At 60.6% G+C, this 115,343-nt stretch carries 90 protein-coding genes and 2 tRNA genes (2 of these 92 only partly in view); 52 read left to right on the top strand and 40 right to left on the bottom strand.

Annotation, left to right across the window (positions count from 1 at the left end):
* The 12 genes from A7J50_RS03015 to A7J50_RS02960 form a co-directional block, all read left to right on the top strand.
* Positions 1-747, top strand: partial view of a methyl-accepting chemotaxis protein gene (locus A7J50_RS03015; RefSeq protein ID WP_064450486.1) — the end only. Its footprint begins 1,215 nt before the window's first position; 747 of the gene's 1,962 nt are visible here — the last part of the coding sequence; its start codon lies off the left edge, out of view; the stop codon is at positions 745-747.
* 297 nt (positions 748-1,044) lie between these two features.
* Positions 1,045-1,500, top strand: a complete 456-nt coding sequence (gene aroQ / locus A7J50_RS03010) for a type II 3-dehydroquinate dehydratase (RefSeq protein WP_016972516.1) — start codon at positions 1,045-1,047, stop codon at positions 1,498-1,500.
* A gap of 24 nt (positions 1,501-1,524) precedes the next feature.
* Positions 1,525-1,983, top strand: a complete 459-nt coding sequence (accB, locus tag A7J50_RS03005; protein WP_064450485.1) for an acetyl-CoA carboxylase biotin carboxyl carrier protein — start codon at positions 1,525-1,527, stop codon at positions 1,981-1,983.
* A 17-nt stretch (positions 1,984-2,000) separates the two neighbouring features.
* Positions 2,001-3,362: an acetyl-CoA carboxylase biotin carboxylase subunit gene (accC, locus tag A7J50_RS03000; protein ID WP_017136745.1), complete on the top strand. Its 1,362-nt coding sequence runs from the start codon at positions 2,001-2,003 to the stop codon at positions 3,360-3,362.
* Between the two features lie 279 nt (positions 3,363-3,641).
* Positions 3,642-4,520, top strand: a complete 879-nt coding sequence (gene prmA / locus A7J50_RS02995; RefSeq protein WP_064450484.1) for a 50S ribosomal protein L11 methyltransferase — start codon at positions 3,642-3,644, stop codon at positions 4,518-4,520.
* A gap of 30 nt (positions 4,521-4,550) precedes the next feature.
* Complete coding sequence (locus tag A7J50_RS02990) at positions 4,551-5,816, top strand: DUF3426 domain-containing protein (protein ID WP_064450483.1); 1,266 nt, start codon at positions 4,551-4,553, stop codon at positions 5,814-5,816.
* A 185-nt stretch (positions 5,817-6,001) separates the two neighbouring features.
* A complete protein-coding gene (gene dusB, locus A7J50_RS02985) occupies positions 6,002-7,015 on the top strand; it encodes a tRNA dihydrouridine synthase DusB (protein WP_064450482.1) in 1,014 nt (337 codons plus the stop codon).
* On the top strand, positions 7,012-7,332 hold the full coding sequence (gene fis / locus A7J50_RS02980) for a DNA-binding transcriptional regulator Fis (protein WP_002555375.1): 321 nt from the start codon (positions 7,012-7,014) through the stop codon (positions 7,330-7,332). Before dusB ends, fis begins: the two co-directional genes overlap by 4 nt.
* Before the next feature lie 81 nt (positions 7,333-7,413).
* Positions 7,414-9,021: a bifunctional phosphoribosylaminoimidazolecarboxamide formyltransferase/IMP cyclohydrolase gene (gene purH / locus A7J50_RS02975; protein ID WP_064450481.1), complete on the top strand. Its 1,608-nt coding sequence runs from the start codon at positions 7,414-7,416 to the stop codon at positions 9,019-9,021.
* Positions 9,022-9,198: 177 nt separating this feature from the next.
* Entirely contained in the window at positions 9,199-10,491 is a 1,293-nt protein-coding gene (purD, locus tag A7J50_RS02970) for a phosphoribosylamine--glycine ligase (protein ID WP_064450480.1), read from the top strand.
* A gap of 115 nt (positions 10,492-10,606) precedes the next feature.
* Positions 10,607-13,381 (top strand): hybrid sensor histidine kinase/response regulator, encoded by a 2,775-nt coding sequence (locus A7J50_RS02965; RefSeq protein WP_064450479.1) that lies wholly within the window; start codon positions 10,607-10,609, stop codon positions 13,379-13,381.
* 165 nt (positions 13,382-13,546) lie between these two features.
* On the top strand, positions 13,547-14,143 hold the full coding sequence (locus A7J50_RS02960; RefSeq protein ID WP_003217330.1) for a MarC family protein: 597 nt from the start codon (positions 13,547-13,549) through the stop codon (positions 14,141-14,143).
* Here the strand turns inward: A7J50_RS02960 and A7J50_RS02955 are convergent.
* The 5 genes from A7J50_RS02955 to cobG all read right to left on the bottom strand — a co-directional run bounded on the left by A7J50_RS02955 (position 14,140) and on the right by cobG (position 19,496).
* On the bottom strand, positions 14,140-14,919 hold the full coding sequence (locus tag A7J50_RS02955; RefSeq protein WP_064450478.1) for a hypothetical protein: 780 nt from the start codon (positions 14,917-14,919) through the stop codon (positions 14,140-14,142). The genes A7J50_RS02960 and A7J50_RS02955 overlap by 4 nt on opposite strands.
* Positions 14,920-15,156: 237 nt before the next feature.
* Positions 15,157-16,794, bottom strand: a complete 1,638-nt coding sequence (gene cobJ, locus A7J50_RS02950) for a precorrin-3B C(17)-methyltransferase (protein ID WP_064450477.1) — start codon at positions 16,792-16,794, stop codon at positions 15,157-15,159.
* Positions 16,794-17,525 carry a precorrin-2 C(20)-methyltransferase gene (locus A7J50_RS02945; protein WP_064450476.1) on the bottom strand — a complete coding sequence of 244 codons (732 nt, stop codon included), beginning with the start codon at positions 17,523-17,525 and terminating at the stop codon, positions 16,794-16,796. Before A7J50_RS02945 ends, cobJ begins: the two co-directional genes overlap by 1 nt.
* Positions 17,525-18,151 (bottom strand): precorrin-8X methylmutase, encoded by a 627-nt coding sequence (locus tag A7J50_RS02940; RefSeq protein ID WP_064450475.1) that lies wholly within the window; start codon positions 18,149-18,151, stop codon positions 17,525-17,527. The genes A7J50_RS02945 and A7J50_RS02940 overlap by 1 nt, the downstream gene beginning before the upstream one ends.
* Positions 18,144-19,496, bottom strand: a complete 1,353-nt coding sequence (gene cobG / locus A7J50_RS02935; protein ID WP_064450474.1) for a precorrin-3B synthase — start codon at positions 19,494-19,496, stop codon at positions 18,144-18,146. The genes A7J50_RS02940 and cobG overlap by 8 nt, the downstream gene beginning before the upstream one ends.
* 38 nt (positions 19,497-19,534) lie before the next feature.
* Here cobG and A7J50_RS02930 point away from each other — a divergent pair, with 38 nt between their 5' ends.
* The 11 genes from A7J50_RS02930 (at position 19,535) to A7J50_RS02880 (ending at position 32,044) form a co-directional block, all read left to right on the top strand.
* Positions 19,535-20,740: a bifunctional cobalt-precorrin-7 (C(5))-methyltransferase/cobalt-precorrin-6B (C(15))-methyltransferase gene (locus A7J50_RS02930; protein ID WP_064450473.1), complete on the top strand. Its 1,206-nt coding sequence runs from the start codon at positions 19,535-19,537 to the stop codon at positions 20,738-20,740.
* A complete protein-coding gene (locus tag A7J50_RS02925; RefSeq protein ID WP_064450472.1) occupies positions 20,737-21,456 on the top strand; it encodes a cobalt-precorrin-6A reductase in 720 nt (239 codons plus the stop codon). The genes A7J50_RS02930 and A7J50_RS02925 overlap by 4 nt, the downstream gene beginning before the upstream one ends.
* A gap of 441 nt (positions 21,457-21,897) precedes the next feature.
* Positions 21,898-22,293, top strand: a complete 396-nt coding sequence (locus A7J50_RS02920; protein WP_064450471.1) for a DUF2946 domain-containing protein — start codon at positions 21,898-21,900, stop codon at positions 22,291-22,293.
* A gap of 46 nt (positions 22,294-22,339) precedes the next feature.
* Positions 22,340-22,822, top strand: coding sequence for a copper chaperone PCu(A)C (locus A7J50_RS02915; protein ID WP_064450470.1), 483 nt, complete (start codon positions 22,340-22,342; stop codon positions 22,820-22,822).
* Between the two features lie 64 nt (positions 22,823-22,886).
* Complete coding sequence (locus A7J50_RS02910; protein WP_064450469.1) at positions 22,887-23,246, top strand: DUF2946 domain-containing protein; 360 nt, start codon at positions 22,887-22,889, stop codon at positions 23,244-23,246.
* A 93-nt stretch (positions 23,247-23,339) separates the two neighbouring features.
* Complete coding sequence (locus A7J50_RS02905) at positions 23,340-25,400, top strand: TonB-dependent copper receptor (protein WP_064450468.1); 2,061 nt, start codon at positions 23,340-23,342, stop codon at positions 25,398-25,400.
* A gap of 123 nt (positions 25,401-25,523) precedes the next feature.
* Positions 25,524-26,906, top strand: coding sequence for a PepSY-associated TM helix domain-containing protein (locus A7J50_RS02900; protein WP_064450467.1), 1,383 nt, complete (start codon positions 25,524-25,526; stop codon positions 26,904-26,906).
* A 151-nt stretch (positions 26,907-27,057) separates the two neighbouring features.
* Positions 27,058-29,166 carry a TonB-dependent receptor gene (locus A7J50_RS02895; protein WP_064450466.1) on the top strand — a complete coding sequence of 703 codons (2,109 nt, stop codon included), beginning with the start codon at positions 27,058-27,060 and terminating at the stop codon, positions 29,164-29,166.
* A 138-nt stretch (positions 29,167-29,304) separates the two neighbouring features.
* Positions 29,305-30,093 (top strand): ABC transporter ATP-binding protein, encoded by a 789-nt coding sequence (locus A7J50_RS02890; protein WP_064450465.1) that lies wholly within the window; start codon positions 29,305-29,307, stop codon positions 30,091-30,093.
* A complete protein-coding gene (locus A7J50_RS02885) occupies positions 30,090-31,037 on the top strand; it encodes an ABC transporter substrate-binding protein (RefSeq protein WP_064450464.1) in 948 nt (315 codons plus the stop codon). The genes A7J50_RS02890 and A7J50_RS02885 overlap by 4 nt, the downstream gene beginning before the upstream one ends.
* On the top strand, positions 31,034-32,044 hold the full coding sequence (locus A7J50_RS02880) for a FecCD family ABC transporter permease (RefSeq protein WP_064450463.1): 1,011 nt from the start codon (positions 31,034-31,036) through the stop codon (positions 32,042-32,044). Before A7J50_RS02885 ends, A7J50_RS02880 begins: the two co-directional genes overlap by 4 nt.
* A 2-nt stretch (positions 32,045-32,046) precedes the next feature.
* Here A7J50_RS02880 and A7J50_RS02875 read toward each other — a convergent pair whose 3' ends face one another.
* A complete protein-coding gene (locus A7J50_RS02875; RefSeq protein WP_082895819.1) occupies positions 32,047-37,938 on the bottom strand; it encodes a DUF4329 domain-containing protein in 5,892 nt (1,963 codons plus the stop codon).
* A 289-nt stretch (positions 37,939-38,227) separates the two neighbouring features.
* On the opposite strand from A7J50_RS02875, the gene urtA reads away from it, so the two are divergent.
* The 11 genes from urtA (at position 38,228) to ureC (ending at position 48,463) form a co-directional block, all read left to right on the top strand.
* Complete coding sequence (urtA, locus tag A7J50_RS02870) at positions 38,228-39,493, top strand: urea ABC transporter substrate-binding protein (RefSeq protein ID WP_064450462.1); 1,266 nt, start codon at positions 38,228-38,230, stop codon at positions 39,491-39,493.
* Between the two features lie 141 nt (positions 39,494-39,634).
* A complete protein-coding gene (gene urtB / locus A7J50_RS02865) occupies positions 39,635-41,137 on the top strand; it encodes an urea ABC transporter permease subunit UrtB (protein WP_064450461.1) in 1,503 nt (500 codons plus the stop codon).
* A complete protein-coding gene (gene urtC, locus A7J50_RS02860) occupies positions 41,137-42,216 on the top strand; it encodes an urea ABC transporter permease subunit UrtC (RefSeq protein ID WP_064450460.1) in 1,080 nt (359 codons plus the stop codon). The genes urtB and urtC overlap by 1 nt, the downstream gene beginning before the upstream one ends.
* Positions 42,213-43,073 (top strand): urea ABC transporter ATP-binding protein UrtD, encoded by an 861-nt coding sequence (gene urtD, locus A7J50_RS02855; protein WP_064450459.1) that lies wholly within the window; start codon positions 42,213-42,215, stop codon positions 43,071-43,073. Before urtC ends, urtD begins: the two co-directional genes overlap by 4 nt.
* Positions 43,074-43,220: 147 nt before the next feature.
* Positions 43,221-43,919: an urea ABC transporter ATP-binding subunit UrtE gene (gene urtE / locus A7J50_RS02850; protein WP_064450458.1), complete on the top strand. Its 699-nt coding sequence runs from the start codon at positions 43,221-43,223 to the stop codon at positions 43,917-43,919.
* Positions 43,920-43,961: 42 nt separating this feature from the next.
* Positions 43,962-44,801 (top strand): urease accessory protein UreD, encoded by an 840-nt coding sequence (locus A7J50_RS02845; RefSeq protein ID WP_064450457.1) that lies wholly within the window; start codon positions 43,962-43,964, stop codon positions 44,799-44,801.
* A 178-nt stretch (positions 44,802-44,979) separates the two neighbouring features.
* The gene (gene ureA, locus A7J50_RS02840; RefSeq protein WP_064450456.1) at positions 44,980-45,282 is read left to right on the top strand and encodes an urease subunit gamma; all 303 of its coding nucleotides are present in this window, start codon (positions 44,980-44,982) and stop codon (positions 45,280-45,282) included.
* Positions 45,283-45,291: 9 nt separating this feature from the next.
* On the top strand, positions 45,292-45,804 hold the full coding sequence (locus tag A7J50_RS02835; protein WP_064450455.1) for a GNAT family N-acetyltransferase: 513 nt from the start codon (positions 45,292-45,294) through the stop codon (positions 45,802-45,804).
* Positions 45,805-45,809: 5 nt separating this feature from the next.
* Positions 45,810-46,343, top strand: coding sequence for a GNAT family N-acetyltransferase (locus A7J50_RS02830; RefSeq protein ID WP_064450454.1), 534 nt, complete (start codon positions 45,810-45,812; stop codon positions 46,341-46,343).
* Complete coding sequence (locus A7J50_RS02825) at positions 46,340-46,645, top strand: urease subunit beta (RefSeq protein WP_064450453.1); 306 nt, start codon at positions 46,340-46,342, stop codon at positions 46,643-46,645. The genes A7J50_RS02830 and A7J50_RS02825 overlap by 4 nt, the downstream gene beginning before the upstream one ends.
* 117 nt (positions 46,646-46,762) lie before the next feature.
* Positions 46,763-48,463: an urease subunit alpha gene (ureC, locus tag A7J50_RS02820; RefSeq protein WP_064450452.1), complete on the top strand. Its 1,701-nt coding sequence runs from the start codon at positions 46,763-46,765 to the stop codon at positions 48,461-48,463.
* Between the two features lie 115 nt (positions 48,464-48,578).
* On the opposite strand, the gene A7J50_RS02815 is transcribed toward ureC, so the two are convergent.
* From A7J50_RS02815 to A7J50_RS02805, 4 genes are all read right to left on the bottom strand, one after another.
* A complete protein-coding gene (locus A7J50_RS02815) occupies positions 48,579-53,633 on the bottom strand; it encodes an NEL-type E3 ubiquitin ligase domain-containing protein (RefSeq protein ID WP_237140880.1) in 5,055 nt (1,684 codons plus the stop codon).
* Positions 53,608-55,620, bottom strand: coding sequence for a dermonecrotic toxin domain-containing protein (locus tag A7J50_RS31805; RefSeq protein ID WP_237140879.1), 2,013 nt, complete (start codon positions 55,618-55,620; stop codon positions 53,608-53,610). Before A7J50_RS31805 ends, A7J50_RS02815 begins: the two co-directional genes overlap by 26 nt.
* A 132-nt stretch (positions 55,621-55,752) precedes the next feature.
* Positions 55,753-60,855, bottom strand: a complete 5,103-nt coding sequence (locus A7J50_RS02810) for a dermonecrotic toxin domain-containing protein (RefSeq protein ID WP_064450451.1) — start codon at positions 60,853-60,855, stop codon at positions 55,753-55,755.
* 80 nt (positions 60,856-60,935) lie between these two features.
* Positions 60,936-61,874: a DnaJ C-terminal domain-containing protein gene (locus A7J50_RS02805; RefSeq protein WP_064450450.1), complete on the bottom strand. Its 939-nt coding sequence runs from the start codon at positions 61,872-61,874 to the stop codon at positions 60,936-60,938.
* 238 nt (positions 61,875-62,112) lie between these two features.
* Between A7J50_RS02805 and A7J50_RS02800 the strand changes: the two genes are divergently transcribed.
* Positions 62,113-63,381, top strand: a complete 1,269-nt coding sequence (locus tag A7J50_RS02800) for an Hsp70 family protein (protein WP_064450449.1) — start codon at positions 62,113-62,115, stop codon at positions 63,379-63,381.
* 152 nt (positions 63,382-63,533) lie between these two features.
* On the opposite strand, the gene A7J50_RS02795 is transcribed toward A7J50_RS02800, so the two are convergent.
* The 4 genes from A7J50_RS02795 to A7J50_RS02780 form a co-directional block, all read right to left on the bottom strand.
* Positions 63,534-64,112 (bottom strand): hypothetical protein, encoded by a 579-nt coding sequence (locus A7J50_RS02795; RefSeq protein WP_064450448.1) that lies wholly within the window; start codon positions 64,110-64,112, stop codon positions 63,534-63,536.
* 35 nt (positions 64,113-64,147) lie between these two features.
* Positions 64,148-65,161: an AI-2E family transporter gene (locus tag A7J50_RS02790; RefSeq protein WP_064450447.1), complete on the bottom strand. Its 1,014-nt coding sequence runs from the start codon at positions 65,159-65,161 to the stop codon at positions 64,148-64,150.
* A gap of 206 nt (positions 65,162-65,367) precedes the next feature.
* Positions 65,368-65,667: a PsiF family protein gene (locus A7J50_RS02785; protein WP_053254093.1), complete on the bottom strand. Its 300-nt coding sequence runs from the start codon at positions 65,665-65,667 to the stop codon at positions 65,368-65,370.
* 71 nt (positions 65,668-65,738) lie between these two features.
* Complete coding sequence (locus A7J50_RS02780; RefSeq protein ID WP_064450446.1) at positions 65,739-66,527, bottom strand: AraC family transcriptional regulator; 789 nt, start codon at positions 66,525-66,527, stop codon at positions 65,739-65,741.
* Positions 66,528-66,624: 97 nt separating this feature from the next.
* Between A7J50_RS02780 and A7J50_RS02775 the strand changes: the two genes are divergently transcribed.
* Positions 66,625-67,515 (top strand): DMT family transporter, encoded by an 891-nt coding sequence (locus tag A7J50_RS02775; protein ID WP_064450445.1) that lies wholly within the window; start codon positions 66,625-66,627, stop codon positions 67,513-67,515.
* 110 nt (positions 67,516-67,625) lie between these two features.
* On the opposite strand, the gene A7J50_RS02770 is transcribed toward A7J50_RS02775, so the two are convergent.
* The gene (locus A7J50_RS02770; RefSeq protein WP_064450444.1) at positions 67,626-68,516 is read right to left on the bottom strand and encodes an esterase/lipase family protein; all 891 of its coding nucleotides are present in this window, start codon (positions 68,514-68,516) and stop codon (positions 67,626-67,628) included.
* A gap of 176 nt (positions 68,517-68,692) precedes the next feature.
* Between A7J50_RS02770 and A7J50_RS02765 the strand changes: the two genes are divergently transcribed.
* Positions 68,693-69,223, top strand: a complete 531-nt coding sequence (locus A7J50_RS02765; RefSeq protein ID WP_064450443.1) for a ferritin-like domain-containing protein — start codon at positions 68,693-68,695, stop codon at positions 69,221-69,223.
* Between the two features lie 130 nt (positions 69,224-69,353).
* Here A7J50_RS02765 and A7J50_RS02760 read toward each other — a convergent pair whose 3' ends face one another.
* Complete coding sequence (locus A7J50_RS02760) at positions 69,354-71,426, bottom strand: AsmA family protein (RefSeq protein ID WP_064450442.1); 2,073 nt, start codon at positions 71,424-71,426, stop codon at positions 69,354-69,356.
* Between the two features lie 368 nt (positions 71,427-71,794).
* Here A7J50_RS02760 and A7J50_RS02755 point away from each other — a divergent pair, with 368 nt between their 5' ends.
* The 7 genes from A7J50_RS02755 to A7J50_RS02725 all read left to right on the top strand — a co-directional run bounded on the left by A7J50_RS02755 (position 71,795) and on the right by A7J50_RS02725 (position 76,947).
* A complete protein-coding gene (locus A7J50_RS02755) occupies positions 71,795-72,166 on the top strand; it encodes a hypothetical protein (protein ID WP_064450441.1) in 372 nt (123 codons plus the stop codon).
* Between the two features lie 151 nt (positions 72,167-72,317).
* Complete coding sequence (locus A7J50_RS02750; protein WP_064450440.1) at positions 72,318-72,950, top strand: TetR family transcriptional regulator; 633 nt, start codon at positions 72,318-72,320, stop codon at positions 72,948-72,950.
* Between the two features lie 297 nt (positions 72,951-73,247).
* Positions 73,248-73,748 (top strand): urease accessory protein UreE, encoded by a 501-nt coding sequence (gene ureE / locus A7J50_RS02745; protein WP_064450439.1) that lies wholly within the window; start codon positions 73,248-73,250, stop codon positions 73,746-73,748.
* Positions 73,745-74,419: an urease accessory protein UreF gene (locus A7J50_RS02740; RefSeq protein WP_064450438.1), complete on the top strand. Its 675-nt coding sequence runs from the start codon at positions 73,745-73,747 to the stop codon at positions 74,417-74,419. Before ureE ends, A7J50_RS02740 begins: the two co-directional genes overlap by 4 nt.
* A gap of 21 nt (positions 74,420-74,440) precedes the next feature.
* Positions 74,441-75,055 carry an urease accessory protein UreG gene (gene ureG / locus A7J50_RS02735; protein WP_017849719.1) on the top strand — a complete coding sequence of 205 codons (615 nt, stop codon included), beginning with the start codon at positions 74,441-74,443 and terminating at the stop codon, positions 75,053-75,055.
* A gap of 26 nt (positions 75,056-75,081) precedes the next feature.
* Positions 75,082-75,654, top strand: a complete 573-nt coding sequence (locus tag A7J50_RS02730) for a HupE/UreJ family protein (protein ID WP_064450437.1) — start codon at positions 75,082-75,084, stop codon at positions 75,652-75,654.
* Between the two features lie 171 nt (positions 75,655-75,825).
* Positions 75,826-76,947, top strand: a complete 1,122-nt coding sequence (locus A7J50_RS02725; RefSeq protein ID WP_064450436.1) for an AGE family epimerase/isomerase — start codon at positions 75,826-75,828, stop codon at positions 76,945-76,947.
* 120 nt (positions 76,948-77,067) lie between these two features.
* Here A7J50_RS02725 and A7J50_RS02720 read toward each other — a convergent pair whose 3' ends face one another.
* From A7J50_RS02720 to A7J50_RS02680, 9 genes are all read right to left on the bottom strand, one after another.
* The gene (locus A7J50_RS02720) at positions 77,068-77,973 is read right to left on the bottom strand and encodes a cation diffusion facilitator family transporter (protein ID WP_064450435.1); all 906 of its coding nucleotides are present in this window, start codon (positions 77,971-77,973) and stop codon (positions 77,068-77,070) included.
* Between the two features lie 188 nt (positions 77,974-78,161).
* Positions 78,162-78,926, bottom strand: a complete 765-nt coding sequence (locus A7J50_RS02715; RefSeq protein ID WP_064450434.1) for an SDR family oxidoreductase — start codon at positions 78,924-78,926, stop codon at positions 78,162-78,164.
* A gap of 866 nt (positions 78,927-79,792) precedes the next feature.
* Positions 79,793-80,509, bottom strand: coding sequence for an ABC transporter ATP-binding protein (locus A7J50_RS02710; protein ID WP_064450433.1), 717 nt, complete (start codon positions 80,507-80,509; stop codon positions 79,793-79,795).
* Positions 80,506-81,381, bottom strand: coding sequence for an ABC transporter ATP-binding protein (locus A7J50_RS02705; RefSeq protein ID WP_064450432.1), 876 nt, complete (start codon positions 81,379-81,381; stop codon positions 80,506-80,508). Before A7J50_RS02705 ends, A7J50_RS02710 begins: the two co-directional genes overlap by 4 nt.
* Positions 81,378-82,655: a high-affinity branched-chain amino acid ABC transporter permease LivM gene (gene livM / locus A7J50_RS02700; RefSeq protein WP_064450431.1), complete on the bottom strand. Its 1,278-nt coding sequence runs from the start codon at positions 82,653-82,655 to the stop codon at positions 81,378-81,380. Before livM ends, A7J50_RS02705 begins: the two co-directional genes overlap by 4 nt.
* 2 nt (positions 82,656-82,657) lie before the next feature.
* Positions 82,658-83,572, bottom strand: coding sequence for an ABC transporter permease subunit (locus A7J50_RS02695; protein ID WP_064450430.1), 915 nt, complete (start codon positions 83,570-83,572; stop codon positions 82,658-82,660).
* Positions 83,573-83,804: 232 nt separating this feature from the next.
* Positions 83,805-84,941 carry a branched-chain amino acid ABC transporter substrate-binding protein gene (locus tag A7J50_RS02690; RefSeq protein ID WP_064450429.1) on the bottom strand — a complete coding sequence of 379 codons (1,137 nt, stop codon included), beginning with the start codon at positions 84,939-84,941 and terminating at the stop codon, positions 83,805-83,807.
* 386 nt (positions 84,942-85,327) lie between these two features.
* Positions 85,328-86,611 (bottom strand): NAD(P)/FAD-dependent oxidoreductase, encoded by a 1,284-nt coding sequence (locus A7J50_RS02685; protein WP_064450428.1) that lies wholly within the window; start codon positions 86,609-86,611, stop codon positions 85,328-85,330.
* A gap of 172 nt (positions 86,612-86,783) precedes the next feature.
* Complete coding sequence (locus tag A7J50_RS02680; RefSeq protein ID WP_064450427.1) at positions 86,784-88,274, bottom strand: aldehyde dehydrogenase family protein; 1,491 nt, start codon at positions 88,272-88,274, stop codon at positions 86,784-86,786.
* 154 nt (positions 88,275-88,428) lie between these two features.
* Here A7J50_RS02680 and A7J50_RS02675 point away from each other — a divergent pair, with 154 nt between their 5' ends.
* From A7J50_RS02675 to nadE, 3 genes are all read left to right on the top strand, one after another.
* Positions 88,429-89,316, top strand: coding sequence for a LysR family transcriptional regulator (locus A7J50_RS02675; RefSeq protein WP_064450426.1), 888 nt, complete (start codon positions 88,429-88,431; stop codon positions 89,314-89,316).
* 214 nt (positions 89,317-89,530) lie between these two features.
* Positions 89,531-90,745 (top strand): nicotinate phosphoribosyltransferase, encoded by a 1,215-nt coding sequence (gene pncB, locus A7J50_RS02670; protein WP_064450425.1) that lies wholly within the window; start codon positions 89,531-89,533, stop codon positions 90,743-90,745.
* Between the two features lie 3 nt (positions 90,746-90,748).
* Positions 90,749-91,576, top strand: a complete 828-nt coding sequence (gene nadE, locus A7J50_RS02665) for an ammonia-dependent NAD(+) synthetase (RefSeq protein ID WP_064450424.1) — start codon at positions 90,749-90,751, stop codon at positions 91,574-91,576.
* A gap of 168 nt (positions 91,577-91,744) precedes the next feature.
* On the opposite strand, the gene azu is transcribed toward nadE, so the two are convergent.
* Positions 91,745-92,191: an azurin gene (azu, locus tag A7J50_RS02660; RefSeq protein ID WP_064450423.1), complete on the bottom strand. Its 447-nt coding sequence runs from the start codon at positions 92,189-92,191 to the stop codon at positions 91,745-91,747.
* A gap of 334 nt (positions 92,192-92,525) precedes the next feature.
* On the opposite strand from azu, the gene A7J50_RS02655 reads away from it, so the two are divergent.
* Positions 92,526-92,708, top strand: a complete 183-nt coding sequence (locus tag A7J50_RS02655) for a hypothetical protein (protein ID WP_064450422.1) — start codon at positions 92,526-92,528, stop codon at positions 92,706-92,708.
* A gap of 46 nt (positions 92,709-92,754) precedes the next feature.
* On the opposite strand, the gene A7J50_RS02650 is transcribed toward A7J50_RS02655, so the two are convergent.
* The 13 genes from A7J50_RS02650 to rnr form a co-directional block, all read right to left on the bottom strand.
* Positions 92,755-93,645: a transglutaminase family protein gene (locus A7J50_RS02650; RefSeq protein WP_064450421.1), complete on the bottom strand. Its 891-nt coding sequence runs from the start codon at positions 93,643-93,645 to the stop codon at positions 92,755-92,757.
* Positions 93,645-96,131 carry a circularly permuted type 2 ATP-grasp protein gene (locus A7J50_RS02645; protein WP_064450420.1) on the bottom strand — a complete coding sequence of 829 codons (2,487 nt, stop codon included), beginning with the start codon at positions 96,129-96,131 and terminating at the stop codon, positions 93,645-93,647. Before A7J50_RS02645 ends, A7J50_RS02650 begins: the two co-directional genes overlap by 1 nt.
* Before the next feature lie 159 nt (positions 96,132-96,290).
* A complete protein-coding gene (locus tag A7J50_RS02640) occupies positions 96,291-99,581 on the bottom strand; it encodes a DUF2126 domain-containing protein (RefSeq protein WP_064450419.1) in 3,291 nt (1,096 codons plus the stop codon).
* 176 nt (positions 99,582-99,757) lie between these two features.
* Positions 99,758-100,207, bottom strand: a complete 450-nt coding sequence (locus tag A7J50_RS02635) for a hypothetical protein (RefSeq protein WP_064450418.1) — start codon at positions 100,205-100,207, stop codon at positions 99,758-99,760.
* The gene (locus A7J50_RS02630; protein WP_064450417.1) at positions 100,200-101,123 is read right to left on the bottom strand and encodes a hypothetical protein; all 924 of its coding nucleotides are present in this window, start codon (positions 101,121-101,123) and stop codon (positions 100,200-100,202) included. The genes A7J50_RS02635 and A7J50_RS02630 overlap by 8 nt, the downstream gene beginning before the upstream one ends.
* Before the next feature lie 367 nt (positions 101,124-101,490).
* Complete coding sequence (locus A7J50_RS02625; protein WP_064450416.1) at positions 101,491-103,794, bottom strand: YgiQ family radical SAM protein; 2,304 nt, start codon at positions 103,792-103,794, stop codon at positions 101,491-101,493.
* A 190-nt stretch (positions 103,795-103,984) separates the two neighbouring features.
* The gene (gene dnaB / locus A7J50_RS02620; protein ID WP_064450415.1) at positions 103,985-105,379 is read right to left on the bottom strand and encodes a replicative DNA helicase; all 1,395 of its coding nucleotides are present in this window, start codon (positions 105,377-105,379) and stop codon (positions 103,985-103,987) included.
* A 110-nt stretch (positions 105,380-105,489) separates the two neighbouring features.
* Entirely contained in the window at positions 105,490-105,936 is a 447-nt protein-coding gene (gene rplI / locus A7J50_RS02615) for a 50S ribosomal protein L9 (RefSeq protein WP_003171376.1), read from the bottom strand.
* Between the two features lie 18 nt (positions 105,937-105,954).
* Complete coding sequence (locus tag A7J50_RS02610) at positions 105,955-106,848, bottom strand: hypothetical protein (RefSeq protein ID WP_064450414.1); 894 nt, start codon at positions 106,846-106,848, stop codon at positions 105,955-105,957.
* Positions 106,849-106,884: 36 nt separating this feature from the next.
* The gene (gene rpsR, locus A7J50_RS02605; RefSeq protein WP_002551829.1) at positions 106,885-107,115 is read right to left on the bottom strand and encodes a 30S ribosomal protein S18; all 231 of its coding nucleotides are present in this window, start codon (positions 107,113-107,115) and stop codon (positions 106,885-106,887) included.
* A 28-nt stretch (positions 107,116-107,143) separates the two neighbouring features.
* Positions 107,144-107,566, bottom strand: coding sequence for a 30S ribosomal protein S6 (gene rpsF, locus A7J50_RS02600; protein ID WP_003217491.1), 423 nt, complete (start codon positions 107,564-107,566; stop codon positions 107,144-107,146).
* A gap of 338 nt (positions 107,567-107,904) precedes the next feature.
* Positions 107,905-108,660, bottom strand: a complete 756-nt coding sequence (gene rlmB, locus A7J50_RS02595; protein ID WP_064450413.1) for a 23S rRNA (guanosine(2251)-2'-O)-methyltransferase RlmB — start codon at positions 108,658-108,660, stop codon at positions 107,905-107,907.
* Positions 108,657-111,290 (bottom strand): ribonuclease R, encoded by a 2,634-nt coding sequence (gene rnr / locus A7J50_RS02590; protein ID WP_064450412.1) that lies wholly within the window; start codon positions 111,288-111,290, stop codon positions 108,657-108,659. Before rnr ends, rlmB begins: the two co-directional genes overlap by 4 nt.
* A gap of 224 nt (positions 111,291-111,514) precedes the next feature.
* On the opposite strand from rnr, the gene A7J50_RS02585 reads away from it, so the two are divergent.
* The 4 genes from A7J50_RS02585 to A7J50_RS02570 all read left to right on the top strand — a co-directional run bounded on the left by A7J50_RS02585 (position 111,515) and on the right by A7J50_RS02570 (position 114,613).
* Positions 111,515-111,601 (top strand) — tRNA-Leu (locus A7J50_RS02585).
* A 177-nt stretch (positions 111,602-111,778) separates the two neighbouring features.
* Positions 111,779-111,865, top strand: a tRNA-Leu gene (locus tag A7J50_RS02580).
* Positions 111,866-112,022: 157 nt separating this feature from the next.
* Positions 112,023-113,048, top strand: a complete 1,026-nt coding sequence (locus A7J50_RS02575; RefSeq protein ID WP_064450411.1) for an extracellular solute-binding protein — start codon at positions 112,023-112,025, stop codon at positions 113,046-113,048.
* Positions 113,048-114,613, top strand: coding sequence for an ABC transporter permease (locus tag A7J50_RS02570; RefSeq protein ID WP_064450410.1), 1,566 nt, complete (start codon positions 113,048-113,050; stop codon positions 114,611-114,613). Before A7J50_RS02575 ends, A7J50_RS02570 begins: the two co-directional genes overlap by 1 nt.
* A gap of 91 nt (positions 114,614-114,704) precedes the next feature.
* On the opposite strand, the gene A7J50_RS32195 is transcribed toward A7J50_RS02570, so the two are convergent.
* On the bottom strand, positions 114,705-115,343 hold the 3' portion of the coding sequence (locus tag A7J50_RS32195) for a methyl-accepting chemotaxis protein (RefSeq protein WP_410524791.1). 66 nt of this gene lie beyond the right edge of the window; only the last 639 of its 705 coding nucleotides appear in the window; its start codon lies beyond the right edge, outside the window; it ends in the stop codon at positions 114,705-114,707.

The raw sequence follows: 115,343 nt of genomic DNA, 5'->3' as shown, positions 1-115,343 counted from the left end.
CAGGCCGGTGATACCGCGCAGATCCGTGATTCCCTGGGCGAACTGGAAGCCACCATCCAGCAAGTGGCCGGGGATGCCAGCCAGGCAGCCGGCGCCAGTCGCAGCGCGGGTCAAGCCGTGGAACAGGGCCAGCGCGTGATCGGCCTGAGCCTGACCGGCTTGCATGCGCTGGTCGGTGAAGTGCAGCAAAACGCGCAGATGATCGAAAAACTCGCCGAAGAATCCGCCACCATCGGCGGCGTACTGACCGTGATTCGCTCGATTGCCGACCAGACCAACCTGCTCGCGCTCAACGCGGCCATCGAGGCAGCGCGGGCCGGTGAAGCCGGGCGCGGGTTTGCCGTGGTCGCTGATGAAGTGCGCTCACTGGCCCAACGCACCGCCGGCGCCACCGCCGAGATCCAGGGCCTGATTGCCGGCCTGCAATCCGCAGCCCACCAATCGGTGCAAGGTATGCGCGCCCAGGTCGAACACGCCGAAGCCACCGCGCAGCAAGCCCAGGCAGCCGACGGCGCCTTGGATGAAATCGTCGGGGCAATCCAGACGATTTCCGACACGGCAGTGCGCATCGCCGATGTGACCGCTCAGCAGAGTGGTGCCGTCAGTGAAATTCGCGATAACAGCGAACGAATCCACCAGTTGGGTGAGGATAATCTGCTGCGTATTGGCCAGGGCCGTCGCCAGGGCGACCACCTGCTGGTGCTGGGTGGGCAGCTCAATACGGCTGTGCAGGCTTTCCGCGTTTAATCCGCTCCAATGCCATGCACAGATCACAATGTGGGAGCGGGCTTGCTCGCGAATGCGGTGGGTCAGTCAATTCATTTCTTACTGATCCACCGCTTTCGCGAGCAAGCCCGCTCCCACATTGGATCTCCTGAGACTTCAGGACCGTGCTACCAATGACCGGAATCCGGGCCACAGTCACAAATTTCGCGCAATCCTCGCTAATCGTGCTGCCTACTGCATAGAACTGGACAGTCACAAACGCTTTGCGGCATAGTCGCCGAGTTCTGCCGTACCCACATCAATAACAAGGAACAGCCGATGGCGACCTTACTGGTTCTTCACGGACCCAATCTGAACCTGCTCGGCACCCGCGAACCGGGCGTCTACGGGGCAGTCACCCTCGACCAGATCAACCTTGATCTGGAGCGACGGGCACGTGAAGCCGGCCACCATTTGCTGTACCTGCAAAGCAATGCCGAGTACGAATTGATTGATCGCATCCATGCCGCGCGCGGCGAAGGCGTGGACTTTATCCTGATCAATCCCGCCGCTTTTACGCATACAAGCGTTGCATTACGTGACGCGCTGCTGGCGGTGAGCATCCCATTTATCGAAGTGCACTTGTCGAACGTGCACAAACGCGAAGCTTTCCGCCATCACTCTTACTTCTCCGACGTAGCGGTAGGAGTGATCTGCGGCCTTGGCGCCAGCGGTTATCGACTGGCCCTGGAGGCCGCCCTGGAACACATTGAACAACCGGCCAAGCGCCCCTGACCGACCCTTGGGAGTTGATGATTCATGGATATCCGTAAAGTTAAGAAACTGATCGAACTGCTGGAAGAATCCGGTATCGACGAGCTGGAAATCAAGGAAGGCGAAGAATCCGTACGGATCAGCCGTCACAGCAAGACCCCGGCCCAACAGTTCTACGCGCCACAGATGCAAGCTCCAGCGCCTGCTGCCGCTCCGGCCGCCGCACCTGCTGCCGCTGCTCCAGCCGCACCTGCTGCGCCTGTGTTGAACGGCTTCGTGGTCAAGTCGCCAATGGTCGGTACGTTCTACCGCACCCCGGCACCGACCTCGCCAGCCTTCGTTGAAGTCGGCGCAACGGTGAAAGTGGGCGACACCATCTGCATCGTTGAAGCGATGAAGATGATGAACCACATCACCGCTGAGAAAGCCGGCGTCATCGAATCCATTCTGGTAGAAAACGGTCAGCCGGTTGAGTACGACCAGCCGCTGTTCACCATCGTTTGAACCGCGGAGCGCCTTCGATGTTGAAACCTGCGAAGAAACTGCAAAAAGTCCTGATCGCCAACCGCGGCGAGATCGCGCTGCGTATCCTGCGCGCCTGTAAGGAAGAGGGCATCAAGACCGTCGCTGTTTACTCGACGGCCGATACTGAATTGATGCACGTGAAACTGGCGGACGAAAGCATCTGCATCGGCCCGCCACTGGCCACGAACTCGTACCTGAAAGTCTCGAACATCATCGCGGCCGCTGAAGTGACCGGCGCTGATGGCATCCACCCAGGCTACGGCTTCCTCGCGGAAAACGCCGACTTCGCCGAGCAGGTGGAGAAATCCGGGTTTGCCTTCATCGGTCCGAAAGCCGAAACCATTCGCCTGATGGGCGACAAGGTATCGGCCAAAGACGCCATGATCGCTGCCGGCGTGCCAACCGTTCCAGGTTCCGACGGCCCGCTGCCTGAAGACGAGGCAACCGCCCTGCGCATTGGTCGCGAAGTCGGTTACCCGGTGATCATCAAGGCCGCCGGTGGCGGTGGTGGTCGCGGCATGCGCGTCGTGCACAAGGAAGAAGACCTGATCGAAGCCGCCAAGCAGACCCGCTCCGAAGCGGCTGCGTGGTTCGGCAACCCGATGGTCTACCTGGAAAAGTACCTGACCAACCCACGTCACGTGGAAGTGCAGGTGCTGTCCGACGGCCAGGGCCACGCCATCCACCTGGGCGACCGCGATTGCTCGCTGCAACGCCGTCACCAGAAGGTACTGGAAGAAGCTCCGGCACCGGGCCTGGACGAAACGGCTCGCCAGGAAGTCCTGGCTCGCTGCGTCAAGGCGTGCATCGACATCAACTACCGTGGCGCCGGCACCTTTGAGTTCCTCTACGAAAACGGTCGTTTCTACTTCATCGAGATGAACACTCGTGTGCAGGTAGAGCACCCGGTTTCGGAGATGGTCACCGGTATCGACATCGTCAAGGAGATGCTGAGCATCGCCGCCGGTAACGTGCTGTCCTTCACCCAGGACGACGTGAAGATCCACGGCCACTCCCTGGAGTGCCGGATCAACGCCGAAGACCCGAAAACCTTTATCCCAAGCCCTGGCCTGGTCAAGCATTTCCATGCGCCCGGCGGCAACGGCGTACGTGTGGATTCGCACCTGTACAGTGGCTACAAGGTTCCGTCCAACTACGACTCGCTGATCGGCAAGCTGATCACCTGGGGCGCGACTCGCGACGAGGCCATGGCCCGTATGCGTAATGCCCTGGACGAAATCGTGGTTGACGGCATCAAGACCAACATCCCGTTGCATCGGGACCTGGTTCGTGATGAAGGCTTCTGCGAAGGTGGTGTGAACATTCACTACCTGGAACACAAGCTGGCTAACCAGTAAGTGCTCCACCCAACAAAGCCGCCTTCGGGCGGCTTTGTTGTTTGTGGAACACCGTTTTTTTCTGGATAGACACATTACCCCTGTGGGAGGGGCTTGCTCGCGAAGGCGGCGGGTCAGCGGGAACATAAGGCGACTGACCCGACGCCTTCGCGAGCAAGCCCGCTCCCACATTTGGACCGAGTGCGGTCAGTGGTGTCGTCTTCTGCCCGCCGCTCGCGTAAACTTGCGCGCTTTCGCGACCCAGCCGTCGCACACTCATTTTTTTCAAAGGTGCCCGCCATGCCTTGGCTGCAAGTCCGTCTCGCCATCAGCCCAGAACAAGCCGAAACCTACGAAGACGCTTTCCTCGAAGTGGGCGCTGTCTCGGTCACCTTTATGGACGCCGAAGACCAACCGATCTTCGAACCCGAACTCAACACCACGCCACTCTGGTCCCACACCCATTTGCTGGCCCTGTTCGAAGACGGCACCGATGCCGCCGCCGTGCTGGCCCATATGGAACTGCTCACCGGCGGCCCGCTGCCGGAGCATCACAGTGAAATCATTGAAGACCAGGACTGGGAACGCAGTTGGATGGACAACTTCCAGCCCATGCGTTTCGGCCAGCGCCTGTGGATCGTACCCAGCTGGCACGCCGCCCCTGAACCGGAGGCAGTCAACCTGCTGCTGGACCCGGGCCTGGCGTTCGGCACCGGCACTCACCCCACCACCGCGCTGTGCCTGGAATGGCTCGACGGCCAGGACCTGACTGACTGCAACGTGCTGGATTTCGGCTGTGGCTCGGGGATCCTGGCGATTGCCGCACTATTGCTGGGCGCCAAGGAAGCTGTCGGCACCGACATCGACGTGCAAGCCCTGGAAGCCTCCCGCGACAACGCAGGGCGCAACCATATTCCTGAAGGCAAATTCCCACTGTACCTGCCGGAGCAATTGCCCCAGGTACAGGCCGATGTGCTGGTGGCGAATATCCTCGCCGGGCCGCTGGTGTCCCTGGCGCCGCAGTTGTCGAGCCTGGTCAAGCCAGGTGGGCGTTTGGCGCTGTCGGGCATTCTCGCCGAGCAAGGCGAAGACGTGGCGGCAGCCTATGCTCAGGACTTCGAGCTGGACCCGATCGCTAACCGTGACGGCTGGGTACGCATCAGTGGTCGTCGGCGCTAGAATGGGCGCCTGCCTGAATCGGATGGCCGCATGACTGACAGTTTCGTCACCCAGTGCCCGCATTGCCAAGCCCGCTTTCGCGTCAGCCACGCTCAATTAAGCGTGGCCCGTGGCGTGGTTCGCTGCGGCTCGTGCCTGCAAGTGTTCAACGCCGCTCGCCAGTTGCTGGAGCAGCGTGCCGGTGCACCTGCGCCGCAAGTTACACAGCCAGCTCCCGCCGAGCCAGCCGCAGGACAGGCTCCCGAGGCAGCCCCCCAGACACCGCGAGCCATCAGCCAGAAGCAGTGGACCGCCGAAGAGCTGGACCTGGACAACCTTGACCTGGACGAAGAACTGGCCAAGCTGGAGCGCCGCGAGATTCAGCACACCCTGCCGCCAGGCGCGGAGCGTCGCCAAGCAGGTGCCGACCGTCGGCAAAAGGAAGATGCCCTCAGCGCCAGCCGTGACACCGTCAAGGCCGAGGAAGAAAAGTGGGCCGCCAGCCTGTTCAGCGAACCGCCCGAGGAACGCGTCCAAGCCCCCGAAGACGAACCCGAACCGGTCAAGGCACCTGCGACCAAGCAGCGCACCGAGCCGTCCATATCGTTTCATAGTGACGACATTGACGATGAACCCTCGCGGCACTCAACGCCTGACGATGACGATATCGACCCGCCGTTCACGCCGCTGACCGCTGCCGCGGACGAGCCTGAACCCGAAGAACGCCCACAACCGCGTCGCCAACGCCCACGCCCGGAAGCCAGCGTTCACGACGATGTACTCCAGGACCTGGAAGACGACCCGCTGCATCTTTATGCGCAGAAACGTCCGTCAGGCTGGGGCCGTCGTCTCATCTGGACACTCCTGGTATTGCTGGCTGCCGCTGGCCTGGCGGGCCAGTACGTCGCCTATCAATTCGGCGACCTTGCCCGCCAGGACGCTTACCGCCCCTGGTTCCAGCAACTGTGCCCAACACTGGGCTGCACCGTGCCATCACGGGTCGATATCGCGCACATCAAGAGCAGTAACCTGGTGGTGCGCAGCAACCCGGAGTTTGCCGGGGCGCTGGTGGTGGACGCCATCATCTATAACCGTGCGACGTTCTCCCAGCCTTTCCCGCTGCTGGAGCTGCGTTTTGCCGACTTGAACGGCAGCCTGATTGCCAGTCGTCGCTTCAAACCCGGCGAATACCTGAGTGGTGAACTGGCCGGTGTGAGCGAGATGCCTTCACAGACCCCGATCCATATCTCCCTGGACATCCTCGACCCAGGCAATAAAGCCGTGAATTACAGCCTGAGTTTCCACTCGCCCGAGTGAGCCGGTTCACGCTCCGAGGTTTGACGGCAAATTATTGACTGCCCCGCCACCTACCAAACCGGTGGCGATAAAGAAATAACTGTTCAGATTTTATCCAATTCAGCCTTTATCCAGTCATCGAGAGCGGGTATCATGCCAACCCTTTTTCGAACTCTAATGATCCGGCCCCACAACAGGGAAGTCCTATGTCGGCGGTACGCATCGGCCCATACACATTGCCAAACGGTTTGATTCTCGCCCCGATGGCGGGCGTCACCGACCAGCCCTTTCGTCAGCTGTGCAAGCGTTTGGGCGCGGGTCTAGTAGTCTCTGAAATGGTCACCAGCGACATGAGCCTGTGGAACACCCGCAAATCGCGGATGCGCATGATCCACGAAGGTGATCCCGAGCCCCGCTCGGTACAGATCGCCGGTGGTGATGCACAAATGCTGGCGGATGCAGCACGGGCCAACGTTGAGTTGGGCGCACAGATCATCGACATCAACATGGGCTGCCCGGCCAAGAAGGTCTGCAACAAGGCCGCCGGTTCCGCGCTGTTGAAAGATGAGCAATTGGTCGCCGAGATCCTGCAGGCCGTTGTCGCCGCAGTGGATGTGCCGGTCACCCTGAAGATTCGTACCGGTTGGGACCGGGACAACAAGAACGGCCTGACGGTGGCGAAGATCGCCGAACAGGCAGGCATTACAGCGTTGGCGGTGCACGGCCGCACCCGCGCCGACCTTTACACCGGTGAAGCCGAGTACGACACCATTGCCGCGATCAAGCAGGCGGTGTCGATGCCGGTGTTTGCCAATGGCGATATCGACTCAGCCGAGAAAGCCCGGCGCGTGCTGCACGCAACCGGTGCCGATGGCTTGTTGATTGGCCGGGCCGCCCAGGGGCGGCCATGGATTTTTCGTGAGATCGAGCATTTTCTGCGTACCGGCGAAGTGTTGCCGGCACCGGAGCTGATCGAGGTGGAACGTATTCTGCTAGAGCATCTGGCCGCCCTGCACGCCTTCTATGGAGACGTGATGGGAGTACGCATTGCTCGCAAGCATGTCGGCTGGTATCTCGCAACCTTGCCGGGCGCCAGGGAGTTTCGCGCCCACTTCAATCGTTTGGATGATACGGAAGCACAGTGCGCCAACGTTCGTGAGTTTTTCAGCGAACGTTACAAGAGCCTGGGGACAGGGGACGGAGAGGGGGTGGCCGCATGACGATGATGACCGAGACTTTAGTGAGTGGAACAACACCCGTGAGCGACAACGTCAATTTGAAACAGCACCTGAACACGCCGAGCGAAGAAGGCCAGACCCTTCGCGGGAGTGTCGAGAAGGCGTTGCACAATTATTTCGCCCACCTTGAGGGCGCTTCCGTCACGGACGTGTACAACCTGGTGCTCTCCGAAGTCGAAGCGCCCTTGCTTGAAAGCGTGATGAACTACGTCAAGGGCAACCAGACCAAAGCCAGTGAGCTGCTGGGCCTCAATCGTGGCACCTTGCGCAAAAAGCTCAAGCAGTACGATTTGCTGTAAGCATTCAATCAAACCAGAAAGGCGCCCGCGTAAAAACGGACGCCTTTTTTGCTGACTCCTTTGCTTTTGATGGAAATTGAAATGACCGACCAGACTACCCGCCTGCCGATCCGCCGTGCCTTGATCAGCGTCTCCGACAAGACCGGGATCCTCGAATTTGCCCGGGAGCTGGAAGCCCTGGGCGTGGAAATCCTCTCCACGGGCGGGACCTTCAAACTGCTGCAGGACAACGGCGTGGCCGCAGTAGAAGTCGCGGACTACACCGGTTTCGCAGAAATGATGGACGGTCGGGTCAAGACCCTGCACCCGAAAATCCACGGCGGGATCCTCGGTCGTCGCGGTATCGACGACGCCATCATGACCGAACACGGCATCAAGCCGATCGACCTGGTGGCCGTTAACCTTTACCCGTTCGAAGCCACCATCAACAAGCCAGGCTGCGACCTGCCGACCGCCATCGAAAACATCGATATCGGCGGCCCGACCATGGTTCGCTCCGCGGCCAAGAACCACAAAGACGTGGCCATCGTGGTTAACGCCAGCGACTACGCCAACGTGCTCGAAAGCCTGAAAGCCGGCGGCCTGACCTACGCCCAGCGTTTCGACCTGATGCTCAAGGCGTTCGAACACACTGCCGCCTACGACGGCATGATCGCCAACTACATGGGCACCGTGAACCAGGCCGCCGACACCCTCAGCACAGAAGGCCGCAGCCAGTTCCCGCGCACCTTCAACAGCCAGTTCATCAAGGCCCAGGAAATGCGCTACGGCGAGAACCCGCACCAGAGCGCGGCGTTCTACGTGGAAGCCAAACCGGCCGAAGTCGGCATCGCCACCGCGACCCAACTGCAAGGCAAAGAGCTGTCCTACAACAACGTGGCCGACACCGACGCCGCGCTGGAATGTGTGAAGAGCTTCGTCAAGCCGGCCTGCGTGATCGTCAAGCACGCCAACCCATGTGGCGTGGCCGTGAGCCCGGACGCTGAAGGCGGTATCCGCCAGGCGTACGAACTGGCCTACGCCACCGACACCGAATCCGCCTTCGGCGGCATCATCGCCTTCAACCGCGAGCTGGATGCAGAAACCGCCAAAGCCATCGTCGAGCGTCAGTTCGTCGAAGTGATCATCGCCCCTTCCGTAAGTGAAGAAGCCCGCGCCATTGTGGCCGCCAAAGCCAACGTGCGCCTGCTGGCCTGTGGCGAGTGGTCGGCTGAACGCGCTGCTGCCTGGGACTACAAGCGCGTCAACGGCGGCTTGCTGGTACAGAGCCGCGACATCGGCATGATCGGCAGCGAAGACCTCAAAGTCGTCACCCAACGCGCCCCGACCGAGCAAGAGATCCACGACCTGATCTTCGCCTGGAAAGTCGCCAAGTACGTTAAGTCCAACGCCATCGTCTACGCCAAGAACCGCCAGACCATCGGTGTCGGCGCCGGCCAGATGAGCCGTGTGAACTCGGCACGTATCGCCGCGATCAAGGCTGAGCACGCGGGTTTGCAAGTCGCCGGTTCGGTGATGGCTTCCGACGCGTTTTTCCCGTTCCGCGACGGCCTGGACAATGCTGCGAAAGCCGGTGTTACCGCCGTGATCCAACCGGGCGGTTCGATGCGTGATGCAGAAGTGATTGCCGCAGCCGACGAAGCCGGTATCGCCATGGTGTTCACCGGTATGCGCCACTTCCGTCACTGATCCACTGGCGTGGAGCGGCAAAATTCAAGCTGCAAGCAACAAGTAAAAGCAGGTCTTTGCAACTTTTGATATTGCTTGCAGTTTCTAAAATTCATAGCCGCATGCTGCACTTTAGAGCAACACAGAATGCTCTAACTTGCAGCTTACAGCTCGTAACTTCCTCCGAAGGAGTCTGACTTGAACGTCCTCATCATTGGCAGCGGTGGCCGTGAACACGCCCTGGCCTGGAAAGTTGCCCAGGACCCGCGGGTCCAGAAAGTTTTCGTCGCACCCGGCAACGCCGGCACCGCCATTGAAGCCAAGTGTGAAAACGTCGCCATCGACGTGCTGGCCCTTGAGCAGCTTGCTGATTTTGCCGAGAAAAACGTTTCCCTGACCATCGTCGGTCCGGAAGTGCCGTTGGTTGCCGGCGTCGTGGACCTGTTCCGCAGCCGTGGCCTGGATTGCTTCGGCCCTACCGCTGGCGCTGCACAGCTGGAAGGTTCCAAGGCGTTCACCAAGGATTTCCTGGCACGCCACAAGATCCCGACTGCCGACTACCAGAACTTCACCGAGATCGAGCCGGCCCTGGCTTACCTGCGTGAAAAAGGCGCACCGATCGTGATCAAGGCCGACGGCCTGGCCGCCGGTAAAGGCGTGATCGTTGCGATGACCCTGCAGGAAGCCGAAGACGCCGTGCGCGACATGCTCGCCGGTAACGCTTTCGGTGAAGCCGGTTCCCGCGTCGTCATCGAAGAGTTCCTCGACGGCGAAGAAGCCAGCTTTATCGTAATGGTCGACGGCAAAAACGTTCTGCCGATGGCCACCAGCCAGGACCACAAACGCGTCGGCGACGGCGACACTGGCCCGAACACCGGCGGCATGGGTGCTTACTCCCCTGCCCCAGTGGTCACCGCCGAAGTACACAAGCGTGTGATGGACCTGGTGATCTGGCCGACCGTGCGCGGCATGGCCGACGAAGGCAACGTGTACACCGGCTTCCTGTACGCCGGCCTGATGATCGACAAAGCCGGTAACCCGAAAGTCATCGAGTTCAACTGCCGCTTCGGCGACCCGGAAACCCAACCGGTGATGCTGCGCTTGCAGTCGAGCCTGGTGCTGCTGGTGGAAGCGGCCCTGGCCCAGGCGCTGGACAAGGTTGAAGCACAGTGGGACCCACGTCCGAGCGTCGGCATTGTGCTGGCGGCCGGTGGTTACCCTGCCGACTACGCCAAAGGCGATGTGATTGAAGGCCTGGACGCAGCTGCTACGCTGGAAGGCAAGGTGTTCCATGCCGGCACCGCGCTCAAGGATGGCAACGTTGTAACCGCAGGTGGCCGTGTGTTGTGCGCCACCGCAATGGGTGCCAGTGTCGACGCCGCGCAACAACAGGCGTACAAACTGGCCGCGAAAATCGACTGGAAAGGTTGCTTCTACCGCACAGACATCGGCTATCGCGCCATTGCCCGTGAACGTGGCGAGAACAGCTGAACAGCTACACTTGAGTAGCTATCCGTTCGGTTAGGCAAGGGCCTCTGGCCCTTGCCCTACACATGTCGCCCCGCGCATAGTTAACCCGTGCATCAACCTACGAAGGGATTTCGCCGTGCGCTGGCTCAGGATCGCCATAGGTTTCACAGTCAGTTTGCTGACCCTGCTCTGCTTGTTCCCGGCCCAGGCCGCCGCGCAAGGCAGTGGTTGGGCAGTATTGCTTGATGAACAGGCCGACCTGCAGTTGAGCGACATTCGCTCCGCCCGCTACACCAATCAATTCAGCCCCATCGAACTGGACCGGATTACCGCCGCGGAGCCGGACGGTGCGTTGTGGGTACGCTTCAAGCTGCAACCCGGCAAGCACGAGCAAGTGCTGCGGGTATTCGCCCCGGACCTGTCCCACCTGAGCCTCTATGTACTGGACGGCGACACCCTGGTGGAACAACAAAGCACCGGCACTCGCCAACCCCAGGCGGGACGCCCGCTGCCCAGCAGCGATTTCATGCTGCCGATGCCCCAGAGCCAGAAGCCTCTGGAGGTGTATCTGCGCCTGGTCTCGGAACACGAGCTGCGCCCCTATATCACCCTGGAACCGGCCGTACTCGCCGCCGCCGATCAGACCCAGACACTGATCTACGGCTTGCTGTTCGGCTGCCTGCTGATGCTGATCCTGCACAACCTCACACGCTTCGCTTACCACCGCTCACGCAGCAGCCTATGGCTGGCGGCCTGCGAGCTGCTGTTGATGCTGAGCCTGGCATTGTTGCTCAACCTGGTGGGGCCGTGGCTGCCGAACTGGCACGCGATCCAGACCCCGGGCGCCTACCTGGCCCTGCTGCTGACCGCCCCCTGCGGGTTGATGTTTGCCTACCGATTCTTCATGCCTTTGGGCCCGCACCCGCTGAACAAGCTGTTGATGGCCGACATCCTGCTGATCGTGCTGTGCGGACTGCTGCTGTTGTTCGTCAACACCTTGCCGCTGAACATCATCACCTACGCCCTGGTGGCCCTGGCCGGGCTGAGCATGTTGTTTGTCTCGGCCTGTCACTGGCAGAAAGGCTACCGGCCGGCACGCTTGTTCGTGGTAGCGATGGTGGTGTTCAACATCGGTACGCTGATCATCCTCCCGGCCCTGCTCGGCCTGACGCTGGTGGCGCCGCAAGGTTTGATCGTCACGTTGCTCGGGTTTATCTGCCTCAGCGGCCTGCTGATGAGCCTGGCCCTGGGCGAACGCCAGCGCGCGATTGTCGAGGCCCGCTTCAGCCTCAGCCGTGATCTGGCGGCCAGCAATGCCGAAATCGCCGCCAAGGCCGAGTTCCTGGCGAAGATCAGCCACGAAATCCGCACGCCCATGAACGGTGTGCTGGGCATGACCGAGTTGCTGCTGGGCACGCCGCTGTCGGTGAAACAGCGTGACTACGTGCAAACCATCCACAGCGCCGGTAATGAACTGCTGACGCTGATCAACGAGATCCTCGACATCTCCAAGCTGGAGTCCGGGCAGATCGAGCTGGACGACGTGCAATTCGACCTCAACGCCCTGATCGATGACTGCTTGAGTATCTTCCGCGCCAAGGCCGAGCAGCAGAACGTCGAACTGATCAGCTTCATCCAGCCCCAAGTGCCGCGAGTGATCAGCGGCGACCCGACGCGCCTGCGCCAGGCACTGTTAAGCCTGCTGGAAAACGCCCTGCAAAAAACCGATGAAGGTGAAGTGCTGATCGTCGTCGCCCTCGACGAACGCAGCACCAAGCCGCGCCTGCGCATTGCCGTGCAGGACAGCGGCCTGCCGATGGAGGCCGCCGAGCGCGACGCGTTGCTGCACAGCGAACTGCACAGCAAGAACTTCCTCTCGGCCACGCGCTTGAGCGGCCACCTGGGCCTGGTGATCGCGCGTCAACTGATCCTGTTGATGAACGGCGAGTTCGGCATCAAGAGTGGCAGCCACCAAGGCAGCACCCTGTGGCTGACCCTGCCATTGGACCCGGAACGCCTGGAGCATCCGACGTCCGACCTCGACGGCCCGCTCAAAGGCGCCCGGGTGTTGGTGGTGGACGACAACGACACCTGTCGCAAGGTGCTGGTGCAGCAATGCACGGCCTGGGGCCTGAACGTCAGCGCCGTGCCGTCCGGCAAAGAGGCCCTGGCGCTGCTGCGCACCAAAGCTCACCTGCGCGATTACTTCGACGTGGTGCTGCTGGACCAGAACATGCCCGGCATGACCGGTATGCAACTGGCGGCAAAGATCAAGGAAGACCCGAGCCTTAACCACGACATCCTGCTGATCATGCTCACCGGCATCAGCAATGCACCGAGCAAGATCATCGCGCGCAACTGCGGCATCAAGCGCATCCTCGCCAAACCGGTGGCTGGCTACACGCTCAAGACCACCCTGGCCGACGAACTGACCCAGCGCAGTAAAGGCGCCGTGCAGCAGCGCCCCGCCCTCAGCGCACCGACAGCCGTGACCGTGCCCAGCGACTTCCGCATCCTGGTGGCTGAAGACAACAGCATCTCCACCAAAGTGATTCGCGGCATGTTGGGCAAGCTCAACCTCAACCCGGACACCGCCAGCAACGGCGAAGAAGCGCTGGAGGCGATGAAAGCCCAGCGTTACGACCTGGTGTTGATGGACTGCGAAATGCCGATCCTCGATGGCTTCTCCGCCACTCAGCAACTGCGGGCGTGGGAAGTCAGCCACCAACGCATTCGCACACCGGTGGTGGCACTCACCGCACACATCCTCTCGGAACATAAAGAGCGCGCGCGCCAGGCCGGGATGGATGGGCATATGGCCAAGCCAGTGGAGTTGTCGCAGTTGCGCGAGCTGGTTGAGTTCTGGGTGGCGCAGCGTCAACAAAAACAGGAACACAGCACCGTTTCCTGATCTGAAATGCAACCGCCCCTGTGGGAGCTGGCTTGCCTGCGATAGCGGTGTATTAGCGACAAGCCAGTTGCTTGACATACCGCTATCGCAGGCAAGCCAGCTCCCACATTTGCCCGGTTGCGCCTGATAGACTCCGCAGACTTCTCCCATCGCGAGCCGCCCCCCATGCTCCATGTGTTATTCAGCGTTTACCTGAAGATGCTGGTGCTCTACAGCCCGTTCTTTGTGCTGTCCTGCTTTATCAGCCTGACCCGTGGTTATTCCAGCAAGGAACGCAGGCGCCTGGCCTGGAAAGTGGCGTTGGCGACGCTGGTGTCGAGCGTATTGCTCTACCTGTTTGGCCGGGTGATTTTCAGTGTGTTCGGCATCACCGTGGACGCCTTTCGCATCGGTGCCGGCAGCGTGCTGTTTATCTCGGCTCTGGGCATGGCCCAGGGCAAATCAGCGGTGCAGACCGACAATGTGCAGCAGGACGTGACCATCGTGCCGCTGACCATCCCCCTCACCGTTGGCCCCGGCACCATCGGTGCGCTGCTGGTGATGGGCGTCAGCCAGCCGCATTGGGATGACAAGATCACCGCCATCCTCAGCATCGCCCTGGCCAGCCTCACGGTGGGCGTGGTGCTGTATTTGTCCAACCGTATCGAACGCATTCTCGGCGACCAGGGCTTGCAGATTGTCAGCCGGTTGATGGGGTTGTTCGTGTGCGCGCTTGCCGCGCAGATCATCTTTACCGGGGTACGCGGCTACCTGGTGCCTTAAATCCGATACTGGGCGATTGCCGACTGCACCTTGTCTCCCGCGCTTTCGCGCATCAACTGGAGGGTCTTTTCGTTGACCACCGAGGTATTCAGCACCAGGCAGGTCTGCCCGCTGAAGGCCTCGAACGAGGCGCTGTCCCACTCCAGAAACGGCAAGCCGACCTGCTTGCTCACCCCGTGACTGCTGTAAGTCACTAACACCATCATCACTTCGCCATCGGTCTCGGCACAGGAGGCCAAGCCGAAATCACCGCCCTGATGCACCGTGCTGTTGCGCTTGAACAGCTCGAATGAAGCGGGCTGCTGCTTCATGGCCTCCAGTGCGTCGGCCGCCAGCTTCGGCAACGCCGCGAGCAGCGGCCCGGCCAGTGATGTCGACGCCAGCATGGCCGCGATGATATTAAGCGCCGCCAGTTGCACCGTCAGGCCCTTTCCCGAGCTTTTGACCCGCTCGAAGCGGCTGCGCACCGGCAGCCAGCCCAAGCTGATCATCACCTTGATAAATTCGTCGTACCAGGCCTCCGTGCCGCGGTTTACTTTCAACACATCGCTGACATAACCACTGGCCAGCAAGTAGCTTTTGCGGATGTACTCGCGGTTCAGCGCAGACATACCCTCGATAAACGAGATCACACCATTGTTCACCACTGCCGCATTGCAATCATCCTCAGTGTCCAACGCCAAGGAGGGCGTGATTGCCGGTGCCCCTGGCAGCTTGTAGGCGGCAATCAACTTGCGCCTCTTCGCACTGATGATCCTTTTGTGATATCGCTCCATTTCCCGTTCTCCACAAGCACCCCACATGGGGCTTGCTCCCACACTAGTCGAGTGGCAGGTGGGCTTGCCAGACGACAAACATCGCTTGGCACACCCTCCGAAAAAGCGCCCCCCAGCAATAACGAGGCGCCCGCGCGGGCCTTCCGTATTTCAGCGACAAAAACAGAAAAAGCCCCGAATAACGGTAGGTTTTCACCCAGCGTTACTCGGAGCTTTCTTGCGTACGACAGACCGCTTTCAGCCGGCAGGTTTCTCGCCATACCAACGCGGCGTGTACACCCACTCCCCGCCACCGGCCCGCGCAAACACGCAGGTGGTGGACGAGCCAATCAGCACCATGGTGCGCATGTCGACCTGCTCAGGCGTCAGTTGCCCAAGCGTGGTGACACGCAGGGTCTGGCCTGGGCGGCCGATGTCACGCCCCAGCACTACCGGCGTCTGCGGCGTGCGATGCAAGGCGACGATTTCCAGGGCGCGCCCCAGTTGCCACGGTCGCGAGCGCGAGATGGGGTTATAGAACGCCAGGGCGAGGTCGGCCTGGGATGCAAGGTCCAAGCGCTTTTCGATGATCGACCAAGGCTTGAGGTTGTCCGACAGCGACATCACGCAGAAGTCATGCCCCAGCGGCGCACCCGCTTGAGCGGCGGTGGCCAGCGAGGCCGAGACGCCCGGCAGAATCTCCAGGTCGACTTGATGCCAGGCCGGGTCGCTCGACTCGTGCAAGGCCTCGATGACAGCAGCTGCCATGGCAAACACGCCGGGGTCGCCGGACGACACCACCACCACTGAGCGCCCTTGCGCGGCCAGCTCAAAGGCATGACGCGCGCGCTGCATTTCTTCGCGGTTATCGGTGCAATGCTGCACCTGGTCATTGCGGAACGGCCCGGCCATGCGCACGTAGGTTTCGTAGCCCAGCACATCGGTGCAGCGTGCCAGTTCAGCCTTGACGGCCGGGACCATCAACTCGGCCGCGCCCGGGCCCAGGCCAATCACGGCGAGACGCCCACGCGGACGGCCGACGAGCGACAGGTCCAGAGGTTGCTCTGCAACGCTGATAACGATATCCGCGTCTTGCTCCACGTCAGCGAAACGCAACGGCACCCCTAATTCCAATGCAGCGTCGGGCAAGGAAGCGTCGGCCATTTGCGTAGCGCTGGCCAACAGGCAGGCCAGGGATTGCACAGCAATGCCGGCACGGTGCAACGCCGCACGCACACGCTCGGCCAACTGCGCACCAGGCTTACAGGTGACGCACACCGTCTTCGGGTAAATCAGTAATTCGTTGTCCGCCGGCACACGCGCGGCGCTGCCCACGTGAATCGCCAAGCGTGCGTGCTGATCCTGCGGCAGATTGGCCTGGTCCAGCCAGGGCGCCGCGCCTTCAATGCGCACGCTTTCTCCGGCGAGCAGGTCGGAGACGAAGCGTTTGCCCAGCTCCAGGTCGGCCAGTTGGTAACCCGCGGGCGGGTTGAGCAGGCAAGTGCCGAAACGCAGCTCGCCGCTGGTAGTGATTGCAGCGGCTACGCCCAACGCTGCCGCGATGTCTCGCGCCATGACGTTCACACCGCCCAGGCCACCGAGCAACGGCACCACGGCACTGCCATCTTCAGCGACGGCCAGCACTGCAGGTTCTTCACCCTTTTCGAGCAATAGCGACGCCAGGGTGCGGATGACGATGCCGGCCGCGCACAGAGCGATCAACGGCGTGCCTTGTTGATAAAGCTGGCGCAAGGTTGCGCCGAACTCGCTGTACGTGTGGTCCGCACCTTCAACCCGTCCGGCCAGGCCATGGATCAGCGCGCCCGGGTAAACCTGTTGAATCTTGCGCGCAGTCGCCAGGCTACCCTGGCCCAGAATGACAATCGCCGGGCACATCAACCTTGCCACCTTTCACCCGGCACGATGATCAGCGAGAAGTACGGCGAAGACGCCGGGTCGACCTGATCCAGCGCCACGATTTTCTGGTTAGCCATGGTCGCGCGCTCCACGTAGAGCGCGCGCTCGGCCAAACCGAGTTCTTCCAGCACCTGGCGCACCTTGGGGAAGTTGCGGCCCAGCTTCATGATCACCGCCGCATCGGCATCCGCCAGGCGCCGCTTGAGGTCGTCAGCGGGCAACACACCGGAGAGCACCGACAGACTCTGATTGCGATACACCAACGGTGCGCCGAGCACCGAGGCGCCGCCGAGCATGGAGCACACGCCAGGGATAACTTGCGCGTCATAACGCTCGGCCAGACGGTCGTGCAGGTACATGTAGGAACCGTAGAAGAACGGGTCGCCTTCGCAGATCACCGCCACATCACGGCCGGCGTCCAAGTGCGCGGCCACGTCCATGCTGGCAGTGTCGTAGAAGTCGCTGATGATTTGTTCATAAGACATTGGTGCCGGCAGCACTTCCGTGGTCACCGGGTACACCAGCGGCATCAGGGTCTGCTGCGCCACCAGGTGGTCTTCGATGATGCCGAAGGCATTGCCCTTCTTGCCCTTGGCCGCGAAGTACGCCACCACCGGCGATTCGCGTAGCAGGCGCAGGGCCTTGAGGGTAATCAGCTCCGGGTCGCCGGGGCCCACGCCCAGGCCAATCAACCGTCCACGTGCCTGCATTATTCGACCTCCGTGGCCAAGGCGTTGACCGCAGCGGCGGCCATGGCACTGCCGCCGAGGCGGCCTTGCATGATCACGAACGGTACGCCACGGCTGTCGGCCGCCAGCATCGCCTTGGATTCGGCGGCGCCGACAAACCCCACCGGGAAACCCAGGATCAATGCCGGTTTCGGCGCGCCGGCATCGAGCATTTCCAGCAGGTAGAACAAGGCGGTCGGCGCGTTGCCGATCACCACCACGCTGCCTTCCAGGTGCGGGCGCCACAGCTCCAGCGCGGCGGCGGAACGGGTGTTGCCCAATTCCCGCGCCAAGTCCGGCACGCTGTCGTCGCGCAAGGTGCAGATCACTTCATTGTTGGCTGGCAGGCGCGCGCGGGTCACGCCTTCGGAGACCATTCGCGCATCACACAGAATCGGCGCGCCGGCGGCCAGCGCCTCGCGCCCGGCCTTGCCGGCACCGATGGAGAACTGCAGGCCGTCGATGGCCTCGACCATGCCGCACGCATGAATCACCCGCACCGCGAGTTTTTCCAGGTCGGCCGGGATGCGGTCCAACTTGGCTTCCGCGCGAATAATGGCGAAGGAGTTGCGATAGATCTCCTGACCGTCGCGGATGTAATCAATCATCGGTGTTGCTCCGTGAGCGTGCGCGTAACAGGGCGCCCGCCGCTTCAATGGAAAGAGTGCGCGCGTGCAGCCGGCCGAAACCTTGCTCGGCTGCATCGCGAAAATAGAGGTCGTAGTGGCCGGGACTCACCGCCAGCAAGGTGACCGGCGCGACATGCGCCGCGGCGCAGGAACGCAGGCAGCCGGACAGGTGCACGTCATGACCGGGTTGCAGGGCGGCCAGTTGCACGGCGTCGGCCTTGGTGTCGGCCAGGCCTTTGCCGCAGCCGCTTGAGCCGGTGCAGGCGATCATGCGTGCCAGCGGTTGCTCGACTGAGCAGAGAAAGCCCAGCTGCTGCAGGTGATCGGTGACAGTGGCGGCCTTATCGGCGTGTACGTTGGGCAGCAGCAGACCTTGCCAGGGCGTGAAACGCAGCGTGCCGTCGCCGTAGTCACTGGCCAGTTTGGCGGCGCCCTTGAGCATGCTTGAGTCCAGCCGTCCCAGCGGTGCAACGGCGGCGACGTACACGTAATCTTTTTGCCGCTGTGGATAAGTACCCAGATGCAGCAGAGCCCCGCTGGCCGGGCGCTTGAAACCATCAACCGGCAGCAACGGCAGGTTCAGACGGCTCAAGAAGTTATCCACAGGCAAATGCCGCATCCGGGTTTGCGCAGGCGTCGCCAGGTCGAGAAACCGCTCCAACACCGCCACCACCAACCCATGGCCCTGCGCCAACGGCACGGCGGCCAGCGGCGCATCCAGCCCAGGGCAGCCGGCCAGACCGAACGCAAGCAGTGTCTCGCCCTCGCGCTCAAAGGCCGACAGCCACAGGTCATGGTGGTGTTCAAGCATGGCCAGGGCTTCGCCGCCATCCAATTGCACGGCGAACTTGGCCGACAGCTCATGGAAGCGTGGATGGTTTTGTAGGGTGGCGAGGATCTGATCAGCCAGCGGGCGGGTGTCGAACAGCATGTGCGGGTCGACACCGGCGCTGGGGCTGAGCATCAGGTTGCGCACGTCGTCACCGGCGGCGTTGTTCGGCCCCAGGTCTGCAGCAAGGAGCATTGCAATCAAGGCGTCCTGCTCGGCGCCGATCCCGCGAATCTGCACGTTGGCGCGGTTGGTCGCCTCAATCACCCCGCCCGCATAGGCCTGGGCGGCGTCCGCCACCGCATGGGCCTGGGAGGCGCTGATCGAACCGCCGGCCAATTTGATCCGGCAAATGCCGCCATCCAACGCCTGGACAATACGCAGCAACCCCGGACAGGCCGAGGGGCGCAAGGTATTCAGAGCAGGCGTTGGGTTCACGGGGCTACCGGTTGACGGGTAAAGGCGCGGTATTATGCCTGCTTTGTCCGGCGGCATGAAAAGCCTGCCCGTCGGATGTCGTTCAAGGAATTCATATGTCGCCCTGGCTGACGGTAGTAGGCATCGGTGAAGACGGCTTCAAGGGGCTGGGCAGAAATGCCCGGCATGCCTTGTTGCGCGCCTCTCGAATTATAGGCGGCCAACGTCAGTTGGACCTCTTGCCGGTGTGTATTCGTGGTGAACGCCAGCTGTGGCCGAGCCCGTTTTCCCTGGAGCCGGTGCTGGCGCGGCGCGGCGAACCGGTGTGTGTACTGGCCAGCGGCGACCCGATGTTCTACGGCGTGGGAGCCAGCCTGGCGCGGCAGCTGACGGCTGAGGAGTTGCTGATTTTGCCAGCGCCATCGTCCGTGTCCCTGGCGGCGGCGCGGTTGGGTTGGCCGTTGCAGGAGGTGGTGACCGTGTCTGTGGTCGCCCGGCCGCTGGCGGCGCTGAATGCGCACCTGGCCAGCGGTGTGCGCCTGCTGGTGTTGAGCAATGACGGGCGCAGCCCTGCGGCGATTGCCGCGCTGCTGGTTGAATTCGGGTTCGGGCCAAGCCGTATCAGCGTCTTCGAACACCTCGGCGGTGCGGATGAGCAGCGTATCAATAGCGTGGCTCAGGACTGGCAGCAGGCCTCGGTGGCCGATTTGAATGTGGTCGCCATCGATTGCCTCGCCGACGCCAATACCCCACGCCTGTCGCGCCTCGCCGGTCTGCCGGATGCGGCGTTCAAGCACGACGGCCAACTGACCAAGCGCGATGTGCGGGCCATGACGCTCGCGCGCCTCGCGCCCATGCCCGGCGAACTGCTCTGGGATGTAGGCGCGGGGAGTGGCTCCATCGGTATTGAATGGATGCGCGCGCACCCCAGTTGCCGTGCGCTGGCCATCGAAGCCGACGAAGGCCGCCAAGGCCTGATCGAACACAACCGCGACGCCCTCGGCGTACCCGGTTTGCAATTGATTCGTGGCAAGGCGCCGGACGTTCTGCACGGTTTGGAAGCACCGGACGCGATCTTCATCGGCGGCGGCGTCACCCGCGACGGCGTGCTCGACACCTGCTGGCAACACCTGCGCCCCGGCGGGCGTCTGGTCGCCAATGCCGTGACCCTGCAAAGCGAAATGACCCTGATGGCCTGGCGCGCCCAACATGGCGGCGAGCTGACCCGCATTCATGTGGCGCAGGCCCAGCCGCTGGGTGAGTTCGACACCTGGCGCCAGGCGTTGCCAATCACCCTGCTGGAAGTGATCAAGCCACTATGAAACGCATCCTGCTGCTGGGCGGCGTCACTGAAGCACTGGCCATTGCCCGTACGCTGGGGCCGGAGCATATCTATAGTTTGGCGGGCGTGGGCCGCGTGCCGACGGACCTCACGTGCCAAGTGCGTGTCGGCGGTTACGGTGGTGTTGAGGGCCTCGCGCAGTTTGTTCGTGATGAACACATCAGCCTGATTCTCGACGCAACCCATCCGTATGCCGCTCAGATCAGCCGCAATGCCGCCGAGGCTGCAAGGCTGTGTGGTATTCCTTGCTGGGCGTTGCGCCGACCGGCGTGGCAGCCGCAGGTGGGGGACGACTGGCGTGAGGTCAGCGATTGGGCTGAGCTGATCGAGGCGATGAAGCCTTTCAAGCGCCCGCTGTTCACGCTGGGCCGTGAGCCATTGCAGCATCTCGATGAAATCCCCGCCGACCAATTCTGGACGCTGCGCGCATTGGATGTATATCCGGGAAATGCGCGCTGTGAAGTCATCGGCGCGCGTGGGCCGTTTCTGATCGAGGACGAGCGCGCATTGTTTGAGCGGCGTGGGATTGATGTGCTGATCAGCAAGAACAGTGGCAGTGCGGCCACTGAGCCGAAGCTGGAAGTGGCGCGGGAGCGTGGGGTGCCGGTGCTGGTGTTGAAGCGTCCCGTGCTGGCTGTGGTGGATCGAGAATTCACATGCGTGGCTGCGGTGCTACAGGCCGTCAACCCTCTCTAAACACCACCTGTCCGGTGTGGGACTGCGTTATCAGGCTGCTGTTTTCGTCTGCCCGATGCCCGCATGCACTCGATCAGCCAGCAACTGCGCCAACTCAATCAACTGCGCAACGCCGAGCAATTCTCCATTGCTCGCGCAACCAGCAGGCTTAGCGCCAAGCAATAGCCGAGCACAATCCAAACTGTGGGAGCTGGCTTGCCTGCGATGCAGACGCCTCGGTCTTCCCGTTAGGCCAAGGTGATGCGATCGCAGGCAAGCCAGCTCCCACAGGGTTCAGCGTCAGGCTGGATGTCGCGACCCGCCGGCAAAATTGGCAATCTGAGGTTCCCGACTATCATGAAGGCAACCACTGCGACACCAAACCACACCGCGCTTTTTTACTTATCCTTACCGATCAGGCTAAATACCCACCTGATCGCTTAACCCTACGGATTGTCCGCCATGGCCCGTCAACGCTTTGCAATTGCCTGGATCGCCTGCTTTGCAGTGCTGTTCAACGCCTTTGCCATGCCGATGGCCAGCGCGATGCAGCAGTCCAAAGACCCTATCCAGCAATTGCTGTGGGGCAGCTTTTGTTCGTCCAATGGCGCCAGCCTGAAAACCATTGCCCTGGGCAAACTGGAAATTCCGGCGCCGCAGCAGGACGATCATTCCACCATGCAGCATTGCTGGTGCTGCTCGGGCTCACCGCCATTAGTGGCGCTGCCGGGGCATGTGCCGCAGTTGTATGTCACACGGTTCGACGCGGTGCAGAGCTTGCCGCCGCCGTCACTGCAAGCCCCAACCCCTCGCCAGCAATGGCCGAGCCTCAACCCGCGCGCCTCTCCAACGGTCTGATTTCTTCGCAAGTGAACTGCGTTTAGAACCGTTCTGGAGAACTGCCATGCTCAAATCTTCCCTGCTTCTGGCTGCGTTGTTGCTGCCGGTGTGTGTTGCTGCCAATGCCGATGACTACAAGGCCGGCGACCTGCTCGTCAGCGACCCGTGGTCCCAGGAGTTGCCGCCCAATGCGCCCACGGTTGCGGCGTATTTCGTGATTCATAACACCGGTGTTACCCCGGACCGCCTGCTCAGTGTCGAAACGCCAGTAGCGGATAAGGCCGAGCTGCATGAGCATGTGATGCAGGGCGACTTGATGAAGATGCAACAAGTGCCCAGCGTTGCCGTACCGGCCAAGGGTGACTTGACCTTCGCACCGATGGCCTATCACGTGATGTTACTGGGCCTTAAGGACCGCAGCCTGTTGGCCGATGGCAAGCAATTCCCACTGACCCTGACCTTCGAAAAAGCCGGCAAGGTACGCGTGGAAGTCTCGGTACAGAAAGCGCCGCCGATGGCTGGCCACGAGCATATGCACGCTCAATAGGCGAACCTCGATGGGCGCCCCACGCGCCAGGTTATCCCCGCAGCGCCGCAGGCCCATGAGCCTGATGCGCGGCAGTTGGATCAGCCTGTTCGCCATGCTGATGATCTTTATCGGTCCGCTGATTTCCCAAGCGATGCCGATGGATCATCACGCCGGTATGTCGATGAGCATGTCCATGGACATGCCCGGCTGCCATGGCGAACCCAAGCCAAGCAAAGCGCCGGACGAACACCACGTCCTCTGGGAAAAGTGCGGCTATTGCAGCCTGCTGTTCAGTTGCCCGGCCCTGCCCGGCAGTGTGTCCTATGTCACCCTCGGCACCCCGCCGTCGGCTACCGCCCTCACTCCCGCCCCGCGCCTGGGCCATGCCCGGCAGAGCATCTTCCCCGGCGCCCGCAGCCGCGCCCCGCCCATCGCCTCGTAAACACCTCATCGCGTTACTTCACCCCGGCCGACTTTAGACAGACAGCCGCAGGCTGCTGGCCGTGTTGTTTACGAATGATTGATGGAATTTTTCATGTCCAGGTTTTCTGCTGACACCCGTTTGGGATGCACCCCTGTTTTTGCTGTTCTGCTTGGCACACTGTTGGTGCCACATGCACAGGCTGAAGATCACGAACTAAGCCCCACCGTCATCACGGCGATCGCTCCCAGATCGCCGCTGACCGTTATCACCAACCCGAAAGACCCACGCCAACCGGTGCCGGCCAGTGATGGCGGCGACTACCTCAAGACCATCCCGGGCTTCGCCCTGGTGCGCAACGGCGGTACTAACGGCGACCCGGTGCTGCGCGGCATGTTCGGCTCGCGCCTGAATATCCTCACCAACGGCGGCGTGATGCTCGGCGCCTGCCCGGGCCGAATGGATGCGCCCACCTCGTATATCTCGCCGGAAACCTACGACAAGCTCACCGTGATCAAAGGCCCGCAAACCGTGCTTTGGGGCCCGGGCGCGTCGGCCGGCACCATCCTGTTCGAGCGCGAGCCGGAGCAGTTCGGCGAGTTGGGCACGCGGGTCAACGCCAGTGTGCTGGCCGGTTCCAACGGGCGCTTCGATAAAGTCATCGATGCCGCCGCCGGTGGCCCATTGGGTTACGTGCGAGTGATCGGTAACCAGGCGCACGCCGACGATTACAAAGACGGCAATAACCACAGCGTCGCCTCGCGCTACGACAAGTGGAACGGCGACGTCGCCGTCGGTTTCACCCCTGACGCCGACACCCTGCTGGAACTCACCGCCGGGCGTGGCGATGGCGAAGCACGCTACGCCGCGCGCGGCATGGACGGTTCGCAGTTCCTGCGGGAAAGCCTGGGGCTGCGCTTCGAGAAGTCCAACATCGGTGAGGTGCTGGATAAGGTCGAAGCCCAGGTTTACTACAACTACGCCGACCACGTGATGGACAACTACAGCCTGCGCACACCGTCGGGCACCGGGATGATGGCTGGCCCCATGGCCTCCAACGTCGACCGGCGCACCTTGGGTGCGCGGATCAAGGCAACCTGGCGCTGGGCCGATGTGCAACTGATCGGCGGCCTGGATGCGCAGACAGACGAACACCGCAAACGCATGGGCATGGGCATCGATACCTATAAGGATGTGCCGCGTAACAAGGACGCCAATTTCCATAACTACGGTGTGTTTGGCGAACTGACCTGGTACGCCGCGGACCGCGACCGCCTGATCACCGGCGCGCGCCTGGACCGCGCCTCGGCCAAGGACTTCCGGCAAACCACCGGCTCGGGAACGATGGCCCGGCCCAACCCGACCGCCGACGACACACGCGCCGACACCTTGCCATCGGGCTTCGTGCGTTATGAACACGACCTGGCCGACACGCCCACCACCGTCTACGCCGGCCTGGGCCACTCGGAACGTTTCCCGGATTACTGGGAGCTGTTTTCCCCCAACACCGGCGCGGTGGGTTCGGTGAATGCCTTCGACGGCGTGAAGCCAGAGAAGACCACCCAGCTCGACTTTGGCGCCCAATACAAAACCGCCGACCTCGAAGCCTGGGCCTCGGGTTATGTCGGCCAGGTGCGCGATTTCATCCTGTTCGACTACAAGCCCGGAATGATGGGCACCACCTCCCAGGCTCGCAATGTCGACGCGCGGATCATGGGCGGCGAACTCGGTACGGCCTACAAGTTGACCCGTCACTGGAAGGCCGACGCCACGCTCGCCTATGCCTGGGGCAAAAACAGCAGTGACGGCAAGGCACTGCCACAGATGCCGCCGTTGGATGCACGTTTCGGCCTGACTTACAGCCAGGATGACTGGAGCGCCGGCGCCTTGTGGCGAGTGGTCGCGGCGCAAAACCGCATCGACCAGAACAAAGGCAACGTGGTCGGCAAGGACTTCGATAAAAGCGCCGGCTTTGGCGTGTTCTCGCTGAACGCCGCGTACCGCATCAATAAAAACTTCAAGGTCAGCACCGGCGTCGACAACCTTTTCGGCAAAGCTTACGCCGAGCACCTGAACCTGGCCGGCAATGCCGGGTTCGGCTACCCGGCCAACGACCCGCAAGCCATCAAGGAGCCGGGACGCACGCTCTGGACCAAAGTCGATATGAGTTTCTAACAGCAACGGGAGCAAGCCCCCTCCCACATTTGAATGTATTCACAAATCAAAATGTGGGAGGGGGCTTGCTCCCGATGGCGGCATAACTGACCCAAAAAAAATAATGCCTTGCGGAGCACCCTGATGACCACTCAAAAGATTTCCTTCTACAACCTCGCCTGGCGCTGGCACTTCTACGCCGGGCTCTTCGTCGCCCCTTTCATGGTGCTGCTGGCCCTGACCGGCATCATCTACCTGTTCAAACCCCAGCTCGACCCATTGATGTATGGCGACCTGCTCAAGGTGCAAAGCGCCGAGCACGCCTTGAGTGCCGACGAACAATTGCAACGGGCACAGGCAGCCTTCCCCCAAGGCAAAATCAGCAAGTACCTGCCGCCTGCCGACGCCACCAGCAGCGCGCAATTTGTGATGCATGAGGGCGGGCGCGAAGTGACGGTGTTTGTTGACCCGTATCGCGGCACCGTACTCGGCGAACAAGATGCAAAAAACAACCTGCAAGCCATCGCCCGGGCACTGCACGGTGAGCTGATGATCGGCACCGTGGGTGATCGCCTGGTGGAGCTCGCCGCCGGTTGGGGCGTGATGCTGGTGGTGTCCGGCGTGTACCTGTGGTGGCCTCGCGGCACGTCGTCGGCCGGTGTGTTGTGGCCACGGTTCAGCCGTCGCGGCCGTGTGTTCTGGCGCGACATGCATGCGGTTGCAGGCTTCTGGGGCGCGGCGTTTTTGCTGGTGATGCTGCTCAGCGGCATGACTTGGACCGGCTTCTGGGGCAAGCAATACGCCGACCTGTGGAACACCTTCCCGGCGGCGATGTGGAACAACGTGCCGCAGTCCGACCAGCAGGCACGCATCCTCAATACCGCCAGCCAACAAACCGTGCCCTGGGCCATGGAAAATACGCCGATGCCGATGTCCGGCGACCACGCCGAACACATGAAGCACGGCGCCATGAGTAACGCGCCGGCCGCCCCTACTTTGCGCCTGCAACAAGTGGTCGACCTGGCCACCGCACGCAAGGTCGAGCCCGGCTACAGCATCACGTTCCCGACCACTGCCGACGGCGTATTCACGGTCGCGGTATTTGCCAACGACCCGCGCAACGACGCCACCCTGCACGTGGACCAGTACACCGGCAAGGTGCTGGCCGATGTGCGTTGGGAACATTACAACACGGTTGCCCGCGCCACCGAGACGGGCGTGATGCTGCACGAAGGCAAGATGTTCGGCTGGGTGAACCAGCTGATCGTGCTGCTGATTTGCCTGATGATTTTGCTCAGTGCGGTCAGTGGCGTAGTGATCTGGTGGAAGCGCCGGCCACAGGGCGCGCTGGGTGTTCCGCCGTTGCGCCATGACTTGCCGAAGTGGAAAACCGCGATGGTAATCATGCTCGCGCTGGCGATCATCTTCCCGTTGGTGGGCGCCTCGTTGATCGTGGTATGGGCTTTGGATCGCCTGGTATTGGCGCGCTTTTTCAAACCACATGAATCCGCCTCAGGTTCGGCATGAAGCAGGCGAGATGCCTAGGACAGAGCCCTTCTGTAGCCTTGCGCGACTTTTGTCCCGCAGCCGATAAGTGTTAACTTATAACACTTTCTGCGTTATCGTTGCTCGCCGCGCCCTGCGGCGAGCACCTCTTCAAGAAGCGATTGATCGACCGATGAACAAGTACTTTGCGTGCGGCCTGTGCCTGCTTGCCTTGCATAACAGCGCCCAGGCCCTGACCCTGCCCGCCAGCCCCGTGACTGCGCTGGCCGTGGATGATGAACGCGTCGACTTGAATACCCCGACCACCGCCGGCTCGCGCCTGAACCTCACGGCCTTGCAAACGCCGGGCAGTGTCGAGAGCCAGACCGGCGAAAAAATCCGCGAACGCGGCGACGCCAGCGTGCAGGACGCCATCTCCCGCGCCACCGGCATCAGCCGCACCGGCACGCCGGGCGACGGCGGTACCTCGTTGCAGGCGCGCGGTTTTACCGGGCAAAGTTCGGTACTGCAGCTGTACGACGGCCAGCGCATGTTCGAGGGTGCGGGCACTTCCACCTTCCCGGTGGACACCTGGTCGGTTGAGCGCGTGGACGTTCTGCGCGGCCCGGCTTCGGTAATGTATGGCCAGGGCGCCACGGGCGCGGTGATCAACACCGTTTCGAAGAAGCCGTTTGAAGGCGAAATCGAAAACCACATCCGCCTCGGCTACGGTTCCTATGACCGCCAACAGGAAGCCCTGGACAGCGGTGGCTCGCTGACCGACACGCTGAGCTATCGCCTCAACATCAACCGCCTGCGCAGCCACGGTTTCATCGACCGTGGCGACTCGGCCAGCGACTTCGTCAGCGGCGCCCTGCGCTGGCAGCCGGCCGACAACCTCAGCTTCACCCTGGCCCACGACTATGGCGACCAGAGCCCACAGAACGACTACGGCACCCCGCTGATCAACGGCCAGTTACACAAAAGCCTGCGCGACAAGAACTACAACGTCAGCAACAACACACTGCACTACAACGACCAATGGACGCGCCTGACCAGCGAGTGGCAGATCAACGACAACGTCACCGCCACCAACGAACTGTCGTACCTGAAAAACCAGCGCCGCTGGCAGAACGCCGAAAGCTATAACTTTGTGGCGGGCGGCTTGGTGCGCCAGAACTACCTGGGCATCAAGCACAACCAGGAACAGGTCGGCGACCGCCAGACCTTTACCTTCGCGCACAGCCTGTTCGGCCTCGACAGCCGGACAGTGACAGGTGTCGAGTACAACCGTATTCGCTTCCGCCTGGCCAGCAACGCACCATTCACCGATGCAACGGACCAAGGCCAACCGGTGGATATCAACCACCCGGTGCCGCAGCCGTTTGAAAGCGCCAGCGCGTTTGTCCCGCAGTCCGTCAGCACGACTAAACAGCTCGCCGCCTTCGCTGAAAACCGCCTGCAACTGACCGATAAACTGTCGCTGATCACCGGCGTGCGCCGTGATTACCTGCACATCGACAGCGATGATCTGACAGTAGAGAACAACGACGCCAACAAGACCCTGACCGGCAATAACTGGAAAGCCGGCCTGGTCTACGCAATCACCCCGGACACTTCGGTTTACGGCCAGTACGCCACCAGCACCGATGGCGTCGGCAGCCTGATCAGCCTGAGCCCGAGCCAACAGCAGTTCGGCTTGTCTACCGCCAAGCAGGCCGAAATCGGCTTCAAGCAAGCGTTCTGGGATTCGCGTGGCGAGTGGACCCTGGCGGCCTATCACATCGTAAAAAAGAAACTGTTGGTGAGCATTCCCGGCACCGACCTCAAGGAACAAGTCGGCCAACAATCTTCCAACGGCCTGGAAGCCAGCCTGGACCTGCAACTGCCCAACGCCTGGCAGCTGCAAGCCAATGCCGCCCTCGTGCGGGCGCAGTACGACGATTTCTCTGAAGTCGTCAACCAACAGCCGGTGTCCCGCGATGGCAACCGACCGGTAGACGTGCCAAACCGTACCGCCAACCTTTGGTTGAGCAAGGCCGTGAGCGACGACATCCGCGCCGGTGCCGGTGTGCGTTACGTCAGCGCACGATATGCCAACACCGCTAACACCCGCGAAGTACCGAGCTACACCGTGGTCGACGCCACGGTATCGTGGAAAGCCATGCGCAACACCACGTTGGGCCTGCAACTGAATAACCTGTTCGACCGCACCTACGCCGTCAGCCAATACAACGATGGCCAGCAGTGGATCCTGGGGGAACCGCGTTCGTTCTTCGTCACGGCGGATTACACCTTTTAACAGAACAACACGCGCTCCAGTGTGGGAGCTGGCTTGCCTGCGATAGCGGTGGGTCAGCCACTCAATCAGTGCCCGGCAGACAGCTATCGCAGGCAAGCCAGCTCCCACATTTGAATTGTGATGAACAAGAGAACACTGATGACTTCACTCACCCTCGCTGGCCTGACCTGGACCCCACCCGGTCACGACCACTGCAATCACCGGTTCCAACTGCATGACGCCAGTTTGCAAGTCGGTGCGGGCGAGTTCGTCGGGCTGATCGGCCCCAATGGCAGCGGCAAGACCAGCCTGTTGCGCTGTGCTTATCGCTTCAGCAAGCCGGAACACGGCGACGTGCTGCTCGAACACCAACAGGTGTGGAAGCAACGTGCAAAGTGGTGCGCGCAACGTATCGCTGTCGTGTTGCAGGAGTTCCCCGACGCCTTCGGTCTGCGTGTGGATGAAGTCGTCGCCATGGGTCGCACGCCTCACAAAGGCTTGTTCGACAGCAATACGCTGCACGACCTGGAATTGATCCGGCAAGCGCTGGCCTCGGTCGGCATGCAGAACTTTGAAGAGCATGCTTTTGCCACTCTCTCCGGCGGTGAAAAACAGCGGGTGATCCTGGCCCGTGCATTGGCGCAGCAACCTCAGTTGTTGATCCTCGACGAGCCGACCAACCACCTCGACCCGCGCTATCAACTGGAGCTGCTGAGGCTGGTCAAGCGGCTCAACATCGGCACACTGGCCAGCATCCATGACCTTAACCTGGCCGCCGCCTTCTGTGATCGCCTGTACGTGATCAACCATGGGCGCATCGTCGCCAGTGGTACGCCCCACGAAGTCCTCACCGCCGAGTTGCTGCGCGACGTGTTTGGCGTCGAAGCACTGATCGATACTCACCCCTTGTCCGGCTACCCTCGAATCACCTGGATAACCCAACCATGATCCTGCGCTCCCTGCTGTCTCTCGCTCTATTACTCGGCACTGCTCAAGCGTACGCCGACGCCACCCGCTACCCGGTGACGGTCAAAAGCTGCAACCGCGATGTGACCTTCCAGGAAGCGCCGAAACACGCGGTCAGCCACGACATCAACATGACCCAGATGATGCTCGCCCTGGGCCTCAAATCGCACATGGCCGGCTACAGTGGTGTGACCGGCTGGAAGTCAGTGACACCAGAAATGGCCGAGACCCTCGACGGCCTGCCAGAGCTGGCGAGCAAGTACCCATCGGTGGAAACCCTGCTCAACGCCAACGTGGATTTCTTCTTCGCCGGCTGGGACTACGGCATGCGCGTGGGTGGCGACCTCACGCCGCAAACCCTGCAACCGTTGGGCATCAACGTCTACGAGCTGACCGAATCGTGCGCCTTCGTGATGAAGCGCCCGGCCGCGACCCTGGAAGACACCTATAACGACCTGCGCAACCTGGGCAGGATTTTCGACGTGCAAGATCGCGCCAATGCCCTGATCGCACAGATGCAAGCGCAAATCGCTGAGGTGCAAAAGCACCTGCCCGAAGGCAAACCACGGGTGTTTCTCTATGACAGCGGCGAAGACCGCGCCATGACCTCCGGCCGCCTGGGCATGCCCCATGCGCTGATCGCCGCTGCGGGTGGGCGCAATATCCTCGAAGACATTGACGCCAGCTGGACCCGCGTCAACTGGGAGACCGTAGTAGAGCGCAACCCGCAGGTGATCGTGATTGTCGACTACAGCGAAATCACCGCCGAGCAGAAGGAACAGTTCCTGCTCAACAACCCGGCGCTGCAATCGGTGGACGCTATCAAGAACCAACGTTTCATCGTGATTCCTTACGCGCAGGCCACGCCGGGTATCGACAACGTGCTAGCCGTTGAAACACTGGCCAAGGGGTTTCACGGCGAATGATCAACCGTCGCTACGTCCTGTTGCTAAGTGCCCTTGGCGCTTTGTTGCTGCTCTCTTGCGTGATCTCGCTGGGGTTCGGCTCAGCGTCGGTGCCGGTGGACGTGGTGTGGCGGATTCTGCTGAACAAGGCGTTCGGTGTCGGTGAGGTGAACTGGAGCGCAGGCCAGGAACATATCGTCTGGCTGATTCGCGTACCGCGCATGTTGCTGGGTGCGCTGGTGGGCGCCGGGCTTGCGCTGATCGGCGCAGTATTGCAGGCGGTGACGCGTAACCCGCTGGCCGACCCCCACCTGCTCGGCGTGACTTCCGGCGCCACCCTCGGCGCAGTGATCGTGGTGCTGCATGTGGGCGAAGTCATTGGCCTGTTGACCCTGCCCATCGCCGCATTTATCGGCGCCTTGCTGAGCATGCTGGTGGTGTTGGCGGTAGCCAGCCGCAATGGGCGCCTGGAGAGCGATCGCCTGTTGCTGTGCGGCGTAGCGGTATCGTTCGTGATGATGGCGGTAGCCAACTTGCTGCTGTTCATGGGCGACCACCGCGCAGCCTCGGCGGTGATGTTCTGGATGCTCGGCGGCCTGGGTCTGGCGCGTTGGGAACTGCTGGCGATTCCGGCCGCCACCGTGCTGTTCGGGCTGCTGCTCTTGCTCGGCATGGCGCGCCCTTTGAATGCGCTGATGGCCGGCGAGCAGACTGCCGTGACCCTGGGCCTGAATGCGCGCAACGTGCGGCTCAAAGTGTTCCTGGTCGCCTCGTTGATGACGGGCGTGCTGGTGTCCATCAGCGGTTCCATCGGCTTTGTCGGCCTGATGGTGCCGCACATCGCCCGGCGTCTGGTCGGGGCCGAGCACCGGCGATTGCTGCCGGTGTGCGTGCTGCTGGGCAGTGTGTTCCTGGTGTGGGTAGACGTCGCGGCACGCACCCTGATCGCCCCCGAAGACCTGCCCATTGGCGTGGCGACGGCGGCGATTGGCGGGCTGTTTTTTATCGGCTTGATGCGCAAGCGCTGAGGTCAGAGTTCATCACGGTCATACCAGAACTTGCTGACATCAGGCTCCTCCTGCATATCGCGGACTTTCCACTCGTCACCCAGCACTCCTGGCCGTGACCAGAAGGCATCGATGACCAGCACTGACAACGTGCCCAGAACCTGCAATTGACTAACCAGTACACTGGGGGTTGGCGCCGCCCCTGGGCCCAACAGCCTGGCTTCAGCCGGATCCAACCCCGGCTTGTACTTGAGCAGAGCACCACCCCGGCAAGACAAGTAACAGCTCTCGGCATCGGGAAGATTGCTCCTGACCACCGACACGTAGTCGCTCAAGTCATCCTTGGAGACGAAGTTTTTCAACAGGTTTTTGTCCAGCGGCCCCAGGCTGGAAGTCGTAGGAATAGCCTTATAAAACGCCTGCACAGCGGCGATTTTGTAGGTCTTCAGCACATTGCCGTCAGGCACGTCGAACCCGGCATGATCGATCCAGAACAACAGTTCCAGGGTACTTGCACCTCCCGCGCCCTGATCCTCCACCGGGTCAATCGCGACATACCCCTGCGTTTGCCCTGGCGTCAGTACCGCGCCCAAGTATTGCTTGCCCTTGTAAGGTGCCACCAAGCCTTGGGCATAGCGCGCCGCATCATCGGGATAAGAAAACAGCGGCCCGCAGAACGAATGAAAATAGGGGTCGTCTGCAAACGCGTGGGGTGCTTTTTTGGGCACCCATTGCGCCGTGACCCGCTCTTTCCTGCCCCACACCTCGCTGGTGACCCTGATGCGCAGGTCACCCGCAGCGGCCAGGCGGCGCACATAGTCTCGCACCGCTAGCGAACCTTCGAGCAATTGGGTTCGATCACTGTGTGCCTTGCTCGTCCATTCGTACAGTGGCGCCGTCTTGGGAAACACATACGTAAGTAACGCACCGTCGCTGCACAACAAATACAGCGGCAGCGTCGTGCCATTGCGTGCGCTGGTGATGAAGTTCAGGGCTTTGGCGATGTATTGAGGGGGAAAGAAACTCTGCGCCATTTCATCAGTGGCGGCAGCGATTGAGGCGTTGGAAGCACAGAGGTACACGCCATCCAGTACATACCCTTGGGGCAATTGGCCGTTGCTGAAGACTTGCTTGAAATCGGCAAAGTTCTCTCTGACCAGCGCCAGGGTCGTCATGTACAGCGGCTTGTTCACCGACTTAAGTACGTAACCGAAGGCCACCTCGGCTTGAGGCTTCCACAGGCGCTGGGCATAGCGCACGGCATCGAGCGCCCGGGTAAAGATCGGGCCGCAGGGCGAGTCGAAAGGTACCTGGCGAATTTCCCGGGCTTCGAGTTCACCGACTCCGGCCAAAAACTCCGTCTTTATCTGCCTGGGCATGCCCCATACAGGGTCGCCCTTCGCCACATACAAATCCCCCGCCTTCGCGACTTCAGTCACAAAGGCTTGCGGCGAAAGCGCGCCGCTGCGCAGTTGCTGTTCAATGAGGTTGTCGCCGTAATCACCCTTGATCAGGTTCAGGGGCGCCAGACGGTCTTTGAGCAACGCCTCCACAGCAGAGTCCGACAGTTGGTAACTGAGGATCGAGCCATTGGCACCGAACGCATATTCACGCTTGATGTGGGCTTCACGGTGCAACAGGTTCGACAATACCGCACTGGGTATCATGGTTTTGTAGATGGCTTTCTGAGTGGCGGACAGCAGCAACGGCACCTCTTGGTTCACCACGGACCGGTAGCGCGCAACAATGGTACTGCCCCCCGGATAAAGCCCCATATCGGCAGCCACTTCAGGGTAGATCCAGTGCAATGCAAGCCCCCGAGGCGGCAGCGCCAGCGGCTCAGTCGAGGCAAACAGCCCATTGACCAATCTGAGGATCACCCCACCATAAGCACGACGGTAGCCGTTGCCTACTAAGGCCGCGGCATGGCGGGCCGCGTCATCGGGGTTGGCAAACGCTGGGCTTAAACGCCGCGGCATTAAGGTTGCGTAGCTGGCCCAGTCATCGCCGACCCACCCGGCTTTATCCCAGAACAAGCTGGTACGGAGCACATGGAGATTTCCTCTCATCGCCCACTCTTTAACGAAGTCCCTGGGACTCTTCTGGCCGGAGTCCAGCTCGGCACGTGCTTGAGTCAGCAGCCTGTCGACCAGGCCGCCACTTTTTACGTCCATCAAGCCAGGCACATACTGCAACAGCGCGCCATCAAGGGTTGAGAAATAAATCGGCAGGCCATTCACGCCACTGCGGTTCGCTTCATAGAGGGCGATGTACAACACCTCAGGCATCACAAAATACAAGGTCAGCCAAGCACTCGACGTATTCAGCCCCGCGGGCGACCATTGCTGCGACCGAAACAACCCATGCAACACAAAGCCGTCGGGCAGTTGGTAGCCGCCTCCGGCTTCTCGCTCGAAAAGGCTGCCGAGATTAAAGAGCTTTTGCAGAGCGGTGGCCCCCACTACTTCGCTCGCAACATACTGCTCCCGATCCCGGTGCCGGAGGATGAATGCAAAGCAGTCCTTATTCTTGAAGTTGCGACCATGCACTCGCCCATGCAGGTTACGGGCAGCCTCATCGGCGCTGGCGAATACCGCGCCGTAGGTGGCGTAGTCGGGAGGACCGGACTTGGGGGCGTAGCTATAGTTGGGCGACCAGTCGTTATAGACCACCGAGCGCGGGCCCCATAACGGGTTGCCCTGGATGATCTTGAAGTCCCCCGCCTCGACCACGCGCCGAACCCAATCGGCCGGCCGAATCTGCCCGCTGTCGAGGCGCTTGCCAAGGCTGTTGTCACCGGCCTGTGGGCCAATATTGGCCAGCAGCAGTTTTTCCTCGGGCGAATTGTTTGGGGTGTACTCCAACAAGCAGTCCTGCGCGCCCGACAGGTACGCCACACGTCCGGCCGGGATGATCGAATACATTTCATCGTCGGAAAACACTTGCAGGTTGATCTGCGCCTCATCCCGCGTCCAGCCACGCCGTGCGACCCAGGCCGGGTCGACCATCGACAGCGCGGTGTGGGAGCCGTAACGCCCGTGCAGCACAAAAGGTTCCGGCGGGATCAACGGCCCTTGGTTATTGTTTGGAAAGAACAGCGTGAAGGCAAAAGGATTGGCCGCACTGACAATAGGCTCAGTGATGACAAAACGACCGTCTTCGCCCTTGAGGATATAACCGCCGTAGTAGCGGTCCCGAGTGTTGCCAATTTGCTCATGGGCATACACCGCCGCATCGCGTGCTGAGAGAAACGAACGGCTCAACGTTGCCTTGAAAAACGACATCAGCAGGTTGGAACGGTTTTCCACCCTGCCGACCGTACGCCACAAGCCACCGCCCTGAACCACCGACAGCTCGGTCGCTGCAATCACCCTGCGCACATAATCGCGCGGGCTCAATGTCCCGGCGACCATTGCCGCTTGTGCGCCGTTGTCGTCAAGTTCACCCGCGCTGTTTTGCCTGACCAGTTCGGTCGTGGCGGTGGCCTCGGGCACCTTGAGCGTCAACAAGGCGCCATCCGAGGCGTGCATGTACAGGGACAACCCACGGGCCGGATCCTGGATGCCCAGGGTCACCCGCGCCTGGCGGGTTGCGGCGACCACTTGCGCAGGCGTAAAGAAGGTACTCGCCAGCCATTTTTCCCGCGCCGCAACTTCGTCCTGCTCGTACCAGCTATTGAAATAAATCGCCTCCAGCCGGTATTGGGAAGGCAATCGAAGGTTGCCGTCGGCGCGTTTTGGAAACACGTCGTTGGGCGTAAACAGCGGATCACGCTTGGGCTGGGCCAACGTTGCCACATAGGCATCCTGACGGGTGTGCTTGAGGACAAACCCCATCGCGCCCTCTCCTGCTGCGCCAGCGAGCAACAGCGCACGCAGCACGGCGGTTTCCGGGCTTGGAAACACTGAGGTGAAAAAGGGTTGTTGCAGTATGGCGCTGCTGCTGGTCACGGGTGTGTTGATTCGCCAGCCGGTGTTCACCCGACCGCGTACGCCCCCCCAAACCGTATGTGCAATCAGTACAGATAGCTCCCCCGCCTCGGCCAGCTTCCAGACAAGGTTCTCGAAATCATTGCTGGCTTCAACTGTCCCAGCGCGAAGGTGTTGCTCCCAGGTTTTTTCCACCGCCGAGCCACTGCTGACGTACTTGAGCAGCACATTGTCCGGCCCGGAAAAATAGTGAGCCTTGGCGAACGCTCGGTGCTTGAAGCTGAAGAGCTGATCCGCCACGGAGTAGAAGTTGTTGAACAGCAGTACCTGGTCAGCCGTGAAACTGGGGAACATGCCCTGAATTTGTGCGGCATCCGCCGGATGGGAGTGATAAAACGCCTCGGCGCTGTAATCATCAGGGGCGATGAAGTTGCCTTCGCTGTCCTTGGCCAGCACCAACCCATGATCAAAACTATTGCGTTGGTCCGCCACCGGATGAGTGGCGTAGTAGCGGCTGCCGCGTTTGAGAATCACACCACCGTACTCGACATCGCGACGCTGTCCGATAAGCAGGTGCGCCCAGCGGGCTGCGTCGTCGGCGGTTATAAAGGCCGGGCTGAACTGGGGTTCGGGAATCTTCGAGTATGGGCGCCAGTCATCGCCGACCGGGCCGATCTTGTCCCACAAGGTGCTCGTCCTGAGCACCTCCAATCGACCTGCTGCCGCCAGACGCAGAACAAAATCACGAGGGCGAAGGCTGCCTGCGATCAAGGCCGTATCGATGCCGTTATCCACAACGGCCCCATCGGGCTCAACCCGATAAAGCGCCGCCTCGGCAACCGAGAAGGTGCAGGTGTATTTCAACAACGCGCCATCCGGGGTGGCATGGAAGATAGCCGGGGCTTCTTGCTTGAGTAACTCAGGCGCCAACCGTGCCTGGGAAAGATGCCAGGCCAGTTCTGGCGGCGAAAAAAAGCTGCGGTATAACCAAGGCTGCTTGGTTTGCGCAAGTGCCACATAGGCACCCTGACCCAAGTAGATGCCGATCAAATGAAAATGGGCAGGCAGGCGATGCTTGCCATCTTTATCGACAGGAAATACGTGTTGCGCGTAGATCTGTTGGCCGCTTATGCCTGACGGCTCGGTCACTGCGTACAGGTTCTTGTCGTCATGCTTGAGCACAAAGGCTTGCTGAATCGCCCGGGCCGTAGCCGTCAACCGCGCCTGGGCATAACTGAGCGCGTTGCCAAGGCTTGCCTGCACCGGACCGCAGGCCGGCAGGTCCTGGTTTGGAGAGGTAAAGGCTTGATAGGGCTTCCAGTTATCGGGCACCTCTCCGGTAGACCCACCCCACACAGCATTGGACACCACAATCGACAGTTGGCTGACACTGGCCACTTTCTTGAATAAATTCTCCACCACACCGTCATAGCCGTCAGGCCGGCCGAACGGCTCCTTTTGCTCCAGCCAAACACCAAAACGGCGCTCAGCCTCCGACCGGGTAGGGACATGTTTTAACAGCGAACCATCAGGACCGGATAAATAGGACGCGGTAAAAAAAGGCGGCTCCAGAATATTGGCCGCCAGGTCTGCTTCTGAGTAAAAGCTGTTCAACGCCTTGATCCGGCGATCTGAAAAGTCGGGGTGGTTTTCCTTGTACTCAGTGAAAAAATCCGGGTGCGAGTGAAAATCCGCTACACACCGATAACCGTCGGGGTGCAGGTACTGCTTATCGCTGTCCCGATTCAACACCGAGGTCACGTCAAAAAAATTGCCGCCCCCTTCGATAGGGTCTGTCGCATAAAAAAGCTCATCGGCCAAGCTCTGCAAAATCACCCCGCCATATTCCTGATCCCGCTTGTCGCCCACCTGCTCATGGGCGTAGCGAGCCGCATCGTCCATGCTGATAAACCCCGGCCCTACCGGTGGCAGCTGCACCGGTTTCACCGGGTCTGCCCCAAACCAACCACGCTTGACTCGCTTCATATCATCTGTTCCCGCTCAAGTCCCCAGGCGCCAGAGATTGGCGACCGCAGCGCCCATGTTCGGTAGCAATGGATGACGCGGGGGGCTAAATAGGCACCCCATGCGCCGAGCGCTCTTTTTAAGGGCCGGCCGTGCACTCGACAGCCTTTGCGGCGCCAATTTGGTGCGCAGCTCCACCTGTGTTGCCGGCCAACGCCCTTGGATGCGCACGTTGTGTGCAGCAGGCACAGCCTTTGCAAAGTCCTGTGTATCTGCCCCATAAAAACTATCGGTTTACGGAGATCGCACCATGCAGCGTCGTAGCTTGATCAAGGCTTTAACTTTGTCGGCATCCATTGTCGCCATGGGGTTGACCTGGACCGTACAGGCCGCCGAGACCATCAAGGTCGGCATCCTGCACTCGCTGTCCGGGACCATGGCCATCTCCGAAACCTCGCTTAAAGACATGGCGCTGATGACCATTGACGAGATCAACGCCAAAGGCGGTGTGAACGGTAAAATGCTCGAGCCGGTGGTGGTGGACCCTGCCTCGAATTGGCCGCTGTTCGCCGAGAAAGGCCGCCAGTTGCTGACCCAGGACAAGGTTGCCGTGGTGTTCGGCTGCTGGACGTCGGTGTCGCGTAAATCGGTGTTGCCGGTGTTCGAAGAACTCAACGGCTTGCTGTTCTACCCGGTGCAGTACGAAGGCGAAGAAATGTCGCCAAACGTGTTCTATACCGGTGCGGCGCCGAACCAGCAGGCGATCCCGGCGGTGGAATACTTGATGAGCGAAGAAGGCGGCGGCGCCAAGCGTTTCTTCCTGCTCGGCACCGACTACGTGTACCCGCGCACCACCAACAAAATCCTGCGTTCATTCCTGCACTCAAAAGGCGTCGCGGATAAAGACATCGAAGAGGTCTACACCCCGTTCGGCCACGCCGATTACCAGACCATTGTTGCCAACATCAAAAAATTCTCCGCCGGCGGCAAGACCGCCGTGATCTCAACCGTGAACGGCGACTCCAACGTGCCGTTCTACAAAGAGCTGGCCAACCAGGGCTTGAAGGCCACCGACGTGCCGGTGGTAGCGTTCTCGGTGGGTGAAGAAGAGCTGCGCGGCATCGACACCAAGCCGCTGGTGGGCAACCTTGCGGCCTGGAACTACTTCCAGTCGGTGGAGAACCCGGTAAACAAGAAATTCGTCGCCGACTGGAAGGCTTACGCCAAGGCGCACAACCTGCCAGGCGCGGATAAAGCCGTGACCAACGACCCGATGGAAGCCACCTATGTAGGCATCCACATGTGGGCGCAAGCGGTTGAGAAAGCCAAGTCCACCGACGTCGACAAGGTGCGCGAAGCCATGGCCGGCCAGACCTTCGCCGCGCCGTCGGGCTTCACCCTGACCATGGATAAAACCAACCACCACCTGCACAAGCCGGTGATGATCGGTGAGATCCAGGCTGACGGGCAGTTCTCGGTGGTGTGGCAGACCGAAAAACCGATCCGCGCTCAGCCGTGGAGCCCGTACATTCCAGGCAATGACAAGAAGCCGGATTACGCCGTGAAGAGCAACTGATCCGAGGGGTGTCGACACCTGAGTGTCGACACAAACCCTGTGGGAGCTGGCTTGCCTGCGATGCAGACGACTCGGTGTATCTGAAACACCGCTATCGCAGGCAAGCCAGGTCCCACATTTGTCCGCGTAAGGCCGACCAATATGCCCACTGCCCTTTACCGTTTCATCTTCGCTGCCTTGCTGTTGCTGCCTTTCGCAGCACAGGCAGGCGATGCCGAAGACTTCCTCGCTGCCAACCCGACGCAACAAGCCAAGCTGCTCCAGGATTGGGCCGCCCAGCCCGACCCCGCGCGCATCGAACTGGTGGACGCCCTGCAACAAGGCCAGCTCACGCTCAACGGTGAAACCAAAACCGTACGCCTGAACAACCGCCTGCGCGGGCTGATCGACAACGTCCAAGCCAGCCAGCAACTGCTCGCCGCCGACCCCAAGGTGCGCCTGGCAGCGGCAAAAACCCTGCAAAAAAGCGCGCAACCTGCGCAACTCAAATTCCTCGACCAGCAAGTTGCCGCCGAAACCAACGAGGACGTGCACACCGCCCTCAGCCTGGCCCTGGCCAACCTGCAACTGGTCGACACCGACCCCGTCGTGCGCCTCGCCGCCGTGCGTTTGCTGGGCGGCACCGGCGACCCGCTGGCCCGCACGCGTCTTGAGGCGTTGCTCGCGCCGGGTGTCGAAACCGACGCTGCCGTGCACACCGCCGCCGAGACCAGCCTGGCTCAGGTCAAACGCAAACTGATGTTCGGCGAAATCCTCGGCCAGGCCTTCAGCGGCATGTCCCTGGGCTCGATCCTGTTGCTTGCCGCCTTGGGCCTGGCGATTACGTTCGGCCTGCTTGGCGTGATTAACATGGCCCACGGAGAGATGCTGATGCTCGGCGCGTATTCGACTTACGTGGTGCAACTGATGATGCAGCGCTACGTGCCTGCGGCCATCGAGTTCTACCCGTTGATCGCGCTGCCAGTGGCGTTTTTTGTCACCGCCGCCATCGGCATGGCCCTGGAGCGTACGGTGATTCGCCACCTCTACGGCCGGCCATTGGAAACCCTGCTCGCCACCTGGGGCATCAGCCTGATGCTGATCCAATTGGTGCGTCTGGTGTTCGGTGCGCAGAACGTCGAAGTGTCCAATCCCGAATGGCTGTCCGGTGGCATTCAAGTGCTGCCCAACCTGGTGCTGCCATACAACCGCATTGTGATCATCGCCTTCGCGCTGTGCGTGGTGGTGCTGACCTGGCTGCTGCTGAACAAGACCCGCCTGGGTCTCAACGTGCGCGCCGTCACCCAGAACCGCAACATGGCCGCCTGCTGCGGCGTACCCACCGGGCGCGTGGACATGCTCGCGTTTGGCCTGGGCTCCGGTATCGCAGGTTTGGGCGGCGTTGCGTTGAGCCAGATCGGCAACGTCGGCCCGGACCTGGGCCAGAGCTACATCATCGACTCATTCCTGGTGGTGGTGCTCGGCGGTGTCGGCCAGTTGGCCGGCAGCGTCATGGCCGCCTTTGGCCTGGGCATCGCCAACAAGATTCTGGAGCCACAGATCGGCGCCGTACTCGGCAAGATCCTGATCCTCGCGCTGATCATTCTGTTTATCCAGAAACGCCCGCAAGGACTCTTCGCACTGAAAGGACGGGTGATCGACTGATGAACCAGCCATTGATGCTTACGGCCACGCAAAAGGCCGGCCCCAAAGTGACGATAGCGGTGGGCGCGGTGATCCTGATCCTGCTGCTGGCCCTGCCCGTATGCTCGCTGCTGTCGCCTGAACATCCGCTGCATGTGTCGGCCTACACCCTGACACTGATGGGCAAGATCCTCTGCTACGCCATCGTCGCCCTGGCCCTGGACCTGGTGTGGGGTTACGCAGGGATGTTGTCCCTCGGCCACGGCCTGTTCTTTGCCCTGGGCGGTTACGCGATGGGCATGTACCTGATGCGTCAGGCGTCCGGGGACGAGCTACCGGCGTTCATGACCTTCTTGTCGTGGACTGAGTTGCCTTGGTATTGGATGGGCACCGAACACTTCCTCTGGGCCATGTGCCTGGTGGTGCTGGCGCCGGGTTTACTGGCGCTGGTGTTCGGGTTCTTCGCCTTTCGCTCGCGAATCAAGGGCGTGTATTTCTCGATCATGACCCAGGCCCTGACCTTTGCCGGGATGCTGCTTTTTTTCCGCAACGAGACCGGGTTTGGCGGCAACAACGGCTTCACCAATTTTCGCAGCATCCTGGGCTTTGGCATTACCGAGCCAGGCACGCGAGCGGTGTTGTTTTTTGCCACGGTGGTGTTGCTGGTCGCCAGCTTGTACACCGGCTGGCGCCTGGCGCAGAGCAAGTTCGGCCGGGTACTGACGGCATTGCGCGACGCCGAAAATCGCCTGATGTTTTGCGGTTACGACCCGCGCGGTTTCAAGTTGTTTGTGTGGGTGTTGAGCGCCGTCTTGTGTGGCCTGGCCGGGGCGCTGTATGTGCCGCAGGTGGGGATCATCAACCCCAGCGAAATGTCGCCGACCAACTCCATCGAAGCCGCTGTGTGGGTGGCCTTGGGTGGGCGCGGCACACTGATCGGCCCGCTGCTGGGCGCCGGCGTGGTGAACGGCATGAAGAGCTGGTTCACCGTGGCGTTTCCGGAATACTGGCTGTTCTTTCTCGGGGCGCTGTTCATCATCGTCACCCTGTATTTGCCCAAGGGTGTCATCGGCCTGTTGAAGAAACGGGGTGAGCAATGAGAGTCACTGCGACGGCGGAATTTATGCTCGAACCCATTCTCGAACCGAACAAAGACGCGGGCAGCAGCCGCGATGCGATCGGCATCGGCCAGGCCGCAGGCAAGGGTCTCAACACCCGCCACGGCACCATCCTGACCCTGGAAGACATCAGTGTCAGCTTCGACGGTTTCAAGGCGCTCAATGACCTGAACCTGTACATCGGCGTCGGCGAACTGCGCTGCATCATCGGCCCCAACGGCGCGGGCAAAACCACGCTGATGGACGTGATCACCGGCAAGACCCGCCCCAGCCACGGCAAGGCCTGGTTTGGCGAAACCCTCGACCTGACCAGCATGAGCGAAGTGCAGATCGCCCAGGCCGGCATCGGCCGCAAGTTCCAGAAACCCACGGTATTCGAAGCCCTGAGCGTGTTCGAAAACCTGGAACTGGCGCAGAAAACCGACAAGTCCGTGTGGGCCAGCCTGCGCGCACGCTTGAGCGGCGAGCAGAAAGACCGTATCGATGAAGTGCTCGAGACTATCCGCCTGACCGCTTCGGTACAGCGCCCGGCCGGGCTGCTGTCCCACGGCCAGAAGCAGTTCCTGGAAATCGGCATGTTGTTGATGCAAGACCCGCAGCTGTTGCTGCTGGACGAACCGGTAGCGGGCATGACCGACGCCGAAACCGAATTCACCGCCGAACTGTTCAAGCGCCTCGCGGGCAAGCACTCGCTGATGGTGGTGGAGCACGACATGGGCTTCGTCGGCTCGATTGCCGACCACGTGACGGTGTTGCACCAGGGCAGCGTGCTGGCCGAAGGGTCGCTGGAACAGGTGCAGGAAAATGAGCGGGTGATCGAGGTTTATCTCGGTCGCTGATGCTGACGTGAACTGCTTTATGTGGGCGCTGGCTTGCCTGCGATACAGGCGATTCGGTCTACCCGTGGGACCACGGTGATGCCATCGCAGGCAAGCCAGCTCCCACATTGATCCGGTTCCCACAAGGGAATTGAGGAGAACTCCAGAATGCTGCAAGTCGACAAGCTGCATCAGTACTACGGCGGTAGCCACATCCTGCGCGGGCTGTCATTTGACGTAAAAATCGGCGAAGTCACCTGCCTGCTCGGCCGTAATGGCGTGGGCAAGACCACCCTGCTCAAATGCCTGATGGGTTTGCTGCCGGCCAAAGAGGGCGCGGTGAACTGGGAAGGCAAGGCCATTACCGGGTTCAAGCCGCACCAGCGCGTGCATGCTGGCATTGCCTACGTGCCTCAGGGCCGGGAGATTTTTGGGCGCCTGACCGTGGAAGAAAACCTGTTGATGGGCCTCTCACGTTTTCCCGGTTCCGAGGCCAAAGAGGTCCCGGCGTTTATCTACGAACTGTTCCCGGTATTGCTGCAGATGAAGCACCGGCGTGGCGGTGATTTGTCCGGCGGCCAGCAGCAACAGTTGGCAATCGGCCGCGCGCTGGCCAGCCGCCCGCGCCTGTTGATTCTCGACGAGCCCACCGAAGGCATCCAGCCGTCGGTGATCAAGGAAATTGGCATGGTGATCAAGAAGCTCGCGGCACGCGGCGACATGGCAATCCTGTTGGTGGAGCAGTTCTACGACTTCGCCGCCGAGCTGGCCGACCAGTACCTGGTGATGTCACGCGGTGAAATCGTCCAGCAAGGCCGAGGTGAAAATATGGAAAGTGAGGGTGTACGCGGGCTGGTTTCTATATAAGTAAGAATCTAATCTTTAGCGTCCGAAGATAAGCAAACAGCCATGAACCTGCCCGTTACTCCCGCCCTGTTCACCCCCAGCTGGCACGCCGAGCTGGAGCTCGGCTACGCGCGTTTCGGCGACACCACGCGCCCGGTGATGCGCCGCCACCTCGGCCCGCTGCGCGTGCAAAAGCACCTGTACGCCGAAGGCCCCGAGGTGTGCCAGCACATCATCGTGCATCCGCCCGGCGGGATTGCCGGCGGTGATCGCCTGGACATCAGCGCCCATGTCGGCGCCAATGCCTGGGCGCAATTGACCAGCCCCGGCGCGGCCAAGTGGTACCGCGCCAGCGGCCCGGCCTTTCAAAAGCTCGAACTGACGGTAGAAGCTGGCGCCACGCTGGAATGGCTGCCTCAGGAAACCATCGTGTTCAGCGCCGCCCAGGCCGAACTCACCACGCGTATTGATCTGCAAGGCGATGCCCGGCTGTTCTACTGGGACGTGGTCGCCCTCGGCCGCCCGGCCAGTGGCGAGCGTTTCGACCTCGGCCACTTCCAATCGCACCTGGACATTCGCCGCGACGGCCAGTTGCTCTGGCATGAGCGCCAGCGCATTGTAGGCGCCGACGGTTTGCTCGACTCACCCATCGGGCTGGACGGCCAGCCGGTGTTTGCCACGCTGTTGCTCACTGGCGATATCGACCCCGAATTACTGGAACACTGCCGCGCCATGCCGCATGCGGTGCGCGGCGACCTGACCCAATTGCCAGGCCTGCTGGTGGCCCGCTGTTTGGCCAGTGAAGCCTTGCTGGCACGGGGCTGGTTGATTGATTTATGGCGGTTGTTACGCCCTGCGGTGCTGGGGCGGGAAGCAGTCGCCCCGAGAATCTGGAGCACATGAAGATCAAAATGTGGAAATCAGTTTGTGTGGGAGCTGGCTTGCCTGCGATGGCATCACCTCGGTACATCAGATACACCGAGTTGCCTGCATCGCAGGCAAGCCAGCTCCCACACAAGCCCGCTCCCACTCTTGGGTCTCTGTTGTATTTAAGAATGCTATCTGTGAAGGACCTTGAACCATGGATTTGACCCCACGGGAAAAAGACAAACTGCTGATCTTCACCGCCGGCCTGGTGGCCGAACGCCGCCTGTCACGGGGTGTGAAGCTCAACTACCCGGAAACCATCGCCTACATATCCGCAGCGCTGATGGAAGGCGCGCGCGATGGCCGCACCGTCGCCGACCTGATGCACTACGGCACCACCCTGCTCAGCCGCGAGCAAGTGATGGAAGGCATCCCGGAAATGATCCCGGATATCCAGGTGGAGGCCACCTTCCCCGACGGCACCAAGCTGGTCACCGTCCACCAGCCCATCGCGTGAGGCCCGGCCATGATTCGTGATGCAACCGCGCAAGACCTGCCGGCCATTCGAGAGATCTACAACGACGCCGTATTGAACACCACGGCGATCTGGAACGAACAACCGGTCGACCTGGCTAACCGTCAGGCCTGGTTCAGTGCGCGCCAGGCGCAGGCCTATCCGATTCTGGTGGCGGTCGAAAACGATGAGGTTACCGGCTACGCCTCATTCGGCGACTGGCGGCCTTTCGAAGGCTTTCGCTACAGCGTCGAGCACTCGGTGTACGTGCGCAACGACCAGCGCGGCAAAGGCCTCGGCCCACGCCTGATGCAAGCCCTGATAGAACGTGCCTGCGCCTGTGGCAAACACGTGATGGTCGCTGCCATCGAAAGCGGCAACCAAGCGTCTATCCGCTTGCATGAACGCCTGGGATTCGTCACGACCGGGCAAATGCCACAAGTGGGCATCAAGTTCGGTCGCTGGCTGGACCTGACCTTTATGCAATTGACATTGAATCCGGGCGCCGAACCACCCAAGGAGTGAGATCGATGAACACCGCTCAACTGCGTCGAGTGAATGCTGAAAGTTTTGCCCATTACCGCCTGGGCTTGATCGAGCTGTTGCTGGACGCGGTGAAGCACGGTGCTTCGGTCGGTTTTATGGCCGACTTCGATGAAGCCCAGGCCCGTGCCTATTTGAGTGGCGTGCAGGCGAGTATCGAAGACGCCAGCCTGCTGTTGTGGGTAGTGGTGCGAGACGAGCAGGTGATCGCCAGCGTACAACTGGCGCTGTGCCAGAAAGCCAATGGCCTGAACCGTGCTGAAGTGCAAAAGCTGCTGGTACACAGCAGCGACCGGCGCCATGGCCTGGGCCAGCAATTGATGAGCGCCCTGGAACTCGCCGCGCGCCAGCACAAGCGCGGCCTGTTGTACCTGGACACCGAAGCCGGCTCCGGCGCCGAAGCGTTTTACCAGTCGCTGCGCTACACCAAAATCGGTGAATTGCCCGATTACTGCCAAAGCCCGGACGGGCGCTACAGCCCGACCGCCATCTACTTCAAGACCCTGGGGCAACCTGCATGATTCCTGGTGAATATCAGATCCAGCCTGGCGACATCGAACTCAATGTAGGCCGGCGCACCATCACCCTCAGCGTGGCCAACAGCGGCGACCGGCCGATCCAGGTGGGCTCGCATTATCATTTTTTCGAAACCAATGACGCGCTGACCTTTGATCGCGCCGCGAGCCGTGGCATGCGCCTGAATATTCCGGCGGGCACGGCGGTGCGGTTTGAGCCGGGGCAGGCGAGGACTGTCGAGCTCGTCGACCTGAGCGGGGAACGCCGAGTGTTTGGGTTTACAGGAAAGGTCATGGGCGACTTGTAGGTCGACTTCAAGCTCCAAGCCTCAAGCTGCAAGAAAGAGCAGTTTGCGGCGCACATATTGGCTTTTACTTGAGGCTTGCAGCTTGAAGCTTGCAACTCATATGCGAGGAATTAGGCTATGAAAATCAGTCGTCAGGCATATGCCGACATGTACGGCCCCACCGTCGGTGACAAGGTCCGCCTGGCCGACACCGAGCTGTTCGTCGAAGTGGAGCAGGACTTCACCGTCTACGGCGAAGAAGTGAAATTCGGCGGCGGCAAGGTGATTCGCGACGGTCAGGGCCAAAGCCAGTTGCTCGCCCATGAAGTGGTGGACACGCTGATCACCAACGCGCTGATCATCGACCACTGGGGCATTGTCAAAGCCGACGTCGGCCTGAAGAACGGCCGCATTCACGCGATCGGCAAGGCCGGCAACCCGGATATACAGCCGGGCGTGACCATGGCCATCGGCGCCAGCACCGAAGTGATTGCCGGTGAAGGCATGATCCTCACCGCCGGCGGCATCGACTCCCACGTGCATTTCATCTGCCCGCAGCAGATCGAGGAGGCGCTGACCAGCGGCGTCACAACCATGATCGGCGGCGGCACCGGCCCGGCTACCGGCACCAATGCCACTACCTGCACCTCGGGCCCGTGGCACTTGGCGCGCATGCTCCAGGCCAGCGATTCGTTCCCGATGAACATCGGCTTCACCGGCAAGGGCAACGCCAGTTTGCCGGAGCCGTTGGTCGAGCAGGTCAAGGCCGGCGCCATCGGCTTGAAGCTGCATGAAGACTGGGGCACCACACCGGCCAGCATCGACAACTGCCTGAGCGTTGCCGATGAGTACGACGTGCAGGTGGCGATTCACAGCGACACGCTCAACGAATCCGGATTCGTCGAAACCACCCTCGCCGCGCTCAAGGGCCGCACCATTCACACCTACCACACCGAAGGTGCCGGTGGCGGCCACGCGCCGGACATCATCAAGGCTTGCGGCTTCCCTAACGTGCTGCCCAGCTCCACCAACCCGACCCGGCCGTTCACCCGCAATACCATCGACGAGCACCTGGACATGTTGATGGTCTGCCATCACCTGGACCCGAGCATTGCCGAAGACGTGGCCTTCGCCGAAAGCCGCATCCGCCGCGAAACCATCGCCGCCGAAGACATCCTGCACGACCTGGGCGCGTTTTCGATGATCAGCTCCGACAGCCAGGCCATGGGCCGCGTCGGCGAAGTGATCACGCGCACCTGGCAGACTGCCGACAAGATGAAAAAACAGCGCGGCGCCCTGCCCGGCGACGGCCCAGGCAATGATAATTTCCGCGCCAAACGCTACATCGCCAAGTACACCATCAACCCGGCGATCACCCACGGCATCAGCCATATCGTCGGCTCGATTGAAGTGGGCAAGTGGGCCGACCTGGTGCTGTGGCGCCCGGCGTTCTTCGGCATCAAGCCGACCCTGATTCTCAAGGGCGGCGCAATTGCCTCAAGCCTCATGGGCGACGCCAACGCGTCGATTCCCACGCCGCAGCCGGTGCATTACCGCCCCATGTTTGCCAGCTTCGGCAGCGCGTTGCATGCCACCAGCCTGACCTTTATCAGCCAGGCGGCGCAGGCAGCCGGCTTGCCCGAAGCCCTGGGTTTGAAAAAGCAGATTGAGGTGGTCAAGGGCTGTCGCAACGTGCAGAAAACCGACCTGATCCACAACGATTACCTGCCGGATATCGAAGTGGACCCACAGACCTATCAGGTCAAGGCCGATGGGGTGTTGCTGTGGTGTGAGCCCGCAGAGGTGTTGCCAATGGCCCAGCGCTACTTTTTGTTCTAGCGAAAACAATTCAGCCCCGAAGGCGAACCTGACGGTTCGTCTGCGGGGCTGAGTCGCGGTGACTGATCAAATTGCCGCAGGCCTCGGGTTCAAGCGGCCAGCAGTCACGACAGCCTTACGAGAACATATTTTTTATTATCGAGTCGCTGTACCCATAATCCATTCGCAGCTCGGCGCCCGCCGGAATATCTTCGGTCGCAAATACCGCACTCAACACAAAGTTCTTTGTTTTTGTTGTTGCCGCAGGCCCCATTCCCAGCCACATATCCGCCTCAACGGGGAAGGCCACGGACTCTACGTTGTATCCCCCTGCAGCCTGACGGATTGGTTTGTCATTCGCGTCATACTCAAAGTGGGTGTTTATTCTGGAGATGATGTTGTCCCCCGACAAGTGAACCGGCTCCGTGACGAGTCGACCGCCCTCCAAGGTCGATTGAGTGCCGACGAGCATGGTGTAGGTTTGACCTCCAGAGCCGAAAAATCCATAGGGTAGGACGGTGCCGCCGTAAACGCCGACGATCTCCCCTTTGGCGATACGCTTGTTGGCGACCACCATCGACTGCCCTATCAGCGACTTTTCCTGAGGCACCTTCATATCCTGCGCAGTGAACGTACGCCGCTGCAGTTTCTCTTCATAACGAGCGCCCACCTCCTCATACCCTTCAAACTTGATGTAAGGTTTGACTTGATCGGAGGTGTATTGAGTACCGGACTCCACCAGTTCAACGCGTCTTTGCAGCTTTCGAATACGTATCGGTCTGCCCTGATAATCCCTGAGTGGGTACTTACCGTTATTCGCTCGGTTATAACTCCCGACTGGATTGGGGGCGGCCGTGAAATGAACTTCACGCCTCATGGTACTGAGCTCGTCCGCCGTGTAGGGAACCACAGGCATAGACTCTGGAGCCTCTTCAAACTCATCCTCAGAATCACCCGGCGTAGACTCTGATGCGTCTTCAAACTTGTCCTCGGAACCACCCGGCCTCATCCCTCCTGGCGTACGTGGACGTTTCCACACCCCGGCGATATCGGGTTTGGCGATGATCCCGCTACTGACCAGGGCAAACGGGTTATCCGGCGCCTGTACCCACAATAGGTAGTGCTCGCCCTCCACATCGGGCAGGCTCGCGACAAAATACCGTTTCCCATTGAAGTCGATGGCGCGTGCCTGTGAAAGCTGTAACTCACGCGTTGTGCTTTTGCTGGGTTCAACCAGCACTTCAAGGGTTTCCTGTGGCAACAGAATATCCGCAATTTCCTGTCGGCTCAGTGTCTCGATCAATGCGCTTTCCTTAATCGCCAGCTGTGCCTGCAAGTCATCGGCTTTGGCCTTATAGACCGTCTCGGACAACGCCTCGGCAACGCGGCTCTCATGCAGCGCGGCCAACTGCTGCTGATAGGGCTCGCTCTGCGCATCGAATTGCGCGCGGTACTTTTGAGTCACATAGTCCTGCCAGAAATCGCGGGACAACAGGGCCTGAAACGCTGCTGGGGAGTTATTCAGCGCCACGACTTTTGCGTAGGCCGCATCAAGCATTTGTGAAGTGACATTCCCCATTTGGGCGAACCGGACTTGCTGAGGCTGCCCAGGTAAGTCGAGTCGGTCCTTAAGGCCGTAGCGATAGGCGAGTCTTACCTCGACCTCTTCCAGACGCGCCAACTGCTGGGCTTTCTGGTCAACCGTTAAGTTATCGTTGCTGTTAATGGTCCTCCGGCGTTGATCAATATCCCTCAAGGCGATGACCTCAAGTTCGTCCAGGCAATACAAGCCTCTGGCGAACTTCAGCAACGCAGCCCCTGGTTTCAGGTCCATGGCCTGCGTGCGGGCCCGGTAGACCATCGCCATGATTTCCACATTGCTGAAAGACAACCCCGCACGGTCGCAACACGTCGGTCTGCCCGCCCACTCAAACATTTGTTCGCGCAACTGTTCGGACTCGGGCGTGTGTTCGCTGATGCTGTCGATCACCTCCCACACCCGCCGCTGAAGGTCTTCGTGGCCGGCGCCGGCATCATCCAGCCCCTCCAGCATTGCGAAAAAACCATCCCCGTTCGGCTGCTCACGCAGCGTATGCCATTGGCGCCCCTTCACGGCAACCTGCTCTTCGGACAGCCCCGTAGCCCATCGCTGAAAACGCGTTTGGGCCCTGGCGCCGATCACCGCACGACCGCGGATATTCAGGGCAGAGGCGACGAAAATATTGGGGTTGGCAGCGGACGACAGCCCCGCTTGCTCAAGCCGTACACCGTAATCGCGAATCTGGTCCTGAGTGGTCGCAGTTAAAGGGTTGAAGGATATATCCGTCACGCCATTGACCCGCGCGGAGTTGGCCAATTGCGCATCCGAGGGTGCGATGACGAACTCTGGAAGGCTGGTGAAATCGTTGTAGCTCAACAGTATCTGGTCCAACGCCGGCTGGTTGATCAAGCCGGTGGGAAACGTAGTAATGCCGCAGTTCGCCATGCCCAGGGACCGCATATCCGTTATCTGACTGAAGTCCGGCGTGATGCCCAGCTGATTGTGATTCAACCTCAAGCCTCTGAGAGAGGTTCGCCCGGACAGGATCGCGGCCGTTTGCTGCGTCAGGCGGATCTGGTTGTTGTTCAAAAACAAACGGGTCAGGTTGTGCATTTCACCCAGGGCCGGTGGCAGCACCCTGAGTTGGTTATTTGACAGGTCCAGCCAGCGCAGATGCCGGTAGCGTGTCAGGAATCCTTCCGGCGAAGCACTGAGGCCCATGTTGCTCAATTTCAGTGAGCCGACATGGCTGAAATCAATGTCCAGGTCCGGCAGGCTTGGCAGCGTCAGGCCACTCAAGTCCAGCTCCAAACCTATCTGCGTTCCGTCATTGGCAAGCATTTGCGGGGTTTCCCGACGCCAGCACGCAAGAATACGTTTCTGAGCCTGATGACGATCCTCAAGGCCCGCCGCGTTGGCTTGTCGTTGGCCCGCGCGAACGTAGCGTTGCTGTTCGCCGCCGCCCGAAAACGCCCAGGCGTTCAACTGCTGTTGCAGGGTGTTGAACTCTTGTTCGAGTCTGGCCAGTTCAGCGTCGGCACCGCCGCCCAAACGCCAGACCCACTCCCTGGCGTCTTGCATGCGTTTGTTCGGGTACAGGCGTCGTAGCTTTTCGAGCCTGGGGTTGCCACTGTCAAACGCGCCATCACGGGCGCTTTTCACCAGGTCCGGTCGGACCTGATTCAAGCGTTGCCAGTAACCATCAAATTTTTGCCAGTAATCAGGCTGAAATCGGTTGCCCTCAAGCAGGGTGACGCCATTGAGCCGGGCGCTCGCGGCGAGCTGTTCAGTTGCCGGATTGAGGTGTTCCTCGGGCACTTCTCGTAAAAGATTATGGCTCAGGTCAACAAAATCCATCCCCGCACGGGCCTGCAATCCCGTTGGCCACCGATCCAGCTGCGTATTCCTCAGGTTCAGGCTTCTCAACCGGGGCATAGCGCTGAAGTCAGGCGCAATCCTCAACGGGTTATTGGTGAGGTAGAGCGCTTCAAGGTTGCCGAGGCCACTCAGCACTCTGGCGCTGTGTGGGGTCAACCGAATGTTGTTGGACGTTAGGTTCAACGAGGTCAGGTTGTTCATTTCACCAATGGCGCCAGGTAACTCGGTCAGCCTGCAACGGCTGACGACCAACTCTTTGAGGCGAACGAACTTCCCAAGGAAAACATCCGCGTTACCCGACCACTTGACTCCGACGAGCTCAAGTTTCTCGATATGGCTGAAGTCGGCGCTCAGTGCCGGTAACTCCATCACACCATCCATCAGCAACCGCAGAGGGCCTTTACCCGTACGCTGCCAGTGGCTCAAGATCTGCCTGGCGATGCCAGACGCTCGGGCGTCCACCGGTCCCGCAGCGGACTGCGGGGAATTCGCCTGAACCCAAACCTGCAATTCCCTCTCCAGCGTTTTGAACTCAGCTTCCCGAAGCGTCAGCCCACCCCGCACATTCGTACCCAATGATTGGATAAAGGCAGTGACCTCACCCTCCTCCATTGAAGGGTACAGCTTGAGGACGCGGGCTTTTACCGAAGCCTCTGAAGGACCAAAAACACTGGCCACCATCCGTCGAAACCCACGGCCACCGCCCAGCAAGCGCAGTGCAGGATCAATGGTCGGCTTGCGCAGCGGGTGCTCCAGCAACACCGTGCGCAGTCGCGCACGTGGCAGAGGCGCTTGCGCAATCGCGGCTTTCATTTGCAGCGCGTCGGTGAACCCCAGGGCCTGGCGCTCAGTGGCGGACAACAGGTCCCAGGTTGCGGCAAAAAAATCCCTGGGCATGGTCGCCTGGAACAACCCGTTATCCATCTGTACCAGAACCCTGGCCGTTGCGTCTGGAGAACCAATGGCATCCAGTATCGCGCCCTGCGCCGAATACTGACGCAGCTCCACCCGAGTACCCCGGCGCCATCCGGGCAAGGTTTCCAGGGTGCGCAAAGCCAGGCGCTGGCTGTCGAGGTTCGCCAGGGTGTCCAACTGCAGCCCCTCGTAAGCGCGGGCTACCCGTGTTTCCTGTTCACACCATTTCGCGTGTTCGGTCTGTGCTTCGGGCAGCAGCCCGGTGCTGCGCCAGGTTTGCAGTTGCTCGGAACTCAGGCTCTTGAGCAGGTGCGCCGCCATCGAGGTCGGTAACTCGGGATAGTCCGCCAGCAGCCGCTGCACATCGGGATCAACCGATGCGGTCAACGCTCGGTAGCGCTCCTCCACCAGCGGGCCTTTGTAAGTGTCCACCGTGTCGCCCAGGTACTGGCGTAGCTTGCCCGCCCGCACATCCAGTGAGTCTTCGGCACTTCCGGGGATGTCGGTGAGCGCCGGGTCAACGCCTTGCAACGTGTTCAACACCTCTTTGAGCAACTCGCCACGCGCCAGTTGGCCTTCGTTGAGGACCACCACCCGCGTGGCGGACGACGAAGGCTCCGTTTCCCAGATTACCCGGGCGCCGCTGCCCAGCACTCGAAGGCCGAGGTTTTGCGGCAACATCCCGCGGCGACGCATCATGTTCAGTTGCAGCGCCGGATCAGCCTTGGCGTAGACCGCCGGGTCGCTGCTATGCATTTGCTCGACAAAGGTCGTCAGCGCCTGATGGGCCTTGAAGTGCTGGATCGAATCCTCCAGCAGCAAAGGCACCGGCTCATGCTCGACAAAGGTCTGGCGCAAGGTGTCCTCCTCGACACCGCTGGCGGCGCGGGCCTGCTCCAGCTTTTCGCTGTCGAGCCCCCGCTGTTCCAGCCCCCAGACGCCTCATCAACGTCGGCTTGTCCCAGGTCAGTGGTTCCTCGACTTCATGGCTCCAGGCGCCGGCATGGTTATGCGCCAATTGCGGTTCATACGCGCCGGGACGGCTGGGGTGCTGGATGCGGTACTGGCCGGTGTCGGGCTCCTGCCTGACCTGATAGTGGTCACCTTCATGGGGCAACACTTTTTGCCCGTTGTGCAAGTAGAGACCCAAGGCGTCTGGCTCGGCGTCTAGAGGCAATTTAACCGGCACCTTATAGGGCGTCATATCCGGGTTCCATAACACCTGCTTGCCGGTGGGCAGCGTGACCGGTTTGAGGTTGTCGACCATGCTCGCCAGCTTGATGGCGGGCAACACCTTGGCCCCGGTGCCCAACATCGCCGCATTGAGGGCCACGCTGGAAAAGTGCGCCCACATCGTCTTCAGGTCACTTTGCTCGTAGGCTTCAATGCCTTCATACACTTCAGTGCACATCTGCGCCGCACCCACCGCCAGCATGATCGGCCCCAGCCCCGGCACCACGAAAGCACCGAGATTGAACACGCTGATCACCGCGTCCAGGTAGCTCGACAGCCGCTCCATGCGCGCCTTACGGTCTTCGTCACCGGTGGGCACGGCCACGGCGCGGGCATCCGACAAAATCTTGCGCACCTGTGCCTTGCGCAGTTGCGCCCATAAGTTGGCTCCGATTGCCAACTCATCCAGAGGCAGCCTCGGCGGCCTGGATACCAGCGGGTAATCGCCGGCCGCGCCATTGCCGTTGGCGGGTTTGTACAACCCATTAAATTGCTGAAAAAAGAGGCCCTGCTCGCGCTGGGGCACAAATCGGCTGAAAAAGCGCCGGTACGAGGCGCTGTGCAAGCGGGTCCTGAGGTCGGCCATGAACTCGGCGCTGGAGGCATACTCCCTGAGCGGCTGCTGGGGGTCATTGGGGATGAACACCACCAGGCGCTCGACACTGTCACTGTCTTTACGGGCAGGACCGATTAGCAACGGCCCCACCAACACACTGCCAAACACCTTCAGCGCGGCGAACGTCACCGGCTTGCCGTCGAGGGTGGCACTGCCCGGGTCAGTGATGACCTGTTTGACCATCCGGTAGGCATCGGCCCCAATGCCCCACTCGGTCTGGTGAGCCGCCACCTCGGCGCTCAGCGCCAGCAATTGGCGCTGGTGCTCTTGCAGCTGCGTTTCCAGTGCGGCGCGTTGGGTCGCCTCGTCCGGTTGGACGATGGACTTGATGTGCTGCTGATACAAATTGCCCACGTCCAGGCTGCGGCACACTTGGGCAAATTCATGGGGCGCGATGGGCAGGGCCTGGGAATTGACCGCGCTGAAGGTCGGGATAACGTCGCCGTCATACGAACTCCAGGCGGTTATGATCTGGCAATCGTTGCAGGTACTGGCTCGTTCTTCATCGCGCTCGAAATTGGCCAGGGCGGCCTCAAGTAGGGAAACACCGCGGTATACATAGTTCAGCTCCGAGTCGCGTTGTTGGTCGAAGACAAACGCACCGAACAGGTCGTCGCGACTTTTGAACCCATACTTGCGCGCGAAATAGACGTTCTTGACGTCCACATCCAGGTTGAAGCGTTGCTTGAGTGCGTCTTTAAGCGGCTGCTCGGCAAAGGCGAGCACATCCTTGATATCACCGAGGGTGTTCTCTACCTGGTTCAAGGTTTCGCGATAACGGGTATGGCTGTCGGCCAGGTCAGCCTTTTGCTGAACCGTGACGGTCAGGTACCAGCTGGGCAGTTCCATGTCGTGATTGGCGAGTTCTTCCTGGCGTTGAGGGGAGCCCTGGTTGAACCAGGCAGGCACGCGGTCTTTGAGGAAATCGTAATGCACGCCCCGAAGGTCCACGTTGAAGGTGCCTTCGGGGGTAAGGGTAACGGGTTGTTCTGACATATCGGGCCATCCATGACGGGTTTAAAAAACCAGCCTATCGAATGGCCCTCGCTGTGGAGCCTTAGGTATTTATCGCGTTCAAGAAAGTTTCACGCGGGTGGACACTGTGGACAGGTTGCCAATGCTCCTGTTCTAGCTCGCGGGTAAAAGGCTGTTGATTGTCTGATCGGTTAAGGTACTGAGCAGGCGTTGGTACTCCGCTTCGATACTGGCAAACGACATGTTGTACTCCTGTTGGATCATCACATACCCCGGTTGGCTCGCGAGGCCAGTGCGCCCCAGTAGTGCCGATGTACGGCTGATGGTTGCGCGCAGCCCCTCGCGCTCCTGCGCTGACAACGAACCGGTATCAAGCCACTCCTCCAATGCCGTTTTCAGGTCAATAAGCGCTTCGAATTGGTTGCGCACCGTCGAAAGCTCCTGCAGGTGGGCGCGGTGCAAATAGTCGACCCACATGGGTTGCTCCAGCAGATTGCTTCGAACCAGTTCGCCCTGGTCCAATGCCGTCACTCGCTTGAACGCCTCTTCGATCATCTCTGCGGTTACATAATCCTCGCGAAACGCCATGCTTTTGGCTTGCCATGGCAAGCTCAGTCGAGTGGCCAAAGACGCGGTGTAGGACAGATAAATTTCAACCTCATCAATCGGCAGTACTTCGCGACCATCGGCGTCGTACTGAATAATCGGAGCGCCTTCGGCGTCGATCTGCGGGTACTGCACGCCTTGCGCCTTGAGCTGCTCGACCCGGCGATGGGCAATCCTGCCCAGCTCATCCAATCGCCATTTGCCTCTGGCCAGGTTGAACACACTCCTTCGAACGACGCCGGCATCTTCACTGAAGTACGCAGCGCGCAGCAGCACTTCTACGCCCATGGCATTAAACAGCTGGGCTCCCGCGTCGACACAGGCAGTGGGGTTTCTTGCCATAAGGAACAACTCGTCACGCAAATCGGCGTCTTCGCCCATGGCCTCCAGCATTCGCCAGACCTTCGCGGTCAACTCCGGCAGCAACCGGCCGCTGTCGACCGTTGCATCCCCCGAACGCCTGAGGGCGCGCAACTCATTGAAGAAACCTTCGGAGCCGAATGTCTGTTCAAGATGATCCCATAGCCGTTGTTTGGAGCTCCACTCGTCCTGCGGCACTCCGGTGTTCCACAACCGGCGGTCATATTCACCCCGGGCAGGAAACTGGCGCTCCGGGTCGTAACCCGCCGCTTCGATGTACTGTTTGAATTGCGTCAGCAATTCGGGGGTAGCCAACTTCTCGCGACTGAGCAAGGTACGCGCGACAATCAGGGCATTGTCTGAACCAGGAGCAAAAACCGGGATACGGTTGATGGGGTTATCCATCAGATCCAGGCGAAAATCACGCGGGCGCGGCACTCGAAAGACCCCGGCTGGCCATTCCTGAAGGTTGGTGTTGCTCAACCACAGCGTGCGCAAGCGCTTCATACCGCTGACATCCGGCGCCCGCTCCAGCCGGTTGTTTCTCAAGGACAGTGCCTCCAGCCGAGTGGCCCTACTCAACAACGTTACCTCCACGGGCGTCAGGGCGATCCGATTGCTTCCCAGGTTCAGGCTGCGCAAATGCGGCATATCGCCAATGGCCTGGGGCAACTCAGTCAACTCACCGTTCTCCAGGCTAAGATCACGCAGGCCACGAAAGTTGACGAGCAAACGGCCGACATCAGCATCGGTCGCGTTGCTGGAGTCCAGTGTCAGTTGAGTAACCCGGTCGAAATTGGCCCCCAGGGCCGGCAGCGTACGCAGTTGCTCTTGCAAGTCGGCTCCGACCCACTCTATTTTCTGCCCCACGTATTGACCGTGAGTGTCGTAATGACGCGGGCCGATTTCTTTCAATGCGCCGTGCAGGGTGCCATAAATGGCGCGCTTGGCTTTCAAGGCGTTGCGATCCGCCTCGCTGAACCGCTCGACCCCTTCCGTGTGCGTGGACAGCCACCGGTTCATCGTCGACTCAAAGACCTTGCGTTCTTGCTCCAGGCGCTTGAGCCACTGATCATCGGACCAACCTCTCTTCTCCCGCAGGGCAATCACTTCGGCCGTAGTCAAATCGGGGTAAAGCGACAGAATGCGCTCTCGAACGACCTGGTCCCAAACGCTCCCCCCACGCCCAGATAATGGATAGCCTCGACGACCAGCGGCCGACGATGTCGGATATCGAGACTGAGCTTTCGATTGCATGCCTAACACGTTGCGCAATTGCGCACGCGAAAGGGCTTTTTCGGCTATCAACGCTTTGAGTTCCTCGCCCTGCCCGACATCGGGCAAACCGATTGCGTTGCGATGAGCGTCGGGCAACGCATGCTGCAGGGAACCATACAGCCCGTTGATGCCATGCAGATCCTGCCCCCGTGCATCCATGGCTTGATACCGCCCGTCATCCACCCGCACCAGCACCTTGCGCTCAGCGGCATCGACTGGACCGAAGCTGGCACGCAACTCACCTTCCATGCGGCCTTCGCGCACTTCCAAACGCAGGCCGTCACTCCAACCAGGCACGTTAGCCAGGCTATTGAGCACCAGGGCCTCGGTGTCCTTGTTGGCCAAGTCGTCGAGGTAGAGCCCTTCATAAGCGTGGGTCAGGCGCATCTGCTGTTGCGCCAGCCGGGCCTTCTCCAAAAGGCGAAACGGTATGTTTCCGGTGCCGCTCATGATCTCCCGTTCGGACGGTGTAACGTCTGCCAGCAGTTCTCGCACCAGGTGCGTAGGTAGAGTGCTGAACTGGCGCTGCACCAGCGTGATCGCGCTGTCCGACGGTGGCTGCTGCGCAAGATAGATACTCTTCATCAGCCGCGACCTGACACGGATGGCGTGCTGTTCAAGCTGTGTTTGCAAGGCCGCAGTGCGTGCCTCGGGTGTGCCGCTGGAGCGCCCCACCAAGTCTATGAGCTGGGCCTCACTCAACGACTCGATGACTCGCTTGGGCAACTGGCCGTTCATCAACTCGCCACGGTGAATGCGCAGGGTGTCCGACGCTGCGGCCAGGCTATTGCCATACTTGATCGACGCTCCACCCACCTCTTCACTCGAAAAAGCCTCTATTGCCACGCTCGCCGGCCACCTCGGCAACTCCACCATCAAGGACGCGGCATAGCTGCACAGGTCATTGCTGAGCGACCCCTGGCGTATGCCCTCGGCCACCTTCACCGCATCGCGATAGGCCCGGAACTGGCGCAGGGTATCGAGCAAAATCGCCGGCGCCGGCTCGCCCTCTACATGCACCCGGCGCAGCACATCTTCACTCACATCCGCGACGCGTCGCACCTGTTCCAATTCGGCATCGCTGAAACCGTCTGCTACCGGGCCCAACCGCCGCATCAGCGGCGCGCCTTCCCAGCTCTGCGGGCGTTCCAGTTCATGGTTCCAGAGACCACTGCCATTTCCCGTGAGTGTCGGTTGATAGGCGTCGGGCCGCGTGGGATGGACGATGCGGTAATCTTCTGTCACCGGGTCCTGCCGCACAACGTACCGCCTACCATCCAGCGGCAAGAGGGTTGTGCCGTTGACCTGGTGCAGGCCTCGCTCGTCGACCGCAGCGCCGGAAGGTATCGGCTGAAGGTGTTCATAGGACGACAGGTCGGGCTTCCACAATCGCTGCTTGCCACTTGGCAGGGTGATGCGCTTGAGGTTGTCGACCACGCTGGCCAGCTTGATGGCGGGCAGCACCTTGGCCCCGGTGCCCAGCATCGCTGCATTGAGGGCCACGCTGGAAAAGTGCGCCCACATCGTCTTCAGATCACTTTGCTCGTAGGCTTCGATGCCGTCATACACTTCAGTGCACATCTGTGCCGCGCCCACCGCCAGCATGATAGGCCCCAGCCCCGGCACCACGAAAGCACCGAGGTTGAACACGCTGATCACCGCGTCCAGGTAGCTCGACAGTCGGTCCATGCGCGCCTTGCGGTCTTCGTCACCAGTGGGCACGGCCACGGCGCGGGCATCCGACAAAATCTTGCGCACCTGTGCTTCGCGCAGTTGCGTCCACAGGTTGCCTTTGATACTCATCGCCTCCAGGGGCAATCTCACCGGCTTTGATGCCATTGGGTAATCGCCTTCCGCGCCATTGCCATTGGCGGGTTTATAGAGCCCATTGAAACGCTGGAAAAAAATCCCCTGCTCGCGCTGGGGCACAAATCGGCTGAAAAAGCGCCGGTACGAGGCGCTGTGCAAGCGGGTCCTGAGGTCGGCCATGAACTCGGCGCTGGAGGCATACTCCTTCAGCGGCTGCTGGGGGTCATTGGGGATGAACACCACCAGGCGCTCGACACTGTCACTGTCTTTACGGGCTGGACCGATCAGCAACGGCCCCACCAACACACTGCCAAACACCTTCAGCGCGGCGAACGTCACCGGCTTGCCATCGAGTGTGGCGCTGCCCGGGTCGGTGATGACCTGTTTGATCATGCGGTAGGCATCAGCACCAATGCCCCACTCGGTCTGGTGAGCCGCCATCTCGGCGCTCAGCGCCAGCAATTGGCGCTGGTGCTCTTGCAGCTGCGTTTCCAGTGCGGTGCGCTGGGTCGCCTCGTCCGGCTGGACGATGGCCTTGATGTGCTGCTGATACAAATTGCCCACGTCCAGGCTGCGGCACACTTGGGCAAATTCATGCGGCGCGATGGCCAAGGCCTGGGAATTGACCGCGCTAAAGGTCGGGATAACGTCGCCGTCATACGAACTCCAGGCGGTTATGATCTGGCAATCGTTGCAGGCACTGGCTCGTTCTTCATCGGGCTCGAAATTGGCCAGGGCGGCCTCAAGTAGGGAAACAGCGCGGTATACATAGTTCAGCTCCGAGTCGCGTTGTCGGTCGAAGACCAAAAAGCCGAACAGGTCGTCGCGACTTTTGAACCCATACTTGCGCGCGAAATAGACGTTCTTGACGTCCACATCCAAGTTGAAGCGTTGCTTGAGTGCGTCTTTAAGCGGCTGCTCGGCAAAGGCGAGCACATCCTTGATATCACCGAGGGTGTTCTCCACCTGGTTCAAGGTCTCGCGATAACGGGTATGGCTGTCGGCCAGGTCAGCCTTTTGCTGAGCCGTGGCGGTCAGGTACCAGCGAGGCAGTTGCAGTTCGTGGCGGGCGAGTTCTTCCTGGCGTGCAGTAGAGCCTTGGTTGAACCAGCCGGGCACACGGTCTTTGAGGAAGTCATAGTGAACGCCCCGAAGATCAGCGTTGAAGGTGCCTTCGGCGGTAGGGGCAGGTTGTTCTGACATAGTAGGGCTATCCATGACGGTCGGGAAAAAACCAACCTATCGAATAGCCCTACCTGAAAAGCCCTAGATAGTTATGCGGCTCAAAAATGCTCGCGCGGATTGAACGCCGCTTTCTGCGCCAGTTCCTGCCACAACGCCTTGACCTCCTCGTCGCTGCTTTTGGGCATCACGGCCTTGAGCTGCACAAACAGATAGCCGCGCTGCCCGGCTTTGTTGAGTAAGCCATGGCCCTTAGCGCGCATACGCTGGCCGTTCTGGCTGCCGGCCGGCACCTTGAGGTTGATCTTGCCGGTGAGGGTTGGCACCGCCACTTCCGCGCCCAATGCCAATTCCCACGGCGCCAGGGGCAAGTCGATGATCAGGTTTTCACCGTCCACCTCGAACTTGGGGTGCGACGCAAACTTGATGATCAGGTACAGATCGCCATTGGCGCCACCGCCAATACCCGGCGCGCCCTGCCCTTTGAGGCGGATGCGCTCACCGTCGGCCACACCGGCGGGGATCTTCACGTTCAGGCTCTTGGTGGTGTTACTGACGTGACGACCCGAAGCGTCGTATTGCGGCACCTGGAAGCTGATCTGCTTGGACTCGGTGGACAGCGTCTCTTCGAGGAGCACCGTCAGTTGCATCTCCACGTCCTGGCCCTTGCGCCCGGTTGGACGGCGCTGGCCACCACCGAAAGCATCGCTGCGGTTACCGAAGATCGAGCTGAAAAAGTCCGAAAAGTCCTCGGTGTTCTGGCCACCGCCAAAACCGCCACGGCTCTGCCAGCCCGGCGGGCCCTGGAACGGCTGGCCATGCTGGCCGTATTTGCGCAGTTCGTCGTATTCGGCGCGCTTATCGGCGCTTTTAAGCGCTTCATAGGCTTCGGACGCGTCCTTGAATTTTTCTTCGGCGTCTTTTTCCTTGCTCACGTCCGGGTGATATTTGCGTGCGAGCTTGCGATAGGCGGCCTTGATTTCCTTGTCATCGGCCGTCGGCTCGACACCCAGTATCTTGTAGTAGTCTTTGAAATCCATCGGCGGTTCACCATCCTTAATCGAGATCGCACAACCTGAGGCACAACGTGCGCTGCTTTGCACCTGTTGAGTCTTGTGGCCCGGGGGTGCGTCAAAGTGTTATCGGCACTAGCCGTATGCATCAGATGTGGGGGCGAATCCCTTACTTTCAAGCACGATTTAACGGATGGTTGGCCTACGCATCCGCCTTCGACTGGCATACACTGCGCGGCCGTTTTGCAACCGGAACCCGATAGACATGAAAAACCCATCCCCAGCCCGTGCCTGCGGCATCGACTTTGGCACGTCCAACTCCACCGTCGGCTGGATCCGCCCCGGCGAGGAGACGCTTATCGCGCTGGAGGACGACAAGATCACGTTGCCGTCGGTGGTGTTCTTCAACTTCGAGGAGCGCCGCCCGGTGTACGGTCGACTGGCGCTGCACGAATACCTGGAAAACTACGAAGGCCGGCTGATGCGCTCGCTCAAGAGCCTGCTCGGTTCCAAGTTGATCAAGCACGACACCAGCGTGCTCGGCACGGCAATGCCCTTCACCGACCTGCTGGCGCTGTTTATCGGCCAGCTCAAAAGCCGCGCTGAAACCACCGCCGGCCGCGAGTTCGAAGAAGTGGTGCTGGGCCGCCCGGTGTTCTTCGTCGATGACGACCCGATGGCCGACCAGGAAGCTGAAAATACCCTGGTGGATGTAGCGCGCAAGATCGGCTTCAAGGACATCTCGTTCCAGTATGAGCCAATCGCTGCGGCCTTCGACTACGAGTCCACCATCGAAAAAGAAGAGCTGGTACTGATCGTCGACATCGGCGGTGGTACGTCCGACTTCTCGCTGGTGCGCCTGTCCCCGGACCGCCGCCACAACGACAACCGCCACGACGACATCCTCGCCACCGGCGGCGTGCACATCGGCGGTACCGACTTCGACAAACAACTCTCGCTGGCCGGCATGATGCCGCTGTTCGGCTACGGCAGCCGCATGAAAAGCGGTGCCTATATGCCGACCAGCCACCACATGAACCTGGCCACCTGGCACACCATCAACTCGGTGTACTCGCAAAAATCCCAGCTGGCCCTGGGCAGCATGCGCTACGACATCGAAGACACCGGCGGCATCGACCGCCTGTTCAAGCTGATCGAACAGCGCGCCGGGCACTGGCTGGCAATGGAAGTGGAAGAAACCAAGATCCAGCTGACCCACGAAGACAGCCGCCACGTGCTGCTGGACCGGGTTGAACCCGGGTTGAGCGTGGACCTGAGCCGCACACTCTTCGAGTCCGCGATTGATGGCTTGCTGGAGCGCGTGCGCAACAGCGTCACCAAGTTGCTGACCGATGCGTCGGTAGAAGTGGCGCAGGTGGACACGGTGTTCTTCACCGGGGGCTCCAGCGGTATTCCGGCACTGCGCCACAGTATTTCGGCGATGTTGCCAAATGCGCGGCACGTGGAAGGGAATATCTTCGGCAGCATCGGCAGTGGTTTGGCGATTGAAGCGAGCAAGCGCTACGGCTCCTGACCTGCCCCAATCTCACCAACACTGAAAATCAAATGTGGGAGCGGGCTTGCTCGCGATAGCGGAGTGTCAGTCGAAGTAAGTATCGACTGAACCACCGCCTTCGCGAGCAAGCCCGCTCCCACTTTTTTGAACGGTGAATACCTGAACACAGCCTAGCGGTGATAGATCGCCCACAAGCCAAGCAACGTCAGGCACCACATGACCGCGCCCAGCACGATCACCAGGTAGTTCCACAAGTTGAAGCGAGCGTTGCTCTGCCCCTCTGGGTCACCTGCCGCAAAATTGATCAGGCCTTGGCCTTGTTGAAGGATGTAGGCACACAGAGGCACCGCCAGGATCGCCAGGGGTTTATAGGCTAACCAGGTATCGATCCGGCCAGCCGCCATTTCGAAAAGCCGGGCACCTACTGTTACCACGACGAACACCGTCGCCCATTGCTCGAAGTCAAAATCGAATTTTCGACCGCTGCGGGCAATGCGATCATCGGCCCGGCGATACAACTGATGAATAAAGAAGATAAAGAAAATGGCCCGCGCCAACGGCCAGATATCCAGCTGATTGGCCTTCTTGTACAAGCTCCAGTTTTTATACGACCAAATGTAGGTGTACAGCCCGAAACTGAGCAGGCTCAGCACCAGCAGCTTGGTTTTGGAAATGACATAAAACTCGGCAGACGCCTTAACCGTCTCGGTCAACTCCGCCGTTGGCGGAGCATAGATATTTTCGCTCAATGCGGACCTCCCCTAATTCCCTTTAAGTTATTGCGTCAAACCATCCCGCCGAGCTTCAGCTCACTCTTCAAATACGCATAATAAATCGGCCCTGCCACCACGCCCGGCAGACCGAATGCGGCTTCAAACACCAGCATCGCCAGCAACAATTCCCACGATTTGGCACTGATCTGCCCGCCCACGATGCGCGCGTTGAGGAAGTACTCGACCTTGTGAATCACGATCAAATACCCCAACGCCGCCACTGCCACCCAGATCGACAGCGACAACGCGACGATGGTGATCAGTGTATTGGACATCAGGTTGCCGATTACCGGCAGCAGGCCGAGCAGGAAGGTCAGCACGATCAGGGTTTTGGTCAGCGGCAGGTGAATCCCGCACAACGGCAGCACCACCGCGAGGAAAATCGCCGTGAACATGGTGTTGAGCGCGGCAATCTTGATCTGGGCGAAGACGATGTTGCGAAACGCCTGGACCAGCAGGTGCAGGCGGTCGAACAAGGCGGCGGCCAGGGGCTTGCGCTTGGTCAGGTCGGGCACGCGCTGCAGCGCGATGATGGCGCCGAGCACCATGCCGATCAGCAGCGTGACGAACATGTGGGCGGCGTCTTTGCCGACCAGTTGCAGCTCGCTCAGGTGCTTGCTCAGCCAGTCGCCGATGGCCACGCGAAACTCGGCGGCGCTGGCAGGCAGGTAGGCGTCGAGGAACGGCGGCAACTGGCCGCGCGCGCGATCGACCACGCCCATGAATTTATCGAGGGAAGCCCCAGGGTTTTCCGCTTCGTGGAGCAGGAAGCTGATGGCGCCGGCGAAAATCAGGGCCAGCACGCTGACGATCAAGGTGCCGAGCAATGCCACCGCCAGCCAACGCGCGCGCCGGCCTTCGATCAGCCGTTGCAACTGCGGGGTGAGCATATTGACCAGCTCATACACCAGCAAGCCGGCCAGCAGGCTGGGCAGCAGCTTGAGCGGCAGAACCAGCAACAACCCACCGAAAATGATGACGCAACTGACCAGCAATAACACGTGACGCTGAGAAAACGTTGGCATACAGCCTCAAAACGAACGGCGTTAAAGGATGGGCAGTCTGCCAGCCTTGAGGGAATCAAGCGAGAGGCCAGGTTGTGAATGCGATCAAGTGTGGGAGCCGGGCTTGCCCGCGATGCAGGCGCCTGGGTTTACCTGGCCTACCGAGGTGATGCTATCGCAGGCAAGCCAGCTCCCACATTTGAGCTCCAGTGTTGGCGAAATCGTGGTCAGCCTTTGAGGCAAGTGCTCATAAAGGTCTTACGCGCATCGCCGGTCAACGCCTTAGTTTTCGCCGTGGCATTGCAGTCTTTCATTTTCTGCTGCTGTGGGGTCAGGGTCTTGGCGTCGTTGGCGGCAGGCGCCGACAGGCAGGTCTTCATGAACGCCTTGCGGTCATCGCCTTTGAGCGTCTTGGTGGTGGCTTCAGCATTGCAGGTGGTCATTTTATTTTGCTGGGCGGTAGCGGCGAAGCCTTGGGAACACAGCAGCAGGCCCATCATCAACAACGGAATACGCAGCATCTTCATGGAGTTTTCTCCCTGTTACCGTGCCGAAAGGGCACGGCCTACGCAGCAGTGTAGTCAAAACCTGTTACATGTCAGCGGACGCGAATGTTCGACCGGCGGTACTGCTCCGGGGTGCAGCCCGCGTGGCGCTGGAACATGGCGATGAAGGCCGAGGCGGTGCTGTAACCCAAGTCAAAGGCCACATGCTGCACACTGTGCTCGCTGTCGAGGGCCTCGATGGCGGCGAGGTAACGCAGGCGCTGGCGCCATTCGCCGAAGCTTATGCCCAGCTCCCGCACAAATTGCCGGGCCAGGGTGCGTTCGCTCACATGCACTTGCTCCGCCCATTGCGCCAGTGGGCGATTGTCGCCGGGCTCGGCCTGCATGCCTTCGAGCACACTGAGCAGCCCGGGGTGGCGCGCGTAAGGCAGAAAGCAATCGTGGATCGGCGCTTGCTTGAGTTGGTCCACCAGCACTTGGGCCAGGCGGATATCCGCCTCGGTTTGCGGGATGTTGACATCGCGCAGGGCAAAGTCGCCAAGGATCGCCTTGAGAATCTCGCTGATTGCCAAGGTGCACGGCGCCTGTGGCAGTTGCTCGCAGAGTTGCGGGGCAAGGCCCACCGAGCGATAGACAATGGCCTGGGCGTTGTAGGAGCTGTGCTCGGTGTTCGGCGGGATCCACACTGCGTACTGCGGCGGCGACATAAAGCGGCTGCCGGCCACTTCCATGCGCATCACGCCGTTGGCCGAGTAGTCCAGCGAACCCCAGAAGTGCCGGTGCGGCGTGCACTCGGTATCAGGCGCGAAATCGGAGTAACGGAAGTAGACCGGGCTCGGCAGGCGCGGGAAATCCGCGAGGCGTACGGTGTGTCTGGGCATATTGTCTGGATACAAAGGTCGTTTGTCTGGATCGCAGTATAGGCTTCGATCCAGACAGGGGATAATCCTGCCTCATCAACACACTTGGTTTCTTTCGATGCAATTTGCGTATCCCCTGCTGGCCATCTTTATCTGGGCCGGCAATACCGTGGTCAACAAATTGGCCGTGGGCACGATCTTCCCCGCTGAAATCGGCTTTTACCGCTGGTTGCTGGCAGCGCTGCTGTTTACCCCGTTCATGCTCAAGCCGGTGATTGCCCATTGGCCGATGATTCGCCCGAACCTGGGCAAGATCTTCATCCTCGGCGTGCTCGGCATGGCCGTGTATCAAAGCCTGGCCTACTACGCCGCGACCCTGACCTCGGCCACCAACATGGGCATCATCCTCTCGCTGATGCCATTGATGGCGCTGACCGCCGCCATCATCAGCCTCGGCCAGCGCCTGACCTTTGGCGCACTGACCGGCGCAGTGCTGTCGTTCGCCGGCGTGGTGGTGGTGGTGTCGGCCGGCAGCCTGGGCGCGTTGCTGCAACACGGGGTCAACCTGGGCGACGGCATGATGCTGATCGCCACCCTGGCCTACGCGGTCTACAGCACTTTGCTGAAGAAATGGCAGCTGCGCCTGCCGCCGCTGGTATTGCTGTATTTGCAGGTGCTGGTGGCCGTGGTGGTGCTGTTTCCGCTGTTTCTGTTCTCCACCAAAGCAGGCCTGGGCTGGGCGAATATTCCGCTGGTGTTGTACGCCTGCTTGCTGGCGTCGATGCTCGCGCCGCTGGCGTGGATGCACTCGGTGAAGACCCTGGGGCCAAGCCGCACCACGCTGTTTTTCAACCTGCTGCCGCTGATTACCGCGTTGATTGCGGCGGTGGTGTTGAAGGAAGAGCTGGCGATGTATCACTTGGTGGGTGGCTTGCTGACGTTGGGCGGGGTGATTTTGTCGGAGCGCTGGACTACGCCGGTTCGCCGTCAGGTCAGTGTTGCCTCATAGGCCGCCTTCGCGAGCAAGCCCGCTCCCACATTCGATCACATTCCAAATGTGAAACTCGGTCGAATGTGGGAGCGGGCTTGCTCGCGAAGAACGATAACGCGGTGAACCGGCTAAACCCCGGCAGCCTTCAACCGCTGCGCATGCTCTACAAACAACCGAATCGGCTCCGCGCCCTTGCCCACCAGCCCGAAGGACTGGTTGACGATATCGAAGTGGTCCAAGGGGTAGTCATCACCAATCACCCATCCCAGATGCGAGCTATAGCGCCCGACCATACCGTCGCATTGGCCCTTTTCGCGCACAAAACTGCGGGCGAACAGCCGGCAACTGCGGTTCGTGCCGTCCAGCAGGTTGCGCCCGCGATCAGTCTTGCCCGGCTGCAAGGTGCCGGACCATGAGTAATAGCGCACACCGTTGGCCACTTCGGCGCCCTGCCCGCCCCACGTATCGGGCAGGCCCTGAGGGTATTGGCGGTTGAACAGGGCCACGCCTTCGCTGGTCAGGGAATGATGGGATGCCTTTAGATCGGCCTTGAAGCGCGGCCCGCGATAGCCGGTTTCCAGCAGGCTCATCATCCCTGCGACTAAATGAAACACCGCGCTCACGACTCGGCCTTTCCAACTGTCTGCGGGGTAATGGAGCTGGAAGTAATCCGCCAATTCCGAGCCATGATTGGGCCCTGCCACTGACGTCACCGAAGCCACCCACTCAGGGCGCTTGGCCGCCGCGTAACGCGCCGTCAGCGAGCCCTGGCTATGGCCGAGCAAGTTGACCTTGTCGGCGCCTGTTTCCCGGCGAATCCGCTCAATCTGTGCCAGCAACTGCTCACCGCGCACCTCGCTGGAATCCAGCGGCGCCACCTGCACGGGAAACACCTGCGCCCCACCCGCCCGCAACGCCGGGACAATCCCGTACCAATACGGGAACAACCCCAAGCGTACGAAGCCCAGCATGCCGGGCACCAGCACCAGAGGGTAACGCGTGGCTAACAACTGCGACATGAGGCGAACGTCCTTGATCAAGTCAGGATGAAGGCAGGCTAACTCAATCCGGCGACGAGCAGATGACACGTTCGGGCAAATCCAATAAAACTTTTTGCCCCGCCCAAGACTCACAACTTGGAGCGATCACGCCGGCAGAGCGTGGCGCAAAACCGGATTAGCACCAGGAGATTGAGATGACTGAAGCACATTTGACTGACGTTGCGACCCTGCGCTCACGCGCCCGCCAGAACGTCGAAAACGGCGCCGTGACGGAAGGCTATGACGCCGACCGCGAGGAAATCATCCGCCTGCTCAACGCATCGCTGGCCACTGAGCTGGTCTGCGTGTTGCGTTACAAGCGCCACTACTTCATGGCCAACGGCCTAAAAGCCAGCGTCGCCGCCGATGAATTCCTCGAGCACGCGACCCAGGAAGCCGAGCATGCCGACAAACTGGCCGAGCGCATCGTGCAACTGGGCGGCGAGCCGGAGTTCAACCCCGACCTGCTGTCGAAGAACTCCCACGCGCAATACGTGGCGGGCAAGAACTTGAAGGAAATGGTCTACGAAGACCTGGTGGCCGAGCGGATCGCGGTGGACAGCTATCGCGAAATCATCCAATACATCGGCGACAAAGACCCGACCACGCGTCGCATCTTCGAAGAAATCCTGGCCCAGGAAGAAGAACACGCCGACGACATGGCGGATATTCTGCAGGATCTGTAAGCCGTAACACCGCAAGCCCCATGTGGGAGCGGGCTTGCCCGCGATAGCTATCGAACAGTCAGTGTATTTGTCGACTGTTACTCCGCTATCGCAGGCAAGCCCGCTCCCACATTTTTTGTTTGCGGTTTCGTCAGTTACTTTTCACGGTCTTCGGCGCCTTGCCTTCCCTCATCTGCTGCAACAGCGGTGCACACTGGTTCGGCTCATCGCCACTCGGTGCCACCAGCGCCAGCAACCCGGCTGCCGGGCCGGCGATCACACCCAGTGCGACCATGCCTGCCCCACGCAGCATCAGCGGCACCGCTTTCACACCCGCATTGGGCTTGATAAACGGGCCGTTGACGTACAGCGGCGAACGCAGGGAAAACAGGCGAAAGCCCTTGGACTCGGGCGTGATGGTCAGGTCGAGCTGTTCGGTCGCCATGTTTGCGGTGCCATCGATGTAGATGATCGCGTTCTCGGTATCGAACACAAACAGGCGAGTGGTCGCAAGGCCGGTCTTGATGCCGAAGTCCGCGGCCGCGCAGTTGATCTTCACTTCTTTGTCGCCGAACAGGCGGCCCACCACATAGTTGCCCACGTTGAGCCCGGCGATTTCCATCAGGCCACGGCTGATCGCGCCGTCGTTGATGAGCATTTTCAGGTCACCGTTGGAGGAGCCCAATAAGGCCGCCACGGAGTTGCCGCGCCCGGAAACATCGGCATCGCCGTTGAGTTCACCAAAGCTGGTTTTCATCGGTTCAAACGTTGGGAACAGCTGCTTGAGCTTGAAGTTACGCGCGGTGAGTTTTGCGCGGCCTTCCATCGGTGTGATGCGGCCGTTCAGGCGAATCTGTGCATCCAGCTTGCCCCCAGCGACCCCAAAACGCAGGGGTTCCAGGCTCAGCTCGCCGTCGGTGAGGACCAGGTGGGTATAGAGGTCTGTGAACGGCAATTCGGCACTGTGCACGATGCGTTTGCCGGTGAATTCCACATCGGCATCCATGTCGCGCCAGCGCTCGGTGCGGAACTCTTCCACCGGCAGCACCTTGGTCGCCGGTTGTTTGCTTTCGCCGCCACGGGCTTTCTGCTTGGCATTGGAGTCGGCACCGATCAACGGGGCAAGGTCGGTCATCAGCAATTGGTTGGACACCAGTTTGCCGCTGAGTTTGGGCCGAGGCTGACTGGCGACATAGCTCAGGTCGCCGTGGATATCACTGTTGCCGATCTTGCCGTTGAAGTTTTCATAGGTGAATGACGCGCCACTGGCTTCATGCAACTTGGCGATCAGGTGACCGTCGGTGGAATAGGCCGGCGAGTCGGGCAGCGTCACGCCGGTCAGCGGGTAGAGGTTACCCAGGCTGGAGCCGGCGAGTTTCAGCCGCAGATCCAGGGCGCCAAGGTTCAGCGGGTCGGTCAGAGTGCCGACGAGGGCAACGCTGGTGTCGGCGATTTTCACCTGGGCTTGCAGCGGGAACGGCTTGGCCGCGTCCTGCAAGGCGAGCAGGCCGCCGATTTTGCCGGTGCCGTCGAGCTTCTGACCGTGATATTGGCCTTTGACCTTGAGGCCGAACGCATAGTCCTGAGGCGCCGAACCTTTCTCGAGGGCCTTCTTGGCGTCGGCGTCGCCGACGATCTCGCCGAACGGAATAGGCTTGCCCAGCAGGTCAATGATCACATCCAGCTGGGTGTTGAGCGTTTGGTCGTCGAGCGTCACATGGCCTTTGTCGAAACCGATAGCGCCGATGTCCACCACCCAACTGGACGGTTCAGCGTTGGGGTCTTTGGGGTCGAACTTGAAAGTCCAGTTGGCGCGACCATCGGCCAGGCGCTGCAAGTCGGCACTCGGCTCAGTGAGGTCAATACGCGGGATGACCACACGCTGCGCCAGCAGCGCCAACGGAGAAATGCGCAGTTCTACGCGCTTGAGCGTGACCATCTGTGGTTTTTTCGACCAATCCGGGTTGCCCAGGGTCAGGTCCTCGGCAATCACGTGCGGCCAGGGCACCCAGGCCCGCCAGCCACCTTCATCCGCCTCACGTGCCCACACCACCGCCAGGTTGCCATTGATGGCAAAGGGGCGATGCAACTCTTCGGAGACCTTGGCATTGAGCGGCGGCTTGATGCGGTTCCAGTCGAAAAACACCAACACCAACACCACGACGGCGATTAACAGAACGAAACTGGCGCAGCTCCAAGCGACAATTTTACGAGTGCGCGTCATTGCACAGGACTCCTGATTACGACTGAGGGTGCGCGCTGCCGCGCACCTTTTGACTACAGCTTATATGGCTACGACTGACAAATGATCTGGGGGTTTAGCCCGAGTACGAATTCATCGCAAAAAAAGCGACTCGTCCTACAGCCTGAATCGACTGAACCATCAACAATGCACCGGCGTTACCCATGAACGGGTCGAAAATACCCACCATGGTGCAAAACCGCGGGCTTGAGAGGTGCGTTCTAGAGCCTCCGCAGGGAACAATCAATTCTGTTGATTATTACCATTGTGTTTATGAACTTTTATATCGACTTATCGAGAGTAGCATTAGCCCTGTACCCACTTTATCGCCCTCCTAAGGAGCAACCCTCATGAAACGCCAATTACTCGCTACTGTTCTGCTGTCTGTCCTGGCTTCCAGCGCTTTTGCCCTGCCAGCCGCTGAACAAGCCACCCCACAGAACAAAGCCCAAGCCGTGCAGTCCAGCCAAACCCTGGCGCGCAGCGGTTCGCAAGAAGACGAAAACCGTGACTACGCCAAAGGCGCTGTTGCAGAAAATGGCTCGGATCACGCCAACAAACGTGCTTACGCCGAAGGCGTTGTTGAAGGTGGCCGTGATCGCCTGGAACAGAAAGGCCTGGTAGAAGGCGGTGCTGAACAAGCCAACGACCGCGCTTACACCCAAGGTGTTGCCGAAGGCGGTGCTGACCGTCTGCAAGAACTGCATCAAGCACAGAGCTAAGCCCGTGCTGGCCCAGAAAAAAGCCCGATCGGCCGATCGGGCTTTTGCTTTTATATAGACCCCGTCACGCTCAGCCCCCGCCAAGTTCGACGCCGATGAAGCTGTTTTGCTAGAGTGCGTCGCTGTACTTGCCGACAAAGCCCGCCCGCCGATGCTGCCCCGCGCCGAACAGAAGCAACAGACCCGCCTCGCCTTGATGGACGCAGCCCGCCATCTGATGGAGTGTGGCCGTGGGTTTGGCAGCCTGAGCCTGCGCGAAGTGGCCAAGACCGCCGGGATCGTGCCGACCGGGTTCTATCGTCATTTTGACGACATGGACCAGCTTGGGCTCGTGTTGGTGAGCGAAGTCGGCCAGACCTTCCGCGCCACCATCCGCCTGGTGCGCCACAATGAGTTCGTCATGGGCGGCATCATCGATGCGTCCGTGCGGATCTTCCTCGATGTGGTCTCGGCCAATCGCTCGCAATTCCTGTTCCTGGCCCGCGAGCAATACGGCGGTTGCCTGGCCGTGCGGCAAGCCATCGGCGCGCTGCGCGAAGACATCACCAGCGACTTGGCGGCGGACCTCACGCGGATGCCCAAGCTCCAGCACCTGGATGCCGAAGGTCTGCACGTGATGGCCGACCTGATCGTCAAGAGCGTGTTCGCCACCCTGCCCGATATCATCGACCCTCCCGCCCATGCGCTGCCTGCTCACCTCACGCCGCAGGCGAAAATCACCCAGCAATTGCGCTTTATCTTTATCGGCCTCAAACATTGGCAAGGGCTGGGCAGTACCGAGTAAGCCCATCAGCCTGGCGTGCGGAAGTCCGAATCCTGCCTCCCATAGGCCAAACCCCTGAAAACGCCAGCACGAAAGAGATGAAAGAAATTTCATACAGAAGGTGGCGGATCTCGACGCAAAACGCCCACATCCAGTGCTATAAATCCCATTACGCACCAAATTGAAACACGACCGGAATGAGCGAATGCCCTATTCGGTGGCATGACGGTGCCTGCTTACAGGGTTTTCCTACTCACAGGTGTGATTGGCAAGCCCCTTGCTCTACCTCTCTCATCGCTCATAGCTGGAAGCCTTCTGATGCTGGTGATCCACCGCCGAATCGCCCCCCAAGCCCTCTGGGCTGCCGAACTGCTGCTGAACTTCGAAGCGCGCAGTAAAAGTCGCCTGCGCTGTTTCAGTGCCGATGGCGAAGATGTCGGCCTGTTTTTGGAGCGCGGCCAGCCGCCGCTGCACGATGGGGAATTCCTACACGCTGAAGACGGACGTGTCGTACGCGTCTGTGCTCGCCCTGAACAACTGCTGCACGTCACCTGCAGCAACGCGTTTGAACTGACCCGCGCGGCTTATCACCTCGGTAACCGCCATGTGGCCCTGCAAGTTGGCGACGGCTGGCTTCGCCTGCTCGATGACTACGTGCTCAAGGCCATGCTCGAACAATTGGGCGCCCACACCGAAACCATTGAAGCACCGTTCCAACCGGAACACGGCGCCTATGGCGGTGGCCATCATCATTCACGTCACGGTGATGAAGACTTCAATTACCCGCCCAAGCTGCACCAGTTCGGCGTACGTCTATGAACCCAGCCTGGGCGCTGTTGCGTCTGGCCAGTCCGCAACTGCCGATTGGCGGCTATAGCTATTCACAGGGCCTGGAAATGGCCGTGGAAAATGCGCGCGTCAATGACGCCGCCAGTGCGCGACGCTGGATCAGCGACCAACTGCTGCTCAACCTTGCGCGCTTCGAAGCACCGCTGTTGCTCGCCCATTGCCGCGCCGCCGCCGAACAGGATTGGCCGCGCCTGGCGCAATTGTGCCAAGAGCATCGCGCCAGCCGCGAGACCCGCGAGCTGTATCAGGAGAGCCGCCAGATGGGTTACTCCTTGCAACAACTGCTCAATGGCTTGCCGGAACTGGACGACGCCGCGCGTGCATTTCTGGAGCCATGCGCCGAACCGCACCTGGCTTTGGGCTGGGCCCTGGCAGCACGCGCCTGGCACATCAGCCCCGACGACGCCCTCGCCGCCTGGCTATGGAGCTGGCTGGAAAACCAACTCGCCGTATTGATGAAGACGCTGCCCCTGGGCCAGCAAGCCGCCCAGCGCCTGACCAGCGAACTGCTGCCGCTGCTGCAACAAGCCCAGCAGGACGCCGGCCGACTCGCCCCTAACCATTTCGGCAGCGCCGCGTTCGGCCTGTCCCTGGCGTGCATGGCCCACGAGCGCCAGTACAGCCGACTGTTCCGTTCCTAAGCCCTTTATCTGGAGAAGCACATGAATACACAACCCTTGCGTGTCGGCATCGGCGGCCCGGTGGGTTCCGGCAAGACCGCCCTGACGCTGGCGCTGTGCCTGGCCCTGCGCGATCGCTATAACCTGGCCGTGGTGACCAACGACATCTACACCCGTGAAGACGCCGACTTCCTGGTGCGCAACCAGGCCCTGGCGCCGGAACGCATCATTGGTGTGGAAACCGGGGGCTGCCCGCACACGGCAATTCGTGAAGACGCCTCGATCAACCTGGAAGCAGTGGATCAACTCAACCGCCGGTTTCCGGGCCTTGACCTGATTTTGGTGGAGTCCGGCGGTGACAACCTGTCGGCGACGTTCAGCCCGGAGCTGTCGGACCTGACGATCTATGTGATCGATGTGTCTGCCGGCGACAAGCTGCCGCGCAAGGGTGGGCCCGGTATTTGCAAATCCGACCTGCTGGTCATCAACAAGATCGACCTGGCGCCGCTGGTGGGCGCCTCGCTGGAATTGATGAACAGCGACACCCAACGCATGCGCAACGGTAAGCCCTTTGTGTTCAGTAACCAGAAAACCGGCGTCGGCCTGGATGAAATCGTCGCCTTCATTGAACGTCAGGGCCTGCTGACCGCCGCCTGATCTCACCCTAAAAAAGGAGCCTGTCCATGGGCCTCAACAAACTTCTCGCAACCGCCGCCCTGCTGCTCGCCCCCGCCCTCGCCTTCGCTCACCCCGGGCATGGGGACAATGGGCTGGTGGCAGGCATCAGCCACCCATTGGGCGGCATCGATCACTTACTGGCCATGGTCGCGGTCGGCCTCTGGGCGGCGCAGCAAAAAGGTAACGCGCGCTGGGCACTGCCTTGCACCTTTGTCGGCGTCATGTTGATGGGCGGCCTTTTGGGCTTTGAAGGCCTGCAATTGCCGGCGCTTGAGAGCGGGATTGCCGCGTCGGTGCTGGCGCTGGGCCTGGCAGTGGCACTGGCGGTGCGGCCGCCGTTGTTCGTGGCAGTCGGTGCCACGGCATTGTTCGCGCTGTTTCACGGCGTGGCGCATGGATTGGAGCTGCCGGACATGTCCAGCCCGTGGGCGTATGCGGCCGGTTTCGTGGGCGCAACGGCAATATTGCATGCGGCGGGGTATGCGGTGGTGCGTTTCCTGCCGGCGGCGGCTGCACCGTTGGTGCGGGTAGCAGGTGCGGCTTCGGCGGCGACTGGGGTTTGGTTGCTGGCGGGCTGATTTCCAGCGCCTGCAAGGGCTTCATCGCAGGCAAGCCAGCTCCCACATTTGATTGGGTTCACACATCAAAATGTGGGAGCGGGCTTGCCCGCGATAGCGGTAGCACAGACACCGCCTATCCCAAGCCTGCTACCATGCGCGCCTACACCCCTGCCGTGACGACGCCAGCCGATGCCCATCGCTCCAAACTCCGCTTCCCAGCCTTCATTGAATGCCGTGCTCACGCACTTCCATGACCTGATCGTGCCGCTGTGGCAGGGCCCGGGCTGGAATGCCGAGTTGGCGTTGCCGTATGAGGCTCTGGACGCCAATCACACGCCATTGCCCCCGCAGCGCTACCGCGCCATGGCCTGTGCCCGGCAGCTGTACCTGTTTGCCAGCCTGATCGGCAAGCCCGGTTCGGCCTTCGCCGAAGAGCGCGCGGCGGCGCTGTTTCGTTCCCTGCAACGGCACTTCCATGACGCCGAGCACGGTGGCTGGTTCTACAGCATCGACGCCCACGGCAAGCCGCTGGACAAGCGCAAAGACCTCTACACCCACGCCTTCATCATCTTCGCCTGCGCCCACTACTGGGCCAAAGTGCGTGAGCCGCTGGTGGAGTCGGTGCTCGATGCTGCCCTGGAAGTGGTCGCCGAACGCTTCGCCACCGGCGACGGCCTGTACGAAGCGGTATTGGAGCGCAACTGGTCGTCCCTCAAGTCCGGCCCCCTGCAAAACCCGCTGATGCACCTCGCCGAAGGCTTCCTCGCCACGCTGGCCGTGCGTGAGGACGCCATTACGCAAGATGCGCTGCTGGACCTCGCTAGCGCGATGCAGAAGCGCTTTATCGACCGCCAGCACGGCGTGATGATGGAGAAACCGCTGGGCGCTGTGGATAACTGGTTTGAGCCAGGCCACCAGTTCGAATGGTTCTTTTTGCTGGAATCGTCAGACGTACTGCGCAGCACACCGTTGCATGCGTCGCTGACCCGGGCGTTTGCCTACGCCGAGCTCAAGGGTGTGGATAAACTCAGCGGTGCGGTCAGCGGCATGCTCGCCCTGGATGGCAGCGTGCGCGACGGCACTCAGCGAATCTGGGCCCAGGCTGAATACCTGCGCGCACTGACCTTGCGACCAAACAGTGAAGCGGTGCTGCAACGCCAATTGCTGGCGCTGCAACAGCGCTTCCTGCATGACAAAGGCTGGCACGAATGCCTGGACGCCAAGGGCGCCGTGAGCCGACGGGATATGCCGTCGACCACGCCGTATCATTTGGCGACCTGCTATCAAGGCCTGATCCAGCATCTCGGCTGATTTTCAGGGCCTCATCGCAGGCAAGCCAGCTCCCACATTCGACCGCATTCCAACGGTAGGACGCGGTTAAATGTGGGAGCGGGTTTGCTCGCGAAAGCCTCCCCTCGGTCTAACTGACTGTCACGCAATCCACTTGCGATCCCCGGTAAAACTGATCGTCAGCCAGCGCGCCGCATCCGGCGTGCCGAGCCCTGTGGATATTTCTTCACGCAGCCCATCGAGGGTCGCGACGTTATCCACCGGGTAGTTGGCCGGCAATACCACATGAATCTCGATAAACCGCGCCCGCCCGTGTTTTTGCACGTAGGACACATAGTCGTCGAAACCATGCTTGGCCTGGGCCGCGTCCATGACCTCGCGCACCTTGTCGTCCAAGTGGTCCGGGGCAATCCCCAGCACTTCGCGCAACGCCGGGCGCAGGATCTTGAACGCCGGCGCCAGCATGCTCAGGGCCAGCAGGATCAGAATCAGCGGGTCGACATACACCGCCCACTCGCCATAGCCCTGAGACTTGAGCAACAGCGCGGCGAGAAAGCTGATCAGCAAGCCCACCGAGAGCATCGCGTCCACCATCCAACTGATGTTGTCGAACTGGATCAGTGAGGATTTGAGTGTGCGATTTCGATAGCGCACGTAAAAGAAGTAGGCAAATTCGACGACGGTAAATACCGCCGCATAAATGATCACCAGTCCCAACTCGATTTCGCGCCCGCCATTGATAATGCCGAACACACCGTTGAGAAACGCGTAGATGGCGATCAACAACAGAAAGCTGCCTTCGATCAGCAACACCATGGGTTCCAGGTGCCAATAGCCGAACTGGAAGCGCTCGTTGCTTTTCTTGGCGATCAGCTTGGCCGTGATCAGCATCAACACCTTGATGGCGGTGGCGATCAGCGAGAAAAAGCCGTCGAATAGAATGGATTGGGCGCCAGAAATAACACCCGTGACAATCCCGGCGATCGCTACGGCGAACATCAGGATGGTCGATTGTTTGAGCAGTGCCTGCTCACCTCGGTTACTCACATTTCCTCCTGTCAAAACCTTTAAACCGCACAGTGCGGAGGGGTTTTCAGGGGTGGAGTGTACCTTATGTCGTGTTTTGGCCGATTTGACGCCATCGCAGGCAAGCCAGCGCCCACATTTTGACCGTGTGAACCCGATCAAATGTGGGAGCTGGCTTGCCTGCGATGGACGCGACGCGGTCTTAAGCCTTACTTGGCCCCACGCTCAATCGCAAACCCAGCCCAGGTCTGGCTCACCGGCATCAACTCAAGACGGTTGATGTTGACGTGCGCCGGGGTGTTGAGCACCCAGAAGATGGTGTCGGCGATGTCCTGCGGCTGGATCGGCTCGGCACCGGCGTAGGTGGCGTCGTAGCGCGCCTGGTCACCGCCGAAGCGCACCAGCGAGAACTCGCTCTCGCACAGGCCTGGCTCGATGTTGGTCACACGCACGCCAGTGCCTTGCAGGTCGCAACGCAGGTTCAGCGAAAACTGCTTCACGAACGCTTTGGAGCCGCCATACACGTGGCTGCCCGGGTACGGATAGCTGCCGGCGATGGAACCCAGGTTGATGATCCCGGCGCCACGGCCGTGGGCGATCAAGCGCGGCAACAGCAGGCTGGTGGTGGTCAGCAGGCCTTTGATGTTGGTGTCGACCATGGTTTCCCAATCGTCGAGGCTGCATTTGGGCGCAGGGTCTGTGCCCACCGCCAGGCCGGCGTTGTTGATCAGGCCGCGCAGTTTGGCGAATGAGGGCGGCAAGTTGGCGATGGCGTCTTCCATGCCCTTACGGTCACGCACGTCCACGACCAGGCCGTGCACTTCAGTCTGCTTGGAAAGCTCTTCAACCAATGCATTCAAACGGTCGGCACGACGGCCGGTGAGCACCAGTTTCCAGCCGGCGTCGGCAAAACGACGGGCGCAGGCTTCGCCGAAGCCTGAGGTTGCGCCAGTAATAAACAGCGTGTCGGACATGGTGTTCTCCTTGCGAGCATCGGAAAAAAGTTGCCAGCAGAATGCCCTTACGCCGTCGTCGCGGCAACCGCTAAGCGCACAACTTCATCTACAGCTGATCAATTTTTAACCACCCACAGCTAACCCATATAAACCGGGCCCTGCAGCCACATGCGCGCAGGTTATCCACAACTGCGCCCACAGTCTTTGGGGGCAAGTGCAAAACGGCTCAAGCCGCTGTGTGCAAGGCTTACAGGCAGTTTTAGAAAGTTTTTTGCTTGACCTTGGACGGGGCGTATGTAGGCCCATGCACAGAGGGAAAATTCGAACGATGGCTCCAGGCCAGTCATTCCGGCCTCTGCGGCCGTCTTTCCAGAGTTTAGTCACAGACTTATCCACAGGCTGGAGGAACATTTTTCGGTCATATACCTGTGTCTTTAAACAGGTTGACAAAACCCTTGGCCGGTCACGAAAAACCTGTTGATCAGAAAACAACCACCACGCTGCAGGCCACGCAGCTAAAGGCTTTCAGCCAGCTACTCCCACGTTACCCACAGCCGGTTCCACAGCGAATGGGGACAAGTCAAAACTGTGACAAAACAGGGATTTGCGGCGGCTATATGTCGCGCTTTAGAGGGTGGCTGGATTTGTTTTCCACAATTTGGCAAGCGGCCTGTGAACACTACAAAAACAAATGTGGGAACCGGGCTTTATGTGGGAGCGGGCTTGCCTGCAATGTAGACACCTCGTCCGTTCGGGCAAACGCAAAACAACTGTGGGAGCGGGCTTGCTCGCGAATGCGGAGGGTCAGTCAATCCATCTGAAACTGACACACCGCATTCGCGAGCAAGCCCGCTCCCACAGGGGGACTTGCGCCAAAATTTAAATCAGTGCCCGCCCAGATAGGCGTTACGCACTTCCTCATTCACCAGCAACTCCTTGCCGGTGCCGGTCAGGCGAATCTCGCCGTTAACCATCACATACGCACGGTCCGACAAGCGCAATGCATGGTTGGCGTTCTGTTCCACCAGGAAGATGGTCATCCCGGTGGCCGCCAGCTCGCGCAGGGTGGCGAAGATCTGCTTCACCACAATCGGTGCCAGGCCCAGGCTTGGCTCATCCAGCAGCAACAGCTTGGGCCGGCTCATCAGCGCACGGGCAATGGCGAGCATTTGCTGCTCACCACCAGACATGGTCATCGCCCGCTGGGTACGCCGCTCCTTGAGCCGGGGGAACAGCTCAAACATGCGCTGCATGTCTTCCTGGGCGAATTTATCGCCAATCGGGATGGTGCCCATCAGCAGGTTTTCCTCGACGGTCATGTCGGGGAACACCCGCCGCCCTTCCGGCGACTGCGCAATGCCGTTGGAGGCGATGTAATGGGACGACTTGTGGGTAATGTCGACACCGTTGTAGATGATCTGCCCCGACTCGGCCCGTGGCTGGCCGAAGATCGACATCAGCAGCGTGGATTTACCCGCGCCGTTGGAGCCGATCAGGCTGACGGTTTCGCCTTCGTTAATGTGCAGCGAGACTTTTTTCAGGGCCTGGATCGGGCCGTAAAACACGTCCAGGTCCTTCATTTCGAGGATAGGCCCGTTCATACAAGCTCCTCTTCGTCTGCGCCCAGGTAGGCGGCAATCACTTTTGGATCATTACGGATCGCTTCCGGGCCGCCCTCGGCGATGACGTTGCCGTGGTCGAGCACCACGATGTGGTCGGAAATACTCATTACCATGCCCATGTCGTGTTCGATCAGCACCACCGTGAGGTCGTGTTCGTCGCGCAGCAGGCGAATCATCGCGCTGAGCGCTTCGGTTTCCTGCGGGTTGAGGCCCGCTGCCGGTTCGTCCAGGCAAATGATCTGCGGCCGGGTGCACATGGCCCGGGCGATTTCCAGGCGGCGCTGCTGGCCGTAGGAAAGCTCACCGGCCAGGCGGTTGGCGCAGTCCACCAGGTCGACCACTTCCAGCCAGTAGAACGCGTGGTCGAGGGCGTCGCTTTCGGCCTTGCGATAGCCTTTGGTGTTGAGGATGCCCGCAAGCATGTTGCGGTTGACCCACATGTGCTGGGCCACCAGCAGGTTTTCCAGCACCGACATTTCCTTGAACAGGCGAATGTTCTGGAAGGTCCGCGCCAAGCCGGCGCGGTTCACCAGGTGGGTGCCGCCGAACATCTTGTAATACACGCGGCTGAGGAAGCTTTTCGGCGACACGAAGTCCACCGCTTTAAACCGCTCACCGAGCAGCTGGATCACGTTGGTCTGCTTGCCCCGCACGTTGAGTTCGATCTTGCCGCCACTGGCTTTGTAGAAGCCGGTGAGGCAGTTGAACACGGTGGTCTTGCCGGCGCCGTTGGGGCCGATCAGGGCGAAGATCGAGTTGCGTTCGACCTTGAGGCTCACATCGCTCAAGGCCTTGATGCCACCGAAGTGCATCATCAGATGTTCCACGGACAGAACGACTTCCTTGCTCATGGCGCCACTCCTTTACGTGGGGTCACACCGGTTCGGCTGATTCGAATCAGGCCGCGCGGTCGCCAGATCATCATCACCACCATCAACACGCCAAACAGCAGCACGCGGTACTCCGAGAAGCTGCGCAGCAGTTCCGGCGCCACCGTCAACACGAACGCCGCGATCACCACACCGACGGTCGAACCCATGCCGCCCAACACCACGATGGCCAGGATCAGCGCCGACTCGAAGAAGGTAAACGACGATGGGTTGACGAAGCCCTGGTAGCTGGCGAAGAACACCCCGGCCAGACCGGCCGTGGACGCACCGATGGTGAACGCCGACAGCTTGACCAGTACGTGGTTCAGGCCCATGGAGCGGCAGGCGATTTCATCTTCGCGCAAGGCTTCCCAGGCCCGGCCGACCGGCATGCGGGTCAGGCGATGCTTGATATACAGCACGGCCAGCACCACGAGGAACAGCACAATGTAGATGAACATGAACTTGATGTTGGGGTTGTAATCGATGCCGAAGAACTCATGGAACGGAATCCCGCCATCCTTCGCTTTACGCCCGAATTCCAGGCCGAGGAAGGTCGGCGAAGGCACCGGCATGCCGTTCGGCCCACCGGTAAACGACAGCCAGTTGTTGAGCACCAGTCGAATGATTTCACCGAAGCCCAAGGTCACGATGGCCAGGTAGTCACCGTGCATTCGCAGCACCGGGAACCCGAGTATGCACCCCGCCAGCGCCGCACAGATTGCGGCCAAGGGCAGCACCGTCCAAAAGCCCAGGCCGAGGTATTGATAACCCAATGCCAGGCCGTAGGCACCGATGGCGTAGAACGCCACATAACCCAGGTCCAGAAGACCGGCCAGGCCCACCACGATGTTCAGGCCCAGGCCGAGCAACACGTAGATCAGCCCGAGGATAACCACGGTCAGCAGGTACTTGTTGGCGAAGATCGGGAACACGATGGCGATCACGATCAGTGCCGGGATGATCCAGCGCAGCCGCGACTTGTAGTCCGGCGGCAGCACATGCACGCCGGAGCCACTGCTCTCGAAGCCCTGCAAAATCTTCAGGCCCTTGGGGGTTTGCAGGAACAGGCTCATGGCAAAGCGGCCGACCATCACGATGGCGACCAGGACCGCCACACGGGCCGGTTGCAGGTTGAAGCTGTAGCCGTCGAGGACCACGCCGACGATCGGACCGAACACGATCAACGAAATCAGCCCGGCAAGGACCGTATCGACGACACTTTTCTTGATATCGATAGATTTGGCAGCAGACATGTTTACACCTTCGCCACGAGCGGACGACCAAGCAGGCCCTGAGGACGGAAAATCAGAATCACCACCAGCAGGGAGAAACTGAACACGTCTTTGTAGTCAGAGTTGATCAACCCCGAGAACAGCGACTCGGAGATACCCAGGATGATTCCGCCGAGCATGGCCCCAGGCAGGGAACCGATGCCGCCGAGTACCGCTGCGGTAAACGCCTTGATGCCGATGATGAAGCCGGCGTAGAAGTCGAACGTGCCGTAATTCAGGGTAATCAGCACGCCGGCCAGGGCCGCCATGGCTGCACCGATCACGAATACGTAGGAGATCACCCGGTCGGTGTTGATACCGAGGATCGACGCCATCTTGCGGTCTTGCTGGGTGGCACGGCACATGCGGCCGAGCTTGGTGTATTTGATGATGTAGGTCAGCAGCCCCATGCCGAGAAACGCGGCCACCAGGATGAACACCTTGGTGTAGGTCAACTGCACGAACCCGCTGCCGATATCGACACGCCAGGCGCCGGCCAGCAGGGTGGGAATACCTTGTTGTTTCGCGCCCTGAGCAATCTGGGCGTAGTTCTGCAGGATCAGCGAGATACCGATGGCGCTGATCAGCGGTGCCAGTCGGGTGGAGTTGCGCAGCGGTTTGTAGGCGACACGCTCGATGACCCACCCGTAAACGCCGGTGACGACGACGGTGAAGACCAGGGTGCCAAGAATGAGCAGCGGGAAGGATTCGATGCCGAAGTAAGCCAGCAGTGCCAGACTGATCGCCGCGAGGTAAGCGGAAATCATATAAACCTCGCCGTGGGCGAAGTTGATCATGCCAATGATGCCATAGACCATTGTGTAGCCGATGGCGATCAGGCCATAGACCGACCCGAGGGTCAGGCCGTTGACCAGTTGCTGCAGGAAGATACCATCCATAACGCAATCTCACGCGGTGAGAACCTGCACACCGGTGGGTGTGCGGCCCTTCTGGAGGAAAAGACAGACTTGATGCCTGACACGATGGGACGGGCAACCACGCCCCCTGCGGGAACCGGGCTTGCCGGCGATGACGGACTGACAACCAACACCTGTGTTGAATGTGCAACCGCTATCGCAGGCAAACCAGCTCCCACAGGGGATCGAGGCGCTTAAACGATCGTGTTTATTCTTACTTCTGCTTTTCCAGCTGGTGGTATTTGCCGTCTTTGTCCCACTGGTAAACCACGTAGTCGGAGATTTTCAGGTCGCCCTTGGCGTCCCAGGTCTTCTCGCCCATAACGGTTTTAACCGGGTGAGCTTTCAGCCACTTGGCTGCATCTTCGCCCTTGTCGGACTTGGCACCGTTGAAGCCGGCTGCCAGGGCCTGGATCGAAGCGTAGGCGTACAGGGTGTAGCCTTCAGGCTCGGTGCCGTTTTTGCGGAACTCTTCCACCACGGTCTTGCTGTCCGGCAGCAGGCGCGGGTCAGCGCCGAAGGTCATGTACACGCCATCGACGTACTGCTTGCCGCCAGCGGTCGCGACCAGTTCGTCGGTCACGATGCCGTCATCGGACATGAACTTGACGTCTTTGAGGCCGGCTTCACGAATCTGGCGAACCAGTGGACCGGCTTCCGGGTGCAGGCCGCCGAAATAAACCACGTCAGCACCGGTGGAGCGGATTTTGGTGACCAGGGCGCTGAAGTCTTTCTCGCCACGGGTCAGGCCTTCTTCCAGCACCGGCTTCACGCCGCGCTTGGTCAACTGGGCAGCGGTAGCGTCAGCCAGGCCTTTGCCGTAGGTGTCTTTGTCGTTGATAACAGCGACCTTCTTGCCCTTGAGCACGTCGACGATGTAGTCGCCGGCGACGATGCCTTGCTGGTCATCACGGCCGCACATGCGGAACACTGCCGACAGGCCGCGCTCGGTGACCGTCGGGTTGGTGGAGCCTGGGGTGATCATGATGATGCCAGCATCGGCATACACCTCGGAGGCAGGAATGGTGTTGGAGGAGCAGAAGTGCCCGACCACGCCGATCACTTTGTCCTGGTCTGCCAGGCGGTTAGCCACCGCTACAGCCTGCTTTGGCTCACAGGCGTCGTCGCCGGCCACCAGTTTGATCTGCTCGCCGTTGATCCCGCCGGCCTTGTTGATCACATCGGCTGCCGCTTGGGCACCCTTCATGTACTGCTCACCGAAAGCTGCGTTGGCGCCCGTCATCGGGCCCGCCACGCCAATCTTCACATCAGCTTGAACAAACGTAGAAACACCCAGCGCCGTTGCAATGGCGAGGGCCAGAAAGCCTTTCTTGTAAAACGTCTGGGACATGAGTGGTGCTCCGAGGTTTTTGTTTATTGGCACTACGAATTCAATGCAAACCTTCAACTGAAACTTTCAGAGAAAGCCAAGAGCAAGGCGCGTGCCATTACGTTTTTATTCTTCAAAAAGACACGGTGTCATTGTTATTACAGGCGTTTCGACTCCTTTTGCCAGGACGTGCAACCGTCTAGCATCGGAAGGTGCAACCAATGGACCCAAAAAGTACAACCCTGGCAGGTCGCACCTGCAACCAGGCGGATAAACGGTCGTTCCTGCACCTGTAACAATGTGCGTAACGGAACTGCACATTTACAGTGCGTGATTGCTACGACTTGCACCAATACAGATTAGTAGGCTGCTAAGAAAATGCAGGCTTCTGAGCGGTATTTCGCTGATCAGATCACGATCCGCAGGCATTGCCCGGCGTGATACAGCGAAAAACCTGCTTCATAGAGACAACTGCGCAGGCCCACCCCGGCCAACGGCTGCATCGGCGCGAAGGGGATCGGTAACACCTGGGGGTTCTGGTGACATAAGTAGTCGGCAAATGCTTTGCCCACGACGCTGCCGGTGGTCACACCACGCCCGTTATAACCCGTTACGGCGACCAGGCCCGGCGCCGGCTCGAACAGGCGCATCAAGTGGTCCGGGGTGAAGGCGATACAACCGGTCCAGGTGTATTCCCACTGCACCGATTTGAGGTACGGGAAGTAGTGCTGCTGCACCCGATCGGCCCATGCCTTGAGGAACCACGCCGGTTTCTGGTTACCGTTGCCCAGGCTGCCGAGCAACAGGCGGCCATCGGCATCGCGGCGGATGCTGCTGAGTACCTGACGCGTGTCCCACGAGCCCTGCCCGCCGGGAAGGATCTGCTGGGCGGCGTCATCGGTCAGAGGGGCTGACGCAACCTGGTAGTAGTAGCCGGGGAAGAAATTGCGGCGAAGCTCGGTCCACTCACCTTCGGTGTAGGCATTCGAGGCGATCACCACTTGTGCCGCCTGCACTGAGCCCTGGGCGGTCTGCACTGACCAGTGCGCGCCTTGGCGTTCAAGCTGGGTGACCGGGGAATGATCAAACAGTTGGCCGCCAAGGCCGGCGGCGGCATTGGCCAAGCCAGTGGTATACGCCATCGGGTTCAACGTGCCGGCGCGTCGGTCGAGCAACGCAGCGGCAATTTTTTTAGTGCCTGTGGCCTCTTCGCAGGCCTGGCCGGTGAGCAACTCCACCGGCGCGCCACGGCGTTTCCATTGTGCTTCACGGCTGCGCAAATCCGCCTCGCCACGGGCATTGTGCGCCATGTGCAAGGTGCCCTCGCGGCGCAATTGGCAATCGATGTTGTATTTGTCGATGAGGCTGAACACCAGCGATGGCGCCGCGCCCAACATGCGGTTGAGCTGGCTGCCCACCGCTTCGCCGAAACCGGCTTCGATCTCATCCGGGGGAATCCACAGGCCGGCGTTGACCAGCCCGACGTTACGCCCGGAACCGCCATGGCCGGTGCGATGTGCCTCCAGCACGGCGACGCTTTTGCCCTGTTCCAGCAAGTGAATGGCCGCCGACAAACCGGTAATCCCGGCGCCGATCACGCACACATCCACCTTGACCTCGCCCTTGAGCGCGGCGCGATCCGGCCGGCCAGGGGTAAGGTGTTCCCACAAACATGCTTCGCGTAATGGCATTGCCAGACTCCGGAGAGGACCTAACAAACAACAATTATTTTGAATTGCAAACACCATCAAATGTGGGAGCTGGCTTGCCTGCGATAGCATCACCTCGGTGTTCCCGGCACACCGAGGTGTCTGCATCGCAGGCAAGCCAGCTCCCACATTGACTGCACTGCGACGTGAGGGGTCAGTCGAACGTAATACCCTGCGCCAGCGGCAGTTCCAGCGAGTAGTTCACGGTGTTGGTCTGGCGACGCATATACCCGCGCCACGCATCCGAACCCGACTCACGCCCGCCACCGGTCTCTTTCTCACCGCCAAACGCGCCGCCGATTTCCGCGCCGCTCGGGCCGATATTGACGTTGGCGATGCCGCAGTCACTGCCCACCGCCGACATGAACTGCTCGGCTTCACGCACATCGGTGGTAAAGATGCACGAAGACAGGCCTTGCGGCACAGCATTGTTCAGGCGCAGTGCCTCGGCGAAGTCGTTGTAGCCAATGACATACAGAATCGGCGCGAAGGTTTCGGTGCACACCACGTCGCTTTGCTCAGGCATTTCCACAATCGCTGGCGATACGTAGTAGGCATTCGGGAATTTATCTTCCAACTGACGCTTGCCGCCGAACACCCTGCCGCCTTCGCTCAAGGCTTGTTCCAGGGCGTCCTGCATGTTTTCGAAACCGTGTTTGTCGATCAGCGGACCGATCAGGTTGCCTTCCAGCGGGTGGCCGATGCGCACCTTGGAATAAGCGGCCTTGAGGCGAGTGACGATTTCTTCCTTGACCGACTCATGGGCGATCAGCCGGCGCAGGGTGGTGCAGCGTTGGCCGGCAGTGCCGACGGCACTGAACAGGATCGCGCGTACGGCCATGTCCAGGTCGGCGCTTGGGCCGAGGATCATCGCGTTGTTGCCGCCCAGCTCGAGGATGCTGCGGGCGAAACGCGCGGCGATTTTCGGCGCCACTTCGCGGCCCATGCGGGTGCTGCCGGTGGCGCTGATCAGCGCGACACGCGGGTCATCCACCAGTGCAGCGCCGGCGTCGCGGCCGCCAATGATCACTTGGCTGAGGTACTCGGGGGCATCGGTGAATTTCTTCAGTACGCGCTCGAACAACGCCTGGCACGCCAATGCGGTGAGTGGTGTCTTTTCCGACGGTTTCCAGATCACCGCGTTGCCGCACACCAGCGCCAGCGTGGTGTTCCACGCCCATACGGCGACCGGGAAGTTGAAGGCGCTGATCACGCCGACCACGCCCAGCGGGTGCCAGGTTTCACGCATGTGGTGGCCCGGGCGCTCGGAAGCGATGGTCAAGCCGTACAACTGGCGGGACAGACCGACGGCGAAGTCGCAGATGTCGATCATTTCCTGCACTTCACCCAACCCTTCCTGGGTGATTTTGCCGGCTTCCCAGGACACCAGCTCGCCCAGGTCGGCCTTATATTCGCGCAGCACATCACCAAACTGACGCACCAGCTCGCCGCGACGCGGCGCCGGTACTTTGCGCCAGGCGTCGAATGCATGCTCGGCGCGACTGACCTGCTGCTCCACCTCGGCGGCACCTTCCCAGTGCACACTGCCAATACGGCTGCCATCAATCGGCGAATGCACGGGTTGTTTACCCGACTGGTACAGCGCCGGGTTTACCCCGAGACGGTCAAGCAATGCGGCAACCATGGGTCACTCCTTCAATCTACAAACAAAAAAATTGCGCCGCGGCCCACACGGCGATCCAGACCTTATTTGTAGCTGGCCCAAGACTTGCCAACAAACGACGATTAGGCGAGATATCATTCCGTTTATTCATGCAAAGAATAAAAAGAGGCGTGCCGTGCTGAACAAAAGACATTTGCCCTCGATCACCGCCCTGCAGTGTTTCGAAGCCGCCACCCGCCACCTGAGCTTCACCCGCGCCGCCGAGGAACTGAACCTCACGCAAAGCGCGGTGAGCAAACAGGTCGCCCAGTTGGAAGAATTGCTGCAGCACCTGCTGTTTCGCCGGGTGCGCCGCCGCTTGCAGATGACCCCGGCGGGCGATTTGTACCTCGTGGAAGTGCGAAAAATCCTCACACAGGTGGAGATGTCCACCCATTACCTGCGCTCCTACGGCGGCGAGACCGAAGTACTTCGCGTGTCCACGCCCTACACCTTCGGCGCGCGCTGGCTGGTGCCGCGCCTGAAGGGCTGGCGTTTGCGCCACCCGCAAATCCACCTGGACCTGTGCAATGAACAGGAACCGGACGAGTTGCTGCAAGGCAAGGCGGACATGGCGTTCTATTTCGGCCAGGGCTCACGTCCCGGCACGGAAAGCCTGAAACTGTTCAGCGAAGAATTGGTGCCTGTGTGCGCGCCGGAAAGCCTGCCCGCACAGGCATTCACCGACCCCACGCAATTGAGTGACCTGGTGCTGCTGCAAAACGCCTCGCGGCCGCAAGGCTGGCATGACTGGTTCGCCAGCCAGGGCTTTCACACCGAACACAGCTATCACGGGCCGCGTTTCGACACCTTCTATATGTGCATCCGCGCGGCGCAGGTCGGCTGTGGCGTGGCCCTGCTGCCACGTTTCCTGGTGGAAGAAGAACTGGCCGACGGCAAGTTGGTGATTCCTTGGCAGCATGCGTTGCCGAGCCAGGATGCGTATTACCTGGCGTACCCGGAGCATTCGGCGGAAGTGCCCAAGGTGCGCGACTTTGTGAAGTGGATGATGGAGCAGGTTTAGTTATTTTTTGGCTGCACCACCGCCATCGCAGGCAAGCCAGCTCCCACATTTGGAATGCATTTCTACGGTGGGAGCTGGCTTGCCTGCGATAGGGCCAGTGGCCACTCCAAAAAAATCACTGGCAAAACAACACAGGTCTATGCGCCACTAGCGCCATTCCTTAATTGTGCGTAAAGGTCGGCGCCCATCGCCGATCCGTCTGGAGATTCCCGTTATGAGCGAGAGTGTGTTTGCCGATCGCATCGTGCAGAACCTGCTCGACACCGACTTCTACAAGCTGACCATGATGCAGGCGGTGCTGCACAACTACCCGAATGTGGACGTTGAATGGGAGTTTCGTTGCCGCAACAGTGAAGACCTGCGCCCGTACCTGGCGGAAATCCGCTACCAGATCGAGCGCCTGGCCGAGCTGAGCCTGAGCCCAGACCAGTTGGGTTTCCTGGAGCGCATCAGCTTCATGAAGCCGGACTTCCTGCGCTTCCTCGGGCTGTTCCGCTTCAACCTTCGTTATGTGCAAACCGGCATCGAGAATGGCGAACTGTTTATCCGCCTGCGCGGGCCGTGGCTGCATGTGATCCTGTTTGAAGTGCCGATGCTGGCCATCGTCAGCGAAGTGCGTAACCGCTACCGCTACCAGACCGTGATCCTTGAACAGGCCCGCGAGCAGCTGTACCGCAAGTTCGATTGGCTGACGGCGAACGCCAGCAGCGACGAGCTATCGGAGCTGCAAGTGGCCGACTTCGGCACGCGCCGGCGCTTCTCGTACCGGGTGCAGGAAGAAGTGGTGAGCGTGCTCAAGCATGACTTCCCCGGGCGATTTGTCGGCACCAGCAACGTGCACCTGGCCCGTGAGTTCGATATGAAGCCGCTCGGCACCATGGCCCACGAGTGGATCATGGCCCACCAGCAACTCGGCCCGCGCCTGATCGACAGCCAGATCGCCGCACTCGACTGCTGGGTCCGCGAATACCGTGGCCTGCTGGGGATCGCCCTGACCGACTGCATCACCACCGACGCCTTCCTCAGCGACTTCGACTTGTACTTCGCCAAGCTGTTCGATGGCCTGCGCCATGACTCCGGTGACCCGGTGCAATGGGCCGAAAAAGCCATCGCCCACTACCACAAGCTCGGTATCGAGCCGATGAGCAAGACCTTGGTGTTCTCCGACAGCCTGTCGCTGCCCAAGGCGCTGGAGATATTCCGCGCGTTGCGGGGTCGCATTAATGTGAGCTTTGGTATCGGCACCAACCTGACCTGCGACATTCCAGGTGTTGAGCCAATGAGCATCGTGCTTAAAATGACCGCCTGCAATGGTCAGCCCGTCGCGAAAATCTCTGATGAAGCGGGCAAGACCCACTGCACCGACCCGAATTTCGTCGCCTATTTGCGTCACGTTTTTAAAGTACCTGCCCTTTCCAGCAAGGAGTGAATCATGCAAGCCGTACAGCGTGAGATTGCGCAGCAGCTCAAGGTCCAAGCACCGTTCAAGGACCAGGCCGCCCTGGAGGCTGAAGTTGCCCGCCGCGTAACCTTTATCCAGGACTGCCTGCGCAATTCCGGGCTCAAGACATTGGTGCTGGGCATCAGCGGCGGCGTCGATTCCCTGACTGCCGGCCTTTTGGCTCAACGCGCGATGCAGGAACTGCGCGCCAGCACCGGAGATGACGCCTACCGTTTCATCGCCGTGCGCCTGCCCTACGAAACCCAGTTCGATGAAATCGACGCCCAGGCCTCGGTGGACTTCATCGAGCCGGACGAGCGCCACACTGTGAACATCGGCCCGGCGGTAAAATCCCTGGCCAGTGAAGTGGCGGCGTTTGAAGGCAAGGCCGCGGTGTCCCGCGATTTCGTGCTGGGCAACACCAAGGCGCGCATGCGCATGGTGGCGCAGTACACCATCGCCGGTGCGGCCAGTGGCCTGGTGATCGGCACCGACCACGCGGCGGAAGCGGTGATGGGCTTTTTCACCAAGTTCGGTGATGGCGCCTGCGATCTGGCACCGTTGAGCGGGCTGGTGAAAAACCAGGTACGGGCGATTGCTCGGCACTTTGGTGCGCCGGAATCATTGGTAGAGAAAATCCCGACGGCGGACCTTGAAGATTTGTCGCCAGGTAAGCCGGACGAAGCCTCCCACGGCGTGACTTACGCCGAGATCGACGCCTTCCTGCACGGAGAGCCGGTGCGTGAGGAAGCGTTCCGGATCATTTGCGACACCTACCGCAAGACCGAGCACAAGCGGGTCATGCCATTCGCGCCGTGAGGTAGATCGCCATCGCAGGCAAGCCAGCTCCCACCGCTGACCGCATCCTCATGCTGGAACTCGGTCAACGGTGGGAGCGGGCTTGCTCGCGAAGAACGATAACGCGGTACTACAGACCGCCCACAAAAAAGCGCCCCGCAAGGCGCTTTTTTTTCGACCGCAATCGGCTTACTTGACGGTCACAGTGCCTTTCATCATCGAGATGTGGCCCGGGAACGAGCAGAAGAACGCGTAGTCGGTACCGGCAGCCAGCTTCGACACATCGAAGGTCACCGAATCTTTCTCACCGGCACCAATGATTTTGGTGTGGGCGATGATGCGGGTGTCGCCTTCTTTCAGGTAGTTCTTGTCGATACCGGCAGCCATGCCGTCGCTGGCAATGCCAGGCATGTCGGCGGCGGAGCTCAGCACCCAGTTATGGCCCATCACGTTCTTCGGCAAGCTGCCGGAGTGAGTCAGCTCAACGGTGAACGTCTTGCAGCTCTTGTCGATTTCAATGGCCTTTTTGTCGAAGGACATTTGGTCGGTGGAGTCGACGGTGACCTTGCACTCTGCAGCAAGCAACTGGCCGCTCGCCAGAGTCAGCAGGGAAACAGCAACGAGTTTGGCAAACATGTGAATCTCCAAGGCAGGGTTTAAATAACGCGGATTGGGACAAGGGTGCCTCAAGCAGGTTTGAATTCTTATGATCTGCATCAACAGATTGTATACAACTTTAGGCTATCAGACTGATCAACACAATCTACCAGCCAAAGATCTGCCACCCGCTTATGATCGGCCCATACCCCATTGGAGCCCGCGCCATGCACCTCAACCAACTGTTCAACGGCCTGCTGGCCGCGTACGCCTGCGGTAAGTGAAGGCCAAGCGAGGTGCTAAGCTGCTACCATAGCGACCCAAGGCAGCTGCGCGCCGCCCCACCCTCACCTTCGACCCTAGAGGATCGCCCATGGCCAAACCTAATTACTCCTTCGCCAAACGTCAGAGAGACTTGGCCAAGGAGCAGAAGAAAGAGGAAAAGCTGCAACGCAAGAAAGCCACTGCAGATGAAGAAGCAGGTGCACTGAACCCGGATGCTGAAGGTGAAGTGGCGACAGACGAAACCGAAACACCGAAAGACCCGGCTGAATAAATTCTGTTGGGGTGAGCAGGCCCTCCCTGCTCACCCCAACCCACCCTCACTCCAGCGGCATCACCGTCACCCGCACCTCCGGGTCATGGCTCCCTCCCCCCAGAATCACCCCCCGCAACGGCGACACATCTGAGAAATCACGGCCCCAGGCCAAGGTGATGTGCTCCAGTGCCGGCTGCACATTGTTGGTCGGATCGAAATCTACCCAGCCCGACACCGGGCAATACACCGAGACCCACGCGTGGGACGCATCGGCGCCGATCAGCCGTGGCTGGCCGGGCGGTGGCTGAGTGAGCAGGTAACCGCTGATGTATCGCGCCGCCAGGCCCCGCGAGCGCAGGCAGGCGAGCATCAGATGGGCGAAGTCCTGGCACACGCCGCGACGGCGCTCCAGCACTTCCACCAGCGGCGTGGCGACCTGGGTGGCTTCGGCATCGAACGTGAACTCGCTGAAGATCTTCTCCATCAGCGCCTGTACACCCAGCAGCAATGGCTCGCCGGGCGGAAAACAGCTTTCGGAAAACTCGACGAAAGTTTTTTTCAGGTGCACGTAGGGTGATTCGAAGCGATAGCGGCAGGCTTCGACCAGTTCCACCGACACCGGCCGGCTGCTATAGGTCAGGCTGTCGCGGGTCTGGTCCCAGGCGGGCGACTGCTGGAAATCCAACACCGGCCGCGCCAGCACTTCCACGGTCAGCCCGGCATTCACCAGCAACTCATCGTGGGGCCGCTCAAAGGCCAGCCGGGTAATGGGGTTACCAAACACGTCCAGCTCATCGCGGCGCGAAGACGGCTCCGGGCTGATATCCAGTTGCTGCGAGGCGCAACGCTGCCAGGCACAAGGCCGTGGCCACAGATGCGCCAGTTGCTGGGCCAGGGAGACCGGGCTGTCGTAGTGGTAGTGGGTATCGTGGAAAATCTGGTAGCGCGCACTCATCACACCGACACCGTTTGCTGGCTGACATCATCCACATGGGCAAAATGGCGCAAGGCCAGGCGATCCGACACTTGCCCGCTCTCATCGGCGACTGCTTGCAGCAAGTCAGCCAGGCCATCCAGCGCGGCACGCACGCTGGACTCACCAAACAACGGGTTCTCCAGGCAACCCAGGTCGAAACACGCCAGGCGCTCCACCAACGGCGCCAGCCCGGTTTCACGAGGCACAGCAAAGTCATCGTTGAGGCGACGCAAGGTACGGCTGACCAGTTTCAGCTGGAACAGCACCGCGTGCGGGTTCTGCTCGTCCAGCAGCAGCAGGTCGAGCACCGGAATCAGCTGCGGCACCGCCAGGTAGCGCGAACGATAGGTGATGCTGCTATTGCCCAACTCCAGCAGCCACTCAAGCCCCGCCTGATCGAACACCGCCACGCCACGCAGGAACGCCGCAAGGCTGCTGCTCAGAAATTGCAGGCGCTCAATGCGCCGGCCCATCATCAAAAAGCGCCAGCCTTCGTCGCGGGTCATGTCGTCGAGGGCAAAGCCGGACAGCGCCGCCAGGGACATCACCAGGCGGTTGAGGAAATCCAGCAACTCGCCAAAATCCGGGGTTTCGCTTTCCAGCTCCAGGGCTTCGCGTTGCAGTTCGACCAGGGCCTGCCAGTTTTCCCGGGACAGCTTGCCGCGCACCTGGGACGCCGCCCACTGCAGGCGCTGCAGGTTGGCGCGCAGGCTCGACGGCCAGTCATCACCCAGCAAGGCAGCGAGCAGGCGCTCAGGCAACTCGCCCTCCTCCGGCAACAAGCGCAAGCTCTCGCCCAGCTCGACCGCCGCCTGCAAGGCCAGCGGATCGTCGCCGTCGACATAACGCGCGAGCACGATACGCAGCCAACGCGCGCTGTCGTCACAGCGCTCGCAATAGCGGCCAAACCAGAACAGGTTTTCCACCACGCGAGAGGGCAGATAAGGGTCGCGGCGCACCAGGTCATGGGCACCAATCGCCCGTTGTGCACGCCAATGCTCGCCACCGGCAACGCGTTCGCTTAGCACCCAGGTGTCTTTGCTCGCGCCACCGCGTTGCATCGACACCACTTCGGCATCCGCCTCGGCCGCCACGCGGGTCAGGCCGCCGGGCAGTACACGGTAGCCGTCATCACTGGCCACGGCGTACACGCGCATGCCGATGGCACGGTGTTGCAAATGGTCGTCGACGGTGTGCCACACCGGTGCCTGGGACAGTTGCGCCAGCTCCTGCGCGACGTAGGCGTAAGGCCTTGCGCGCATGCGTTCGGCCAGGGCCTGGCGTTGTTCCTCATTCAAATCGCGGCCAAATACCGGGCTGAAGCTTTGCGACGGAAACGCGGGTTTGATCAGCAAATCCGGCAGCTTCTCCAAAGCCTCGGCCAACACCGGCGCTTCACCGCACCACCAAGTGGCGATCGACGGCAGGATCAATTCTTCGCCGAACAGGAACTGGTTGATCTTCGGCAAAAAGCCGAGCAACCCGGGCGACTCCAGTACGCCACTGCCGAGGGCATTGGCCACCAGCACATTGCCCTGGCGCACGGCATCGAGCAGGCCGGGCACGCCGAGGGCCGAGTCGGTGCGCAGCTCCAGCGGGTCGCAAAAGTCGTCGTCCAGGCGGCGCATGATCGCGTGCACCCGGCGCAGGCCGCTGAGGGTTTTCAGGAACACGGTGCTGTCGCGCACGGTGAGGTCGCCGCCCTCCACCAACGGGTAGCCGAGTTGGCGCGCGAGGTAGAGGTGTTCGAAATAGCTTTCGTTGAATCGCCCCGGGGTCAGCAGCACGATCAGCGGCGACTGGTCGTCGCTGGGGGCCTGGCGGGCCAGGGTTTCCTGGAGCGTGCGGAAGAAACCGGTGAGGTGCTGCACCTGCAGATCGCGGTACAAGTCCGGAAACGCACGGGACACGATGGTACGGTTTTCCAACGCATAACCGGCACCCGACGGTGCCTGGGTGCGGTCGGCGGTGACCCACCAGCGGCCATCCGGCGTGCGCGCCAAGTCCACGGCATACAGGTGCAAAAAAGCGCCGTCCGGCGGCTGAATGCCCTGGCAGGGCCACAGGAAATTGTTATGCCCAAACACCAGCTCAGCCGGCAGCAGGCCCTCTTTGATCAATCGCTGCGGGCCATACAGATCGGCCAGCACGGCATTGAGCAGGCGCGCCCGCTGGGCGATACCGGCCGACAGGTGCTGCCACTCATCGGCGGCCAGCACATGGGGCAGTAAATCCAGCTCCCACGGGCGATCCGCGCCCTTGGGGTCGGCGTAGACGTTATAGGTCACGCCGTTTTCCTGGATCTGCCGGGTCAGCAGTGCCTGGCGCTGGGCCAGTTGCGCAGGCGTGCTGCGTTGCAGGTGATCGAGCAAGCGCTGCCAATGGGCACGCACCGCGCCACTGTCGTCCAGCAGTTCGTGATAAGTGCCCGCGGTCAGCGGGTAACGGTCGAGCAAGTCGGGCATGGAACGCTCGGCAGAAGGCAAGGGAAGTCAGATTAACTCAAATTCACTGCAATCTATTGTGGGAGCTGGCTTGCCTGCGATTGCGATTTTCCAGTCACCTTATTGGCTGGCTGATATATCGCTATCGCCGGCAAGCCAGCTCCCATATTTAAATCGCATTCAGTCATTTTTATTGGGGAACCGCCGCAGATCCAGGGTCATCGGTAGTTCATCATTAACCATTAAGGAAGGCACGGGGAGCTTGCCAGGGGTATGCCCCAAGCGGAAAAACCGCGCCATCCGCCGGCTTTCGGCTTCATTGGCATTCACCGGCAAGCTGTCGTAATTGCGCCCTCCCGGGTGGGCGACGTGGTACTGGCAGCCGCCCAGCGAGCGCTGCATCCAGGTGTCGAGCACGTCGAACACCAACGGCGCGTGCACCGGGATAGTCGGTTGCAGGCAGTTGGCCGGTTGCCAGGCGCGATAACGCACGCCGGCCACGAACTCACCGACACGCCCGGTCGGTTGCAGCGGCACCGGTATGCCGTTGCAGGTCAGCAGATAACGCTGCGGCGCCAGCCCGCTCAACTTCACCTGCAAGCGCTCCAGGGACGAATCCACATAGCGCACCGTGCCGCCCACCGCGCCCTCCTCGCCCAGTACGTGCCAGGGTTCCAGCGCCTGGCGCAGTTCCAGCTCGATGCCGCTGACGGCATAGTCGCCAACCTTGGGGAAACGGAACTCCAGGTGCGCGGCAAACCATTCGGCCCGCAGCGGGTAACCCGCAGCATTCAGCTCGACTATCACGTCGGCAAAATCCTGCTCGATAAAATGCGGCAGCAAGAAGCGATCGTGCAGTTCCGTACCCCAGCGCGCCAGTTTCGGCGGCGCATACGGCTCACGCCAGAAGCGTGCGACCAAGGCCCGCAGCAGCAATTGCTGGGTCAGGCTCATGCGCGCATGGGGCGGCATTTCAAAGGCGCGCAGTTCCAGCAGGCCCAGGCGCCCCGTGGCGCCGTCGGGCGAGTAGAGTTTGTCGATGCAGAACTCGGCGCGGTGGGTGTTGCCCGTCACGTCGATCAGCAGGTTGCGCAGCAGGCGGTCCACCAACCATGGCGGGCATTCTTCGCCAGGGGCGGGCATTTGGGCGAACGCGATTTCCAGCTCGTACAATGCGTCGTTACGCGCTTCATCCACCCGTGGCGCCTGGGATGTCGGGCCGATAAACAACCCGGAAAACAGGTACGACAGCGATGGATGGTTATGCCAGTAGCTGATCAAACTGCGCAGCAAATCGGGGCGACGCAAGAACGGTGAGTCCTTGGGCGTCGCGCCGCCCAGCACAAAATGGTTGCCGCCGCCGGTGCCCGTGTGACGACCGTCGATCATGAATTTTTCAGTGGTCAGGCGGGTTTGCCGTGCCTCTTCGTAGAGGAATTCCGTGCGCTCCACCAACTCGTCCCAGGTGGCGGACGGCTGCACGTTGACCTCAATCACACCCGGGTCCGGCGTGACCCGGAAGTTGCTCAAACGCGTGTCGAACGGCGGCTCGTAGCCTTCCAGCAATACCGGGCAGTGCAGCTCCTCGGCGGTGGCTTCGATGACGGCCACCAATTCCAGATAGTCCTCGACGCGCTCCAGCGGCGGCATAAACAGGTACAGGCGCCCTTCCCGCGCTTCGGCGCACAAGGCGGTGCGGGTCAGCCAGTCGGCGGACTCGTCGACTTCAGGCACGCGTTCATCGGCTGGCGCGGGTTCGCCATGGCTTTGCAGTTGCGCGGTGGTCGGCAACTCCGGCTGATCCTGGTTAGGGTCAGTCGGATGCACGAACGGGTACTCCGCCGCCGTCACCCAAGGTTGCGAGGCCAGCGGCAGGCGATAGCCCAGCGCTGAGTCGCCCGGCACCAGTCGGCAGTGATTGTCGCGCAGGTACCAGCGCCCACTCTGCCAGCGGTCATTGGCCGCCGTGCGCGCCAGCGGCAGCACTTGGCCGATAACTTTGTCCAGGCCCTGGCTGAATACTTTGCGCAGGCGCTCGCGCTCCAGGTCGTCGCTCAAGCGCGGGTCTTGGGCGGTGACGTTTTGCGGCAGTGCACCTTCGCGCCACAGGTAATAGAAATTGTCTTCGAAGGCCGGGAATACAAAGTACGCCGGCAGTTTGAGGCGTTCGGCGACACTGGCCAGGAAACGCCCGGCCATGAGCCCGTCGGCAGCATAATCTTCTTGCTCATCGGCTATCAGCGCGGTGTTGTGCCAGATCGGCACGCCGTCGCGCCGCCAATAGCAGTTGAGCGACCAGCGCGGCAACTGCTCGCCGGGGTACCACTTGCCCTGACCGAAGTGCACCAGGCCCTTGGGCGCGTAGTGCTTACGCATGCGTTGGAACAGCTCGGCGGACAGCCGACGTTTGTCCGGCCCGAGGGCGGCGGTGTTCCACTCGGCGCCGTCGGGGTCGTCGATGGAGACGAAGGTCGGTTCGCCGCCCATGGTCAGGCGTACGTCGTCCTTGAGCAGGTCGCCATCGATCTGCCGGCCCAGTGCCTGGATCGCCAGCCATTGTTCTTCGGTGTAGGGCTTGGTAACCCGAGGTGCTTCCCAAATGCGCTCCACCGACATCTCGTGGGTAAATTCGCACTCGCACGGTTCCACCAGCCCACTGATCGGTGCGGCGGACGATGGATCAGGACTACAGGCCAACGGGATATGGCCTTCACCAGCGAATAACCCTGAGGTAGCGTCCAGGCCGATCCAGCCGGCGCCGGGCAAATACACTTCGCACCAGGCGTGCAGGTCGGTGAAGTCCACTTCGGTGCCGGACGGGCCGTCGAGGGCTTTGACGTCGGCGGTCAGTTGGATCAAGTAGCCCGACACAAAGCGCGCCGCCAACCCCAGGTTGCGCAGCAATTGCACCAGCAGCCAGGCCGAATCGCGGCAGGAGCCGGAGGCATTTTCCAGGGTGAATTCCGGGGTTTGCACGCCCGGTTCCATGCGGATCAAGTAGCCAATATCGGCCGCCAGACGCTGGTTCAGCCCCACCAGGAAATCCACGGCCGGCAAGGGCGTGCGGTCGATGCCCGCCAGGTAAGCGGCAAACTTCGGCGTCAGCGGCAGGGTTTCCAGGTACGGCGCCAGCTCTCGCTGCTCGTCAGCGGCGTAGCTGAAGGGGATTTTTTCGGCGTAGGGCTCAAGGAAAAAGTCGAACGGGTTGAACACCGCCATCTCGGCGACCAAGTCGACTTCGATACGCAGTTCGTCCGTCTTTTCCGGGAACACCAGACGCGCCAGGTAGTTACCCTGGGGGTCTTGTTGCCAATTGATGAAATGCTGCTCGGGCAGCACTTTCAGTGCGTAGGACAAAATCCGCGTGCGACTGTGGGCCGCCGGGCGTAAACGCACGATCTGTGGGCCGAGTTCGACAGCGCGGTCATAGCGGTAATGCGTAACGTGGTGCAACGCGACATGAATCGACACGGCGGCCTCCTGCGAGCCAGGGCATGGACACAACGTGCGCAAGACTTATGCCAGAGCAGCCGTCATTGCGCTTTCTCGTTAGACCCGGTGCAGTAGAGCACCAAAACGGCGCCATCACCGGTGCCCTGGTGCAAGTGCTGCACATATTTGTGGCGCAGGGTGGTGAATCTACCCAGCTAGCGTGCTTTGTGCGTTGCGATGATGGCTTGGCGCAGCCGCCTCACTTCAACGAGTTTCTGGCGCATCTCGCGGTGACGCTTGCTGTTGAGCAGCAGCAATCCCAGCAGCGGGAACAGCAGGCTCAAACTATAGGACAGCGGATGCGGACCGAAGGCGATGGTGGGCAGCACTGCCAGAACACAGAGCGCAAGCAGCATCACCAGCGGCCATACCCACTGTGGCCGCCCGCGCGCGATCATGAAGTTGCACTGCACGATGCCCCACGTCAGCGCGAGGCCGCCCAGGAAGGAATACTTGAGGTTGTCGTCCATCGACAAGCGTGGGAAATAACTGTCGAAAATCAGCGGCACCGCAAACACCAGGCTGAACACCGCCGCGAAAATTGCGCCCATAAAGACCGGAAAGTATTGCGCCAGAAAACTGCGAATGCCGGGTAGCTCATTCATCGCTCATTTCCTCATACAGCCCCACGGCAATGGTGCGTACGTTCCCCGAGATTGCACTGCCGGTAAAACCGATCGCCGCGCCCAGGGCATCCTGTATCTGAGTCACCGTCGCATGCTTGACCTGGGCGGGGGCGAAACGCTTGGTCGCCTCGCCAGACAGTTGTTTCAACTTGAGCATCTTGGCGCTCATACGCGGGTCCTGAATGCTGAGCAGCTCCTTCGTAAGCTTGGCGCGCTCTTGCCGGGTTAATCCTCGTAGCACCTCCCGCACGCTTTTGCCGGTGGCGGCCTGATTCAGCCGCACCAGCTTTATCGTGGTCAGCGTCGATGCACCGACCCCGATCAACGACGCAGCATCCAGCGCGATCATCGTGTACTGATACCACTCCGAGCTGTCGAGCTTGTCATTTTTGGAGGGGTCACTGATCTCATTGCTGACGCGATAGCCACTGGCAAAACACTGGAGCGTGCTGGCCGTGGCAGCGGTATAACCGATGGCCGTAATCACGCTGCTGGCACCCGCCGTGAACGGTACAGCGACGGTGCCGCTGAGCACCACGATCCAACCGATGATCGCGCCCGCGCAGGACAGAGACGTATTGACCGCCTCTCCCACCAGGCGCGATTCGCGGGGATTGTCCTGGACCTGTTGCGCAAACTGCGCCGGGGCGATGTACTTCTGCGCTTCACGCAAGATCAAACGTTTAGGAGCGATGCTGCAGATGGGCTGAAATTCGCGCAGCGTGAGGACGTTGAAGTCGGCGTCAATGTACACAACGCCCGCGCCGACAATGCCGGGGTCAGCGTCGATGGCGGCAAACAGGCGTGGCAGGTTGATCTGGCTTTCGATGCGCTGGCGCGCCATGAACTGCGAGCGGTTGGAGTCCATGCCGATGCTGAGCAGGGGGTTGCTCATGAGAGTTCTTCCTTGAAGGTGATGGTGGCCTGGCAGGCCTCATCGCGGGCAAGCCCGGCTCCCACAAGGGAACGCGTTACAACTGTGGGAGCTGGCTTGCCTGCGATGGCGATCTAATGACCACCACCTTAACAAACGATCTACCCACCCGCTAGAAAGCAAAACGCCAGCACAAGGCTGGCGTTTTGCATTCTGGCAGGCCTCATCGCGGGCAAGCCCGGCTCCCACAAGGGAACGCGTTCCAACTGTGGGAGCTGGCTTGCCTGCGATGGCGATCTAATGACCACCACCTTAACAAACGGTCTACCCACCCGCTAGAAAGCAAAACGCCAGCACGAGGCTGGCGTTTTGCATATTCAGGCTACGATCAACGCGGCACTACCGGCTTGCGCGCAGGCTTACCGCCTTTGCCCTTCGCCGCATCGGCGCGCTCCTTGGCAGCCTGCTTGTTGCGTACCATGGCCGCAGCCTTGGCTTGTTCGCGCTTGTCCCACGGGTTGCTGCCATCACTGCCACGCGGCGGCAAACCGGTGTGCTGGGTGAGGATCCTGGTGGTGGTTTCCTTGGCAACCTTATGGCTGCCGGCCGGCGTCGAGTTCTTGCGACGGGCGCTCTGGTAGCTGTCGGTGGCCGGCTGGTGCAGCGGGATCAATTGGTCCTTGCCCGGCCCGATCAGGTCGGCACGGCCCATGCGGGTCAATGCTTCACGCAGCATCGGCCAGCCTTTCGGGTCGTGGTAGCGCAGGAACGCTTTGTGCAGACGGCGCTGCTCTTCGCTCTTGACGATGGTCACCGCGTCGCTCTTGTAGGTGACCTTGCGCAGCGGGTTCTTGCCCGAGTGGTACATCGCGGTGGCGGTGGCCATCGGCGACGGGTAGAACGCCTGCACCTGGTCGGCGCGGAAGCCGTTGCCCTTGAGCCACAGGGCCAGGTTCATCATGTCTTCATCGGTGGTGCCCGGGTGGGCGGCGATGAAGTAAGGAATCAGGTACTGCTCCTTGCCCGCTTCCTTGGTGTACTTCTCGAACATGCGCTTGAACTTGTCATAGCTGCCAATGCCCGGCTTCATCATCTGGTTGAGCGGACCTTCCTCGGTGTGTTCCGGGGCGATCTTGAGGTAACCACCGACGTGGTGGGTCACCAACTCTTTAACGTATTCCGGCGACTCGACCGCGAGGTCATAGCGCAGGCCGGAAGCAATCAAAATCTTCTTCACACCCGGCAACGCACGGGCGCTGCGGTACAGCTGAATCAGTGACGAGTGGTCGGTGTTCAGGTTCGGGCAGATGCCAGGGAATACGCACGACGGCTTACGGCATGCAGATTCGATTTCCGGGCTCTTGCAAGCGATGCGGTACATGTTCGCGGTCGGGCCGCCGAGGTCGGAGATCACGCCGGTAAAACCTGGAACCTTGTCGCGGATCTCTTCGATTTCGCGAATGATCGACTCTTCGGAACGGTTCTGGATGATCCGGCCTTCGTGCTCGGTGATCGAGCAGAAAGTACAGCCGCCGAAGCAGCCACGCATGATGTTCACCGAGAAACGGATCATGTCGTAGGCCGGGATCTTTTCCTTGCCGTACGCCGGGTGCGGGACACGGGCGTAAGGCATGCCAAACACGTAGTCCATTTCTTCGGTGGTCATCGGGATGGGCGGCGGGTTGAACCACACATCCACTTCACCGTGCTTCTGCACCAGAGCACGGGCGTTGCCTGGGTTGGTTTCCAGGTGCAGCACGCGGTTGGCGTGGGCGTAGAGCACCGAGTCACCACGGACTTTTTCTACCGATGGCAGGCGAATCACGGTCTTGTCGCGGGTCATGCGCGGGCTGGCCAGGATCTGCACGACCTTGGCTTCTTCCGGGTCTTCAACCGGGCCTTTTTCCTGCTCAATGGCGCAAGCCTGGGTGTCCTGGGTATTCACGTACGGGTTGATGATCTTGTCGATCTTGCCCGGGCGGTCGATACGCGTGGAGTCCACTTCGTACCAGCCTTCAGGCGTGTCACGGCGAATGAACGCGGTGCCGCGCACGTCAGTGATGTCTTCGATCTTATGGCCCCAGGACAAACGCTGGGCGACTTCGACGATAGCCCGCTCGGCGTTGCCGTACAGCAGGATGTCGGCGCAGGCGTCGATCAGGATCGAATTGCGCACGCGGTCTTGCCAGTAGTCGTAGTGGGCGATGCGGCGCAGGGACGCTTCGATGCCACCGAGTACGATCGGCACGTTCTTGTAGGCTTCTTTACAGCGCTGGCTGTACACCAGGCTCGCGCGGTCCGGGCGTTTGCCAGCCATACCGCCAGGGGTGTAGGCGTCGTCGGAACGAATCTTCTTGTCGGCGGTGTAGCGGTTGATCATCGAGTCCATGTTGCCGGCCGCGACGCCGAAGAACAGGTTCGGCTCGCCGAGCTTCATGAAGTCGTCTTTGGACTGCCAGTTCGGCTGGGCAATGATCCCGACGCGAAAGCCCTGGGACTCCAGCAGCCGGCCGATGATGGCCATACCGAACGAGGGGTGATCCACGTACGCATCACCGGTGACGATGATGATGTCGCAGGAATCCCAGCCAAGCTGATCCATCTCCTCCCTGCTCATCGGCAGGAATGGCGCAGGACCGAAACATTCGGCCCAGTACTTGGGATAGTCAAATAACGGCTTGGCTGTTTGCATGACGGTGACCGGTGTTGAGATGAAAAATCGCGGGCGTGGAATATAGCACAAATTTTGACCAATTCCGACGGTAATGGTCGGAATTGTGGTGACGCCATCGCAGGCAGGCCAGTTCCCCCATTTGAATGCATTTACACATCAATGTGGGAGTTGGCTTGCCTGCGATGAGGCCCTTACAGGCGCTGGAGAGTTACTCGTCGTCGAAGTTGTAGCTGCCCGGCGCCAGGTTTTCGAAACGGGTGTATTTGCCGATAAAGGCCAGGCGCGTGGTGCCGATTGGCCCGTTACGCTGCTTGCCGATAATGATTTCAGCGATGCCTTTATGCTCGGTCTCCGGGTGATACACCTCGTCCCGGTAAACGAACATGATTACGTCAGCATCCTGCTCGATCGCTCCGGATTCCCGCAAGTCGGAGTTGATCGGGCGTTTGTTCGGCCGTTGCTCCAAGGAACGGTTGAGCTGCGACAGGGCAACCACTGGGCAGTTGAATTCCTTGGCCAGGGCTTTCAACGAGCGGGAAATCTCGGAAATCTCGTTGGTACGGCTGTCGCCACTGGAACCCGGGATCTGCATCAGTTGCAGGTAGTCGATCATGATCAGGGCGATATCGCCATGCTCACGCACCAGGCGTCGGGTACGTGCGCGCATTTCCGAGGGGCTGATGCCCGCGGTGTCATCGATAAACAGCTTGCGGTCGTTAAGCAGGTTAACGGCCGAGGTCAAGCGCGGCCAATCGTCATCTTCCAGACGACCGGCACGCACCTTGGTCTGGTCGATACGGCCCAGGGACGACAACATCCGCATGATCAGCGATTCGCCTGGCATCTCCAGCGAGTAGACCAGTACGGCCTTATCGCTGCGCAACACGGCGTTCTCCACCAGGTTCATCGCAAACGTGGTTTTACCCATGGACGGACGGCCGGCGACGATGATCAGGTCAGACGGCTGCAGGCCGCTGGTCATGCCATCGAGGTCGGTGTAGCCGGTGGACAGGCCGGTGATGGCGTTGTCGGTGTTGAACAAGGTATCGATCCGGTCGATGGCCTTGGTCAACAGGTCGTTGACGCTGACCGGGCCGCCGGTTTTCGGACGGGCCTCGGCGATCTGGAAGATCTGCCGTTCGGCCTCGTCGAGAATCTCTTCAGCGGTACGGCCTTCGGGGTTGAAGGCACTGTCGGCAATCTCGGTGGCGATGCCGATCAACTGGCGCAACGTGGCCCGCGCACGGACGATCTGCGCATAGGCCTTGATGTTGGCGACCGATGGCGTGTTTTTCGCCAGCTCACCCAGGTAACCCAGGCCGCCCACTTGGGACGTCTGGCCTTCCTTGTCCAATTGCTCGGCCAGGGTCACCACGTCGATCGGCGAGTTCTGGTCGGCCAGCTTGGCAATGGCACGGAAGATCAGGCGGTGGTCATGACGGTAGAAATCGCCGTCCGAGACTTGATCCAGCACGCGTTCCCAGGCGTTGTTGTCCAGCATCAAGCCACCGAGCACGGCCTGTTCGGCCTCGATGGAATGCGGTGGCACCTTCAGGGCAGCGGTTTGCAGATCGTATTGCTCAGGAGCTGAAATATCGTTCATGGCCACTTGGAATTAGGGGATTGTAGAAAAACAAAAGGCACGACCTGTAAACAGGATCGTGCCCGATGTTAACTGGCTGACACGCGAGGTGCCAGTCAGTTAGGTGCTGCTTAAGCTGCTACCACGACAACGCGTACGGTGGCTTCAACTTCGGCGTGCAGGTGCACGGCTACGTCGAATTCGCCTACGTTGCGGATGGTGCCGTTCGGCAGACGAACTTCGCTCTTCTGCACTTCAACGCCGGAAGCGGTCAGTGCATCAGCGATGTCGTGGGTGCCGATCGAACCGAACAGCTTGCCTTCGTCACCGGCGGTGGCAGTGATAGTCACTTCCAGCTCAGCCAGTTGGGCAGCGCGAGTTTCGGCCGAAGCTTTTTTGTCTGCTGCTGCTTTTTCCAGCTCAGCACGACGCTCTTCAAACGCAGCCAGGTTGGCAGCGGTTGCAGCGGTAGCTTTGCCGTAAGGCAGCAGGTAGTTACGACCGTAGCCGGCCTTAACGTTCACTTTGTCGCCCAGGTTGCCCAGGTTGGCGACTTTTTCCAGAAGGATCAGTTGCATGTGAAAATCCTCTAACTTTTAACCTTCACCGTTCGCGTTATCGGCGTCTTTCGACGCCAGACGACCGCGAAAATCAATCAGGCCGTCGACAATGGCCAAAACCACGAGTAACGGATAGATCAGCTGCATGAACAGCAACAGCGTTACGTACAACCCCACCAGCCAAAACCTGGCCAGACGCTTTCGCGCAACCAGCCCATGAATCAGGGCCAACCCGGCAAACACCAGCGGTACGCTGCAAATCGGCGCCAGCAAGGCCATCTGTGGACCGAAGTTCGGCCCGACAACCATGCACGCCAGCAGCAACATCGCCGGCCCCGCGGGGATTCTGATACTGCGAAACTCGCGACCAAAACCACCCGGGTTGTACAACAACGCCTGCCAATAACGCCCAAGAATCAGGCTCAGCACGCTGACGACCTGCAACAATGCCGCAATCAGGCCGGTCAGGACCGGAGCAATCAGTGACGCAAACCGCGCTCGCTCATCTACCGACAACTGCTGGTAGAGATCCCCGAGAGCCATCGGCAGGATCTTGACGATTTCCTGCGACAGCGCCTCGATTTGCGGGCGGAAAGCCGCGCCAAGCATCACTGAGTACAACAACCCCAATGCCACGCTGACCAGCAGCGTACGGACCCAGGACTCACTTGCGCGTAAAACCAACGCAAGGCTCGATGACCCCAGCAGTACCAAAAGTACGCGTGGATCACCAAATTGCAGCCACCAGATCAAGGCCGGCAACAATCCCAGGGCAAGGACGCCAAGGGCGTCCTTCAAACCGCGCCGCAGCAGCACTAGGCAACCTGCGGCAGCACCCAACCAATAAAGCAACGGCAATGCCGCACATCCAGCCACTACGAGAGTGGCCTGCACGCGACCGCGCATGATGAACTCAGCTAAGGCGCGCATGCATTCAATCCCTTACTACTTGTCGACTGCCCGGTCTCAGCGGCCGTGGCTGTCGGTGTAGGCCAGCAGGGCCAGGAAGCGGGCGCGCTTGATAGCGGTGGCCAGCTGACGCTGATAACGTGCTTTGGTACCGGTGATACGGCTTGGAACGATTTTGCCGGTCTCGGATACGTAAGCTTTCAGAGTGTTGAGATCTTTGTAATCGATCTCTTTCACGTCTTCAGCGGTGAAGCGGCAGAATTTACGACGACGGAAGAAACGTGCCATTTGATAGGCTCCTTAAAAGGTCCGTGGATTACTCGTCAGCGTTATCGCTGTTGTCGCTGTCATCACTATCAGCGCTTTCGGCGCCTTCGTGCTCAGGACGGTCGCGACGCTCACGGCGCTCACTGCGGTTTTCTTCAGCCTTGAGCATCTCGGATTGGCCGGTAACGGCTTCTTCGCGACGGATGACCAGGTTACGGATCACTGCATCGTTGTAGCGGAAGTTGTCTTCCAGCTCGGCCAGGGCCTTGCCAGTGCACTCAACGTTCAGCATCACGTAGTGAGCCTTGTGAACATTGTTGATTGCGTAGGCCAGTTGACGACGGCCCCAATCTTCCAGACGGTGGATTTTGCCGCCGTCTTCTTCGATCAGCTTGGTGTAACGCTCAACCATGCCGCCGACTTGCTCGCTTTGATCCGGGTGGACCAAAAAGATGATTTCGTAATGACGCATGAATGCTCCTTACGGGTTGTAGCCTGCCGCTCAAAAACGGTCAGACAAGGAGTGAATGACACTTATGGATCTTGCCAAAGGGAGGCACATGCGTGCCTGCCATGAAGGCAAGGGGCGCAATTGTAGAGAAGGGGGAGAAAGCGCGCAAGGTGATTGGTGATTATTTGAACAATCTCCAATTCACCACAAAACAAATGTGGGAGGGTCTTATGTGGGAACCGGGCTTGTCCGCGATGCAGGCACCTCGACGTATCAGTGATACCGAGGTGATGCTATCGCAGGCAAGCCAGCTCCCACACAAGTGCCTCCCACATTTTGGATCTACGCCAGGCTCAAAATTACTTTTTAGCCTTCGCCTTGACGCCACGCTGGCGCCGGGCTTCGAACAGGCACACGCCGGTAGCAACCGACACGTTGAGACTGCTCACACTACCGGCCATCGGCAGGTGCACCAGGTAGTCGCAATGCTCACGGGTCAGGCGACGCATGCCTTTGCCTTCGGCGCCCATGATCAGAATGGTCGGGCCGGTGAGGTCCTGGTCATAAATGCTGACCTCAGCCTCGCCTGCCGTGCCCACGACCCACAGGCCGCGCTGCTGGAGTTTTTCCAGGGTGCGCGCCAGGTTGGTCACGGCCACCAGCGGAATCACTTCCGCCGCGCCGCAGGCAACTTTACGCACGACCGGCGTCAGGGTGGCCGACTTGTCTTTCGGCACAATTACCGCCAGCGCGCCGGCAGCGTCCGCCGAACGCAGGCAGGCGCCGAGGTTGTGCGGATCGGTCACGCCGTCCAGTACCAGCAGCAGCGGCGCGCCTTCGGTACGGTCGAGCAACTCGTCGAGCATCGCCTCGCCCCAGACCTGGCTCGGGCTTACGTCCGCAACCACGCCCTGGTGAACGCCCTCTACCCACACGTCCATTTCACGACGCTCGGCCTGACCGATGGCAACCTTATTTTGGGTAGCCAGCTCGACCAGCGCTTGTACACGCGGTTCGCTGCGACCTTCTGCCAACCACACTTGCTTGACGCGTTTGGGGTGGTGACGCAGCAGTGCTTCTACGGCGTGTACGCCATAGATTTTTTCCAGACTCATGACTTGGCCTTAGGTTTGCGCGACCCGCCGCTTTTCGCGGGGGCCGAACCCGCTTTAGGCGGGCCTTTACGGTGTTTACTCGGCTTGCTCGACGGCTTTTCCGCCTCGCGGGACTTTCCCCCAGACGCCGCTTTACCACCGCTTTTGGCTTCGCTGAGCAACTGCTGCTTCAACTCGCGGCTCTTGCGCAGTTCTGCGTTTTTTGCCGCGGCATCGCTTGGGCGGTAGGCTTCGGGGGCCTTGTCCTTGGCAGACGAACGACGAGCAGGCTTGGCTGGCGCAGGCTCGGCGACCGCTGCTTTCGCAGGAGCACCTTTGCCTTTGCTGGCCGGCGCAGTCGTCTCGCCGCCACGTTTCTTACGGCCAGTCGGCTCGGCTGGCTTGTCAGGCATACCGAAGTCGATCTTGCGCTCGTCAAGGTCGACGCGCATGACCTGCACCTCAACGGTATCGCCCAAGCGGAAGCTGCGACCGGTGCGCTCGCCCGCCAGGCGGTGATGCACAGGGTCAAAGTGGTAGTAGTCACCCGGCAAGGCGGTGACGTGCACCAGGCCCTCGACATAGATGTCAGTCAGCTCAACGAACAGACCAAACCCGGTTACGGCCGTGATGACGCCAGGGAACGACTCGCCCACGCGGTCTTTCATGAACTCGCACTTAAGCCAGTTCACTACATCGCGGGTGGCTTCGTCGGCACGGCGCTCGCTCATGGAGCACTGCTCGCCCAGCTGTTCCAGGGCCGCTTCGTCGTACGGATAAATCCGCGCTTTCGGAATGGTCATGGCACCGGCGCGCTTGACGTGCGGGGTGTTCTGCTTGGAATGGATCACGCTGCGGATCGCGCGGTGCGTGAGCAGGTCCGGGTAACGACGAATCGGCGACGTGAAGTGGGTGTACGCTTCGTAATTCAGGCCGAAGTGGCCCTGATTATCAGCGCTGTACACCGCCTGGCTCAGGGAGCGCAGCATCACGGTCTGGATCACGTGGTAATCCGGACGGTCCTTGATGCTCGCGAGCAGTGCCTGGTAGTCCTTCGGCGTCGGGCCGTCCTTGCCTTTGTGCAGGGACAGGCCGAGCTCACCGAGGAACGCGCGCAGCTTCTCCAGGCGCTCCGGCGGCGGGCCGTCATGCACCCGGTACAACGCAGGAATCTCGTGCTTTTTCAGGAATTCCGCAGTGGCCACGTTGGCCGCCAGCATGCATTCCTCGATCAGCTTGTGCGCATCGTTACGCGTGGTCGGGGTGATTGCCGCGATCTTGCGCTCGGAACCGAAGACAATTCGGGTTTCCTGCGTTTCAAAATCGATCGCGCCACGCACGTGACGAGCGCCCAACAGCACTTTGTACAACGCGTACAGCTGCTTGAGGTGCGGCACAACATGACCATACTCACCGCGCAGTGCTTTGGCTTCGCTGGTCTTCGGCTGTTCCAGGATGGTGCTGACCTTGTTGTAGGTCAGGCGCGCCTGGGAATGAATCACCGCTTCGTAGAACTGGTAGTCCGTCATTTCGCCGGTTTTCGAGATGGTCATCTCGCACACCATGGCCAAACGGTCGACTTTCGGGTTCAGGGAGCACAAGCCGTTGGACAACTGCTCAGGCAGCATCGGAATCACGCGCTCAGGGAAGTACACGGAGTTGCCGCGCACCTGAGCTTCGTTGTCCAGGGCCGAACCAATCTTCACGTAGCTGGACACGTCGGCAATCGCGACGAACAACTTCCAGCCGCCGGAGAACAGGCGCAGCTTGCCAGGCTTGGCTTCGCAGTAGACCGCATCGTCGAAGTCACGCGCATCTTCGCCGTCAATGGTGACGAACGGCAGATGGCGCAGGTCGATGCGTTTTTCTTTGTCTTTGTCTTCAACTTCCGGCTTGAGCTTGGCGGCTTCTTTGAGCACAGCCTCAGGCCAGACGTGAGGAATATCGTAGGTGCGCAGCGCAACGTCGATTTCCATGCCCGGCGCCATGTAGTTGCCGACCACTTCAACGATATCGCCTTGCGGCTGGAAGCGCGCAGTCGGCCAATGGGTGATTTTCACCTCGACGAACTGGCCGACCTTGGCGGCGCCATTGCGACCCGGGGTAATCAGCACTTCCTGCTGGACCTTGGGGTTATCTGGCACAACAAAGCCAATACCGCCCTCTTCGAAGTAACGGCCGACGATAGACTCGTGGGCACGCGACACCACTTCGACGATCACGCCTTCACGACGACCGCGACGGTCCAGGCCGGAAACGCGCGCCAGGGCACGGTCGCCATCGAACACCAGGCGCATTTGCGCCGGGCTCATGAACAAGTCGTCGCTGCCGTCGTCCGGGATCAAAAAGCCGAAGCCATCACGGTGACCGGCAATGCGGCCAAGGATCAGGTCGAGCTTATCCACAGGCGCGTAGGTGCCACGGCGGGTGTAGATCAGTTGAGCGTCGCGCTCCATGGCACGCAAACGGCGGCGCAGGGCTTCGAGCTGGTCTTCGGTGGTCAGACCGAACTCTTCAACCAGCTGCTCGCGGCTAGCAGGCGAACCACGATCGGCGAGATGCGCCAGGATCAGTTCGCGGCTAGGAATAGGGTTTTCATATTTTTCCGCTTCACGAGCGGCCTCGGGATCGAGGGACTGCCAATCGGCCATTAGAGAGTTTTCACCTTGTCTATATGCGGGTTAGTTTGGCATACGCGTATTGAAACGGGAAATTTCAGACGTCAACAAGCCTTTAAAAGCTCTTTGTAGCCCCCGACAGACACCTTGCACGACCATTGGCGAAATTTTCCAGGCTTTTTTCATAGCAGGGCTTTACAGCTTAAAATCCGCTCCGTATAGTGCGCGCCATCGACGACGGCAACGTTGTTGATGCTGCCCAGGTGGTGAAATTGGTAGACACGCCAGCTTCAGGTGCTGGTGATCGCAAGGTCGTGGAAGTTCGAGTCTTCTCCTGGGCACCAATTTCAAACTCAAGGTTACGCTTTGAGTCTCCAAAAACCCGCGAAAGCGGGTTTTTGCGTTTCAGGCCTTTGATTTTTAACGAGAATATAGATTTATATTTTTGATATCAGGGGTTTACAGATCAAAAAGCCCTCCGTATAGTTCGCTCCATCAACAGCGCAAGCGTTGTTGATAATGCCCAGGTGGTGAAATTGGTAGACACGCCAGCTTCAGGTGCTGGTGATCGCAAGGTCGTGGAAGTTCGAGTCTTCTCCTGGGCACCAAATTCAGATCAAACCCGCGAAAGCGGGTTTTTTCGTTTCCGGGGTTTAAAAACTTCCCCAGTGATTTCCCCCTCATCCGCACTTGAGAAGTTTTATCGTTTATCCTGCTCATACAAATCGGCAATGATTTGTTGCACTTATACGAGGAAAGCTTCGGATGACCATAAGCAATACCCGTCTCAAAACATCCCTTCTGCGTGGCCTGACCCTCACCCTGCTCAGCCTGACCCTGCTCTCGCCCGCCGCCTATTCCGCCGACAAGGTGTCACTGACCTTGTACAACGGCCAACACAAAGAAGTCGGCGATCAACTCGCCAAGGCCTTCGAAGCCAAGACCGGCATTCACGTCAATGTGCGCAAAGGCAGCAGCAACCAGCTGGCCAGCCAGGTTGTCGAAGAAGGCGACCGCTCCCCCGCTGACGTGATCTACACCGAAGAATCGCCGCCGCTGAACAAACTCGGCGAGCAAGGCCTGCTGGCCAAGATCGACGCCAGCACCCTCGACGTATTACCCAAAGACTATGTAGGCAAAAACGCTGACTGGATGGGCGTGACCGCACGCACCCGCGTCGTCGCGTTCAACCCGAAACTGATTGCCGAAAAAGACCTGCCTAAATCGGTACTGGATTTCGCCGGGCCCGAGTGGCAAGGCAAAGTCGGCTTTGTACCTACCAGCGGCGCCTTCCAGGAACAAGCTGTGGCGATTATCAAGCTGCACGGTCGTGAAGCCGCTGAAGAATGGCTGACCGGCCTGCGCGCTTTCGGCAAGGTGTACAGCAACAACATGGTCGCCCTCAAAGCGGTGGAAAACGGCGAAGTGGCCACCGTGCTGGTGAACAACTACTACTGGTTTGCCCTGAAGAAAGAAAAAACCAATCTGGACTCGCAACTGCATTACTTCACCGATGGTGATGCCGGCGGCCTGATCACCGTGTCTTCCGCTGCCGCACTGAAATCCAGCAAACACCCGAAAGAAGCCCAGCAACTGCTGGCATTCATGACCAGCGAAGAAGGCCAACGCGTAATCACCGATACCTCGGCTGAATACCCGCTGCGCAAGGGTATGGAATCCAACCGTGGCCTCAAGCCTTTCAGCGAGCTGCAACCGCCGAAAGTCACTCCCGCCGACCTGGGCAACGCCGAAGAAGCCCTGGACCTGGAACGTGACGTTGGCTTGAACTGATGAACCCACCGCCACCCGCCCCCACTTTGCGTGGGGGTTTTAGCCCGCGACGCAAACATCCCTCGATCTGGCTGTTACTCCCCGTTCTGTTTCTGGTGGGGTTGAGCCTGTTGCCGCTGCTGTATGTCGGGACCAAGGCTTGGCAGGCGGGCTGGACGGAGGCAGTGCATCTGCTGTGGCGGCCCTATGTATTTGGGCTGCTGCGTAACACCCTGGCCTTGATGGTCGGGGTGACCCTGGCCTGCGGCGTGATCGGCCTGTCACTGGCTTGGCTGCTCGAACGCAGCAACCTGCCGGGCCGACGCATCTGGGGCGTGATCCTGTGCCTGCCGTTTGCGGTACCGGCGTTTGTCAGCAGCTTTACCTGGGTATCGCTGAGCGCCAACTTCGAAGGGCTGGGCGGTGCGATCCTGGTGATGACCCTGTCCAAATACCCGCTGGTGTTTCTGCCGGTAGCGGCAACCTTGCGCAATCTGGACCCGTCCCTTGAAGAGTCGGCCCGCACCCTTGGGCAGAATCGTTGGGGCGTGTTTTTCCGTATTACGCTGCCCTTGCTCTGGCCTTCGCTACTCGCGGGTGCGCTGCTGATCGCCCTGCATATGCTGGTGGAGTTCGGCGCGCTGTCGATCATCGGCCTGCAGACGTTTACCACTGCCATCTACCAACAATTCGAACTGGAATTCAGCAATGCCAATGCCGCGATGCTCTCGGCGGTGTTGCTCGTGATGTGCCTGACGCTGCTGTGGCTGGAGCTGCGCGTACGCGGCAAGGGCCGACATGTACGCATCGGGCAGGGCGCGGCGCGGCATGCTGAGCAGGTTCAATTGGGTAAATGGGCGCCACTCGGTCAACTCTATTGCCTGGCGCTGGCGATCATTGGCAGCGGCATTCCTTTGGGGATGCTCGGCTACTGGCTGGCGGTGGGTTCGTCGGCGGCATTTCCCGTGGCGGAAATCGGCGAGGCACTGCTGTCTTCCCTGGCGCTGTCACTGGGTGGCGCCGCGCTTTGCCTGATCCTGGCCGTGCCGGTGGGCCTGCTGGTGGTGCGCTACAAAGGCTCACTGGCGATCTGGGCTGAACGCCTGCCTTATCTGCTGCACGCCCTGCCTGGCCTGGTGATCGCGCTGACGCTGGTGTATTTCGCGCTGCATTATGTGCCGGCGCTGTATCAGACGTCGGCGTTGCTGCTGATCGCTTACGCGCTGCTTTTTTTGCCGCTGGCCCAGGCGCCGATTCGCACAGCACTCAACAAGGCAGCACCGCAGCTGGAGGAAGCCGCACGCACACTGGGCGCGTCCTCTTTCAGCGCGTTTTGCCGAGTGACCCTGCCGATTATCTTCCCGGCGTTGGGCGCGGCGTTTGCGCTGGTGTTTCTGGATGCGATGAAGGAATTGACGGCGACGTTACTGCTCAGCCCGACCGGGCTGAACACCCTGGCCACCGCCGTGTGGGCGCATACCTCGAATGTGGAGTTTGCAGCGGCGGCGCCTTATGCGGCGCTGTTGATTCTGGTGTCGGGGTTGCCGGTGTATCTGCTGACGACTCGGATGTATCTGAGCCGCTGAAATAACTTTCGCGAGCAAGCCCGCTCTCACATTTGAAACGCATTCCAATGTGGGAGCGGGCTTGCTCGCGAAAGGGCCCTCCCAGGCGACATCAAGCCCTGAACTGCCCCAGGCTCGCCTTCAACTGCGCCGCCAACCCATCCAGCACCTTGCCGCTGGCCGTGGTCTCCACCACCGCCTGCGCGGCACGCTCGGCCTGGGCGTGAATCACTTCGACACGCCCACGCACCGCATGCGCGCCTTGAGCCTGATGCTCAGCCGCACGCGTCGCCAAGCCAATCGCCGCATGCACCTGCTCCACCGAAGCCTGCACCGTCTGCTGCAGGCGCACGCTGTCGCGCAGCACCAGCAAGCCTTCGCTCGCCTGACGTCCCGCCTTGCCGATGGTGTCCACCGCCTCACGTGCGCCCTGCTGCAACGCCACGATATGCGCCTGGATATCACCCGTGGAACTCTGGGTTTTGCTGGCCAGGGCACGCACCTCGTCGGCCACTACCGCGAAGCCACGCCCGGTCTCACCGGCACGCGCAGCTTCGATCGCGGCGTTAAGCGCCAGCAAGTTGGTCTGCTCGGCAATGCCGTGAATCACCGTCAGCACCACTTCAATTTGTTCGCTTTGCTGCGCCAGGCGTTCAATAACCTGAGACCCCGCCTGCACCTGCCCCGCCAGCGCTTCGATCAAGCTGCCGACCTCCGCTGAAGTGCGCGAGTTTTCATCCGTTGCCTGGCG

Origin of the sequence: Pseudomonas antarctica, from assembly GCF_001647715.1 — a bacterium.
GTDB classification, from domain to species: domain Bacteria; phylum Pseudomonadota; class Gammaproteobacteria; order Pseudomonadales; family Pseudomonadaceae; genus Aquipseudomonas; species Aquipseudomonas antarctica_A.
The sequence above is the reverse complement of the archived record's forward strand: the minus strand, read 5'-3'. Positions and strand labels throughout refer to the sequence as shown.

Bases quoted from the DNA above. Each gene is read 5' to 3' on its own strand.
- aroQ (WP_016972516.1), top strand. From the start codon at position 1,045: ATGGCGACCTTACTGGTTCTTCACGGACCCAATCTGAACCTGCTCGGC.
- accB (WP_064450485.1), top strand. From the start codon at position 1,525: ATGGATATCCGTAAAGTTAAGAAACTGATCGAACTGCTGGAAGAATCC.
- accC (WP_017136745.1), top strand. From the start codon at position 2,001: ATGTTGAAACCTGCGAAGAAACTGCAAAAAGTCCTGATCGCCAACCGC.
- prmA (WP_064450484.1), top strand. From the start codon at position 3,642: ATGCCTTGGCTGCAAGTCCGTCTCGCCATCAGCCCAGAACAAGCCGAA.
- A7J50_RS02990 (WP_064450483.1), top strand. From the start codon at position 4,551: ATGACTGACAGTTTCGTCACCCAGTGCCCGCATTGCCAAGCCCGCTTT.
- dusB (WP_064450482.1), top strand. From the start codon at position 6,002: ATGTCGGCGGTACGCATCGGCCCATACACATTGCCAAACGGTTTGATT.
- fis (WP_002555375.1), top strand. From the start codon at position 7,012: ATGACGATGATGACCGAGACTTTAGTGAGTGGAACAACACCCGTGAGC.
- purH (WP_064450481.1), top strand. From the start codon at position 7,414: ATGACCGACCAGACTACCCGCCTGCCGATCCGCCGTGCCTTGATCAGC.
- A7J50_RS02960 (WP_003217330.1), top strand. From the start codon at position 13,547: ATGCTCCATGTGTTATTCAGCGTTTACCTGAAGATGCTGGTGCTCTAC.
- A7J50_RS02955 (WP_064450478.1), bottom strand. From the start codon at position 14,919: ATGGAGCGATATCACAAAAGGATCATCAGTGCGAAGAGGCGCAAGTTG.
- cobJ (WP_064450477.1), bottom strand. From the start codon at position 16,794: ATGTGCCCGGCGATTGTCATTCTGGGCCAGGGTAGCCTGGCGACTGCG.
- A7J50_RS02945 (WP_064450476.1), bottom strand. From the start codon at position 17,525: ATGCAGGCACGTGGACGGTTGATTGGCCTGGGCGTGGGCCCCGGCGAC.
- A7J50_RS02940 (WP_064450475.1), bottom strand. From the start codon at position 18,151: ATGATTGATTACATCCGCGACGGTCAGGAGATCTATCGCAACTCCTTC.
- cobG (WP_064450474.1), bottom strand. From the start codon at position 19,496: ATGCCGCCGGACAAAGCAGGCATAATACCGCGCCTTTACCCGTCAACC.
- A7J50_RS02930 (WP_064450473.1), top strand. From the start codon at position 19,535: ATGTCGCCCTGGCTGACGGTAGTAGGCATCGGTGAAGACGGCTTCAAG.
- A7J50_RS02925 (WP_064450472.1), top strand. From the start codon at position 20,737: ATGAAACGCATCCTGCTGCTGGGCGGCGTCACTGAAGCACTGGCCATT.
- A7J50_RS02920 (WP_064450471.1), top strand. From the start codon at position 21,898: ATGGCCCGTCAACGCTTTGCAATTGCCTGGATCGCCTGCTTTGCAGTG.
- A7J50_RS02915 (WP_064450470.1), top strand. From the start codon at position 22,340: ATGCTCAAATCTTCCCTGCTTCTGGCTGCGTTGTTGCTGCCGGTGTGT.
- A7J50_RS02910 (WP_064450469.1), top strand. From the start codon at position 22,887: ATGCGCGGCAGTTGGATCAGCCTGTTCGCCATGCTGATGATCTTTATC.
- A7J50_RS02905 (WP_064450468.1), top strand. From the start codon at position 23,340: ATGTCCAGGTTTTCTGCTGACACCCGTTTGGGATGCACCCCTGTTTTT.
- A7J50_RS02900 (WP_064450467.1), top strand. From the start codon at position 25,524: ATGACCACTCAAAAGATTTCCTTCTACAACCTCGCCTGGCGCTGGCAC.
- A7J50_RS02895 (WP_064450466.1), top strand. From the start codon at position 27,058: ATGAACAAGTACTTTGCGTGCGGCCTGTGCCTGCTTGCCTTGCATAAC.
- A7J50_RS02890 (WP_064450465.1), top strand. From the start codon at position 29,305: ATGACTTCACTCACCCTCGCTGGCCTGACCTGGACCCCACCCGGTCAC.
- A7J50_RS02885 (WP_064450464.1), top strand. From the start codon at position 30,090: ATGATCCTGCGCTCCCTGCTGTCTCTCGCTCTATTACTCGGCACTGCT.
- A7J50_RS02880 (WP_064450463.1), top strand. From the start codon at position 31,034: ATGATCAACCGTCGCTACGTCCTGTTGCTAAGTGCCCTTGGCGCTTTG.
- A7J50_RS02875 (WP_082895819.1), bottom strand. From the start codon at position 37,938: ATGAAGCGAGTCAAGCGTGGTTGGTTTGGGGCAGACCCGGTGAAACCG.
- urtA (WP_064450462.1), top strand. From the start codon at position 38,228: ATGCAGCGTCGTAGCTTGATCAAGGCTTTAACTTTGTCGGCATCCATT.
- urtB (WP_064450461.1), top strand. From the start codon at position 39,635: ATGCCCACTGCCCTTTACCGTTTCATCTTCGCTGCCTTGCTGTTGCTG.
- urtC (WP_064450460.1), top strand. From the start codon at position 41,137: ATGAACCAGCCATTGATGCTTACGGCCACGCAAAAGGCCGGCCCCAAA.
- urtD (WP_064450459.1), top strand. From the start codon at position 42,213: ATGAGAGTCACTGCGACGGCGGAATTTATGCTCGAACCCATTCTCGAA.
- urtE (WP_064450458.1), top strand. From the start codon at position 43,221: ATGCTGCAAGTCGACAAGCTGCATCAGTACTACGGCGGTAGCCACATC.
- A7J50_RS02845 (WP_064450457.1), top strand. From the start codon at position 43,962: ATGAACCTGCCCGTTACTCCCGCCCTGTTCACCCCCAGCTGGCACGCC.
- ureA (WP_064450456.1), top strand. From the start codon at position 44,980: ATGGATTTGACCCCACGGGAAAAAGACAAACTGCTGATCTTCACCGCC.
- A7J50_RS02835 (WP_064450455.1), top strand. From the start codon at position 45,292: ATGATTCGTGATGCAACCGCGCAAGACCTGCCGGCCATTCGAGAGATC.
- A7J50_RS02830 (WP_064450454.1), top strand. From the start codon at position 45,810: ATGAACACCGCTCAACTGCGTCGAGTGAATGCTGAAAGTTTTGCCCAT.
- A7J50_RS02825 (WP_064450453.1), top strand. From the start codon at position 46,340: ATGATTCCTGGTGAATATCAGATCCAGCCTGGCGACATCGAACTCAAT.
- ureC (WP_064450452.1), top strand. From the start codon at position 46,763: ATGAAAATCAGTCGTCAGGCATATGCCGACATGTACGGCCCCACCGTC.
- A7J50_RS31805 (WP_237140879.1), bottom strand. From the start codon at position 55,620: ATGTCAGAACAACCCGTTACCCTTACCCCCGAAGGCACCTTCAACGTG.
- A7J50_RS02810 (WP_064450451.1), bottom strand. From the start codon at position 60,855: ATGTCAGAACAACCTGCCCCTACCGCCGAAGGCACCTTCAACGCTGAT.
- A7J50_RS02805 (WP_064450450.1), bottom strand. From the start codon at position 61,874: ATGGATTTCAAAGACTACTACAAGATACTGGGTGTCGAGCCGACGGCC.
- A7J50_RS02800 (WP_064450449.1), top strand. From the start codon at position 62,113: ATGAAAAACCCATCCCCAGCCCGTGCCTGCGGCATCGACTTTGGCACG.
- A7J50_RS02790 (WP_064450447.1), bottom strand. From the start codon at position 65,161: ATGCCAACGTTTTCTCAGCGTCACGTGTTATTGCTGGTCAGTTGCGTC.
- A7J50_RS02785 (WP_053254093.1), bottom strand. From the start codon at position 65,667: ATGAAGATGCTGCGTATTCCGTTGTTGATGATGGGCCTGCTGCTGTGT.
- A7J50_RS02780 (WP_064450446.1), bottom strand. From the start codon at position 66,527: ATGCCCAGACACACCGTACGCCTCGCGGATTTCCCGCGCCTGCCGAGC.
- A7J50_RS02775 (WP_064450445.1), top strand. From the start codon at position 66,625: ATGCAATTTGCGTATCCCCTGCTGGCCATCTTTATCTGGGCCGGCAAT.
- A7J50_RS02770 (WP_064450444.1), bottom strand. From the start codon at position 68,516: ATGTCGCAGTTGTTAGCCACGCGTTACCCTCTGGTGCTGGTGCCCGGC.
- A7J50_RS02765 (WP_064450443.1), top strand. From the start codon at position 68,693: ATGACTGAAGCACATTTGACTGACGTTGCGACCCTGCGCTCACGCGCC.
- A7J50_RS02760 (WP_064450442.1), bottom strand. From the start codon at position 71,426: ATGACGCGCACTCGTAAAATTGTCGCTTGGAGCTGCGCCAGTTTCGTT.
- A7J50_RS02755 (WP_064450441.1), top strand. From the start codon at position 71,795: ATGAAACGCCAATTACTCGCTACTGTTCTGCTGTCTGTCCTGGCTTCC.
- A7J50_RS02750 (WP_064450440.1), top strand. From the start codon at position 72,318: ATGCTGCCCCGCGCCGAACAGAAGCAACAGACCCGCCTCGCCTTGATG.
- ureE (WP_064450439.1), top strand. From the start codon at position 73,248: ATGCTGGTGATCCACCGCCGAATCGCCCCCCAAGCCCTCTGGGCTGCC.
- A7J50_RS02740 (WP_064450438.1), top strand. From the start codon at position 73,745: ATGAACCCAGCCTGGGCGCTGTTGCGTCTGGCCAGTCCGCAACTGCCG.
- ureG (WP_017849719.1), top strand. From the start codon at position 74,441: ATGAATACACAACCCTTGCGTGTCGGCATCGGCGGCCCGGTGGGTTCC.
- A7J50_RS02730 (WP_064450437.1), top strand. From the start codon at position 75,082: ATGGGCCTCAACAAACTTCTCGCAACCGCCGCCCTGCTGCTCGCCCCC.
- A7J50_RS02725 (WP_064450436.1), top strand. From the start codon at position 75,826: ATGCCCATCGCTCCAAACTCCGCTTCCCAGCCTTCATTGAATGCCGTG.
- A7J50_RS02715 (WP_064450434.1), bottom strand. From the start codon at position 78,926: ATGTCCGACACGCTGTTTATTACTGGCGCAACCTCAGGCTTCGGCGAA.
- A7J50_RS02710 (WP_064450433.1), bottom strand. From the start codon at position 80,509: ATGAACGGGCCTATCCTCGAAATGAAGGACCTGGACGTGTTTTACGGC.
- A7J50_RS02705 (WP_064450432.1), bottom strand. From the start codon at position 81,381: ATGAGCAAGGAAGTCGTTCTGTCCGTGGAACATCTGATGATGCACTTC.
- livM (WP_064450431.1), bottom strand. From the start codon at position 82,655: ATGTCTGCTGCCAAATCTATCGATATCAAGAAAAGTGTCGTCGATACG.
- A7J50_RS02695 (WP_064450430.1), bottom strand. From the start codon at position 83,572: ATGGATGGTATCTTCCTGCAGCAACTGGTCAACGGCCTGACCCTCGGG.
- A7J50_RS02690 (WP_064450429.1), bottom strand. From the start codon at position 84,941: ATGTCCCAGACGTTTTACAAGAAAGGCTTTCTGGCCCTCGCCATTGCA.
- A7J50_RS02685 (WP_064450428.1), bottom strand. From the start codon at position 86,611: ATGCCATTACGCGAAGCATGTTTGTGGGAACACCTTACCCCTGGCCGG.
- A7J50_RS02680 (WP_064450427.1), bottom strand. From the start codon at position 88,274: ATGGTTGCCGCATTGCTTGACCGTCTCGGGGTAAACCCGGCGCTGTAC.
- pncB (WP_064450425.1), top strand. From the start codon at position 89,531: ATGAGCGAGAGTGTGTTTGCCGATCGCATCGTGCAGAACCTGCTCGAC.
- nadE (WP_064450424.1), top strand. From the start codon at position 90,749: ATGCAAGCCGTACAGCGTGAGATTGCGCAGCAGCTCAAGGTCCAAGCA.
- azu (WP_064450423.1), bottom strand. From the start codon at position 92,191: ATGTTTGCCAAACTCGTTGCTGTTTCCCTGCTGACTCTGGCGAGCGGC.
- A7J50_RS02655 (WP_064450422.1), top strand. From the start codon at position 92,526: ATGGCCAAACCTAATTACTCCTTCGCCAAACGTCAGAGAGACTTGGCC.
- A7J50_RS02650 (WP_064450421.1), bottom strand. From the start codon at position 93,645: ATGAGTGCGCGCTACCAGATTTTCCACGATACCCACTACCACTACGAC.
- A7J50_RS02645 (WP_064450420.1), bottom strand. From the start codon at position 96,131: ATGCCCGACTTGCTCGACCGTTACCCGCTGACCGCGGGCACTTATCAC.
- A7J50_RS02635 (WP_064450418.1), bottom strand. From the start codon at position 100,207: ATGAATGAGCTACCCGGCATTCGCAGTTTTCTGGCGCAATACTTTCCG.
- A7J50_RS02630 (WP_064450417.1), bottom strand. From the start codon at position 101,123: ATGAGCAACCCCCTGCTCAGCATCGGCATGGACTCCAACCGCTCGCAG.
- A7J50_RS02625 (WP_064450416.1), bottom strand. From the start codon at position 103,794: ATGCAAACAGCCAAGCCGTTATTTGACTATCCCAAGTACTGGGCCGAA.
- dnaB (WP_064450415.1), bottom strand. From the start codon at position 105,379: ATGAACGATATTTCAGCTCCTGAGCAATACGATCTGCAAACCGCTGCC.
- rplI (WP_003171376.1), bottom strand. From the start codon at position 105,936: ATGCAACTGATCCTTCTGGAAAAAGTCGCCAACCTGGGCAACCTGGGC.
- A7J50_RS02610 (WP_064450414.1), bottom strand. From the start codon at position 106,848: ATGCGCGCCTTAGCTGAGTTCATCATGCGCGGTCGCGTGCAGGCCACT.
- rpsR (WP_002551829.1), bottom strand. From the start codon at position 107,115: ATGGCACGTTTCTTCCGTCGTCGTAAATTCTGCCGCTTCACCGCTGAA.
- rpsF (WP_003217491.1), bottom strand. From the start codon at position 107,566: ATGCGTCATTACGAAATCATCTTTTTGGTCCACCCGGATCAAAGCGAG.
- rlmB (WP_064450413.1), bottom strand. From the start codon at position 108,660: ATGAGTCTGGAAAAAATCTATGGCGTACACGCCGTAGAAGCACTGCTG.
- rnr (WP_064450412.1), bottom strand. From the start codon at position 111,290: ATGGCCGATTGGCAGTCCCTCGATCCCGAGGCCGCTCGTGAAGCGGAA.
- A7J50_RS02575 (WP_064450411.1), top strand. From the start codon at position 112,023: ATGACCATAAGCAATACCCGTCTCAAAACATCCCTTCTGCGTGGCCTG.
- A7J50_RS02570 (WP_064450410.1), top strand. From the start codon at position 113,048: ATGAACCCACCGCCACCCGCCCCCACTTTGCGTGGGGGTTTTAGCCCG.